This window comes from Shewanella sp. UCD-KL12 (assembly GCF_001957125.1).
GTDB lineage: Bacteria > Pseudomonadota > Gammaproteobacteria > Enterobacterales > Shewanellaceae > Shewanella.
On record NZ_MPHJ01000001.1, the window covers coordinates 749,044 to 864,386 of the forward strand.

Below are 115,343 nucleotides of genomic sequence, written 5' to 3' on the forward strand. Positions count from 1 at the left end.
CACCATAGTTGCCATGGCTATGAACTTTATGCAGCTTCATCTCAATAGCGCCAAGGTTTTTACCAGAGGCATAAGTGCCATCAGGTGTGTGACAGCTTACACAGCCATCAATACCGACAACCATTTCACCTGCTTCGTTAACGCGGCCCAGTTGATCAGTCATTACAAAACCTGCGTGGTACTTCTCATGCAGTTCCCACTCAGTACCGTGACAGCTTTCACAAGCGGCAAAGTTAACTGAGTCAGTGTGACGTACACTTGGTGCTTCACCTGAAAGAGTGCCGTGAGCAAGTTCAGCTTTCATTGCAGTGCTATTCACACCTTCAGCACAAGCAATAGGACTAGTGCCATCATTACATAGTGCTAAACCAATAAAGCTAAATGCAGTATCTGCATCGCCTTCACCGTAGGGAAGGTCAGCGATAGTAGTAACAAACTTGCCGTCAACGATTTGTGCATTTTCAGCAAGTACACCGTTTTCAACTAAGTTGATAAGAACCTTGTGCTCGCCATTACCAGGATTTGGGTTGTAACCCATTACTGGAGCGTTAGGACCTACGTTAGTAATTGATTCAAGCTGCTCGATACTTGTTAGAAGAGAAGTTGCATCAACTGCGGCTCCTGCTGCATCTGTAATGCTGATACTTAGGCTTGTTTCGCTACCTGCATCAGTTTGAACTGCAGTAAGAGTGGCTTCCATACCATATTGGTCAATAAAGGCTTTCTTCTGTACGAAGTCACCCATATGCAACTCTTCTGTCCAGCTGGCGTTATGACATGCAATACAGTTGCTGTTGTCATCTTGCTGAGAGTGACCTTGGCCTGCTTTAAAGTCGATGTTCACGTGACAGCTAGTACAAGTTTCCATAGTTGGAACACGTGACCAGTTACCCCATTCAGTTAGCTCACCGCTATCAGCTTCAGGCTCAACGTGACAGGTTTGGCAGTTGTCTTGAAGTAAGGCATGTGCTTTTGCTGCATCTTTAGTGAATTCACCAGTATCTCTATCAGCTTTATAACCTTTGGCTGAGTTGTGCACATTGTGAACTAAGTGAGTAAAGGCAACTTCTGGCTTACCGCGGCCTTCAGCCCACTCTTGAGTATGGCAAGATGCACAAGTCTCAGATGTGGTGTAGCCGTGATAGATAGCTTCGCCTGCAGCGTGACAAGAAGTACAAGTTTCAGTTGAAACTATGTCTTTTGTATAAAGTGCTTGGTAGCCGTCACCTGAGAAATCTTCAGAAAGCTCAGTGCGAGGCACTGACGTTACACCGTCTTGTAGCGTCGAAGCGCTAGCAATAACGTTATATCTTTGAGTCAATTCAGCGTTGTAACCTTCAAGTGTAACAGTAAAGCTGTAGTTACCATTCTTGTGGTCTGTAAATACTTTTTCTGAACCTGTTTTCTGCCACTGTGCGCTATCGCCTGCACCTGAAGCACCTTGAGGAAGAAGTTGAGCAACCGCTTTAACCTCTAAATCTTTTAAGCCAACGACAGGAAGATCTTCTTCGTTTGTCGCAAAAACGTTTATGGTTGGCATACCATCTTGATAAGTGACTTTAGTCACATCTAGGTTTAGTACATTAACCACTTTGGCAGCTGGGCCACCTGGGTTGCCGTCATCGCCATTGTTGCCATCATCGCCACCACAGCCCGTTAAGGCTAGTGACACAGCACTTGCTGCCAAAAGCAGCGCAAACTTATTATTTTGTACGTTCATCATTTTTTTCCCTGCATAGGTTTGACATTGGCTCAAGTGCTGTTGTGATTCTCGTTTACCTGACTTTCATCTACATGTTTGTCATTTGTACGGTTTTTATAAGAGAGCCGCGCTACTTAAGTCGATGCTGGAAATATAATTCCCTATGGGAAGGCTAACGTAATAGGGGGCTAAAATCTGCAAAACAGGTGCGATAGTGTGACCAAGATCTGTCTATTTATAAAGGGGTAGGTGAGGGGGTGTCAAAAGGTGAGTTTAGACTAAAAAATTAGCCTGTTAGTTGATAATCATTCCTATTTAAGTTGATGTATTGTATAGATTCTGTGCTGAGTGAGTCGTTTTATTTTACCGAGATAAAACAAAGGGAGGCTAAGCCTCCCTTTGGGTATAAAGAATCATGGTTTAACGACTAATTGAATAGGGTTAACCATACATCTTTAGTCAGTCGATAACTGATGTTAGTTACCGTGACTTTGCATTAAGCTTTCTGGAGAGTGACATGTTGAACAAGTCTCTTTCGCACGGTTTTGAACATCTTCTGCACTGATACCATCTAAAATACCACCGTTAGTTTCAATGTGAGACTTTCCTGAATCACTGAGGTACTTCTGGTGACAGCTCATACAAGCACCTGCATCAGATGAAACCCAGATGTCGTCGCCAGTCATCATGTCACCAAAGCGCCAAGTACGTTCTGTTGCACGGCCAAGCTTAATGCCGTCATCAGTATGACAAGTCATACAATCAGTTTTAACTACAGTGCTTGAACCTACGCCAGCATACTTAAGGTAGTGACCTTCAGCTTCATGGGCTTTGTAAGCAAAACTTGTAGACTTCTTAGCATTAGGGTACTGCTCACTTGCATTACTCTTGGTGGTCTTATCAGAGGTATGACATGTCTGACAATTTACACCATTGTCGTAATGGTAAACTTCTTGGTTGTGACAGCCTTGACACTTAGTCGCATCGATAATGTTACGGCGTGCTAAAGGAGCTGTCTCTAAGTCAGCACCAGTACCAGACCAAACAAAGTGGTAGGCATCATCTTTGACTTCAATAGAACGTGTTTTATCTGAACATTCTGTCATTACGACTTCAGAAACACCGTAACCACCATTGTTGAAGCAGACCTCTATAGCAGACCAAAGCTCAAAGGTCTTGCCTGTAGCATCAGCAGGTAAATCAAAGTTATTGCCTACAATGCTGAAAGTTTTAGTGCTTGCATCGTAGCTACCTTCTTCTAACTTAATACGGCGATTACTGTAAGACGCTTCAGTATATGCTGGGAAGTCTTTATCGCTATCCCAAGCCACTACAACGCGTGTACCTTGGTTGATAAACTCTTCAGAAATAGGTGAGCCATTAGCATCGAGAACTTGAACGTCAAAGCTAAACTTATTCTCATCAGTGAGTCCGATGTTGCTAAACTCAACACTCATAGCTTTAGCATCATTGTAGGCTTTTAGTACGTCACCATGACGTTTCTCAGCACTGCCTGTTCCACCATATGTATCAGTAGAGTTATGACAAGCTACGCAGTTTGTACTGCTGTGATTTTGAGAAGGCTTTTCAGTATGACAGCCAATACAAGCTGTATTGCTGAGATCAGCTTTAAATAGGTCTGCGTTAGCTGGAGCATTTTCACCTTCAACGTGACATGAGCTACAATCGGCAGCAGGACCTTGTGGGAACATCACTTTACCGTAATCATGTACACCACCACCGTAACCGATAACCTTGTAAGGAGCCGCAACCATGCCTTCTGGTGTGCTAGTCATTCTGTCTTGTCCTTTATGGATCGCATGGATCATAAAGGTGAAGTCAACACTATTACCACTTTCAGGATCGCCTGATGTAGCGGTATGACATGAAGCACAGTTTTCTAGGTTGATTCGACGACCACCGTGGAATGCTAAGCTGTCTGGTTGGTGACAGGTGTAACAAGTTTCAATTGAGACAACGTTACGAGTCTGAATGCCGTCAACTGAACCTGTAGATGGCTGCCAGTCGTAATTTGCATTTGCAGCTAGTGTCGGTAGCTCAAGTTCTAGCGTTGCACGCTGAGTAGAATCTGCGTCATATACGACTTCAACAGGCGTAGTGACACTGCCGATGTTTTGTTGGAAAGTGTAGGTATATGTACCATCACCATTATCGACAAAACATGTTTCACAATCACTAGCTTTCTCTACATTAGCTTGAAATTGGTTCGATGGGTTGATATGTGACTCACCTTCAGGGATCCAGTCTGGGTTAGGTGTTTTTTCGGCATTGATGTAGGCCTGCCACTGGTAACCTCTGTCTGCTTCTGTTTCACCCATCATCTCTGTAACGTGAGATAACTGAGCGATACCAAAACGTAAGTCATGGTCTTTGGTTAAGCCAAGTACAGCGACACCGTTGTCATTTTCAAGAGAGAAATTGACAGTTACAGAGCCAGCATCGACGGTTGCGTCAGTAAATACTGCATTGACACTTTTAGCTGCATCTATCTGTACGCCAACGACGCCATCTTTGCCGTCTTCGCCATCACTGCCGTCGCTTCCGCAACCAGCAAGTGCAAAGGAGAGTATCCCTGCACTGAGTACAGCTTTGGCTGCTGCACTCTTTTTTGTATTAAAAGAGTTGAACTGTTTCATCATGATTATTCCCTGCAATAGTTTTAATCATCACTGAATCATTATTTAACGTTATGCTATATAAGCTGAGTGGTATATAAGAGTGATTCTTATTATCAATTCGTTGTTAAACAGTAACTTAGTGTGTGGAATTTATTTCCCTTGGTAAGGCTAACTAAGCAACGATTTTTTAGCAGTTGTTTTAGCTTCTTTATGTGAGCTCGATCCGACTATTTCTTTAGAGGTATATAAAAGTCGGCTTTTTCAAGGTGTTTTAAGACTGAAATAAGTTTGTAGCGGGTAAAAATATCTGGATGTTGCTGGTTTGTACTGGCATTTGTGGTTGATGTTTTAAAGGTGTGCGTTAGCTGGGGCTAATGTGTTTGCGTTATGGTAGGTGGGCGATAGTTAGGTGCTGATATTTATGGCTTAGCTATGACTTAGCTATGACTTAGCCATGCATTGGCTATGTAGAGTTTTGTTATCGAATCTTTGGCTACTGAATCTTAGCTTTTAAGGTGTAGGGAATGGATACCTGCTTGCCTCTGTTATGAATGGAAATATGAATAAAAGACTTAATGACATTAGATTATGAGTCATAGGTGGCTTGTACTAAGCTGGTTTGAAAATCTACGCTAGTTTGAAAACGTAAGCTTGAGGGAAGGGAGCTGAACTAGGGAGCTAATTTGTGGCGGGAATAAAAAAGCAGGAAGATTTACTTCCTGCTTTTAGTCGTAGATTAGGCTTTTTTAGTCGCCTGTAGCTCGTAGCTAATAACTAAGAGCTGATAATCATTAATAGTTAGTTGGATGAACTTTATCAACACCAAATGATTTACCTTCGGCATGACAGGTTGCACAACTTTCAGTGCCATCGTACGTACCAATCGGAGCACCGAAAACACCACCATTGCTTTCGACATGGCCTCTTAGTGAATCACTATTTTTGGTATGACAGCCTGCACAAGTTGCTGCAATAGGTGAGAACTCGACCGCATCGCCGCGCTCTGTTGCTCCTTCTCTTGCCGTAATAGTTGCAGGTAGGCTATGTAGCTCTTTCATGTCCAATTGACCTTTATCATGACAAGTCGAGCAGTCACCATAATGGTTAGGGAAGGTAATTGAGTCTACATCATTACCACCGTAAGAGGCTGTTCGCTTACTGGCATGAAGAGTATGTACAAGGTTGCGATAATCAAGCGTGTTATTCAGCTGACGGAACGGTTGAATATCACCAGGTGTATGCTTGGATGTCGCGTTTAGGTACATAGTCATGTTGCTGTTATGGCAACTTGCACAGTTACCATCAGTAAAGCTGGTTGCAGTCACAGGTGAGTGACATGCGCCACAGCCAGAATCTGATGGGTTGCTATTACGGTTGTGAACAGCTTTGATGTCGAACTCACCTTCATGACAGCTAATACATTTAGCTTCAGATGCAGCGGCTCTGCGAGTTTCAATTGCACCAAATACAGTGCCTTCAGCAAGTAAAGTGACCTCTAGCAGCTCAACTTCACTCTCATCACCTGCAGCAACTTCACAAGAAGTCAGCACTTGACTCATCTTATCTGTACATACAATCGCTTTTGCCATCAACATGCCTGATTGAGCGATGCCAAAGTTATCAGCATTGATATTTTCAATGGTAAAGTTGGTAGTGAATGCAGACTCTTCAGCTGAAACATTGGCATTCGCTATTAGATCCCAGACTTTGCGAGATTGGTTATTTGCCACCTCACTGGTGAAATCGTTATCGACTTCGCCCGCAGCTGTTAACCATACATTGGCCACACTATCGGCAAACACGCTCTCTAAACCTTGATGGCTTAAAGTGAATGTCATCGTTGATGCTTCACCTTCAACAAGCAGTGATGCATTAGTCAGCGATAACTCGATATCAGCAATCATCTTATCGCGAGTATTGGTATGTGCCATATGGAAGATAGCTGCACCTTGTGGGTTACTATCGTCAGCATGACAGCTTGAGCAAGACTGGTTTTCAAACACGCCACGGACATCTGCGCCTTCAACGCCATCGATTTCAGGGTCTGCATAATAGTGGAAGTAGTTACCGACAAAACCACGATCTTTGCTATCACCTGGTGGTGTTAACCATTCGGCATTATCAACAGGGTTGAAGTCTGCCATATGACAAGATGCACAGGCTTCTTGACGATGGAACTGGAAGTTCTCAGCTTGAGCTGGAGAATGTTCCTCATTGATATGACACGTCTGGCAATTGCCCATATCGGTAGGGAAGGTGGTATCTGTGTAATCGTGAACACTACCGCCGTAACCTGCCATCAGGTAGGTACCATCATGGATACGGTGAAGCATTGAACCAAAGTCGATGGTTGCACCTGTTTCAGGATCGCCTGAATAGGAGGTATGACAAACAACGCAGTTTTCAATCTCAATACGCTTGCTGCCGTGCATCATTAACTTAGGTGCCCAAGCATGTTCGTAATCGTCGCTATGACAACGAATACAAGATTCTTGTAGATCGACTAAATTACGTGTTTCATCCGCTTCTGCGGCGCGATCGAGTGCAGGTACAAAGTCATAGTGAGTATTAACAAGGGTTGCAGCACTAAATGTGCTCGATGGCTTTAGCTCTAGTGTGACACGGTGAGTGAGTTCACCATTAAACTCAGTATTAACAGCTTCAATCTGCTCATACTCTGACAATGTCTTAGAGAAGGTATAGCGATAAGTACCATGCTCTAGTACTTCGATACATTCAGTTTTACAACTTGTCTCGATATTGGCTTGGATTTGATCGCCCGCAAGGTGTGTGTAGCCTTCTGGGATATGATCAGGATTAGCACTTTTGACAGTGTTGATGTAGCTAGTCCATTGAGTCGGTTTTATTCCCTTGAACTGCTCAGGTGTGACTGGCTGACCTACTGCATTCATGTCGCGTTTTTGCAGTGCATCAAGCTTTGCAATACCAAAACCTAAGGTATTAATGTCTGTAAACTCTTCTAGGCCAAAAACTGGCACGCCATTGGCGTTTAATAGTTCAAAGTCTACTGCAACCAAGCCGTTATCGACTGTTGCATGTAGGATATTTGCATTAAGGCTAGTGGCTTGTTGGATATCAACACCAACCTTGCCATCTTCGCCGTCTGAACCATCTTTACCGTCACTTCCACAACCAACAAGTGCAAATGATAATGCTCCTATGCCGATTGCCGATTTTATAGCGGTACTAATTGGATACCGTTTCATCATTGTTTCCCCTGCATGAGATTGTGTCTCAGAGCGGCTCGTTAATTATTTTGCGATTAATAAGCTCTGAGCTTCTCTGGTTCTTACTTGAACCTTGTTTATATTCAGATATGTTTGCTGAGGAGGTGAGTTATTTGTTTGCTATTGCCTCAAACAAGTATCAGCGCCTCAAGCAGATCTTACCCAAAAGAGGTAGTAGTGTAGAAAATGGGTAACATGATCTGTGAGGGATATCCGTTTGGGATAACAGCAGTTGTTATAAATGTTAAATGCCAACAAATTCAACTGGTTGTTATATTTTTCTTTTGAGGGGATAGCAGTTTTAATCTTGAGTTAAGTCTGGTGCTTAAGTTATTAATTGAATCTTAATCTGGATAGAAACTTAGGCTGTAAACTTGTTTTAGATCAACTTAAATTCCAGTAAATCTAGCTTGTTAAGCACTGAATTTAACAATTAGGCGGTTAGCTTGTTAATCTCAGGTGGTGTGAAGCGCTTAAAAAGTGACAAGTTATACCAGTTCCATTAAACATGTGATCAATTCAGAGCTTTCTCAGGGATTTCGATCCAAGACGCATCGTAGAAGAAATGGTTATTCCCTTTTGAGGCGGTGCAACGCAGGAGTGGAAGTCCTGAGAAGCTCACGAAGTGCGGGTTTAAAATCACTTTATGCTGCGCATGTGTCTTTCGAAATAGAATAACTATTAGTTTCAATCCACTTACTTGCCTACAGCAATTTTAACTCCCGCTGAATGGTCAGCTCTTTAATGGAACTGGTATTATTATCATTTATGAGTTTTATTGAGGTAACCTTTTATTAAACTCAATAAAAACGGCACTATACCAAGTGGTTATAGTGCCGTTTTAATATTGAGCGATTTAATTAGCCGTCAAACTGTGACGAGCTCATTGTTACCACTGAACAGGGTGTACTGCATCGACGCCGTTTGTCTTACCTTCAGCATGACACGTTGCACAGCTTTCACTGCCTGGTACATAAGTCCCTCTGGTATCATTTGCAGCGCCACCATTAGCACGTATATGAGCGACTAATGAATCTTTGGCACCGTGGCAACTCACACATGTCGACGCAATCGGTGAAAACTCAACAGGGCCTAATACAGAGTCTGTAGATGTCGTTGCAACCATAGTGCTCAATCCGTCCATCTTCAGCTGACCTTTATCATGACATACTGCGCAATTTCCATAATGTTCAGGGAATGTGACTGGATCTTGGGTTGATCGCTTGCTGGCATGGTGAGCGTGAATGCGGACTTTAAAGTCAATATGATCAACAATTGATTTTGAGTCAGCGCCTGAACGTGTTGGGTTATGACACATCTGGCATTCACCCTCAAAATTGCTGTAACTACCGCTGTGTTTGAAGTCTATACCAAACTTGCCGATAAACTTCTCATCGTGACAGTTAGCACATGTTTCATTGCTTACAACGATTCTTCTGGCCATCACGTCAGTATCACCATTGAGATTAAAGGCGACCAGGTCGCCAGTGATCACTGCAGGGTTTATCGACTCATCGCTTCCAGTTCCACAATTCACTCCCATGAGTGTATCTCGATCTACACACATCTTAGTTGAGATCACCCCAGTAGCTGTTTGGCTCGCATCTGCTGCTAATGAAGTCGTAGTTGTATAACGATAAATACCATCTGTCACCATTGTTGGGGTGAGTGATGTTAGGGTGACTTTTTGCGTGCCTGAACCAAAGTCGATGTCATTACCAAAACCGAAGTAGATTGCACTTAGAGAGATGCGAGCATCTGCATCAGGGCTCATTACAGTAGATGTAAGTGATGAATCTGCAAATGCGACATCAAACGTGATCATACCAGTATCAATGGAGACTGAATCAGCCAGTAAAGTGGCAGAGTAAGCATCTTTAGCATTATCTTTAGCAATCGCATCTGTCATATGGTGACCTGCGCCTTCTTGGCCTTGATCGGCATGACAGGTGCTACAGCTATGATCAGGCATGTACTTATCATGCATCTCATCTTTAATCACACTCGGATTGGTCGAGTCTGAGTGACATGAGCCACAAGCAAGCGCTCTATGGTGCTTAAAGTTAGCAGCATCTGCAGGTGCTGTTTCACCTTCGATATGGCAGGTACGGCAATCATACATATCGGCAGGGAAGGTAACATCTTGGTAGTCATGGACTGAGCCACCGTAGCCGACCATAAAGTACTGCGCCTTGTGGATCTTATGAACCATATAGCCCATATCGATAGGGGCACCTGTTTCTGGGTCACCTGCGTAACTGGTGTGACACATTTGACAGTTTTCAATCGCGTATCGCTTAGAGCCATGCATGATGAGCTTAGGCGCCCATGCATGGCCGTAATCGTCACTATGACAACGTAAACAGGAGTCTTCTAAAAACTCTACGGTACGTGTGTCTTCTGCGCTAACGGCCTCGCCCGAAGAGGGCAGGAAGTCAAAGTGTGTGTTGACTAGCTTATTGACGTCTCCATCGGCTCTAAGCTCCATAGTGACCCTGTGAGTTAAGCTGTCATCAAAAGCTAGGTCTAAATCTCCTACAGGTTCAATGGTCGAGAGGTTAAGCTGGAAAGTATAGGTATACTCGCCCGCTGAAACCTTAGTGACACATTCCTGTTTACAGCTCCCCTCAAGTGATGGCTGGATCTGAGGGCCTGCCAACTCTTCATATCCTGCGGGAATATTTTCAGTAACAGGCTCTACCATATTATTGATGTAGCTGATCCACTGTGGTGTTTTATACCCTTTGCCTTCTGTAGGAAGCAGCTTTGCAATACCAAGACCTAACGTATCGACACCAGCATAAGTATCGAAATCTGTTATTCCGACACCGTTAGCATTCTCAAGAGTGAAGTTAACAGTAACCACTCCATCAACAACAGTAGTTGAGCTGATGTTAGCGACTAACTCATTGGCTTGAGCGACGGAGAAACCGATCTCACCATCTTGTCCATCTTCACCATCTTTGCCATCACTACCACAACCAAGAAGGAGTGCAGAGCAGGTCAGTGCGATAAAGCTAAGCTTTGAACCTTTTCTTTTGATATCCATAATTTGCGTTCCATTATCTTATTGCATCATCAACTAGGTAAGATAAGTGCAGTACACTCATCTTTTATTTTTATTTTATTGGGTGAACAGCTAATACATCTGAAGAAGCACCTTGGCCATGACAGGTTGCACAAGACTCAGTGCCAGCTGTCGCATCCTCTTTGCTTCCCATAAATACGGCGCCCTGTTGGGTCATATGATTTTGAGCACTATCACTTGAGTGACAATCGCTACATATCGCAGCGGTAGCACTGGTATAGCTGCCATCATCTAAGGCTAAGGGCTGAACGCCTGTGTTTAAAGGTAATGCTACAGTTAACACGCCGCTCTCACTGCTGGTATGACATTGTGCACAGTTACCGATTTGACCTGGATAATTCAAATCTTCATAGCCTTCGCGTTGAGCACTGTGTAGACCGTGGATCATATGTTTATAGTCAGCAGTCGCCAGTGATGGGTTGGCAGAGGTTGAATCTGCGAGCATAAATGGGTTATGACAAAGCTGGCATTGGCCCTCAAGATCATTACGTGAGCCGTGGTAATTTAGCGCTTGGTCACCATGACAAGTGCCACAAGTCTCATTGGTTACTACGACACGTCTACCTTCTGCGGAGAGAGCTGTTTGATTGAAGAACTGATGAGATGATTTGATATTAACCGTCGAGAAATTCTCATCTGAACAATCTCCTAACGCTCCATCTGAGCTACAAAGTTTGCCTTGAACCGCTAAGGTACCTTGATCGGCCTCAGTGCCAACCGGAACCGTAAGGCCAGTTAACTCATAGGTGTAGCTACCGTCGCTACCAGAAGCAGGTGTAGAATCTTGCAGTTTTAACGAACTCGCAGAACGGGTTGAATAATCAAAGCTTGTTCCCCAGTTTGCAACAATGCGCAGATCATCGACAAAACTGAGCTTGTCAGCACTATCAGAGTAGACTTCACCTGATGCTGGGTTACTTAGCTTAATCGTGAAGGTGACACTGGTTCCTGAAAGGCTGGCTGCAGTTATCTCGGCAGTAAACTGAGCTAATGCCTCATCATCACCACCATCGTTATGAACATTCGCCGTCCATTCAGAGTTATGACAAGCGACACAATTACTGTTATCTGCTTGAGCTGGGTGGCCTTCACCGGCAGGGAAGTCGATATTGTTATGGCAAGAGCCACAGGTTTCCATGGTGGGTACTCGAGCCCAGTTGTAATGCTCAGTTAACGCCTCATCGGGGGCATGACATGTTTGGCAGTTAGCCAAAGAGCCTGGGAAGCCTGTTAGGTGTTTTGCATGTATCATCTGTGGGAAGATATTGTCATTGTTACTGACTTTTCCTTCACTATGACAGGTGACACAGGTTTCGACTTCATTGTACTTACTGCCGTGAAATGCCAAATCGTTATGACAAGTGTTGCAGGTCTCCATAACGATAAGGTTGCGGGTATAAGCGACCGCACCTGAGTCTTGCCAATCGAAATGTTGGTTGGTTACGGGAAGCTCAGTGCCATCGGCGAGGCTATCTCCGCCAACTTTTATGACAAGCCTTTGTGTAGCACCAGCCATATAGCTCATATCATTCATGCCATCGAAAGCGGCACTAAAGGTATAGCTATATTGACCATTTCTATGGTCGACTAGCTCGCCAGTGCAGCTAGTTGAGCAGCTTTCAGAGGTAAAGTACTGCCATTGGCTGCTGTTTCCGGCATTGGTGTAACCTTGAGGCAGAAGCTGAGAAGCGATGAAGGTAGGCGTCGATACACCGACAACGGGTTCATCATCTTGATTGCTGATGCTGTAGTTAACGGTGGCAATACCACTGTTCATACTCACATCATCAACGGCTATCATCAGTGATGAGATTTCTGTTGCAGGAGGTCCGCCTGGTTCGCCTGGATTGCCAGGTGAACCATCATCGCCACCACATGCTGCCAGCAATATTGTTAGAGCGAGTGGCAGCGCCTTTTTTGCATTAAACACACATTTTAGATCTATTATTGGTTTCATCATCTCTTCCTTGGAATACACTCTCACACTGACTTTCCAAAAAACATCTTTCAATTTATTGAATCTCTTGCGGTTAGATATGGGCTACTATCAGCCGCTAAAGCTCGTAGCTAAAATTAGTAACTAAAGTTGATAACTAAGGGTGACACCAAAATAGTGAGCACTGTAGTCATGGCCCAGATCGCCAAAAGTGATGACATTGGGTATCTGATCTAAGCTTGCTCCTTGGTTACTCCAATCTGCATCTTGGTATTGCTCAAATATCCAATCGAAACGAACGCCCATAGACTCGCTAAATTGGTAATCGGCAAAGGCATTAACATTATGCGTCGTGGAGAAGTAGTCACCATATGGAGTGGTCAACCCTTGTGTGACTTCTGTGTCGCTTTGTCCGTCTGAGTAGTTGTAATCAATACCGAGTGCTAACTTTTTATCCATTAAGTTTTGGTATTGAACACCTAGGCCCACAACTGTTGATTGCTCATCTACATTGGCAAACCAGTTAGCGGTGCTGAAATTACTACTGCCTGCTTGCTCGCTATCTCGCCAGTCTTGGTTAACGAAGGCATTGATGCTGAGGTCTTCACTGAATAGGTATTGACCTGAGATGTCATAACCCAAGGTTTTCACATCAGTTAGACCAATTTGGGTATCAAGATAATCATCATGACTTTGATGCAGGTTTGCGCTGGCGGAAAATGACTCAGAACCACTAAAACTGGCTAGCACGCTATATTCTTGTCGTTCTCGATCGGCGAGGTAAGACTTTCTCAGTAGGGGATTGCTAGGGCTGTCGGTTCGAGTAACGGCGTTATAAGTGCTCCCACTTCTATCTTTTGCTTCTGCTTTCAGGCCGAATGACCAGGAGTGAGAAGGGCGGTAATTGAGTTTTCCGTATATGCCGGACTCTTCTACTGTCTCTCTATCTAGATCGCTGTAGTTGTTATGATCGTATTGGTAACCTGCATCGAGGTAGACATTGCGGGTGAAACGATACTTAGCTGCTAATTTTGCCTTTTGACGAGTGCGGTCATATTCAGGATTCATATCATTGCCTGAATAGTAACTATCGGTAATAACTTGCGGATAACTATCTACTGCTGTTTTATTGTCTCTATCACGATAGTCATAACTGGCTCTTAGACTTAATTCACGCGTTATTCGTCCTGAATACTTTATCGTCATCTCAATCATGTCGACTTGACCTGCAAGGTTTTCGGTTGGCAGTTCGGGCGATGGGCCGTTGATGGTTGCCGGTAGAAACGCTTGATCTTGAGTGAAGCGGCTAAAGCCTGTGTGCATTAAGATCTGTTGACCATCGGCGCCAAACTGAGCATTACCAGCAATTCGGTAGGCTTTATTATCAGGCGCAGTGGCACTTTGACCTGAATAGGCCGCACCGAACGTTGGCGTAAACGCTGAGTCCCAACTTAACGCATCGTGGTCGTTATTATAGTGGCTAAGCATGGTATCGATACCTGCAAGCCACCCATCTCCATTGAAGTAGATTTTAGCACCCAAGTTATCGGTAGTGTCATCGATGAGCTGAGCTAACATGGCGCTATTGGTCAATATATTGCCGCTAAAGGCTCTTTGCCCCGTACGAGCTTCATGCCGGTAATCTACTTCTGCTTTGTATGAACTACCTTGATAATGGGCATCGAGCGTCCATCTATCTCTTTGCGTACTCAGTGTTCTATTTTTGCTGTCGGCAAGGTTTGGCATTTGTCCTGTAGTTGCCCCCGCTTGCCAGTTATCCGCAAGAGTCATGGCGTCGCCATTGACGAGATAGGGGCTTAATGCCTTATTGGTATCGTAATTTGCAATTCCGCGGTAGCCAAAAGCAACCTCATATTGACCGGGTCTTCCCGTGCTTAGCTTTGCACTACCATTGTCATAGCCTAGTTTATTGGCTTCAATATTTGTCTGGTAACCCGACTCACCATAAAGCGCTACATCAGCATCTAGGTGAGCGACTACGCCATCTTGATCTGTACCGGTAGCATTACCAAAGTGGCTATCTGCAGCATCATTGTAGGCAACACCCGCACCAACAGTTCCCTGAGTGTCTGATGAAACCTTACAGCGTTTACACTCCCACTTTTCAATCTTAATATTGGCCCGATTGACTTTAGAAATGCCGTAGCCATCGGCATAAACTGGTGTGAAAACGCTACCGATTGCTATGGCTATCACAGACTGCTTACACCTTTGCTTCGCTAGGGTATTTATCATATCTATGTTCATTGTTATCACTCCCTACTTAGCGCTGCAGTAATTTGCCAGACGGATGATTAGAACCATGTACTTGGCTGTGGCAGTTCATACATGATTGGCCTGCATTGAATGCATTCTTCTGATTACCAAATACGGCATTTGAAGTATGACCATCTGATGCATGGCAACTCTGACAAAGCTGGGGTGGCTTACTGATAAGCATGCCTTCATTAACACTGCCATGAGGGTTATGGCAGTTAGCACAGTTGTCAGTTACTGGAGAGTGCTCCCATAATTTAGGGCCGCGTTTTTCAGCGTGGCAGGCGTAGCAGTTTTCATTGACACTCATCTGTTTAAGGTTTGAATCACTTAAGCTACCGTGGGGGTTATGGCAATCACTACACACCATCTGTTGCCACTTTAATGGATGGGCTGAGCGTTTATGAAGATCGGCTTTTTGTTGGGTATGACAGGAGGTGCAAACTTCAACTTCAGTTTTTCGCTCACTAATAGGGTCCTTGCCTGTATGGACTAAGTGGCAGCTAGCACAGCTCACATCAGCGGTGTCATGGTGGTTACCACTCCAAGCCATACGCTTGTCATCATTGTGACAGCTCATACAAACACTATTTTGTTTTTGAGCAGGAACTGGAGACTGGTCACCGAAGGTGATCATTGGTTCTTTACCACCGCGGTTGTGGCTACCTTGAGGGCCGTGACAAGCTTCACATTGAAGATCGGCCATGGGGGACCCCTTGATATCAGGGTTGCCATGCACGCCATCGAATAGGGCCATGACTTCAGCACTTCTTCGGTGGCACATCAGACATGAGTCGGCGCCTTTAGGTGAATACTTCCCTTCAGCAAACTTTTTGTCGAGAATCGCTTCAACTTCTGCAGGATCTTTATCATCCCATGGGGCAGAAGCTAAATTGAAACTAAAGGCAGTTAAAAATAATAACAGGCAGGAGATTACCTTGCCTTTAATCCATGCATATTCCATGTTCATCATCACACATCCTGAGCGCTATATTTAGCTAATAGTTTTTATATAAGTAATTTACAAATTTACTAACTTGTAATACTAGTACATTTTCGTGACAAACAAGTAACAAATACGCATGATTTTCAAAGTAAAGAGTGATGATTATTATGAGTAAAATCGAAGATGTGATCTGTATCACGTTATATTCTTGGAGCATTTTTAAAATAGCTCAAATCAATTGATTTGCATTCTCATTTGCGATGCGTGTAACTAAAATAATTCTCTTCGTTCATTTATTAGTTGGGACATTTGTCACATAATATAGAATACAATTGAAAACTATTATCGTTTTCAATACTAAATGTTGATCTAGGTAAAGTTATTTTCCAATTGCCTTAGTTAGAATTTATATAAACTAATGAGTCATGAACCTTTTCAGGGTAAATACATAATGAAATTAAGCGATTTAAATCCAGGCGACCATGCCACGATTTCTGAAATTGGCCAACTTAGCTTGCCTGCGGTTGTTAAACGCAAGTTATTATCTATGGGGATCACCCCCAATACCTCTTTTAGTATTCTGCGTAACGCACCTATGGGTTCAGGACTAGAGTTAGATTTACGGGGAAGTCGATTATGTATGCGTCGTGATCTTGCCGACATTATCGATGTACAGATAGTAGAACAAAAAATTGAGGCGGATAAAGCGCATGGCTAAGCAGTTTCATTGTGTGACCGTTGGTAACCCTAACGCAGGGAAATCGACACTCTTTAATGCACTAACAGGTGCAAATCAGCAAGTTGGTAACTGGTCAGGTGTAACCGTTGAGAAAAAAACAGGCCAATTCACATTAAATGGAGCAGATGTTTCACTAACCGATCTGCCAGGTATTTACGATCTGCTTCCTGCTGGGAATAGCTGTGACTGCTCTTTAGATGAGCAAATAGCGCAACAGTTTCTGGCTGAACAGCAAGTTGATGGCATTATCAACCTTGTTGATGCCACAAATATTGAAAGACATCTCTACCTCACAGCTCAACTGCGTGAGTTGGGTATTCCAATGGTTGTTGTGCTTAATAAAATCGATGCAGCACAAAAGCATGGCATAAGCGTTGACGTTGATAAGATGAGCAAAACTTTAGGTTGCCCAGTTGTCAGTGTTTGCTCCCGTGATGAAGGGGATATCGAAAAGGTTAAGTCTCAGGTGGTATCGCTACTTGAGGGCAAGGTGTCTGAAGAAGCGTTAGTGCTAAATTACGACGCTAAGATTGAAGAGGGCGTCAAGAACCTACTTGAAAGCGACGGTGAGTTAAGCCGAGGTCGTGCACTCGCTATGCTGGCTAACGGGCTAGGTTGCGGTCAGTGCAAAAATGGCAAGATGCTGGATGATGTAAAACAGTGTACAGAGTCTTTATCTAGCCAAGGCAAAGATATTGAGATCATGGTTGCTACCACCCGCTTTGACTTTGTTCAAAGTGTGTATGACTCGTCAGTCGCTACCACGGGCGCAGAAACAATTAGTGATAAGCTGGATAAAGTGATTCTGCATCCAGTTGCGGGTGTGCCCGTCTTCCTGTTTGTCATGTATCTGATGTTCATGTTCAGTATCAATGTTGGTAGCTCATTTATCGACTTCTTTGATATTACTGCTGGTGCCCTTTTTGTTGATCATTTAGGCGCGCTTATGGCAAGCCTTGGTTCGCCTGACTGGCTAGTGACTATTATCGCTGGTGGCGTTGGTCAAGGTATCCAAACTGTTGCAACCTTCATCCCTGTTATTGCTGCGCTATTTTTAGCGCTGTCTGTGCTAGAAGGCTCAGGTTACATGGCGCGTGCAGCATTTGTTGTCGATGGATTAATGCGACGTATCGGTTTACCAGGTAAAGCGTTTGTTCCTATGATTGTTGGTTTTGGTTGTTCAGTACCTGCAATCATGGCAACTCGTACTTTAGGCAGTGAGCGTGAGCGTATCGTAACCGGTATGATGGCGCCATTTATGTCATGTGGTGCTCGTTTGCCTGTCTATGCGCTATTTGCTGCTGCATTCTTCCCTGAATCAGGTCAGAACTTAGTATTCTTGCTTTACATTATTGGGGTCTTGGCTGCTATTGGTACCGGCCTGCTACTTCGCTCAACCATACTACCAGGTTCTAGCAGCGCAGTGGTCATGGAGCTTCCTAGCTATGAAAAGCCTAAGTTTAAAACGGTAATGAACCGTACTGGTAAGCGTACAAAGAGCTTCATTCTTGGTGCTGGTAAAACGATTGTTATCGTTGTGACGCTATTAAACTTCGTTAATTCGATTGGTGTTGATGGCTCTTTTGGCCATGAAGATAGCTCTGAGTCAGTATTGAGTGTTGCTAGCCAGAAAGTGACACCACTGTTTGCACCTATGGGTGTAGAGCAGGACAACTGGCCTGCAACTGTGGGTATCATTACGGGTATTTTTGCTAAAGAAGCAGTAGTTGGTACGCTAAATAGTCTTTACAGCACACCAGCTGGTGATGACGAGGAGTTAGCACCGTTTATTGAAACGCTTAATGAAGCAATAGCAACGATTCCAGAGAACTTGTTAGGTATTCAGGTACAAGATCCTCTAGGACTTGATGTTGGTGATGTGACCTCTCTTGAAACAGCATCTGAAGAGTTAGAAGTCGATTCATCAACATTTACTGCACTACAAGCTGGATTCACTGGTATTGCAGCAGCATTTGCTTACTTACTGTTTGTACTGCTTTACACGCCTTGTGTTGCCGCTATGGGTGCGCTAGTTGGTGAGTTTGGCGGACGTTGGGCAGCTTTTGCGGGTGTTTGGACTTTTGCATTAGCCTATGGCGTTGCGACTATCTTCTACCAAATCGCTACATTCAGCGCTCACCCGTTAAGTTCTAGTTTGTGGATTGGTTTCTTCCTCAGTGCCTTGGTTATCTTCTACCTTTGGTTGAAGGCTAAAGCAAAGCGTACAGAGATGCAGACATTAAATGTGAAGATTATCACTGAATAGTTAGTGTTTGTTTAGCTAAAAAAGCAGCGATAATTCGCTGCTTTTTTGTTTTCTATCGCTTTGTCGAGACTTTTTACCATTCAGCCGTTGTATCTCATTAAGAGATAGTGGATCATCTCTTTAATTACATCAAAATATGCCTTACTCAAGAACAAGGTCAATCATAGTATTAGACCTAGCTTGAAGGCACAGCGTTTTTAAGAGGAATCACATGAGTCATGTGGACAGCGAAGTTCGTCCTAGTAACTTCATTCGTAATATCATAGATGAAGATCTTGAAAGTGGTAAGCACACTGGTGTACATACGCGCTTTCCGCCAGAGCCTAATGGCTTTCTTCATATCGGCCATGCAAAATCAATTTGCCTAAACTTCGGTATAGCGAAAGATTATAAAGGTCAATGTAACTTGCGCTTTGATGATACTAACCCTGAGAAAGAGGACATTGATTATGTTCACTCGATTCAGGATGACGTCAAGTGGCTTGGTTTTGAGTGGTCTGGCGATATCAAATACTCCTCTAACTATTTTGATCAACTACATCAATATGCAGTTGAGTTGATCACTAAAGGGTTAGCTTATGTTTGTTTCCTTAATGGGGAAGAAACACGAGAGTACCGTGGCACGTTAAAAGCGCCGGGTAAGAATAGTCCATACCGTGATACATCAGTTGATGAGAACCTTGAGCTATTTGAAAAAATGCGTAAAGGAGAGTTCAAAGAGGGTGAGTGCGCCTTAAGAGCTAAAATTGATATGGCATCATCATTTATGTGTATGCGTGATCCTATCATCTACCGTGTGCGTTTTGCTCATCATCATCAAACTGGTGACAAGTGGTGCATCTACCCAATGTATGACTTTACTCACTGTATCTCTGATGCCATGGAGAATATCAGTCACTCATTATGTACTTTAGAGTTCCAAGATAACCGACGTTTATATGACTGGGTATTAGATCAGTTAGATGATTTCCAGGCTCCGAATCGTACTCGTCAGTATGAGTTCTCAAGACTTAACCTAGAATACACCTTGATGTCTAAGCGTAAGCTTAATGATCTGGTGAGCCGTAACTTGGTTAATGGTTGGGATGATGCGCGTATGCCGACTATCGCTGGCCTTCGCCGTCGTGGTTATACTGCAGCTTCAATTCGTGAGTTTTGTTTACGTATTGGTGTGACTAAGCAGGACAACATGGTTGAAGTGGCTATGTTAGATGCGTGCATACGTGAAGAACTCAATGATAATGCACCGCGTGCTATGGCTGTGATCAATCCTGTTAAAGTGATTATTGAAAACTACCCTGAAGGGCAAGTTGAAACGCTTAATGCACCTGTTCATCCAAGTCAAGAGGAGCTAGGAAAGCGCGAGCTCACTTTTGGTCGTGAACTGTTTATCGACGCGGATGATTTCCGTGAAGAAGCAAACAAAAAATACAAGCGTTTAGTACAAGGTAAAGAAGTTCGCCTTCGAAATGCCTATGTTATTAAAGCTGAACGTTGCGATAAAGATGCAGAAGGGAACATCACTACGATTTACTGTACGTATGATGATGAAACTTTAGGTGTTAACCCTGCTGATGGTCGTAAAGTAAAAGGGGTTATTCATTGGGTTGAAGCAAGCAGCGCCAAGCCTGCCGAGTTCCGCCTGTATAACAGACTCTTTACCGATACTAATCCGGCAGCTGCAGAAACGGTAGATGAAGTGCTAAACCCTGATTCTCTTATCGTTAAGCATGGTGTTGTTGAAGCTGGGCTTGTTAATGCTGAAGCCGAGAAAGCGTATCAGTTTGAGCGTGAAGGCTATTTCTGTGCAGATAATAAAGACTCATCGCCAGAAAACTTAGTGTTTAACCTGACAGTTGCACTACGAGATTCATCTCAGTAACGCTTTTTATAACATGAGCGCATGAAAAAAGGCTTTAGGGTTCCCCCTAAAGCCTTTTTGTATTCTGTCTTTTAGAACCTAGAACCTAGAACCTAGGCCTTACTGATACATAGGTCCAAAGCCGACGCTCCAGAGAATAACGCTAGATGCCATCAATGCAACTAAGAGAACCAGGCCTGCTGTAACCACTGAGCTAGCATAGATAAATCCTTTCTCTTCAGGAATATTCATGATGATAGGCACCCCTGTGTATAGCAAGTACACAGAGTAAGATAAGCCAGCTAAACCAATTAGCATGACAAACCAAATAGTAGGGTAGAGGGCGGCTAGACCAACCATAAATAACGGTGTTGCTGTATATGAAGCAAGTTCCAGCGCTTGAGTAAATGTTGGCTCTGCATCGAATGTCTTAGCCATCCAATATGCTAAATAGGCGAGTGCAAATACGCCACCAATTAAACCAAAATACATACCACCAGACATCAGCAATGCACTTTGTTGTGTTAAAAATAACGGTTCACCGACACCTAAGTTCCAACCTAGTTGAGTCGCTGCGATAAATGTACAGATAACCGGAATAAGTGCAACGAGCAAAATATGACTTAAGCTACTTTTCAGCGCTTCATGATTTTGCTCAATTGTGTGCCACTCCTCTTTCGGGTGAGTGTATAGCCCCATTAAGTGATTTAATATCATTATAATTATCCTTGTTTAGCTTTAACTTTTGCTCGCCAAACTTCAGACGAGCCTACATGCCTATTGGTCTAATTCCCAAAGACCGTACGGCTCACGATACCCAACTAAAATCGATCTACTCATTAACGCATTAAAATTGTTTTGGTATAAGTTTATTTATTGAACAAAACTACCTCTTAGTCAAGCTGATATTGCCTCACTTGTTAATTATTTGTTTCAGCAAGCTAGGCTCTGTTGAAATGAGCAAGCTCAATTAATTGATTTATTCGCTGATATTTGGTGATAAATGCGTAAATAGCGATCTTTGTAAGACTGAGGAAGTGGTAGAATGGCGACTTAATAATACTGGTTTAAATTTATTTCGAGAACAGACTTTATGCAGCAACTGTTAGCACCTATTCATGATTTTTTAGGTTGTGAAACACCGGACGCCTGGATTGAGGTGGCCAAAAAGCCTGAAAATTTATCGACTCTGCTTATCGATCATTGTAATTGTGAACTTAAAGCTGCCCAAACAGCATTATCTTTAATTAGGAAATATGCTGTCGATAAAGCCCATGCTCAACCTCTGCTTGATTGGGCTAAGCCCTATGGAGAGTTTGTGTATAACAAAGATCGTGATATTGAACAGTTTCTTTCTCGCAATAGTAAAAAGAATGAACTGGCTGCCGAGCTTGTGCCTAAATCTTCGTTTGAGCATGGCCCTGAACTTATTGGAAAAATGGTACGACTCATTAAAGAGGAGTTTCATCATTTTGAGCAAGTTTTAGAGATCATGCATGCGCGGAATGTGCCTTATCAGAACATGACCGCTGGTCGTTATGCCAAGGGCATGATGAAGCAAGTTAGGACGCATGAGCCTGCGGCGTTGGTTGATAAATTAATTATTGGGGCATTTATTGAAGCTCGCTCTTGCGAACGCTTTGCTAAGCTTGCGCCATTTCTAGATGGTGAGCTTAATAAGTTCTATGTATCACTGTTGCGGTCTGAAGCTAGGCATTACCAAGATTATTTAGTGCTTGCTGAGATGGTCCAATCCAATGCTATGACAGCCAAAAGCATTCCCGTAGCGCAAAGAGTTCTACAGATTGGTGAGGTTGAAGCTGAGTTAATTTCTTCACCTGATCCAGAATTCAAATTCCACAGTGGTGCGCCTGAAGGTTAATGATGTACAAGCTTGATATTGCAGGGTTGATGCGCTTTTAATCAATGTGGACTAACGTGAGCTCAGATTGAATCCTGAGCTTCGAAAGGAATATTGCTGAGGCACAGAGAGTTTTGCGAGATAGTTAACACACTGCCTTGTTCGTACCAGTCGCCTACAACAACACGCTGTAATTCAACACCTGATGTTCCACTGAATGTGTGAATGTCAGGTCTATGGGTGTGGCCGTGAATCATCAGCTGAGCTGCAACTTGTGTCATCAGTGAGGTGACGGCATCAGCATCAACATCCATGATCTGCATGCTTTTACTCATATTACTCGATTTACTTTTGGCACGGATATTATTGGCAATCTTCAGTCGTGTTTGTTTTGGCAGATGTGTATAAAGCCACTTGATGACAGGGTTGTTACGAAAGCGTCTAAACCGTTGGTAAGCAGTATCTAGAGTACAAAGGCTATCACCGTGCAACAGCACAGTCGGTTTGCCATAGAGATCGATACAATGCACTTCAGGTAATAAGATCATTCCAGATCTTATTGCGTATTCTTTGCCGATTAAAAAGTCTCGATTACCATGAATGTAATAGATAGGAAGTTGATTCGATATGTTCTTAAGCTTGTCGGCAAGCTGATAGGCGAAAGGCTCGGCAATATCATCGCCAGTCCAAACTTCAAAGAGATCACCTAAGATATAAAGGGCTTCGACATCATCTAGAGAGGTGTCCAGAAATTGATTGAAGGCTTTAGTGATATCGGGGCGATCGGCACTAAGGTGCAGATCGCCCACAAAAAGCGTTTTCATTAAACTGAATTACTCAGCAATGGTCACTTTTTTAATGATGACAGCTTCTAAAGGTACATCTTGATGCATGCCACGGTTACCAGTGCTAACCGCTTTAATTTTGTTTACTACATCCATGCCTGCAGACACTTTACCAAATACACAGTAACCCCAACCTTGAGAAGTCTCAGACTTAAAATCAAGGAAAGTGTTGTCATTAATGTTGATAAAGAACTGTGCAGTCGCTGAATGCGGATCTGAAGTACGCGCCATCGCGATTGAACCAACTACATTAGATAGGCCATTGTTCGCTTCATTTTTTACTGTCTCATTGCAGCGCTTCTGTTCCATATCTTCAGTAAAGCCACCACCTTGAACCATAAAACCGTCGATAACACGGTGAAAAACGGTGCCATCATAGAAACCGTCTTTTGCGTAGTTAAGGAAGTTTTCAGCTGTTAAAGGTGCTTTTTCAGCATCAAGCTCAAGTGTAATTTCACCGTGATTTGTGTGAAGTGTGATCATGTTTTGATTCTCACTAATTTTTGCAATAAGAAAATAGTGGCAGGATTCTAACGCAATTGCCATTTAGCATAAAGGGCTAGGTATTACTTTATAATGATAGGCCTACTTTTCAGTGTAATAATCAAACTGTTTGTCGCAATAAAAGGCTTCTCTGCCCATCTCCCTGATAAAAAGCTAAGTTCTATGACAGGAATCATTTAAAACAATGGATGCTGCACTGGTGCGATGTTAAACTGTGCAGCTAATTTTTATTATTTTTTCGTTGAAGAGAAGAGTAGCGATGTTGAAGTTATACAACAGTCTGACCCGCCAAAAAGAGGAATTCAAACCATTACAGCCTGGTAAAATAGGCATGTACGTGTGTGGGATAACTATCTATGACTTATGTCATATCGGCCATGGTCGTACTTTTGTCTCTTTCGATATGATTGTTAGGTATCTGCGTTATTCTGGGTATGAAGTTAACTTTCAGCGTAACATCACCGATGTCGATGATAAGATCATTAAGCGTGCGGCAGAGAATAATGAAAGTTGTGAATCTTTAACTGAGCGTTTAATTGGTGAGATGCACCGCGACTTTGATGCGCTGAATATGAAACGTCCAGATTTTGAGCCTAGAGCTACGTTACATATGCCTGAGATCATCGAGATGGTTGAAAAACTGATCGAGAAGGAGCATGCCTATGTCTCTGGAAATGGTGATGTCTTGTTCAGTGTTTCATCTTTCCCTGAATACGGTCGTCTCTCAGGACAGAACCTTGAGCAACTTCAAGCTGGCGCCCGTGTAGAGGTTGAAGATACCAAGCGAGATCCAATGGACTTCGTGCTGTGGAAAATGTCTAAGCCTGGAGAGCCTACTTGGGATTCACCTTGGGGACCAGGGCGTCCTGGATGGCACATCGAATGTTCTGCGATGAATGGTAAACATCTTGGCAAGCATTTTGATATCCATGGTGGCGGCTCCGATCTTCAGTTTCCTCATCATGAAAATGAGATTGCCCAGTCTTGCTGTGCCCACGATACCAGCTATGTGAACTACTGGATGCATACTGGCATGGTGATGGTAGACAAAGAGAAGATGTCTAAATCGCTGAATAACTTCTTCACCATTCGTGATGTATTGGCACATTATGATGCCACCACAATACGTTACTTTTTGTTATCAGGTCATTATCGCAGCCAGTTAAACTATTCAGAAGATAACCTCAAACAGGCTAAATCTGCTCTTGAGCGTCTTTATACTGCATTAAAGGGTCTTGACCTTTCAGTTGCCGCTGCACCTGCTGGGGATTATGTCGCTAAATTTAATAGTGCGATGGATGATGATTTCAATACACCTGAGGCTTATTCAGTACTCTTTGAGATGGTTCGTGAGATTAACCGTTTAAAAGAAACTGATACAGCTAAAGCGTCTGCCTTGGCAGTTAAGCTTAAAGAGCTGGCTGATGTGTTAGGTATTCTCGATCAAGATGTCGATACCTTCTTTAAAGGTGAGGGCAGTGATGATGAAGTGGCTGAAATTGAAGCACTCATTGTTGAGCGAAATCGTGCACGTGCTGAGAAAGATTGGCCTGCTGCAGATGTTGCCCGTGACGGTTTAAATGCTTTAGGTGTTATTTTAGAAGATGGGCCGGAAGGCACCACTTGGCGTAAGAAGTAAAATTTACACTTATCGATAAAAAAGCCTGCTGATGCAGGCTTTTTTGTACAAGGATATACTTATCCCCGATCGCAGGGATTTGTGCATTTTAAAACTTATGCTTCATCATGATATTGCTCTGCAGCATACAAGGTGTTCTCTAATAGGCTCGCAATCGTCATCGGGCCTACACCACCTGGAACCGGAGTGATAAAGCTGGCATTTTTTTCAGCTGCTTCAAATTGGACATCACCGACTAAACGACCATCTTCAAGACGGTTAATGCCCACATCGATGACTAAGGCACCTGGTTTTATCCACTCTCCAGGAATAAAGCCGGGTTTACCTACTGCAACAACAACGAGATCTGCTTGTCGAACTTTTTGCTCAAGGTTTCGAGTGAAACGGTGGCAAGTTGTCGTTGTGCAACCTGCGAGTAGTAGCTCTAGGCTCATTGGGCGGCCAACAATATTTGATGCGCCAACAACTAAAGCATCTAACCCATAGGTATCAACACCAGTTGATTTAATCAGTGTCATGATCCCCATCGGTGTGCATGAACGCAGCACTGGAATACGTTGGGCTAAACGACCAACATTATAAGGGTGGAAGCCATCGACATCTTTATCAGGGCGAATACGTTCAATTACTTTAGATTCTTCAATATGATCAGGTAACGGAAGTTGAACCAGTATGCCATCGATAGCCTTGTCATTGTTACACTCATCGATGAGTGCAAGTAGCTCCTCTTCAGAAGTCGATGGTTCAAGATCGTACGAACGGGACAGGAATCCAACTTCTTCACAGGCACGTCTTTTACTGCCGACATATACTTGTGATGCTGGATCTGCACCAACTAAGATTACGGCTAAACCAGGAATACGTTGTCCGGCCTCTTTACGGGCGGTGACTTTCTCTTTTAGCTCTGTTCGAATGGACTGAGCAATCGCTTTACCATCGATTCTTTGGGCTGTCATGGGGGTAGGATATCCTTAAAAGGGCGCACTGTTGAAAACCGCGGCTATTTTAACAGGTGACTCTATATGTGTCATTTATTTCAGGGTGTAACAAACAGTTCTAAATTATGGATAATTAAATTACCTCAGGCTCACTCAGTGGATAAGCTAATGGTGTTGTTTAGGGTTCGAGATGATAGCAATGCATTGGTCTGCTAATCTTGAGGCTATGATTCTTCACTACAGACTTAGTCATCGCGAGTTGAGCATTAAAAATAGGCAGGTGGCGGGCTTTTTATACGAATGGCATAAGATTAGTTTGTTAAATAGCCAAGCTCGCAATCTTTATAAAAAAAGCGTTGACGCATTTAAAGGGAGGGGCTAATATGCGCTCCGTTCTCAACGAGAAGCTAGATTGTTCCCAAGTGAGATAGAAAATAGAATGTTATATCCCAATGCAGACATTCAATAATATTTTCAAAAAGTTATACTCGGTGATTAGCGCAGCCCGGTAGCGCATCTGGTTTGGGACCAGAGGGTCAGAGGTTCGAATCCTCTATCACCGACCAAATTTATTAAAGTAGGTTGCTAAACTCTTACTTTAAGGTTGAAAGGAAGGTAAGCTTATTAGCTTCGAATCCTCACTCTTTATAATAGAGTGGTCGACCAAAATCATATTATTTGCCCACCAAAGCAGGTAATTAGAAAGATTCGTCTTTCAACGCTAATTCAGGATGTGAGTTTTCTCACTTTCGAAGCGCCCGTAGCTCAGTTGGATAGAGCATCCGCCTTCTAAGCGGATGGCCGCAGGTTCGAATCCTGCCGGGCGTACCATATCAGTGGTGATTGTAGCTCAGTTGGTAGAGCCCCGGATTGTGATTCCGGTTGTCGTGGGTTCGAGCCCCATCAGTCACCCCACTTCTTTTGAAGTAAATTAAAAAAAGCGACCCTAGGTCGCTTTTTTTACGCCTGTAATTCGTGTTTTAAGGTCGACTCTGAGGTAAAGCGTGGCTATAATGTCGCGTCTTGATATTTATCAATCATAAATGATTAGAGCCAGAATTCAGTTGTGATGGGCTTCCTAGTCACATTTTAAGTTCAAGAAACGAATACTTTAATAGTTGAAAATTCGACTATTGCAAAGGACGTAAGACTTATTTCGAGGTAAAACAATGCAAGTTTCTGTTGAAACAACTCAAGGCCTAGAGCGTCGCCTAACTATTTCTGTTCCTGCTGAGCAGATTGAAAAGACCGTTAATGAAGCATTAAAAAGCGAAGCTAAGCGTGCTCGTCTTCCTGGCTTCCGTCCAGGCAAGGTGCCTGTAAGCGTGATCAAGAAGCGTTACGGCCAAGCTATTCGTCAGGATATTACTGGTGAAGTGATGCAGCGTAACTTCGTTGAAGCAATTATTGCTGAGAAGCTAAACCCAGCAGGTGCTCCAACTTTCGTACCTGGTGAGTCTGATGCTGAAAGCTTCCAGTTTGTTGCTACTTTCGAGATCTACCCAGAAGTAGAATTAAAAGGTCTTGACGCTATCGCTGTTGAACAGCCAAAAGCTGAAGTGACTGACACAGATGTAGATGCAATGATTGAAACATTGCGTAAGCAACATGCAACGTTTGAAGCTGTTGAGCGTGAAGCTGCTGACGGCGACAAGGCGATGATCAACTTCGTTGGTTCTGTTGACGGTGAAGAGTTTGAAGGCGGAAAAGCTGAAAACTTCGAACTACAACTAGGTAGCGGCCGTATGATCCCAGGTTTCGAGTCTGGTGTTGAAGGTCATAAAGCAGGTGAAGAGTTCGAGATCGAAGTGACTTTCCCTGAAGATTACCATGCTGAAAACTTGAAAGGTAAAGTTGCTAAGTTCGTTATCACACTTAACGAAGTTCAAGCTGCTAACCTTCCAGAAGTTAACGACGAATTTGCTAAGCTATTCGGTGTAACTGAAGGTGGTCTTGAAGCTCTTAAAGCTGAGATCAGCAAGAACATGGGTCGTGAGCTAGAGCAAGCGCTTAAAGCTAACGTTAAAGAGCAGGTGCTTAACGGTCTTCTAGAGCAAAACGAACTTGAACTTCCTAAGTCATTAATTGACGGTGAAGTTGAAGTGCTACGTAAGCAAGCTATGCAACGCTTCGGTGAGCAAGCTGCTAACATGCCTGAACTACCAGCGGATCTGTTCACTGAGCAAGCTGAGCGTCGCGTTAAAGTTGGTCTACTTCTAGGTGAAGTGATCAAGACTAACGAGCTAAAAGCTGAAGATGAGCGTGTTCAAGGTCTAATCGCTTCTATGGCTTCTGCATACGAAGATCCAAGTGAAGTTGTTGAGTATTACAACAAGAACGAAGAGATGATGCAGAACATGCGTAACGTCGCTCTTGAAGAACAAGCTGTTGAAGCATTGCTTAAAACTGCACAATTAACTGATAAAGAAGTTAATTTTGAAGAATTTATGAACAAGGCTACACAACAAGGTTAAGCTTCGCTTGACTTAAATGGTGATTAACCATTTATAATGGCTCGTATGAGGTTCCTCATGCGAGCCGTTTTTATTTAGGGATTATTAATAATGCAAAATGCACCAGAATCAGTATTAAATGCACTCGTGCCTATGGTGGTCGAACAGACTGCTAAAGGTGAACGCTCATATGATATCTATTCTCGACTATTAAAAGAGCGTATTATTTTCTTGGTTGGTCCAGTTGAAGAGCACATGGCTAACCTCGTTGTTGCACAATTACTGTTTTTGGAGTCGGAAAGTCCTGATAAGGATATCTTCCTGTATATTAACTCTCCAGGTGGTTCTGTCACTGCTGGCATGGCTATTTATGACACAATGCAGTTTATTAAACCTAATGTAAGTACAGTATGTATTGGCCAGGCAGCAAGCATGGGTGCATTCTTACTTGCAGGTGGGGCAGCGGGCAAGCGTCACTGCCTTCCTAATTCACGAGTAATGATCCATCAGCCGTTAGGTGGCTTCCAAGGCCAAGCTTCTGATATTGCCATTCATGCTCAAGAAATTTTGGGTATCAAAAACAAGCTAAACCAAATGCTAGCTGAACATACTGGTCAGCCTTTAGAGGTTATTGAACGAGATACTGATCGTGATAACTTTATGAGTGCAACTGAAGCTGCCGAGTATGGGCTTGTTGATTCAGTTATGGATAAACGAAGCTGATTTTTGTCTTTGGCTGAGCTATGCTCAGGAATAAGGCGTTAAATAGAATTATGTAGTGGTGCAGACTGCGCAAGAGGTAGTGTAATGAGCGACAACAAAAGTACCGGTGACAGTGGGAAACTACTGTACTGCTCTTTTTGTGGAAAGAGTCAGCATGAGGTTCGTAAACTCATAGCTGGTCCTTCAGTATATGTTTGTGATGAGTGCGTTGAGCTCTGCAACGATATTATTAGGGAAGAGATCAAAGAGATTTCACCGAAGCAAGATCAAGATAAGTTACCCACACCTCATGAGTTACGAGCTCATTTGGATGATTACGTCATCGGGCAAGATAAAGCGAAGAAAGTGCTATCTGTAGCGGTATATAACCACTATAAGCGCTTGAAGAATGCGACGCCTAAAGATGGTGTTGAGCTAGGTAAGAGTAATATCTTGCTAATCGGTCCAACAGGTAGTGGTAAAACATTACTTGCTGAAACCTTGGCTCGCTTCTTAGACGTGCCATTTACTATGGCTGATGCAACCACGCTTACTGAAGCTGGTTATGTTGGTGAGGATGTTGAAAATATCATCCAAAAGCTGCTACAGAAGTGTGACTACGATGTAGAGAAGGCACAACGCGGCATCGTTTATATCGATGAGATTGATAAAATCAGCCGTAAGTCTGACAACCCATCAATTACACGCGATGTATCTGGTGAAGGTGTGCAGCAAGCTTTGCTTAAGTTGATTGAAGGTACCGTTGCGGCTGTTCCGCCACAAGGTGGCCGTAAACACCCTCAGCAAGAGTTCCTGCAGGTTGATACCTCCAAGATACTGTTTGTCTGTGGTGGCGCTTTCTCTGGCCTTGAGAAGGTCATTGAGCAACGCAGTCATAAGGGAACGGGTATTGGCTTCGGCGCTGAAGTAAAAGGTGAAGACGATAAAGCGACTATTTCTGATACCTTGATGCAAGTAGAACCTGAAGATTTGGTGAAGTATGGTCTTATTCCAGAGTTTATTGGTCGACTTCCCGTACTCGCTACACTTGCAGAGCTTGACGATGCCGCATTAATTCAGATCTTGTCTGAGCCTAAAAATGCGTTAACGAAGCAATTTGCAGCACTTTTTGAGATGGAAGATGTTGAGCTTGAGTTTCGTGAAGATGCCTTGAAAGCTATCGCGCTGAAAGCGATGACTCGAAAGACTGGTGCTCGTGGTCTACGCTCAATCGTAGAAGGTATCTTACTTGATATCATGTACGACCTACCATCAGCTGACGATGTGACCAAAGTGGTCATTGATGAGTCAGTGGTAAAGGGTGAGTCAACGCCTATACTTATCTATGAAAATAGTGAGTCTCAAGCCGCTGGTGGCGAGTAAATAATTGTAAAATTACTCAAATTTGTTAAAAAGGAGCCTATATGGCTCCTTTTTTATGCGCTCAGTTTATAAATTTGTCATTCACCATTGAAACGGATGAAATTATCCCAATATACTGATTAGTATTATCATCAAACGGAATCGAGCTATGACACAAGAGAGTGAAGCGCGAATCGAACTACCCGTACTGCCACTTAGAGATGTGGTGGTCTACCCCCATATGGTTATTCCGTTATTTGTCGGACGGGAAAAATCTATTCGTTGTCTAGAAACAGCGATGGAACAAGACAAGCAGATAATTCTCGTTGCACAGCGTGATGCTGAGCTCGATGACCCTAGCATTGATGACATTTTTGAAGTGGGAACAGTTGCTTCAATTTTACAGTTATTGAAGCTACCTGATGGCACAGTAAAAGTACTGGTTGAAGGTGGCAAGCGTGCGCGTATCGAAAAATACACCGATGAAGAGTCTTTCTTTGTCGCTTCTGCACAATACCTTGAATCTGAGCCTATGGCGGAAAAAGAGGAAGAGGTATTAGTTCGTAGTGCCGTGGGTCAGTTTGAAGGCTATATCAAGCTAAATAAGAAGATCCCACCAGAAGTACTCACTTCGCTATCAGGTATCGATGAAGCTGCACGCCTTGCTGATACGATGGCGGCGCATATGCCGCTTAAGCTGGATGACAAACAATCTGTGCTAGAGATGGTTGATGTTGCTGAGCGTCTAGAGTATCTGATGGCAATGATGGAGTCTGAAATTGATCTCCTTCAGGTTGAGAAACGTATTCGCTCACGTGTTAAAAAGCAGATGGAAAAGAGTCAGCGTGAGTATTATCTCAATGAGCAGATGAAGGCAATTCAAAAAGAGCTTGGTGATATTGACGAGTCTCATGATGAATTTGAAAGTTTAGCTAAGAAAATTGATGAAGCTAAAATGCCTGAAGAAGCTAAAGATAAGGCAACTGCTGAGCTAAACAAGTTAAAAATGATGTCACCAATGTCAGCTGAAGCGACTGTTGTTCGTAGTTATGTTGATTGGATGATCTCAGTACCTTGGCGTCAACGCTCTAAAATTAAGCGCGATTTAGCTAAGGCGCAAGACGTTTTAGATACTGATCACTTTGGCCTAGAGAAGGTCAAGGAGCGCATTCTTGAGTACCTAGCGGTGCAGAGTCGTGTTAAGCAGCTTAAAGGGCCAATTCTTTGTTTAGTTGGACCACCAGGTGTAGGTAAAACGTCTCTTGGACAGTCAATCGCTAAAGCTACAGGCCGTAAATATGTGCGTGTGGCATTAGGTGGCGTGCGTGATGAGGCTGAGATCCGTGGACATCGTCGTACTTACATTGGCTCAATGCCGGGTAAAGTGATTCAAAAGATGTCTAAGGTTGGGGTGAAGAACCCACTTTTCTTACTCGATGAGATCGATAAGATGAGTAGCGATATGCGTGGCGACCCAGCTTCTGCACTACTTGAAGTGCTGGATCCTGAGCAGAACGCAACTTTTAGTGACCATTACCTAGAGGTGGATTACGACCTTTCAGATGTGATGTTTGTCGCTACATCTAACTCAATGAATATTCCAGGTCCTTTGCTGGATCGTATGGAAGTGATTCGTCTATCTGGTTACACAGAAGATGAGAAGCTAAACATTGCTAAACAACACCTTTTACCTAAACAGATTGAGCGTAATGGTCTGAAATTAAAAGAGGTTACTGTCGATGATAGTGCGATTATAGGTATTATTCGTTACTACACACGAGAAGCGGGTGTCCGTGCGCTTGAGCGTGAGCTATCTAAGATATGTCGTAAAGTCGTTAAGCAGATCATGCTTGATAAATCTGTAAAGCATGTGGATGTTAATCAAGACAACCTTAAGTCGTTTCTTGGTGTACAGCGCTGTGATTACGGTAAAGCTGAGTCTAACAACCAGATTGGTCAGGTTACCGGACTTGCATGGACTGAAGTGGGCGGCGATCTATTAACGATTGAAGCAACATCGGTACCTGGCAAAGGCAAGCTGAGCTATACCGGTTCACTTGGTGATGTGATGCAGGAATCAATTCAAGCTGCGATGACAGTCGTTAGAGCTCGTGCTGAACAGCTTGGCATCAATCCAGACTTTTATGAAAAACGCGACATTCATGTCCACGTTCCAGAAGGTGCGACACCAAAAGATGGTCCTTCAGCGGGCGCAGCTATGTGTACAGCGCTTGTTTCTAGCTTAACGGGTAACCCAGTTAGGGCAGATGTGGCTATGACAGGTGAAATAACACTGCGTGGCGAAGTCCTGCCGATTGGTGGATTGAAAGAAAAACTACTTGCAGCTCATCGTGGCGGCACAAAAGTAGTATTGATTCCAAAGGAAAATGAGCGTGATTTGGAAGAAATACCAGCTAATGTAGTAGCGGATCTGAAAATTCATCCTGTTCGTTGGGTGGATGAAGTGCTTGAATTGGCGTTAGAGCGACCAATTGAGGGCTTTGAAGTGGTTAAAAATTTGGGCTAACGCAAAAAATTGCCCAATTGCAGTAAAATAATTGCAAAAAGGGCTTTTTAAAGTCGCTAGCTGTGGTAGCCTAGGTCGGTGGATAGCTCATATCTCTCAAGCCCTTATGGCAACTGGTTTTGAGCTGTTTTCAATTATATTTAGCAGCTTTTCCTATAGAGCTTGAGTTTTAGTTTCAAGCTTGTTATAAAAGCCATCGCAGACCGCTCTAGACATGGATTTGGTTGCGGTGCAAAAATTACATTCAAGGGGATGACATGAACAAATCTGAACTAATCGAGAAAATCGCTTCTGGTGCTGACATTTCTAAAGCGGCTGCTGGCCGTGCATTAGATTCTTTCATTGGCGCTGTTACTGATGGTCTTAAAGATGGCGATAAGATTTCTCTAGTTGGTTTTGGTACTTTTGAAGTGCGTCAACGCGCTGAGCGTACTGGTCGTAACCCACAGACGGGTAAAGAGATCAAAATCGCTGCTGCAAACATTCCTGCATTCAAAGCAGGTAAAGCTCTAAAAGACGCTGTAAACTAAAATCAGTTTTACCGCTCTTACTAAAGCCAAGGCTTTTTTAAAAGAGTATCGTAAAATACAAGCACTGCTCTAGCGGTGCTTTTTACGAATATTGACTAAGGTTTGAATTGGCAATTTTGATTGCTAACTACCTAAAAGTTTACGAAAAGGCGCATCTCAATCGTGATGCGCCTTTTTTAATTTTAATCGCAACAAGCGAGAGAATAGATGTTAGAGAAGATTCGCGAAGGCTCACAGGGCGTGATTGCAAAAAGCATTCTAGTTCTAGTGATACTTTCCTTTGCATTTACTGGTGTAAGTAGTTACTTAGGTTCATCGACAGAGGCCGCTGCTGCTACCGTCAATGGTGAAGAGATCAGTGAATCAGCCTTGGAACAAGCCTACCAAAGTGAACGTGCTCGACTAGAGCAGCAACTAGGTGAGATGTTCGATGCATTAGCGGCTGATGACACTTATTTAGCCAGCGTCAAACAAAGCGTTTTAGAGCGTCTTGTTGCTGAAAAATTATTAGACCAATCTGCTATTGAGCTTGGCTTAAGAGTATCTGATGAGCAGATTAAAAATGCCATCATGACTGAGCCTGCTTTCCAAACAGATGGTCAGTTTGATAATGATCGCTATTTAGCAATTTTGCGTCAGTTGGGTTACCAAACTAACTCATTCAGAGACATGATGCGTACCGATATGACACGCAGACAGTTGGTTGCGTCTCTAGTGGGGTCAGAGTTCGTACTTCCTGGTGAAACTAGCTATCTAGCGGGTATCCAAGGTCAGACTCGCGACATTCGCTATCATATCGTTGATGCAAGCCCGTTCGTTGCTGATGCCAATGTTACAGATGAACAAGCTGAGTCGTTCTATAACTCAAACTTAGCGCAGTTCATGAGCCCTGAAACATTGAGTCTTGAGTATATCGAACTTGATGCTACAGCTATGGCTGCCGATGTTGTTATCAGTGATGAAGATGCTCAGTCTTTCTATGATGAAAACAAGAACCAGTACCTGAAAGCTGAAAAGCGTCTTGCTGGTCATATATTGGTGAATCTAGGCGATGACGAGTCAGCGTCTAAAGCAAAAGCTGAAGCTATCTACGCTAAGCTTAATGCTGGTGAAGATTTTGCAGAACTTGCTAAAACAGATTCTGAAGATACTTTCAGCGGAGAGCAGGGCGGACAACTTGATTGGTTTGAACAAGGTGTTATGGAACCTGCTTTCGATGAAGCTTTATATTCCCTTGAAAAAGGTCAGTATTCAGCTGTCGTCAAGACAAGCTTTGGTTACCATATTATCAAGCTTCTTGATGTACAGCCTGGTGAGCAAGCGCCATTTGCAGATGTTAAAGCAAAAATTATTGCTCAGCTAAAGCAAACAAAAGCAGTTGATACCTTCTTTAGTCTTCAGCAAACATTGGCTGATGTAACTTATGAAGTGCCAGATACGCTTAGTGAAGCGGCAAACGAGTTAGGTGTTGAGGTTCAATCTACGCCTGTATTTACTCGTACAAATGCACCTGCACCTTTTGATAATCCTGAAGTATTGAAAGCAGCATTTTCTACCACTGTTTTACTTGATGGTATGAACAGTGATGTGATTGAAGTTGACGCTAACCATGCAATGGTTATTCGTATTAAATCACATACCGCTGCTGGTACTGTCGACTTTGCTACGGTTAAACCTGGTATTGTTGAACGTTTGAAGCAGGAACAAGCTAATGAAATTGCTCGTGATAAAGCACAGGCGTTAGTCAGTTCGTTCGCAGCTGCAGATGCTGGTACTGAGTCAATCACTAAAACTAAGCTTGGACGCTTTGATCAAAGTGTCGATGGCGCAATCACTAGTAAAGCTTTCCAAATGGCTCAGCCTGCTGGTTCTGCAGTGGTTGATACTGTTGCACTAGCAAATGGTTATGCCGTTATTGCGCTAGATAAAGTGAACGCTGCTGAAGGTATTGATGATAATGTGCTAGGCGCTCTTGAGCAACGCTTAAGTGCACAATACAGTGAAGGTGATTACCGTGCCCTTATAGCGACGCTAAAAGCTAAAGGTGAAGTGATTTACAGCCCTGTTCAGTAAAGAAGACATCGTGAGTTTTCTCACTTAAATGAAAGGTCAGCATAAGCTGACCTTTTTTATGTCTGGCCATAAATGTTCCATTCATTTATTGGCATTTCCGCCATCCGTGCCATCAACGTCCGCAGTCGTATCCACACCCGTTTATCTACTTCTTCGATTGGCGTTTTACTGGTAAGCCTAAGCATTCACTGGTAACGCGTTTCCGCCCCAAAGTGGACTATCACAATTTTGTAGTTATTAAGAAAAGGATGTTTTTCTCCCTATACTCACCGGTTTAATGGTTAGCTTGATAGCGTTATGAAGCTTAATGCCTAGGTGATAACGGCTTGTAAATACATCAAGCAGGACCGAAATGTAATCGGTTGCTTATTTTCATGAGGGGTTGACTAAGGCTGCACTCTAATTCACTATTTATAAAGAATAATGCCCCCTCCACACGTCCAGAGGCTTATTAATAGCCCATTATTACAACTTCAAAAAATCTATAACTTCAAAAAATCTGTTTCATTATAAGGAAAATAACGTGCAGACTATCAATGATGACCCCAGTAACTTTAATGTGTTGTTAGCGTTAACATTCTCTCTCACCTTAGTGACAGCTTGTGATAGTAACAATGATACTCAAATGCAATCAGACCTTTTAACCGAAAAGGACTTTGCGAATAATAGTCGCTTGCGCGCCAACCCTGAACAAGGTGTGGTTGCCTTATTTCTTGAGCCACCTTCGGCAACAGTAGAGGGTGACTCCAACGGTGAATCTGGCTCTGACCTCATACCCTACCAATATTCGCGTCCTCTCAAGCATACATTTTGCTATGAAGATGGTAACAGCAATTCAAATCACTCTATGGTGCTTAACAATGGAAGTGGTGAGGAAGTGCTTAGCGTTACAGCTAATGATGAATGCGTGTCGGCAGTGATACCAGCTGGGGATTATCAGTTGGTACTGACCCATGGCCAACATGTTGATAGTACAGATACGACCTTCTTAGTGACGACGCCTGATAGCGGTTCACAATCACAAGCCGAAAGCGCTAATTATTCGATTGTTTCCAAACTATTGTTCACTATTGGCAATGTCCTGATAAGCCCAGCTTATGCAGATACTACTGATGATAATGTGACCACACTTATTTCCACCAACGCATGTAAGAATTGTGATTTATCAGGTGCAGACTTGGATAACGCAACACTCACATTTGCAGACCTTTCCGGTGCTGATTTAAGTGATGCCATATTAACTAATGTCGATCTTTTTGAATCAACACTCACTGGAACCAATTTTAGTGGCGCCGATATGAGCAAGGGGGATTTTCGTGGCTCGGAAATGACCTATGCAGATCTTAGTAATGCCAACTTGAGTGGAGCTTATTTTTCCAGTGCTCAATTATCACCTGCAGACCTTGATAATGCGACTGTCACGGATACAGATTTCGATAACGCCAACCTTGTTGGCGCGACCTGGGTAGACGGAGGAGTTTGCGATATCACCTCAGTTGGCTTTTGTAATTCAACTGCGGTTGCCGAGTCTGACCCATGCGATTCAGTTAAGCAAGATGTTACTGATGATGGTAACACTGTCTATAAATGTTTATTGCCAACCGTTGATAAGGAAGTTTGCACTACCGAGTATGGTGGTGTTGATGGCGGCACGCCAATAACTAGCTGTGAAGCAATCGATGCCTCAGATCTGGTTACGTCTGTTAATCTGGTTGATATCTTTAGCCAAGTTAGCTCATCTTTTGATGCCACTCTGGACAATGACACTCCTATGGCAATTTTAGCCTGGGGAGGAGAAGGTGGCATTGGTTCTAGTGGGGGACTCTGGACCTCAGGTGGTGATGGCGGTAAGAGCGGTTTTGCATCGACTGTCACCACCTTGTCCCATTACCTAGACGATTATGGCCAGACATCATTCAATTACTTCATTGGTGAAAATGGCACACTGAGTAATATCTATGGTGACGGAGGCTCGTCGACACTGGTCATGATTGCAGAAAGTAGCCCTGCTTCACTTGAAGACGATGTTCTACTTATTGCTGGCGGTGGTGGTGGCGGTGACTCATCTGGATGGCTTAACGATGGCACTGATGGCGGCGATGGTGGCGTTGCAGCCTCATCAATCATAGGTCAGGGAACCATTGGCGTAGGCCAAGCCATTATTAGTGTAGCCGACGGTGGCAGCACGGATGAATGGGGGAATGGTGGCAGTGGCGCCAATGACGGCAAAGATGGCATTGGTGGTCAAGGTGGACAAGGGTTTTTAGGCGTTAATAGTGAATGGGTAAATGGCGATCCTGGGGTCGGTTCGGATGGCAGGGGCGGCAATGCAGATGATAGCTTTAGCGCTTCTGGCGGCGGTGGCGGTGGTGGTGGTTATGGTGGCGGTGGTGCTGGCGATGATGGAGCAGGAGCGGGTGGCGGAAGCTGGTCAATCATCCCTGCAACCACGTGTAATAGCGCGCCCACTCAAGAGACAGCACCATCGACTCCTGGTACATCAGGTGATGACTTTGGCAGTAAAGATGGCGCTGTTGAAGTTTGGATATTTCCAAAGGGCTGTTAATCACAGATAAAACAGGCTGAGAACTGGGCATTCTTCAGTCCTCAGCCAGCTTGATATACGGGCTATAAAATGTTGATATGTGGGGTCAGAGCAAACTTTATTTCCTAACCCCACATCCTACCTTTCCCTCTTATACTCACTCATTTATGTCCAGAAATTAGTTATGAACTGTAAATCCCAATCGAAGAGATAAATACTCAGGTGTGAACGGGGCTGTGACCTTCGGTTTCATGGATGAAACCGCAGAGCGCCCATGGATGGGCTCTTATGAAATCAAGAGCCAGCGTGTCACAGAAGTGTTTGCACTTAAACCCACGGCAGGTGATAGATAAAATTGAAGTAAAATGGTTCAGTTAGCGAACCAAACATCAAACCAGCCAAATGAACCCAATAAAGATATTTGAAACTTGTTATCTGACAAGTAAACACACTTTTGTCCAAAATCGATTTAGAGAAAATCAGTAAACTTCAATCGAATAGATAAGTAATAAGGTGCAAATGAGCACGCGGACTTCGGTTCAAGCTCGCTCTCTGACATCCATGTCACCACGGCATTTGTGAATCCATTCACATCAGTGAAACCGCAGAGCAGTCAAGGATGGTTTTACAGCGTCCCACACAAGTAGCTAGCAGTATGCTTGCTGCAGGCAATAGATACAATGAAGTTATCTTTACATGTCAATGACCTAATGCAAAGCCAGTTTAATGAAACCAATAAAATGGATTTTTAAGGAATTGTTATTCTGTAAGTGTGCCATCAGTTTTTTATAGGCAAGAAAAGGTGAGTTAATTTAATTATTTGAGTGTTGAGTATTGATTCGGGGACTAACGCTGAATGGGGTGATTGGCGTCGATAATCGAGGGCGCAATGTAAGGGCATAGACTAGTACCGCTGGGGTAATGAGTTAATGCCCTTGCTGAATGTATTAGTTGATATTAATCAACTGCAACCATCACGTTGCTAGCTTTGATGATGGCATAGGCATTACCACCAACAGTAAGACCAAGCTCAGCACATGAAGCTTTAGTTACAACTGATGTGATTTCAACACCAGGGGCTAGTTCAATGACCACTTCATTGTTTACTGAACCTTCTGCGATAGATTTGATTTTACCATTTAGTGAATTACGTGCACTGATTTTCATATTTATCTCTCGATGTTAACTATTAACGAAAAGAACCAACTTTAAAGTAAGAAGTTTAGTTCAATGTGTAACACTGTTGGAGCATTATTTAAAAAAAATGCACCGCCTTATGAGGCAGTGCACATTTATTAAAAATACCTAATTAACAGTAGGTTAAAAATAAACCTTCATGAGATAAAAGTTGAAATAGGCATCATTAATGACTATTACCGCAGTTGTATTAGAACTGCTCTACATCAAAGTTAACTTCAGGGTTAACATCTGCTTCGTAATCGACAGATTCGACACCAAAACCGAATAGCTTAAGAAACTCTTCTTTGTATTCACGGTAATCGGTTAAGTCTGCTAAGTTCTCAGTCGTTACTGAAGGCCATAGATCGCGGCAGTGCTGTTGGATCTCTTCACGAAGCTCCCAGTCATCTAGACGTAGGCGGTTAGCATCATCAACCTGTGGTGACTCACCATCTTCACGGAAAAGACGCTCTGCGAACATACGGTTAATCTGCTCCATGCAGCCTTCATGCAAACCCTCTTCTCGCATCTTCTTAAAGACCATAGCGATATAAAGCGGCATAACCGGAATGGCTGAGCTTGCTTGAGTCACAACACTTTTTAGTACTGCAACATTGGCGCTGCCACCTGTAGATGAAAGCTTTTCATCGAGAGATTTAGCGGCTCTATCAAGATCCATTTTGGCCTTACCAAGCGCACCATGCCAATAGATAGGCCAAGTAAGCTCTGTACCGATATAGCTGTATGCTACTGTTTTACAGCCATCAGCTAGTACACCTGCTTCAGATAGAGCTGCTAACCATAGCTCCCAATCTTCGCCACCCATAACGGTCACAGTGTCTTGGATCTCTTGCTCGCTGGCAGGCTCGACACTTGTTTCAATGATAAGGTCTTTATTGGTATCAACAGCTGTGGCCGTATAAGTCTCGCCAATAGGTTTAAGTGATGAGCGGATAAGCTCACCTGAATCGGGAAGTTTACGTACAGGAGATGCTAGCGAGTAAACGACCATATCAATTTGGCCTAAATCGGCTTTAATTGTATCGATTGCCTTTTGTTTAGCTTCATGACTAAACGCATCACCATTGAGGCTTTTTGAGTAAAGCCCTTCAGCTTTGGCAAACTTATCGAAGGCGGCAGAATTATACCAGCCGGCAGTACCTGGCTTTTTCTCTGTGCCTGGTTTTTCAAAGAATACACCTAGAGTTGCAGCGCCACTGCCAAAAGCTGCAGCAATACGAGAAGATAGACCATATCCACTAGAAGAACCGATTACTAATACTTTCTTAGGGCCGTTTTTTAACGTGCCTTTTGCTTTGGTGGTAGTGATCTGTTCGAGTACATTAGCTTCACAACCAACTGGATGAGTCGTGGTACAGATAAAGCCGCGTGTTTTAGGTTTGATTATCATGTTTCTGCTTCTCTTAAAAAAGTGACGATAGGATAAGTAATCAAGCGGGAAATGGCACTGTTTATTCGTTAAATTTAATGAATATATGCAGTGGTAAGAGCAGTTTCATTCTCCATGATTAGAAACATGCTGAGGTTCTATCCCTGATTTTGCTCGATCACAATGACTGGTATATAGGTAACCGCTCCTTGTTAACAATTTTTTTTATGTTTGCTTTTCTCATTAATATTGATGAGTGTCTGATCCTGAATGAGCCTTTGAGTATATTCATGTTTCGGCGAGTTAAATAACTCTTCAGTTGTGGCTTTCTCTATCATTTCACCTTTATGTAATACCATAATCTTGTCGCTAACATGGCGAATAATGCTTAGATTATGGGAGACAAAGATGTAGGAGAGGCCCATCTCCTTTTGTAGCTTTAAAAGTAGGTTAAGAATTTGAGAGCGTACAGATAGATCTAAAGCTGTTAGTGCTTCATCGGCAATAATGATTTTGGGGTTAAGCATCAGTGCACGTGCAACTGCAACACGCTGTTTCATACCCTCAGAGATCATATGTGGGTAAAAATCTGCATGATCAGGTAACAAGCCCACTTTTTTTAGTTTATCGACCACTTGATCTCTGCGCTGCTTTGCATCGAGATCAGTATTGAATTTTAGTGGTTCATCAAGCAGTTCACCAATGGTTAGCTTAGGGTTTAACGACGTATTGGGATCTTGGAATATCATTCGAATAAGTTTGCAGCGCTGCTTTAAATTTCGCTGCTCTAGCGCTTCTCCTTCGAAATAGATTTCACCGCCACTTCTTAACTCTGCCCCAACTAAAATTCTGGCCAATGTACTCTTTCCAGAGCCTGCCTCACCGACAATAGCAAGTGTTTCACCTTTATCGAGTTGAAAGGATACTGGCGCTAGCGCTTGATTGTATTGGCGCTTGAATCCCTTATAACCCGCATAGAAACTCTTTTTTAAATCTTTAACTTGAAGGAGTGCAGTCTTCATTACATGGCTCTTCGTGATAAGGGAAATGACAAGCGAAATAGCGGTTCTTCTTGTGACATAAGTTTGGTCGACTTACACACTTCTTTTCGGCTTGAGGACATCTTGGGCCTAAGCGGCAGCCGATAGGCAAGTGCTGTAACGCTGGTGCAGAGCCTGGCAAAGTACGCATTAATGATTTATGACCAACGTCTCCGGTATAGTCAGGAATATTATCGAGTAATGCTTTGGTATAAGGGTGATAGGCCTGCTGTATTATCTCAGAGGTAGGGCCTGATTCCATAATCTGTCCGCAATACATTACAGAGAGTTGATCGCACCAGATTGAGAGTGTTTCAAGCTCATGGCTAATGAGTAGTATCGAAACGCCTTGTAGCTGGTTTAACTTAGTCAATAGACGGAAAATCTGAGCTTGGGTTTCCATCTCCATCGAGTTAGTGGGTTCATCTGCAATGAGTAATCTAGGTTGGTTAGCAATTGCTATCGCTATCATCACCTTTTGGCACTCACCCTCAGAAAGCTCCCAAGGATAACTAGACATCACTTTTTGGGTATCTTTAATGCCTACCTTGTGCAGCCATTTAGCAGCAGTTTTTCTCTTATCCTTATTGCGACGCCAAAAGGGGATCTTTTTGTTCTCTGGCATAGCTTCTACTAACTGGGTGCCCACACAGATCACTGGGTCTAAACTACTAGATGGATCTTGAAAAATCATCGCAATTTCACAACCCATAAGGTTGCGCCTTTGCTTTGAATCCATCTCCAACAGATTATGCCCATCCCACATCATACGATCGGCTTTAATTGTCCAGTTGTGACCGGGGATACCTAATATCGCTTTAGCTAGCAAGCTACGACCAGAGCCAGATTCCCCAACTAGACCATGGATCTCGGCTGGATTGATTGTAAGACTGACTCTATCAAGCGCTTTGATACGACCATGAGGGGTATCAAGTTCTATGGTGAGATTGCGTATATCGAGTAATGGCATAATCTATTAATTACTTATTAATCGGCGACAACGCCGCTCTTAAGCCGTCGCCGACTAAGTTAATGGCAAGCACGCTAAATAAGATAGCAAGGCCAGGAATAGTCACAGTCCAAGGTGCTGTTAGCAAGTTATCCATGCCTTGTGACACCATAGCGCCCCACTCAGGACTCGGTGCTTGTGCACCAAGATTGAGAAAGCCTAGGGCTGCAATATCTAAAATAGCCGCTGAAATACCTAAAGTTGTTTGGATAATCACCGTATCCCATACATTAGGCATAATGACATACCAAAATATCTGAAACGGGTTAGCGCCATCGAGTCTGGCTGCGGTGACATACTCTTTTTGCAGCTCTTCATGAATTGCTTGGTGAATGGCCCTTACAAATTGCGGTGTCAGTGCAATACCGACAGCCCAAAATACGTTATTCAGCCCAGGCCCCATGACAGCAACCACTAATATTGCCATCAAGAGTGATGGAATTGACAGCAGAGCATCTAACAGATGGCTTAAAATGCTCGATTTTAAGCCTCTCATCATGCCCGAAATTGAGCCAATAATAAAACCTAAGGTGAGGGCTGTCAGTACGATCCCAAGTGCCATACCAAAGGTCAGGTGCGCGCCATGAAGCAGACGGCTAAAAATATCACGACCTAAATCATCGGTGCCAAGAAAATGCTCAACTGTCCCTGCCGGATCCCAAGAGGGAGCAAGTAGTAGGGCGTGTGGGTCTTGTTGCTCTGGGGCATAGGGGGCAATGAGTGGCCCAAATAACGCCAATAATAAGAAACAAGCCACAGCCCATAGGCCGGCAAACGCAAATGGATTATCCGAAAAGGCATGCCAGATCCTCTTCAAAGGAGAGGGAATATCATCCTCCTGATAAATATTAATTTGTGGCATAAAGCTCTTTCCTGCTAAGGGGATTGATAGCTGTGTGGAGGACTTCAATCATGATACTAAGGAATATAATGATCAGAGCAACTGCTAATACCCCCCCTTGGATAACGGTATAGTCTCGCTGATAGATCCCTGAAACTAACCAAGCACCGACACCAGGCCAAGAAAAAATCACTTCAACCACCATGGCATAGCTGGCAAAACTACCCAGCATGAGACCTAAGTTTTTTAAGACTGGAATTAACGCGTTGGGTAATGCGTGCCGCAATACAATACGACTTGTATGTAAGCCTCTAGCTTCAGCCGCTTTAATGTAGGTTTTTTCCATAATATTGATAATAGCCGAGCGGGTGATCCTAACCACAACAGTAAATGGCAGCACGGCAAGTGTTATCGCTGGCAAAATGATATGCAATACCGCATCAATAAAGGCTGAGTTTGCATAAGGTGAGTCAGATAACAGAGTGTCAATTAATACAAAGCCAGTGACAGGCTCTATCTCATAAAGGAGGTTTAACTGGCCTGATATAGGCAGCCAGCCAAGTTGGACACCAAACCAGAGAGAGAGTGTTAAACCAAGCCAAAATACAGGGATAGAATAACCGGTTAGTGTAATGGTCATGATAGTGTATTGCGTTATTTTATTTTTGCTCATCGACGCGAGCACACCTAACGGTATCCCAAATATCAGCGCTAACAGCGCAGAAACTATTGCGAGTTCAAAGGAGGCGGGAAGGACATTTTCAAGTTCATCGGCTACAGGTTGTTGTGATGTGGCGGATATGCCTAAATTCCCATTAAGTCTCTGTTTTAAATAGGCCGTAAATTGAGTGAATTGGGAGCTATCTAGTTGATAGTCCTGAGTGATCTGAGCAAGTTGCTCTGCGCTAGGCGCATGGATACCGGTTAGGGCAAAACTTTTCTCTACAGGGAATTTTCCCGTCGCGATAAAAAGTACGGCAAAAAGGACCAATGAAGTCGCAATAAAAAGGTTTAACCTGCGCAGTAAATAACGAGCCATTATCTGAGCTCCTCGTTATGGTCAACCGAGACGGCCTGGTTATCGGCGTTAAATGAGATGCCGCCAAAGGGAGTGAGCTGAATACTATTGACCTCTTTTCGCTTTAAGATAAGTCGTGTTGCATGAGCAAATGGCAGCATAGGTAGCTCATCTGCAAAAAGCGCTTCGGCTTGCTGGTAGAGCGCTTTTCTTTTCTCTTTAGAGGTGATGGATTTTGCTTGCGCTAAAATATTATCGAATTCGTGATTACACCATCTTGAACGGTTACTGTTTGATTGAACTGATGAACAGCTGAGAATGGGAGTGAAAAAGTTATCAGGATCACTGTTATCAGCATTCCAGCCAATTAACACTGAGTCATAAGTTCGCTGACTTAATTTTTGATTGAAAACACTCCAGTCGTAACTAACAATATTTACCTTGACCCCAACGTGAGCTAAATCAGCTTGAATGAGTTCAGCTGTTTTATGCGCGTTAGGGTTATAGATACGTGCCACAGGCATTGCCCATATATCGATAGTGAGGTCGTGCACACCGGCTTCTTCGAGTAAGGCTAAGGCTTTGTTGGGGTTGTAATCAATTAAACTTTGGTTTTCTGAATATGCCCAAGACATAGGGGGCAGCATACCCGTCGCTTCAACGGCTGTTTTTTGATAAACCGCTCTGAGAATATTTTCTCTATCGACCGCATGTGCCAATGCTTTTCTCACTCGTACATCATTAAAAGGTGCTCTTTGGGTATTGAAGGCCCAAAATGCAACGTTAAAACCTGGCATAGAGTCAACTTCTAGTGCCTCATGCTCTAGTACAACGGGAAGCTCTCCAGCTTTGGGCAGTGCAGAGACACTGCAATCCCCGGTTATTAGCTTGGCAAGTCGACTGGTACTTTTAGGAGTAATATCAAAAACTAATGTCTCGGCGCTAGGAAGTTGGCGCCAGTAATGGTCATTTCTATGGTAGCGAATATAGTCATTTTTGACATATTTAACTAATTGGAAAGGCCCTGTACCCACAGGCTCTCTATCTATGGTTTCCATTTGCTCTTCGTTTTTTAATTGAGCCGCATATTCTTGAGAAAGAACAACGGCAAAACCTGAAGCGAGATTAGAAAGGAATGAGGCATCGCGGTTTTTAAGGTGAAAAGCTACCTCGTCGTTAGATACTTTTTCAATAGACTCAATGAGCGTGTCAAAACCAATACTTTGAAAAAATGGGTAGCCAGTTCTAGAGATTGGATAATATGCGTGTTGTGGATCAATCACTCGATTGAACGAAAAAAGAATATCGTCTGCATTTAAATGTCGCGTTGGCGTAAATGAGCTCGAGTGATGAAAGCTGACATCCTTTCTCAACTTGAAAGTATAGGTAAGCTCATCATCACTGATGGTCCACTCGGTTGCCAATGAAGGCACAATTTGCCCCGAATGAATATCGTAATCTACCAGACCATTATATATCTGCTGCGAAGTTGCATCGACGGTTGTTCCAGAAGTCACTAGCTGTGGATTGAATGATTCAGGGTTCCCCTCAGAGCAATAAACGACTCCCGGTGGAACTTGCTTTGGGCCACATGCACTCAGTAGCAAACAAATGCATGAAATAGCAGGGCAGATTGATAGACGCTTAAACAGCACTCTCATCGACAGATCATTTTTTCAGGACTTTGGCAGCCATTTTAACAGTGGTATTTGCCGATGAGCAATGGACATATGGTATTAATACCGATTCCCATAAAATTGTGCTTAGTTCAGAGCGCTCTCAAGGCGTTATAATCAAGACGCATTGTTGAGAAAATAGTTATCCCTTTAAGACAAAATATCCTCTCCCTATGTTTTATCAAGCAGGTTATATTTTTTTAAAATACCGCGTAATTGATGGTAACTAAGGTTTAAGAGCTCTGCAGTTTTCTTTTGGTTAAATTGACCCGCTTCTAAAGCTTGCTTGAGCAAGGTAACCTCTAGTGACTCACAGTGCTCCTTGAAGTCGATTGGAAAATTAACTTTGTTAGGTGCCGTGTCAGAGGTTGGAGTGGTCGTCGTCTCGCTGCTAGCCACTTCCTTCCCATTGGTAGCTTGTCGCTCTACGGTTTTTACTCGCTTGGTGGGTCGATAGGGGGAGGCGAATGGGTCAACGACTATGTTAGTAATAGGCTCATCGGTATCCGTATTACGATAGACACTGCGCTCAACGACGTTTTTGAGCTCACGAATATTACCTGGCCATGGGTGGTCCATTAGCTGTTGTGTTGCTCGTGGGCTAAAGCCTGCAAATAGCTCGTGCTTTAATTGCCTGGCCATACCTACCGCAAAGTATTCAGCTAACGTCATAATATCTTCCTGCCTGTGCCTGAGTGGTGGCAAGGTGATGACATCGAATGCGAGCCTGTCGAGCAGGTCGGCACGAAATTCACCGATATCAGCTAAAGAGGGGAGATCTTCATTGGCTGCACATACCAGCCTCACATCGGTTTGTACTGTCTTACTGCCACCGACACGTTCAAACTCACCGTACTCTATGACTCTCAGTAGCTTTTCTTGAATCAAACCCGAAGTATTGGCCAGTTCATCAAGAAAGAGGGTCCCACCATTAGCACGTTCAAAGCGACCTTCATGTTTCTTACTCGCTCCAGTAAATGCACCCGCATCATGGCCAAACAGCTCACTTTCGAGTAAATTTTCGCTTAATGAAGAGCAGTTAAGCTTAATAAAGCTTTGGTCCCATCGCTTGGAAAGGTAATGTAGGCGTTCAGCGATTAACTCTTTACCAGTGCCGCGTTCGCCAATAATAAGTACAGGTTTAGACAGGGGCGCAACCTGAGACACATGCTCGAGTACTTCGAGCAGTGCATTCGATTGGCCAATAAGATTATCTTGCTGAAATTGATTTGCCACAGTAAGTTTTAGTCTTTAACGCTAATAGTTGGTGAAAATAATAATAAGACCCTCTGTTATTAAAAGAAAGAAAAAGTTAAAATATTGGTTAAGTTACTGTATTTCAAGAAATATGAAAAGTTGGCACAGAAAGTGGATTAATATCTTCGAAACCAACATTAAATAAAGGACAGCATTATGGGAATTTTCTCTCGCTTCGCAGACATTATTAATTCAAACATCAGCTCACTTCTGGATAAAGCAGAAGATCCAGAAAAGATGGTTCGCCTTATTATTCAGGAGATGGAAGATACACTTGTTGAGGTTCGTTCTACTTCAGCTAAAGTACTTGCAGAGAAAAAAGAGATACTTCGCCGTATCGCGAAAGTTCAAGAGCAAGTAGCTGACTGGGAAGGTAAAGCTGAACTAGCACTTTCGAAAGACCGTGAAGATTTAGCCAAGGCAGCCCTCGTTGAAAAACAGAAAGCCAGTGAGTTAGCTGATACTTTAGCTCAAGAGTTGATTGTTGTTGAAGAGCAGATCACTCGACTTAAAGATGAAGTTAATCTACTTCAAGAAAAACTCGTTGATGCCAAAGCGCGTCAAAAGACGATTATCATGCGTAAGCAAACTGCAAGCTCGCGCCTAGAAGTTAAAAAGCAACTTGATTCTAGCAAGATTGATAATGCGATGAGTAAGTTTGAGCAATATGAGCGCCGTGTTGAAGGCCTTGAGTCTCAAGTTGATGCCTATGATTTGGGCAATAAGAAAAGTTTGAGTGATGAATTTGCCGCTTTAGAAGCTGAAGATTCAGTCAATGCTGAACTTGAAGCATTAAAAGCTAAAGTTAAGAGCAGCAAAAGCAAAGCTAAAACAAAATAATAACAATTCAGAGGTGAGTTATGAACATGGATATTTTAATGGCCCCAATTATTATCTTTATGATATTCGTGGCCCCCATTTGGCTAATACTTCACTATCGCAGTAAGCGTCAAGTGAGCCAGGGACTTACTGAAGAAGAGTATACACAGCTAAATGAACTGATTACGAGAGCCGATAAAATGGCTCAACGTATAGAAACATTGGAAGCGATTCTAGACACTGAAGCCCCTCAATGGAGAAAGCATGATGAATAATCATTCATCAATTGTTAACCCACTTTTGAGAGTCAGCTGATACATTGGAGGAAATAAGATGAGCGAAGCAGATAGGCGCACTTTATATCGTATTCCCCAGACGGGTAAGATTGCTGGGGTATGTGCCGGAATAGCCGATTATTTTAATTTTGAGACCTGGCTAGTTCGCGTTGCAGCAGCATCAATCTTTCTTCTCGGTGGCGGAGGACCAGTATTATTTATATACATTTTGTTATGGGTAATACTTGATGCAAAACCAGGAACCGCGAAGTCGGATGCTAAAGCGCATAAAGATATCGAAATTAAAAAGAAGGTTTGGCAGGCAGGAGAGCCAGCAAAGATGGCGCTACGTGATGTGAGTGAGAAATTTAGAAGTCTAGAGAAAAGGCTTCAAAAATTAGAACACCATGTAACGTCAGATAACTTCGATTTAAAACAAGAGATCAATAATCTTTAATCCTTCCAATGGGCGACGTAGTCGCCCAGATCACTTTAAGTGTAGGCCATGAGTCGTATTAATCGCTCCTTTTCAAAGATAACTCAATCTGTAAGTAATAAAACCTTATCGTTTGCCCATCGCGCATCAGATAGAAATATCAGGCTGGCTGTAACAGGCCTTTCAGGGGCAGGAAAAACCGCATTCATTACAGGGCTTGTCAATCAACTGCTCAATGCTGGCGTGACCACTCAAGGGAATAACCTTCCACTTTGGCAAGTTACTCGAGAGGAGAGGCTGTTCGGTGTTAAAAGGACATTACAACCCGATCTGACCGTTGCGAGTTTCGATTATGAACTCGGTATGTCATCGCTAAAACAAACACAGCCACAATGGCCTGCATCGACCCGTAATATCAGTGAGCTAAGACTAACGCTACGTTACCAGCCGGTAAAAGGCCTACTCGCAAAAGTGACTGAAAGTGCCAATCTTTACTTAGATATAATCGACTATCCGGGTGAATGGTTGCTCGATCTGCCAATGTTGAAGCAAAACTATCAACAATGGTCACACTCTCAGGTACAACGTAAGTCTATTTTAAGCCGCTCACAATATTACGATGCATTTTGTACAGAGAGCGCTGCACTGAAACTTGAGGGCGCAGCCGATGAAGCGCAACTCAAACGTATCGCTGACATTTATCAGACGTTATTGCTAGATTGTGTCAATCAGCATGGGTTTTACTATGTGCAACCAGGTCGTCTACTCTTGCCGGGTGAATTTGCAGGCTCGCCAGTGTTGGCCTTTTACCCACTGCTCAGCTTATCAATTGAGGAGCATGAACGTTTAGACCGTTTGGACGCTTCATCGACCTATCAGGTACTAAAAACACGCTTTAAAGAGTATCAAGATAAGGTGATTAGACCCTTTTATAAGGAGTACTTTTCCACCTTCGATCGACAACTTTTACTGGTCGATTGTTTCACTCCGCTCAACCGCGGTAAAGCCCAGTTCGATGATATGACTCAAGCGCTAAATGGCATTATGGAGAGTTTTAAATTTGGTCAATCGAATCTGTTAAAGCGGTTGTTCTCTCCAAGAATCGATAAATTACTATTTGCAGCGAGTAAAGTTGATCACATCACTCGAGATCAACAAAGCAATGTGCTGTCATTACTTACAGAGTTAGTTAAACAGAGCCAGAGTCAGGCAAAATTTGAAGGCTGTGAAGTGGAGACTATGGCCATTAGCGCGATAAAAGCCACTCAACATGGGATGATTAAATCGGCTAAAAATGAAGTTGAAGTGGTTAAAGGCATAAGCTTAGACACTCAACAGAGCGTGACCCTGTTTCCTGGGGAAGTACCTAAATCTCTGCCTAATTCAACATTTTGGGATAACCAAGGCTTTGAGTTTATGAATTTTGCGCCGCCTAGCTATAGCCCAAAATCTGGTGGAGCAGACTTTGAGCATATTCGTCTCGACCACCTTCTGCAGTTTTTACTTGGTGACAAACTGAGTTAATTAGCCTCTTTACGAGAAATATCATGACTGATAGTAAGCCTAGTTTGAAGAAGCAGCAAGTGTTTGACTCCCCAACTGAGGAGGAGCCAAGTTTACGTGGGGCACATAAGTTCAATGAAGAGGAGTTTATTGCGCCACCACAAGCGCAAGTAGACCTCAATGAAATGCAGCAAGAGGTCGAATCTCGATTTGAGCAAGCATCGCCCCTATTTGATAAAGAGCCTGTAGGCAAAGATAAGCGCCGGTGGTCATTACTGGCTAAGGGGATACTTGTCGGCTTTATTGGTTTAGTGGTGACAGAAACTGGGCTCAGCCTCAGAGATGTTTGGCTTGAAAGCCCGTTTATTTTTGGCTTGTATTTAACTTTGACCCTACTCGTGTCTCTATGGGCTGGCAAAATAGCCTTCACTGAATGGCGAAAGTTACATAGACTTAAATCTGTAGAGGAGGCGCAACAAAGAGGCGATCGATTAGCTTTAAGCATGCAGATGGGGGAAGCCGATAAATTTATTGGTGAGATACTCTCAAACCTCCCCAGTGAAACAGACGCTCAGAAATATATTAACTCTGCCCAGCCTGAGCATAATGATGCAGAGAAACTTATCTTATTCGAAGAGTTAGTGCTGACTGAACGCGATCTTATTGCTAAAAAAGTTGTCCGACGTTATGCGCAGGAGTCAGCGCTCTTATTGGCAGCTAGCCCACTCGCGGTGTTAGATATGGCAATAATTTTGTGGCGTAATCAGCGCATGATAGTCAAGATTGCCCAGTGCTACGGCATTGAGCTAGGTTATTGGAGCCGTATTAAATTGATCCGGGGAGTTATCACTAACATTATTTATGCTGGAACAAGTGAGATAGCCACGGATTTAGGCACCCAATTATTGTCAGTTGAGATGACCGGAAAGCTGTCTGCTCGACTGGCGCAAGGATTAGGTGGTGGTTTGCTAACGGCCCGTTTGGGTTATCAAGCTATGGAGCTTTGCCGTCCGCTTTCATTCAAAGAGGGAGCAAGGCCAAAACTGTCTGGGATCCATAAAGAGTTATTGTTAGATCTTAAAGAGTTATCTTCCTCTGTCCTAAAGCAATCTGCAAAGGAAAAGGTCGCTCGTAACAAAGAATTTACATCTGAGACTTGATTATTTTTCATCATATGTTTACTCCACCTTCGAACAGGAACAAGGTAAATAAAGCGCTGGTATTAAAATCAATCTAACAGCTGGCGCTCTTAAAGACCTTGGAGAAACTTTATGAAGGATAAGTGGGCTCAAGCCACGAAAGTGATACATGCTGGGCATATTAAGGATAAGACTGGGGCGTTAGTCTCGCCACTTTGCCAAAGTGCAACGTTTGTATTTGATAATGCTGAGCAAGGTGGAGCTAGGTTTGCTGGAGAGGAGCCTGGTTATATCTATACACGACTTGGAAATCCAACAACTGCTGAGCTAGAGCGGAAAATGGCTGAACTTGAGGGAGCCCAAGCAGCCGCAGCGACAGCATCTGGAATGGCGGCTGTCTCATCTGCGCTGTTAGCGAACCTTTCACACGGCGATCACCTTGTCGCGTCTAAAGCCGTCTATGGTTGTACGTTTTCATTGATGACGAGTCAGTTTGAAAAGTTTGGTATTGCCGTCACTTTGGTAGATTTTAAAGATATTGAGGCAATCACTGCTGCTATTACGGCGAAAACTAAGGTTCTGTTTTGTGAAACCCCCGTAAATCCTCACTTAGACGTATTTGACTTAGATGCCATAGTCGCTGAAGCCAAAAAGCATAAACTGATCACTATAGTCGATAACACGTTTATGACTCCGCTATTGCAACAACCAATCAAGCATGGTGTTGATATCGTGGTGCATAGTGCCACCAAATATCTTAACGGTCATGGGGATGTGATTGCCGGCATTATCTGTGGTAGTGATGAACAGATAGAAAAGATAAAGTTTGAAACGTTAAAAGATCTTGGTGGCGTGCTTTCTCCACATGATGCTTGGCTCATACTTCGTGGCCTTAAAACCTTAGATGTTAGGCTTGAGAGACACTGTAATAACGCTCAAAGGTTAGTTGAATATCTGCTTTCACATCCCAAAGTGGTTAAGGTCTATTATCCAGGGTTAAAGGGCACTGAGGGGGAGCGCTTAATCGGAAAGCAGATGCAACGTGGTGGTGGCGTAATAGGTTTTGAACTTAATGCTAATTATGAACAATCGATCGCGTTTATAAACCAGCTCAAGCTATTTTCAATCGCCGTTAGCTTAGGAGATGCTGAATCGCTTATCCAGCATCCGGCATCAATGACTCATGCAACTTATGAAGCGCTCGACAGAGTCGCTGCTGGAATTAGTGAAAACTTGTTACGCATTTCAGTAGGACTAGAAGCTGTAGAAGATCTGATTATCGATCTGGAGCAGGCGCTAGAAGGTGTGAAAACGAGTTGATGAGTCGTTTTATAGTAAAGCCGCCCTAAAGAGGGCGGCTTTTACGTTATGGGCCGTTAACTTATACCGAAGGTTTAGAAGCTCCAGAATGTGTGAGAAACAACATAAAGTACCAACATACTAATGAAGTTGATGATCACACCAGCACGCATCATCTCTGATTGCTTGATAAAGCCTGAGCCGTACACTATGGCGTTTGGTGGGGTTGCAACCGGTAACATAAAGGCACAAGAAGCTGCGATACCAATGAGCACAGATATCATAATCGGCGATAAACCTAAGGGCTCTGCGATAGCCGCGAAAACAGGTACTAATAATGCTGCACTGGCCGTATTACTGGCAAACTCTGTGAGCATGACAACGAAGAAGATAACTGCAAAGGTAAATAGCGCCATATGCGTGCTACCAAAGATATCTGTTACCGTGTGCGCTAGGAAAACACTGGTTCCCGTTGCTTTTAAAATAGCACTAAGTGTTAAACCACCGCCAAATAGAATTAATACTCCCCAGTCAGTCGTACGCTCAATTTTTTTCCAATCAACTAGACCAAGGCCCGCTAAGGTGACTACGGCGCTTAATGCTACGACAGTATCAAATTTAGATATTCCGCCCAACGCTTGAGAGAGTGGTTTACTAAAGATCCAGCAGCACACTGTAGTGATAAATATGAGTAGGGTTAACTTACCTTGTAAGGTGAGCTTGCTATCTGTTTTTTCAACTTTGCAAATCAATGAAAGATCAGGTTTTAGAAATAGATAAAGCGCAATAAGCATGCTAGGTAACATCAGTGCGACGGTGATCAAGCCAAACTCTAACCATTCGCTAAAGCTAAGCCCAACTTGTGCTGCTGCAATAGCATTTGGTGGGCTGCCGACTAACGTTCCTATGCCACCGATATTGGCTGAGTACGCAATACCAAGCAGCATAAACAAGTAAGTACTTTTATGCTCTTTAAAGTCTAGCTGCTGCAAGATCCCAAGCGCTAACGGCAGCATCATAGCCGCCGTTGCGGTATTACTGATCCACATTGAAAGCAGCGCTGTAATACCAAAAAGTAACATACAGGCTGAACTCAATTTTCCCTTTGAAGCTGTTAATACTTTTTCTGCGATTAGCTTATCTATGCCTTGATGGTTGAGCGCTGCTGCAAGAACAAAACCACCAAAAAAGAGATAGATAATCGGGTTGGCAAAGTTGCTCATTGCGACTTTGGTTTCAAACACTCCGAGCAGCACAGCCAATATAGGGATAAGGATTGCTGTGATACTGATATGGATTGCTTCAGTTAACCATAGGATGGCAGCAAAGATGAGAATAGAGAGACCTGTATTGATCCCCTCCTCAAATGGAAGAAAGTTATATAAAAGTACAAAAAGGGCGATATCTGCAAAAAGGATAATCAGCTTCTTTTGCGGAGAGCTAATTCCGGCTTGCTGCCCTGTAGGGGTTTGTTCAATTTGTTCCATTGGCTGAGCCTTCCATTTTCATTATTATTTATGGGATTTAAAATAACTCAGAGGTTTCATTCAGCAAACTAAATTAGTTAGTGCCTTTATTACACTCATCGTCAAGTGATGAGGTGATCCTTCTATGATTTTTACTATTTACGTGACCTCAGTTACACCTATGTGATCGGAACTGTTCTTTTTGAATTTCAAAATAGGAGTATTAGCAGCTTGTCTCAGCAAAAATGAAACAATGTTAAAAAGATAAAACTGTGACGTATGACAATTTTCGTGTGGTGTATTTTGCTAGAGGCTGAATAATTGGCAAGAAATGCGGGATTGATCTACATTTAGTTTGTGGCGAAGGAGTAATGGATTAGTGCCACAATTTAACGGATTAATTAAACAGGGAGTTACCTATGAAGAGCACACTTGTATCTGCAGTACTTTTGGCTGTAACACTTTCAATGGGCGTTTATGCTGGTGATACCGCAAGCCAAGCTAAATCTACCACAAAAAATCAAACCTCATCACAGAAGCAGCACCAGATCATTAATATCAACACTTCATCAATCGAGCAACTGGTTTTACTTAAGGGAATAGGTGAATCAAAAGCAAAAGCGATTGTCGAATATAGGGAGAGTAAAGGAAAATTCAAAAATATTGATGAACTGATCAATGTGAAGGGAGTTGGCCCCCAACTAGTGGAAAAAAACAGAGCCGTGCTGAGTTTATAATACAGATGATAGCCAATCTGTTTATAGAAGCAGCAATCAGTCGCAAACTGGCCCTATGTTAACTTTTAGGGCTTGATTGCTTGGCGGGCATAGTAGATAATGCTCGCCGTTCTTTAAGGAGTTTATCTTAAAGAAAGCAATGGTGACCTTAGGGTCCCCCCGCAATGATAACTTGTGAACTCGGCCAGGCCCGGAAGGGAGCAACCGCAGCAAGCGACTCGTGTGCCGGGGTGTGGCTCTAGGGGAACCTCCAAATCTCCCTTATACACCAATCTTTAGTTCGCTTTTAACCAATCGATATCGTTAATTGATATGATATGTCGCGTATTCGTTAGATTAAAAGTCAGCAACTGCAACAATTGACTCGTGTGGCTATCATACTGAAGTGTGGCTCTAGAGGAACCTCCAAATCTCCCTTATACACCAATCTTTAGTTAGCTCTTAACCAATCGATATCGTTAATTGATATGATATGTCGCGTATTCGTTAGATTAAAAGTCAGCAACTGCAGCAATTGACTCGTGTGGCTATCATACTGAAGTCTGGTTCTAGAGGAAGCTCTAAATCTCCTAGTGCAACGATCACCTAGCTCATACCAAAATGCAAAGCACTCAGTGGTAGATGACCTAAGCAAAACTACCTCAGCATAATTCCCCTGCTAAATGCTTAATCATGCTCTTTGTTGAGGTTGGCTTTGAGAAAAGCGCGAGACTTTTCTAACGCGGTTTGTATTTCGCTCCTCATTTGGGCTAGCTCGTTATAATCTTCAAAGAAATAGGTATCAACTAAGTGTCTTATGTACCTCACTGGGAGTTGATTTAAGGTCACACAACAAAGATCAGCAAGGTAGTCTTCAGGAAGTTCATCGAGTAAGCCCTCATCGGACAGTAACTCCATCAAAAGTACTTCATAATAGTTTCGAATTTCTAATTGCATAAAAATGCTCCGTAACAGTAGTTGCCTTTTGTGTGAATACCGATTAGTACAGTTGGCAAGTAAACATAGCTCAGTTTGCAACCATATCTCTCTTGCAGCAACAGAAAACTGCGATATTGTTAAGATAATTTTAGCGCTTGTTTACTAATGACGCCTCAAATCTAGTTACCTCTATGGAACGGCTATAAAAAAGCCAGCAATATGTGCTGGCTAGTCTGACGATCTCTATGTCTATATGTTATTCATTTATAGCTGTTTTATTGCCCAGCTCATAAACTCTTTACGTGTTGCTTCGTCGGCGTGTAACCACCAATACTGCAGCATCTGCTCAGCATGCCCTGGGTTGCTATCAGCAGATGTAGCTGGGACACTAGTGGCTGCGATAGGTGCGGATTTACTGACAGGAGCGGTTGGAGTGCTAGCCGTTACTTTCGTGGCAGTAGCAGCGCCTGCTGTTGCTGATGTGGTTGCGGTCGTTATATCTTGGCCGTTTCCTGTACCAAATAAACTGGTTACAAAGGAGTCTTCTGTGAAGTCTGTTTGCTCAATGGTATAACTGGCGGCTCCCTTATCATCACGTGTAATGACGACTTCTGGAGATTTAGCAAACGATTTCGGGTGCTTCACAATGCCGCCATCAGCAGGCATTAAGGTGTAATCAAAATCACCATCGATATCTAAGGTGACAATAAATGGAGAGGACTTAATAAAACTCTCGCTGTCACTAAAATCATCTTGAACCATGTCATGGTAACGAATGGCAATTTTATGTGTTCCATTGTTGAGTTCGAGATCGGCCTTGTGATTGAAAAGGCTAGTATCAATCTTCTTACCATCAACAGCTAGATATTCAAAAGACATAGGAATATTTAGATTTGCAGCGAGTGCAGATGAGGAACCAAGCAGGGCGATAATGGCTGTGATTGGCATGAGTGATTTCATTGTAGCTCCTTAACGTTTAAAACTTTTATAGGTTTGAGAGAATGGACGCTCAAACGCTTGAATTCGATCTTCGATATAACTGATAGCCTGACGACACTTTCCGAGTCGTCTATGCACCAAAAGGATCTCATTTTGCATCCGAATTTTGTCAGCACTATGACAGTTTTCCAATTCAGATTGCAAATTTAGGATTTTCTGTTCAAAGGTACTCACCCAGTTCAGGTGTTTATTTAGCTCTTCATACAGTTGGTGGCTATTATGCATAACACCTGCTGCAATCCAGTTAAACCCACTTTCATCATGTACCTTGTTTCTTCGTTTCTTAGCTGTTGCAATACGAAACGCTTTTTGCTGTGCGGCAGATTTTACGCCTAAATTGGTTGTGTTAAGCGCACGTCTTACTGCAGTGAACCTATCTTGAATACGCTCGCAACTTAACGCGATAGTATTATTAGATATCTTACTTTTAATCAATTTAGCTAATTGTTTAATACTATTGTCAATTTGAGCAATGCAGGGCGCAAGCTTAGCGCCAGACTGGATGAAAAGTTCGTTATTAAACCTGTCAGCGTCTTGCAGTAGCTTTTGCTCGCGCTTAGGTAAGTTAGCATCATGCTGTAATACCTCCTGCTCAAGTTGCTTTAATTGGGCAGTTAATCGCGCTAATAGTTCATTGGTGTTCATAACCAAGCACTCCAAGCTAACTTAGCTGCAATAAGAATGACTACCGTGATAAAAACAGGCTTTATAAATTCGGCGCCATAGTGAATAGCTGTCCTAGCGCCAATGAAAGAACCTAACATCATACATAAGCCCATTGAAAGTCCTATCAGGATATTCACCTGCCCAAGTGTGAGGAATATCACCAGTGAAGTTAGATTACTTACAAAGGTCATAGATCTTGCTAGACCGCAGCTATGCAGTAAGGGGATCTTATGTACACTGGTGCTAGTTATCGTCCAAAAGGCCCCAGAACCTGGTCCTGCGAAACCATCATAAAAACCAAGAGGGAAACCTTGTAACCACTGTTTATATCGAGGAGCTGGTTTGTCTAGTGGTTGATTGCTTTTGCATCCCATGGCATTCGGATTGAGTAAGGTATAGATAGCAATGATCATGATCATTAAAGGTAATATCTTTTCAAGCCATTGGTTATCGATAAGATAAACAATAAACGTTCCACTTACGGCACCGATAAAGGTGGCTACAAAAGTGTGGTACCACAACTTAGGTGCGAACAGGTTCTGCTTATAATAAGTATACGCCGCCATTGATGAGCTGAAACTAGCCGCCAGCTTATTGGTGCCTAATGCAAGGTGGGGGGTTATACCGAGTGTTAACAAAGCTGGAATCGAGAGTAAGCCTCCACCGCCAGCAATTGCATCAATAAAACCTGCAATAAAGCCTATTGCAGCTAGAATGGCCCAAGTACTGGGCTCTAACAGTAAATCCAAAGTTAATCCTACTCAATTACACGGCGAAAAGGCGGCAAGGCATCGAGCAGAGATTTACCATACCTTTTACTGATAAGCCGTCTATCTAGAATGGTAATTCTTCCATAATCTTGCTCTTTGCGTAGTAATCTACCACAACTTTGTATTAGTTTACGCGATGCATCTGGAATCGTTAGCTGTAGAAAGGGGTTTCCACCTTTAATCTTGATATATTCAGCATGTGCTTGTTCAACTGGAGAGGTTGGCACTGCAAATGGCAGCTTAGTAATGATCAAGTTGGTTAGATAGTCTCCCGGAAGATCAAGTCCTTCGGAAAAGCTGCCTGTACCAAAGATGATACTTGGCTCCTGATTATCACAACGCTTTTTATGTGCTGAGAGTATCTCTTGCCTAGAAGCTGTCCCTTGTATGAGCAAGCCTGTTTTGATTTTACTTTCGAGTAGACCGGCTACTTTTTCCATCTGCCAATAGGAGGCAAATAGCACTAACGTCGCCATTTCACCATCAATGAGGGCTAATATTTGCTCTGCTAGTTCATCGGTGAACTTCTCATCCGTTGGTTCATTATCCATTTGAGGTAAGAACAGGGTGGCATTTTGCTCAAAATCAAATGGGGAATCCATTGCTAAGAAGCGACTGCCATCATTGACTGATAAGCCAACTTGGTGAGTAAAGTGGTTGAAGTTGTTGAGTGCGCGTAAGGTTGCGCTACATAGCACCACGCCTGCCGCTTTGTCCCAGAGTAACTTCTCTAACATAAAGCCAACTTCGATAGGAGATGCACTAAAGAGATAGTCAGTTTGTTTACCTGTTAATAGCTCGGCCCAACGCGCCATTGGCGCTCCCTTAGGATTATCGGTTCTAGCCATCATCTTCCATAGCTTTTGCAGGTTTTCGAGCCGCTGCAGCATAAAGCCTGTTTCAGTGAGCAACTGCTCAGCTTGATGTTTTGGGATCTCACCATCTTTTATCGCTTCACTGAGTAACACCAACATCTTGTTGAACTGTTTAACTGCAGTATTTGATACTGTTGAAAGGTTTTCAGCCTGACTGAGTAGGGCATCGGGGAGTTTGCCATGCTCGAAGCGTAAACGGCTTTCTGGGTTATCAAAACGAGGTAACTGGCCATCGCAATAATGAGCGATTTGAGTAAGCTGCCCAGAGAGATCTGTAATATGGTCCTGCATCGCTTGGGCTGGCCCAATGATGTGATTACTTTTAATTTGGTTTTGTAGCTTGCTGCAGGTTTTATCTATTTTTTCTAGCCAGTCTATGGCTCCTCTCAGTGTTGACTGAGCACTAGAGAAATCTCTGGCAACCGTAGGCAGATGATGAGCTTCATCGATAATATAATAGAGCTCCTCAGGATCTGGCAAGATGACACCGCCTCCGAGCTCTAAATCAGCAAAAAGTAGACTATGGTTAGCGATTAACACATCCCAGTTATCAATATCCTCACGTGCTTTATGAAAAGGGCAATTGCGATGACTAGCTAATTGGCGGTGGCAACTGTGTTTATCACAGGCTATCTGCTGCCAAAGATGATCGGGGAGCTGCTCAGGTAATGTATCTCGCTCTCCGTTCCATTGACCTTCATGGTACTGTTTTAGAAGAGCTTGTAGCTGCTTAACTTGGCTGTTATCTGGCTTAGTCTGCCACATAGCCATCTGCGTACCGTTGTCTGATCCGATTAACATCTCTAGTTTTGAGAGACAGACATACCGTTGGCGGCCTTTTACTAAACCAAAAGTAAAATCTAGTTCAGATTGTTGTAAAAAAAAGGGTAAATCTTTATGCAGCAGTTGCTCCTGCAGTGCAACGGTAGCCGTTGCGATACAGACCTTTTTCTTACTGGCTAAGGCTAGTGGGATAGAGCCTAAGATGTAGGCTAAGGACTTGCCTATACCTGTTCCTGCTTCAACCACAATAATACGACGGTGTTTGTCATATTCTCCTGCAAGCGTTTTGGATATCTCTGCAACGATATAGTTCTGTTCGCGTCTTGAGCGAAAGTCGGGCAGAGCAGCTGCGATACCTTTATATATAGAACGGATCTGAGTCTTAACGTCGGCGGATAGCATGAAAGTACAGGCAAGAAGAATAGTGCTGTATATAATAACAGTTAATAACTAGAGGTAAAGGTAATCATGTTTATCAAGTGAGCCGAATATAGTAATCTGTGAATGATGGAAGACACTCATTGTTAGAACTCAAATATGACTATCCCCACCTCTGAGACTGTGACAGGTCGAATTTTAACTCGGCATTTGGTCACACACTCAGGCGAACTTAGCTTCCACTACTATATAAAGACACACTCAGGTCCTGTGCTAGTCAAAGTGCCTCAGGGAGAGTATGTGTGTTTTTGCTCAACCGAAGAGTTTAATCTGCTTGAGCCACATCTAGGGATATTGCAAGTCAAAGTACAACAGCTAGCGCTGAAAACGTTTACTCATGAACCTGTTACTGCTTTATATTGCCATTCGTCACAGGTATTTAGACAGTTGACCAGAATGGCTGTTGACCTCAATATTCGGCTATTTGAGACGGATATTCGACCAGAGCATCGCTACCTTATTGAGCGCTATATTGCGCTTGATGTTGAGTTTGCTGGTAGCTTTATTAACACTGAACCAAACCTGCCGCAATTTTCAGCGCAGCGAGCACGTAAATCTTCTCTCGATATTCCTCTTTCTGCGATTTCACTCGATTTTGAATGTAGCATGGCTGGCGTCCTCTACTCTGTGGGGCTATATGGTGTTTATAACGGCGAAACATATAGCAAGGTGATTATGGTTGCTCAAGTTGAGGAGCAACAAGCACTTGAGGGGGCGGAGTATATAGAGTGGGTGGAGAGTGAAGTGGCCCTAATCCATGCATTGATAGATTGGTTTACTCAATACGATCCTGACATCATTATCGGCTGGGCTGTCGTTACTTTCGACCTTGCTCTTCTATATAGGAGGGCAAACCACCATGGAATAAAGTTAGTAATAGGTAGGGGAGGTTTGCCGCTTTCTTGGAAAGTTCAGGATAAGTTTCGGCCTGAAACCCTTAATTTACCTGGGCGGGTCGTGCTTGATGGCATAGATTGGTTAAGGGCCGCCTTTTATCAATTTGACAGTTTTTCCCTAGAGTTTGTGTCTAGAGCATTACTTGACGAGGGCAAGGCGCTGCCCAGTGGGGAGAAAGGCGTAGATAATCGAGGAGGAGAGATAACCGAGCTGTTTAACAATGATAAAGTAGCGCTGGCTCATTATAACCTTACTGACAGCCGTCTTGTTTGGGAGATATTTGAAAAAACGCAGTTGTTCGATTTTGCAATAGAACGCTCGAGGCTAACAGGACTAGAACTTGGTCGCGTTGGTGGCTCAGTTGCTGCATTTAATAACTTATATCTGCCCCATTTACATAGATCGGGCTTTGTAGCGCCAGCTATGGCAACAAGCAAAGGGCTTGAAAGTCCAGGCGGTTATGTCATGGACTCAATTCCAGGTTTATATAAAGATGTATTAGTACTGGATTTTAAAAGTCTGTACCCATCTATTATTAGAACCTTCCTTATCGATCCTAAAGGCCTAGTGACTGGACTCACAGAGGATGACATAGAGACTGTTGAAGGCTTTATTGGCGCTAGATTCAGCCGTCATTCACCCATTTTACCAGGATTAATCGAAACCCTGGCTCAAAGGCGCGAAGAGGCCAAACTTGAAGCGAACAAACCTTTATCTCAAGCCATCAAGATAATCATGAACTCATTATATGGGGTTTTAGGCTCCCAAGGATGTGTATTCCATGATGCCAGGTTGGCCAGCTCTATTACCTTAAGGGGTCATGAGATTATGAAGCAAACTCGTGCTTGGATAGAGGAGCTGGGTTATCAAGTGATCTATGGTGATACCGATTCAACATTTGTTTGGTTAGGGAATGAAGCTGTAAAAACGGAAGTTAAGCAGATTGGTGATTCAATCGTAGCAACTATTAATGCTAAATGGAGAGATAAGCTTTTTAATGAGATGAAGCTTGATTGTTTTTTAGAGCTTGAATTTGAATCCCATTTTGAACAGTTTTTTATGCCGACACTGCGCGGTTCAACTGAAGGGTCAAAGAAGCGTTACGTAGGTGCTTTTACGGACTCAAATGATGAGCTTAAGTTAGTGTTTAAAGGTATGGAGCAGGTGAGGAGTGATTGGAGTCCGCTTGCAAGGCGTGTGCAGGCAGAACTTTACTATCGCCTATTCGCAAAACAAGATCTTATGGAGTATCTACAAAATGTAGTGAACGACCTGATGCAAGGTAAGCTAGATGCTGAATTGGTTTTTTCTAAACGCTTGCGCAGAGATATAGAAGATTATACAGCTAAATCATCCCCGCATATAAAAGCGGCTAAGTTAATGCATCAACACACTGGAGAGGACAAGTTTTCAAAGAAAGGCGCTAAGGTTGATTATGTCATCACTCTAAATGGTGCAGAACCTATCAGTTTCCGCCAAGGATTAATTGATTATCATTACTACCTTAGTAAGCAGCTCGAGCCTATTGCTGAGCCTGTTTTGAGCATACTTAGTCAACGTTTCTCAGATATTGCATCAAAGCAGATGTCGTTAATATAGTGAGCATGATCTTAAGATTGTTCTGATATTATGTTAACAAACGGTTTATCCGCTGCTATCAAAGGGTTTTCTTGGTTAAAATGATGATAAAACGCATAGTTTTTGTGACTTTCGTCTTTGAGTGATTGCTAATCTTTTGCTAATCTCACTGGCAACTAGGAAGGCATCGAACGACGGAATGACACAAAATAGAACCAAGCAGACTGAAAACATAAAGGTTAGACATCACATGAAAAAAACTTTAGTAGCATCGGCATTAACTGCCGCTATATTCGTCCCGTCAGTATCGGCAATTGAAATTTATAAAGACGACAAAAACGCAGTAGAAATTGGTGGTTGGATGGATGCTCGCATCATCAACACTCAGGGTGCTACAGAAGTGGTAAACGGCTCATCACGTATTAACTTTGGTTTTACTCGTGATATGGGCAGTGACTGGAAAACATTTGCAAAACTTGAGTGGGGCGTGAACCCATTCGGTAACAGCGAAATTGTTTACAGCAGTGAAAGTAACTTTGAATCTCAAAGCAGCGATTTCCTAAACAACCGTCTTGGTTACGCTGGTCTTGCACATGACAAATATGGTTCGCTGTCTATTGGTAAGCAGTGGGGTGTTTGGTACGACGTAGTTTACAACACTAACCTTGTAAACACTTGGGATGGTAACGCATCTGGTACTTACACATACAATAAAGCAGACGGTGCAGTTAATGGTACTGGTCGTGGCGATAACACTGTTCAATACCGTAATGCATTCGGTGACGTTAGCTTCGGTCTTCAAGTACAGCTAAAGCAAGATAGCTTTGATCTAACTGATAACTCAGAAGATGGCAATCCTTCTCCTTTCCCGACTGCTGCGAAAAACTTTATGACTGGAAGCTCAACGGCTTCTACTAGCGAAACGATAGCAACAGTTGAATACAACAACACTGTTGGTGGTTCTATCACTTACGCTGCAACTGATATGTTGACTCTTACCGCTGGTTTTAACTTAGGTAAGTTTGACGGTACTATGGTTTCTGGCGAAGGTATCTCTGAAACAGATTACATCTACGGTGCTGGTCTAACTTGGGGCGGCTTCGAAGAGCCAGGTTTTTATGCTGCAGTGAACATCAACAAAAACGAATTCCATGACACAGATAACATGGGACGTTTAATGCATGATGCTGTAGGTCTAGAATCACTATTTAGCTACAAGTTTGAGAATGGTCTTAAGCCTATCTTCGCTTATAACTACCTAAAAGCTGGTGATGCTTATGAAGCGTTCTATAACGATGGCGAGTTTAAGCGTCAGTTCATCGTAGCAGGTCTTCACTTTGTGTGGGATGACAGCACAATGCTTTACCTAGAAGCGCGTAAAGATATGAGCGAATTTAATGCTGGTAACCAAACTCCAGATGAAGATGATGGTGTAGCAATCGGTATCAGATACTACATGTAAGCTTAATTGTTAAGTTTTTAGAAAACGCCCTATATGGGCGTTTTTTTATGGGCTAAATAAAGCCTTTGATTTTCAAGGCTCGTAAGATTGCAAGACTGATAGCAAATGTAAATGAATTTGTTCATAACAAAATCAGGAGTTAAGCGTACACTAAAGTTTACGTAAGATGGAGCTTTTGCAATATTATGATCAATATGTACATAACAAATTACTTTTTAAGAATCCGCCCTTCGTGAGTCAGCACTTAGGAAGATAAAAACTAGCTGATGGCCAAAGTATTTAATTTTGTCTATGTATCTCTTTGTTCCCTCGGTTTTTTTTGATTTGACTTGATTGTTATTTCAATACTCTCACATCTTTTTTGAAGACTCATTGAATAATGTTATTAAAGAAATCTGTAGTTAACACTATGAATAAATAGCCAATCGTATGGAAAGTGACCGTTAAACTAATACTGATGTAAAAAGTGGTGCGAGCTTGTTGCTTAAATGTTTCACATGTGGTCTTATTTGTTTGCAAATGTACTTCTGGGTAACACTTTGTGTTGCGTTGGATACATTTTACAAAAAATAAAAAATAAGAGTCCAGGGAGAAACAACATGTATAAGAATAGCTTATTAGCTAATTCAGTGCGTTTCGCACTAGTTAGTGGAGCAGCAGCAGCAGCGTTTACAGCTCCAACAGTAATCGCAGCTGAAGAAGAGTCAGTAGAGCGCATTGAAGTTACTGGTTCACGAATTAAAAGAACTGATTTAGAAACCGCTAGCCCGATCACTGTATTCTCTGCAGCTGATATCGCCGCTACTGGTGTATCTACAATGGAAGATTTCGTTCAGAATATTCCTGCTATTAACGGTGGCGCTGAAGGTTCGTCTGTAAACAACGGTAGCCGTGGTTTCGCAACTGCTTCACTTCGTGGTCTAGGTTCAGGACGTACGCTTGTTTTAATTAACGGCCGTCGTTTTGCATCAGGTGATTTGAACTCAATCCCAACTGCTTATGTTGAGCGTGTAGAAGTTTTACGTGATGGTGCATCTACTATCTATGGTTCTGATGCTATTGCTGGTGTTATTAACTTTATCACTAAGCAAAACTTTGAAGGTGTTGAATTCCAAGCTCAGTATGATCAAACAAGTGAAGGCGATGGTGAAAAATCACTATTATCATTAACTACTGGTGCATCAAGCGACCGTGGTAATGTTGTTCTTTCTCTACAATACACTGAACGTAAGAAGATTCTTCAAGGTGATCGTGACTTCGCTGATTGTCCAATATTTGAGCGTGATGGTGAGAAGGTTTGTGGTGGTTCAGGTACAATTCCTTACGGTCAGTTCTTCAATGACAACTACAGTGGACACGTAAAAGATCCTGAAACTGGTGAGGTTCGTCCTTTTGACCAGGCTGTTGATGGCTTTAACTATGCAACGACAAGTTACATGGTAACGCCACAAGAAGTATTCAGCATTAACGGTGCCGGTCGTTTCGATATTACAGATACACTAAGCACGTTCATTGAAGGTGGTTTTACAAACCGTAAGTCAGACCAGTTAATGGCACCAGAAGGTACTTTCTGGGGTCCAACTATGCCAGCGAGCAACCCTTATAACCCAGTAGGTGAGGATATCTTCGTTGTACGTCGTCTTCGCGAAACAGCGGGTCGTGCATTTACTCAGGATTTCTCTGATTACCGTATGGTTGCAGGCTTAGAAGGTGTTGTTTTTGACGAGTTCGATTGGGATATTTCATATAACTTCGCACGTTTCGTTGATGCACGTCTTGATGAAGGTCGTGTAAACCCGACTCGTATCGATACGCTACTCGATCCAGCTTTATGTGATGCTGATGCAGATTGTCCAGAAGTGTGGAATATTACAGAAGCGGGTACGCTTTCTGAAGATATGATCAACTATGCATTTGTTCCAAACTCTCCAATTGTACGTGGTGAGACTCGCCAGCTACAAGCAAACATCTCTGGTGGCCTATTCGGTCTAGAGCTTCAGGGCGGCGAAGTAATGTTCGGTGCTGGTTATGAGAAGCGTTGGGAAGAGTACTCAAGCACACCAGATGGTGCTGCATCTATTGGTCAGATTTATAGTGTTGCTGGTGAAGCTACTGAAGGTCAATACTCAGTAGATGAGCTATATGCAGAGATGGATTTCCCAATTCTTTCTGGTGTAGCGTTTGCTGATTCATTACGTTTCACTGCTGCTATCCGTTACTCTGATTTTGATTTCTTAGACGATAGCTCTACAAATACTAAGTTTGGTTTAGAGTGGGCACCGATTGAAGGTTTACTACTTCGCTCAACTGTTGCTACAGGTTTCCGTGCGCCAAGTGTTTCTGAGCTATATGCTCCTCAGTCAGAAACTAACCTAGCTTATAACGACCCATGTGAAGGTTATGGTAGTGGCAGCCAAAGCGCGACAGTTAAAGCTAACTGTGCTGCGGAAGGTCTACCAGGAGATTTCGAACTATCTTCAAATCAGTCAAGCACAATCGTTGGTGGTAGCGAAGAGCTACAGCCTGAAGAGTCTGACAGCTTAACGCTTGGTGTTGTTTACAGCCATGACAGTGGTTTCAGCATCGGTCTAGATTACTTTGATATCGAAATTACTAATGGTATCGGTACAGCTGGTACAGATAATATCGTATCTGGCTGTTGGGAAAGTGCTAACTTCTCTAGCCCACTATGTGACTTCGTTGAAGGTCCTGGACGTACTGGCGATGCACCGCATGCTACATCTCCGTACCGTACAGCTCTTGGTCCAGTAGCTGGTGTTGTATTAACTAACGCTAACTTGTCTACGTTCCAAACTAGTGGTGTCGATTTCGATATCTCATACAAGACTGAAATTGGTTCAGGTGACTTTGGTGCAGTACTTAACGGTACTTACCTAGATAAGTATAACTACGTACCATTTGACGGTGCTGAGCAAGTTGAAACTGCTGGTAAGGTTGCAGCGGATCAGTGGGAAACTACGCTTGCAGTATTCTCACAGTGGCGCACAAACTTAACGCTTAACTACGTAATGGATGATTGGAGTGTTACTTGGCAGTCACGTTACCAGTCAGAAGGTGAAGATTACTTCGCAAGTGAAGATAACCTAGATAATATCGCTGATGCAGTTTTCTATCACGATATCCAAGGTACTTACTTCGTACTTGAGAATACTTCTCTGACTTTAGGTATCAAAAACTTGTTTGACCAAGATGCACCTTACATCTCAAACAACCAAGATATGAACACTATCCCTGCTTCATATGATACTGCTGGTCAGTACTGGTATGCTCGAGTTAATGTAACGTTCTAAAAAATAGTTAAAAAGCTTATAAAAGGTCAGCTTATGCTGGCCTTTTTTATGCTAATTTATCAGTAAGATTAGCGTGACAGTGAGGTTGTATGGACAGGAAACTAGCGAATCAAAAGCTTCAAATGGGAGTAAACCTAGTTAAGCAAGGCAGTTATCAAGAAGCGTTAGAACATCTATTAGTCCTCCATGAAATCGCACCTCGTGAACCCAATATTTTATTTTTTACAGCAGTCAGCTATCGACATTTAAAAGAGGTTGATAGAAGTATCTATTTTTTTGAAATCTTAATCCAACATCATCAACTGCCGGGTTACCTTTGTTCGTATGCAAATATGCTGTTAGATAATAATGCTGTAGCCAAAGCCAAGGGGCTATTAAATCAAGCTATAGATATTGATGGTAACTATTTCGATGCTCATTATAATTTGGCCAGATTAACTCAAGGGCAGTTAGATTATTCTGATGCACTAACATCATATCGAATAGCTCACCAGTTAAAGCCAAATCATCAAGATGCCGTTATTGGTTTAGCTCAATGTTTAGTTGGCTTGGGTGAGTATAAAGCGGCCTTATATGAGTTAGATAGATTTCTCAATATGTACCCTGACTCTATTAAAGTCCTTTATGCCTTGGCTTGTCAGTATGCGCAAAGCAAGCAACTGGAAAAATCAGCGAGTTTGCTTTTAGAATGCATAGAGAAGGCACCAGAGAATAAAGTTTTTATAGTTAAGTACGCCTCTGTTATCGCTGATGAAGGCCAAATAGCATTAGCGATAAGTATTTTGATTGAACAGTTAGAAAAAGCGCCATTTGATACAGGCATACATAATGCACTCTTTCAGATCAAGTGGCTTGCTGAGTTAGAGGAGCCGTTTAGTCATTTTAGTGAAGCTTATGATAGAGAACCCACAAATGTTTTAACCCTAAGCTTTGTAAAAAAACTTATAAAAAATGATGAATTAACAAAAGCTGCTGCAAAGCTGCCAGCTTTTTTATTGCACAATCCAAGTCATGTAGAAGCACTCACTATTCAAGCTTATTTAGAAAGGGAGTTAGGGGATTTTGATAAAGCAATAAAGACGTTAAAGCGGATACCCAAACATGCTGAAAAATTAGCTGGGGTATTAAATGAGAAAGCAATCACTTATTTATGCCTAAAACAATATGAAGCAGCTGAAAATATTGCACGAGAACTTGTTGTTGGCTCACCCAAAAATCAAGGATGGAGAGCGTTATTGGCGACTTGCCTACGCTTAAATGCAAAGAGCGAAGAATACAGTGAACTTTATGATTATGACAATCTAGTAAAGTTTTTTACCGTGAATGATGACTGCAATTCAAATCACGAATTAAAGCGTGACCTTATTGAGATACATAGGGCTAAGAAACACCCGTTAGAGCAGTCGTTAAGGCATGGAACACAAACAGATGGGCAGCTATTTGATGCTGAAATTGCATCAGTTGATAGGCTAGAGGATAAAATTGAGCCAGTGCTCAATACATTTTTTGAATCGATATCCTTAGACTCCAATCATCCCGCTTTTGTTATAGACTATAAAAGTTACAGCTACTTCGGTTCATGGTCTGTGCTCCTTAATGAGGGGGGACACCATTTAAATCATTTCCATAGTGAGGGGGAGTTTAGTGCTTGCTACTATGTTTCAGTTCCAGAGGCTGTAAAAACAGGCGGTCAAGGTTGGTTAAAGCTAGGGCAACCAGAGCTAAGTCGGTGGATTAAACTGGAGCCTGATTATTACATTTGTCCCAAAGAGGGGTCAGTAGCTGTTTTCCCATCCTATATGTGGCATGGAACCAATCCTGTTTTAGCGACTTGTGAAAGGATAACCGTTGCTTTTGATATGAAGCGTTTTGGTCATTAACTTATGTTAACCAATTACCGGACTAAAGGCGCTAAGATTTGTTTCGATAGAATAATTTAGAGATCATTTTCTTGTAACTTGAATTCTGTAAAATATTGCTGAGATACAGATTATTTCAATGTGATCTGTATCTCGTTTTTTTGATAGGTGTGAGATTGATGGTGGGCGCATATTGATATTCATTATAAGTTACTTAAGAGAGTTATAAATTCAATTATTGAGCGAGTTTGTATTAAATTTCGATGATATTGTTTACTGGTGTAACCAGTTAAGGTTAATTTTATGTTAAAAGTAATAACAAGGTGTTAACTGCTATAAACTCCTATAATTTCAGTTACTAGCATCTCTTACCTACCCATTAGTATAGTGTTCTTGTTAATATATAATTTACTTACTTGTCCAAAAAACTGCCTCTTGCCTCTTTTCCGCTCTCTACGCTCCTTTTCTACTAGTTTTATCCCGTTTCAATTGTTGACACAGGTCAACATTTTGTGAAATGATGCCAGCGGTGCTACACCCCAGCGGTGTAGAAAAATAAGATAATAATTAACAATCACAAGAGAAAGACATACTTATGAGCAGGAAATTCTCGCAAAGATAAGCGGAATTCCGTGTTGTTAATAAGTTAAACCTTTTTAATTTTACTTCAAATTGGTTGGGAACTATGTCCAAGGTAAGCAATAAAACAAAAATCGCTACAGCGCTCGTAGGCGCACTAGCCTTAGCAGGCTCAAACTTAGTGATTGCAGATCCACTTTCTGACGTTCAGAAGGCTGACAGCAAAATTCACGCTGAAGCAGCGACATCTCAAAAGAAAGTCGATAAGTACTTTGACCAAGCTCAGGACATGGTGTTCGAGTATGGTTCAGTTGCTGATGAGCGCGAATCACTAAAATCTTACAACGATTACGTAGCAGGTCTGGTTGCAGACCAAGAAGCTACAATGAAATCAATTCAAGATGACATCAATGGCGTTGACTCTCTTCGTCAAGGTGTTGTTCCACTAATGTTTAAGATGGTTGATGCACTAGAGCAGTTCGTTGAACTGGATCTACCATTCAACAAAGAAGTACGTGTTGAGCGTGTGAACAATCTTAAAACACTACTAAACAGTGCTGAAGTTACTCTAGCTGAAAAGTACCGTCTAATTCTTGATGCTTACAGCATCGAGCGTGAATACGGCGCTACACTATCTGTTAAAACAGGTAAGTTAGAGCTAAACGGTAAAGAAGTACTAGTAGACTTCTTCAACTTCGGACGCGTATCGCTATATGCGATGAGCCTAGATCAGCGTTCTGCTTGGATGTTTAACGACGAAACTAAAGCTTGGGATCCTCTAGCAGATAGTACGCTACGTGAGATCACTAAAGGTATCCGTATTGCACGTAAACAGGGTGCACCGGATCTATTCTCGTTACCAATTCCTGCTGCGGAGGCTGCACAATAATGAAGAAGTTAATTACTACAGCAATCGTTGCTGCAACCCTGGCTATGTCTTCAGGTATTGCTAGCGCTGCAGATGCTCCTAAAACTATCGATCAGTTGCTTAAGCAAGTTCAAACTGACCGTGCAAATGCTGCTAAGACAAACAAGCAGCGTGAGCAAGAGTTTAAGAATGAGCGTGGCGATAAAGCGGCTCTACTTAAGCGTGAAAAAAATGCCCTAGCTGCCGAAAGACAGCGTGGTAAAGACTTAAACCAAGCTTTCCTTGATAACGAGCGTAAAATCGGTCAGTTAGAGGAAGATTTAAAAACAGCTCAAGGTGACTTGGGTGAGATGTTTGGTGTTGTTAAAGGTGATGCTGGTGACTTCGCAGGTAAACTTGCAGGTTCTAACGTCTCTGCACAGTACCCTGGCCGCGATGTATTCATCGCTGACCTTGGTGCGCGTAAGCAGCTTCCAAAAATTGATGAGCTAGAGCGTTTCTGGGAAGAGCAGCTGTTTGAAATGGCTGAATCTGGAAAAGTTGTTAAGTTTGACGGTGCTGTAACTACGATTGACGGTAATGTTCATAACACTACTATTACTCGTGTTGGCCCATTCAACCTTCTAGCAGATGGTAAGTATGTTGTTTACAACGCTGACCTTAACCTCATTCAGGAGCTTTCACAGCAGCCTGATGGTTACCAGGTTAAGACAGTAGGTAACTTCGAAAGTACTACTTCTGGTGCAACCAATCTTTATATTGACCCTGCACGTGGTGTTCTACTAAACATCTTCACACAGAAAGCAACCATTGAAGAGCGTATTGAAGCTGGTGGAACCATTGGTTACATCATTATCGGTTTACTTATTCTTGGTGCACTTATCTCTATTGAGCGTCTAGTTTCACTAGGTGTTATCGGTGCTAAAGTTAAGGCTCAGCGTAAGAACCTTGATAACCCAGGTAATAACGCACTTGGCCGTGTACTTCAGGCATACCAAGACAACAAAGATGTTGACGTTGAAACGCTTGAGTTGAAACTTGATGAAGCAATTCTGAAAGAGACGCCAGCGCTTGAGACTCGTATCTCAATCATTAAGGTACTAGCTGCAATCGCACCTATGATGGGTCTACTTGGTACTGTAACTGGTATGATCGCGACCTTCCAAAGCATTCAGTTATTCGGTACTGGTGATCCTAAGCTTATGGCTGGTGGTATCTCTATGGCACTTATGACTACTGTACAGGGTCTAGTTGCTGCACTACCGCTAATGCTTATGCACGCAATCGTAATCGCTCGTAGCAAGTCAATCGTACAAGTTCTAGAAGAGCAAAGTGCGGGTATTGTTGCTTCACACGCTGAGAAGAGGAAAGCCTAATGTTATTCCTGATGGATATCTGGGATTCCGTCAGGGGCTTCATGGCCTCCGGAGGCGACGTCCTCTGGCTCGTAGCGGCTGTATTGTTTGTCATGTGGGTATTGATGCTTGAACGTTACTGGTATCTGAATTGGGTATCACCAAAGGAACATAAAGCAATCATTAGCGCATGGGAAGCACGAGAGGATTCAACCTCTTGGTATGCACACCGCATCCGTGAAGCTTGGGTATCCCAAGCGAAGCAAGACTTAACGGCACGTATGCTGCTTATCAAAACACTAGTTGCAATCTGTCCTATGATAGGTCTACTAGGTACCGTAACCGGTATGATATCAGTATTCGATGTGATGGCAGTTCATGGCACGAGTAATGCTCGTATGATGGCAGCTGGTATTTCAATGGCGACCATGCCAACTATGGCTGGAATGGTTGCAGCGTTATCAGGAGTATTCTTTAGTACTCGTCTTGACGCTAAGATGAAAATCAGTCTAGAAAAGCTAAAAGACAGCCTGCCGCACCACTAGAGAGAGATTGATTATGGCACGTAGAAAGCATTCAAACGTAGAAGAGGAAGCTGAGATTGATATGACACCGATGCTCGACATCGTGTTTATCATGCTTATCTTCTTCATTGTAACAACATCGTTTGTTAAGCCATCAGGCCTTGATTATAACAAGCCTGAAGCGTCACAAGCGACGAAGAAGCCTTCAGCTAACATCTTTATTGGTGTAAGCAAGACTGGCGTCATCATGATGGAAAACCGTCAAGTTGATATCGAGCGTGTAACTGCAAACGTTGAACGTATGCTTGCAGAAGCACCAGAAGCTGCTGTACTTATTCAAGCGGACCAAGAAGCCAAGCATGGCTTAGTGATCAAAGTTTTGGATAATGTGAAAGCAGCTGGTATTGATAAGATCTCTGTATCGGCGGGGAACGAATAATATGCTAAGAGGAATAGTATCACTAATCATTGGTGCTGCTGTGACTTTTGCTTTGTTTGTTTTCATGGCATTTTTGGTAGGTGGCGGTCCAACCCGCCACGATGCCTCGACAGAAACTCCTGTCATTGAAATTACCATGAACAAAGATGATGCATCAGCGCAGAAAAAACCAAGGGTAAAGCCGAAGCCGCCAACGCCGCCAGAGCAGCCCCCTAAGCCGGATACAACTCCGCCTGACAGTTCATCTGACATTGATACAAATATGTCATTTAACATGGGTGGTGTAGCAGCCGGTGGTGCCAATACAGGCTTTAAACTGGGTAACATGATGACACGTGATGGTGATGCTACACCTATCGTGCGTATCGAACCTCAGTATCCAATAGCAGCAGCTCGTGATGGTAAAGAAGGTTGGGTACAACTTAGCTTTACAATTAACGAACTCGGTGGTGTTGAAGACGTTAAAGTTATCAAGGCTGAACCAAAGCGTTTGTTTAATAAAGAAGCAAGACGTGCACTTAAAAAGTGGAAGTACAAGCCAAAGATTGTTGACGGGAAAGCACTTAAACAACCAGGTATGACAGTTCAGTTGGACTTTACCTTAGATAAAGGAGGCAGATAAGGATGCGTAAACTTAGTTTTAAAACAACTAGCATTGCAGCAGCATTATTGCTTTCTCTAGGTGGAAGTGTAGCGGCGATTCCTACAGCATCAGCTGCAGAGAAATGTCCTATCGAGAAGCGTAAGTCAAAAGCTGTCGGCCAAAGTGCTGCAAAGAAAGTACAAAAATCTTTCGTTGCGTACCAGGAAGGCAATGTAGACGAAGCTATCGCTATTTTGCTTGAAGCGAATCCTAAGAACGATTTCGACAAAGCGTATATTGCCCGTATGTTGGGTAACTTTTACGCCGAAAAAGCTCAGATGGGTACAGCAATCAAGTACCTAAAGACAGCTGTAGAAGCTGATATTTTAGGTGGTGGTGATCACGCTGCAACGTTAAGACTTTACGCCGACTTGTTGATTCAAGAGAAGAATTTCAAGGATTCAATTACTTATTACTACAAGTGGATGGAGTTTACCTGTAAAGAGGATGCTCAAGTCTATCGTCGTATAGGTATTGGTTACTCTGAGCAAAAAGAGTGGAATAAGGTCCTTGAAGTTGCTGATAAAGGTCTAGCTCTCTCTGATAAGCCTGATAAAGGTCTTTACCAGATGAAGCTAACTGCTTACTTCAACCAGAAGAAGTATCCAGAAGCGGTTAAAGTGCTAGAGACAATGGTGCCACTTTTCCAAGACGATAAACGTCTTTGGGTTCAGTTAGCTCAGTTCTATCTGATGACTGAAAAGTACACTAAGTCGCTAGCGACCTATGATCTTGCTTACAAGAATGGCTTTCTTGAGACTGCGGGTAACATTACTCGTCTAACTCAGCTACTTGCACAAAATGGTTCGCCATACCGTGCTGCTAAGATATATGAGAAGCATCTAAAATCAGGTCTAATCAAAGAGAGTGAAAAGACTCTTGCGATTTTGGCTGGTTTCTTTCACAACGCGAAAGAGTTAAAAGAAGCTGCTCTGTATTACGGTAAAGCTGGTGCTGCTGAAAACAATGGTAAGTACTACCTAAGACAGGGAAGAATTCTCTCTCTTGATGGTAAGTCTAAGTCCGCTGTTGCAGCACTGAAGAAGTCACTTGATGCAGGTATAGATAGCCCAGGTGAAGCTCAATTTGAGCTAGCGCTAGCTTATCTTAACTTGAAGCAATATAAGTCAGCTTATTCCCGTGCACTTAAAGCCGCGGATGATAAGAAGACTGCTCGTTCAGCAAAAAGCTATATCTCTTATATTAAAGAGAAAGCACGTGTACATAACGTAGCACTTTAGTTTTTGTCCGAACGTTAAAAAGCCCCGCAAGGGGCTTTTTTTATGTTTGTTTATTCGCATCGCAGCTGTCTATAGACTGAATTTATTGCATGTGCCTTAATTCGATATGGTGATCTTTTTCCAGTTCTAGCTCGTGGGTGAGCTTTTCAACATCTTTAAAAATGAGCTCAATACTGAGATCTCTTTCGGGGGTACAGGTATAACCGGCAAGCTCATAATCTACATGGCTGGTATGCTTTTTTCCGTATTCTAAGTTAAATTGAGCAATCTTATCCTCTATACGCTGTAAAACAACTTGTGTACCTTCCTCATCGATGTTGAATAATCCTAAAGCAAAACTATTATTGTTGAGCCTTGCAACTAAATCTGTTGTTCTTAGAATGGCTTCTTGTACTTGTTTCATGAAAAATTCAAGTAGATGAGGTTGCTTAACTGTTTCATGTATGTGCGGGCACAGATACAATAGCGCTAAGCTTTGGTGATCACGAATGTGGCGGTGCCACTCACGATTAAACACCTCCATAAAGTAGGTTTGATTGTAGACGCCAGTTTCAGGATCTCTGAAACCTGAGTTACGAAATGAATAGATCATTGGCTGACTCCTTTCACATCCTACCGATTAAACTGAGAATTAATTACCAACGTATTTTCATACGTTCGGATTAAGTATAGAAAATAACAAGCATTTGTACCGAATATAGGGAAAAATTAGATGAAACGTGCATTTTTAGCCATCTCTATTGGCTTAGTCTTAGGATTGACAGCTTGCTCTGATAATAACGAAAACCCAGAAAATCAGGCCTCTACAGCGCAAACTGGCCAAGCGGCAGCCGCTAGCCAAGTTGAAAATCAGACTGAACAACAAGCTTACTTGTCCTTGGTCGATAAATTTTTTAAAGACTATTTAAAGCTAGAACCAATCTATGCAACCTTCGTGGGTGTTAATGATTACAATGACCAGTTTGGTGGCGATCTGACCGAAGCGTACCTCAAAGCACGCCATGATCTGAACACTGATTACTTAGCGAAAGTTAAAAAGATTGATAGAAAGGCGTTATCTCCAGAGCTTCAGCTTAGCTATGATATGTTCACTTACGATAGAAATATCGCATTAGTGAGTGAAACCTTTCCGGCTCGTTTCATGCCAATGAACCAGTTCTATAGTACCGTTATTAGCATGGTGCAGTTAGGCAGTGGTGAAAGCGCACAGCCATTTAATACTGTAGAAGATTACAATAACTGGGCGTCTCGTTTATCAGGGTTTATTGCTTGGACTAAGCTTGCACAATCGCGGATGGATGAGGGGGCTAAAAGCAAGGTTGTATTGCCAAGAGTATTAGTTGAGCGGATCATTCCTCAACTTCAAGCTCAATTAGTGGATGATGCAACTCAAAGTTTATTTTATGCGCCAATCACGAATCTGCCTGAAAGTTTCTCTGACAGTGAAAAAGCACAGATCACCGCAGAATATACTGCGCTTATTAATGATGAGCTTATTCCTTCACTTGCGTCATTAACACAATACTTTGAGACTAAATATCTACCTGTTGCACGTGCCAGTGACGGATGGTGGGGGCTACCAAACGGCAAACTTTGGTATCAACACTTAGCTAACTCACATACCACCACGACAATGCCTGTAGATGAGATCCATCAGATTGGACTAAGTGAAGTCGCGCGCATCCTGTCTGAGATGGATAAGGTGCGTGAACAAGTTAAATTTGAAGGTGACCTTACTGCATTTTTCGCTTCACTTTCATCAGAGCCACAATACTTCTTCACTGAGCGTGAAGCGTTAATTGATGGCTATATGGTGCTTAAAGAGCAAATTAATGCAGAGCTGCCTAAATACTTCAATGTTATGCCAAAAGCTGACTATGTGGTTAAGCCTGTAGAGAGCTTCCGTGAGCAATCAGCAGCAGGTGCTTCATATGATGCGCCAGCTGTTGATGGGTCGCGTCCAGGCGTGTTTTATATCAACACATATAACTTAAAAGCGCAGCCTAAATGGGGTCTTACGACGCTGTCATTACATGAAGCGGCGCCAGGGCATCATTTTCAGATAGCGATTAAGCAAGAGCTCAGTGGTGTACCTGAGTTTCAACGTTTTGGTGGCTACACAGCATTTGAAGAGGGCTGGGCGCTATATGCTGAATATTTAGGTATTGAAATGGGTCTGTTTGAAGATCCTTATCAGTATTTTGGTAAGTTATCTGATGAGATGCTGCGTGCAATGAGACTCGTGGTTGATACAGGTTTACATGCAAAAGGCTGGACGCGTGAACAAGCGATTCAATATATGAAAGATAACTCACCGATGGCTGAGTCTGACATCATTGCAGAAGTTGAGCGTTATATGGCGATCCCAGGTCAAGCCTTGTCTTACAAGGTAGGCCAGCTTAAGATTCTTTCTCTTAGGGCTGAAGCAGAAGCGGCTTTAGGTGATAAATTTGATCTTAAGGCATTTCATGATCAAATCTTAACTTCAGGTTCGTTGCCTATGGCGGTGATGGAAATGAAGATCCATCATTGGATAGAAACTCAGAAATAACTTATTTCAGTGCTAACAATCTAGCATGAGATAACAGAAAAGCTTTTTAAACCCAGATTTTATCAATATACTGGCTGGGTTTTTATTATTTAAACTTGTCGTTGTATTAATACTTAGGCATTAATAGACAAATTAAACACAACTTTAGGAGTTTTATCATGGTACAAGCTACTGCAAGACATCTACTAGTAAGCAGCGAAGAGAAGTGTGAGTCACTAAAGCAAGAGATCTTAGCTGGTGCAGATTTTGGTGATGTCGCGAAAGCTAACTCATCTTGCCCATCAAGTGCACAAGGTGGCGATCTAGGTTCTTTTGGACCAGGTATGATGGTAAAAGAGTTTGATGAAGTGGTATTCAGCGCACCTTTGAACGAAGTTCAAGGCCCAGTTAAGACTCAGTTTGGCTACCATTTGTTAGAAGTGACAAGCCGCGGTTAAGTCTGGTTTTAAACAAGCTGGAGTACAATATGCTCGAACTGTATACCGACAGATTAAAGTTGAGAAGCTTAAAGCGTGAAGATTGGCCAGAGTTTTTGGCGCTTCATCAAGATCCTGTGATCAATAAGTTTGTTAATCGTTCAGATGATCTTGAGGTAATAAAAGAGAAATTCGAGCATAGGTTAGCACCTTGGAGTTTTGAGTCTGGCAGTTGGCTTCTGTTGGTTATTGAAGAAGTTAAGACTGGAAGATTTATTGGCTATACTGGGCTGTACTGTTCTAGCCTTGAGTGTCTGCATGCCGAAGTGGGTTACATGCTTACACAAGGTGGACAGAAGCAAGGTTATGCAACAGAGAGTCTTGAGGCTGTCATTGATTGGGCTTGCTTGCGCTATAAGGTTCATAAATTTATAGGTCTTTGTGCCAAAGATAATATTGCATCTCAAAAAGTCCTTGAGAAAAACGGCTTTAAACTTGAGGGCGTGTTAAGAGACAATTACAAGCTAGATGATAGTTGGATTGATGATTGTTCCTATGGCTTGCTTAGCCATGAAAGAGCATGATTGACGTTATGGAACTACACTCCCTAGTGCTATAATCTCTTGACGGATTTGATTAAAGGTAAAACGTGTGACCACACAAATTGAAACCTTGGCATTACTGCCAGGTGAAGAATACATTGAGCTATACAAAATTCTAAAAGTCCAGGCCATGATTGGCGGGGGCGGCGAAGCGAAATTTGTTATCGGTGAAGGACTTGTGACCGTTGATGGTGAAGTTGAAACTCGCAAACGCAAGAAGGTGAGAGCCGGCGAAGTGGTTTCTTTTAACGGCGAAACGGTAAAGGTTGTTGCAGCTTCATAAGGCGAGTAACGAACTTAACTCAATATTAGATATGGAGTGAACAATGCAATTTCCTGATGACGATAATGGCAAAATGCTCTCAGCAATGGCTGAAGCGGGTATAGATCTTACTAAACAGCTCGATGTTGATTTTTTTCTAGTTTTTGATGATCAAAGAGATGCTGAGTCTGCCACTGAAGAGCTCGCTAAGTCTGAGCTTGAAGGTGAGATGGAACTACATCTTAACGATGATGTAGGTAAGTGGGAACTTATCGTTTGTATCCCTATGGTACCTGAGTATCAAGCCATCGTAGATCGCGAACTCGAATTAAATACATTTGCCGGAGAGTTCGGCGGCGCAACAGATGGTTGGGGCGTTATGCAGCATCAAGAGGGCGATGATGATTTCGCCGATGACGAGCATGAATGTAGTGACGACTGTAAGCACTAATCAGTGCTACTGTATGTCAAAGGTCATAGCCTCTTAATGCGTGATTTGCTTTATACCGCTTAGGCATGACAGATATTTTGTATTAAGCCACCAATTGAGTGGCTTTTTTTATGCCGCTAATTCATGATGTGATATCAAATAATTTACCAAGCTCGTACTTAGTCTTAACAAGTAGAGTAAATTGTCACAAAAGGAAATTAGAATGGCAAAACAGATAAGTTTTGGAACTCCAGTCAATGACGCCGAACGTTGGGCATTTTCCTTATTAGCCGATGAGCTACCTGAAAATTATATATTACTTACTAATGTAGAGATCCCGACCAAATCTGGCCAAGCGATGGAAGTCGATGCGCTGGTTATTGGTGAGTGGGGTGTCTATGTTGTCGATGTTAAAGGCTATATTGGTCGTTTAGATGCAGGACTTCACGCTTGGTCACTCGATGGCAGACAGGTTGATAATAGCTTGGCAAAGGCCAATTATGTTGCCCGTGTATTAGCGGGTAACGTCAAGCATAAGATCCCCGTAGGTGTTTATGCCCCATGGTGTCAGGGAATGGTGTTTGTCACTGGGCGTAAAGGTGAAGAAATTGAGCTTGAGAAACAGCAGGGCTCGTTAAGTATCTACACTCCTCAGCAGATCGTTTCAGCGCTTACCAAAGAGTGGGGACTTACGGCTCCTCGCAGCCATCAGGTGACTGATGAGCAAAAAGAGATGGTGCTAAAAACAATAGGTCAAGTTGCACTGGTTGAGCAGCGTAACAATAAGATCCAAGACTTTACTAAGCTCAAATGTCTATTTATTCAAAGTGGCTTAGAGGTCTGGCAATCTGAATATAACCCAGGTGGCTGGACAGCGCCTTGGTTACTTAAGATATTAATTCCGACCCAGTTTACTGAGCAGGAGGAGTCTGAGGAGCACGAGAGTCGTTTACGTAGTGAATTTAAACGTTTGCAAGCATTGACCGGTTGTAGCGGTGTCCCTTATTGCGCGCCATTGATTCAGGATGGTGAGCAGTTGGTACTGCCAATTAGAATGCCAAGAGGCTTACCACTCAATGTGCTTGAGGCTGAGTCCCTTACTACTTATCAGATCCTTGAGATTCTAAGGCGTTCAGTTTCAGGTCTGCAACAGATCCATCGACGCGGTTACACTATCGGTGGTTGGACTGGAAACTGCGTTTTTGTATCAGATCTTGGCGATGTTGAGTTTATCGATATCAAAGATAATCTCACGACCAGTGAAGATATACAGGCTTATGCAGAAGGGTTCTTAACCTTAGCAGAGCAGACCAAGCAACCGCGAGTTTATCAATGGTATCAATCGGCCGCTAAGGGAGAGTCGGTAGATCTTGATTCACTACGTTGCGATCTCTCTGCTTTGATAGATAATGGAGTGTGTGACACGCTTCCCGAGCGCATTGAGATCCAAACAGGCGCTATCATCGATCACCACTATAAGCTTGAACAGTTTATTGCTGCCACTGAGCACAGCCAGTTTTGGCGCGCGACTCACCTTCAAGGACAATATAACTCGGGCGTGTCAATTTACAGCAAGGTATCTGCTGATTGGCCAACACTGAGTAGCTTATATCGAAGCCTTTCTAAGTTATATCATCCTCATGTTGAAAAGGTACTCTCATTTGGGCAGTTACCCCAAAGTGATGAGCTATTTATTGCCAGAGCCTGGGAGTATGGTCAGTCACTCGATGAGGTGCCAGATATTCAACTTGGCCAACCAGCAATGTGGTTTACTCAGCTACTTTCGGGCCTGCAATATATGCATCAAATGGATATCTATCACGGCGCTATCTGCCCTAAAAATATCATCTGCAATCAAGAGAAAGCCATTTTGGTTAACTTCGGCATCGGGCTAGATATTGCCACTAGCCATTATGCTAGTCGATATGCCGATCCAAAACTGTGGGCTGCTGAAGGAGAGGCTGAGCGCGATCTCTATGGGCTGGTTGCCAGCTTTATCTCGACTCTAGCACCAGTCTCATTACAAGGTGATGGCGGTGCAGAAGGGATTATTCAAGCTTTGCACTCGTTTGACAAAGAGTGGTTTGGTGAGAAGACCTTCAATACTTGTCTAAAAGTGCTTAACTTTGAATTTGATGCAGAGCCTGGTGCAAACTACCTTGAGGCTTTTGATGTGGTCGACCGACTGATATAAACCATTTTAATCAGTGAAGAAAGGGGCTCAATTGAGCCTCTTTTTTATTTTCAGCCCTAAACCACTTTCTTCAGTACGGTAGGGGGAAAATATTTCTAATACCCAATCAATAAAGGCTTGGGCTTTTAGCGGTAGGTTACTCGATTTGGGTGTCAGCACGTAATATACATAGGGGCTAGTGAAGCCTGTATCGAAGGGGATAACGAGGCTGCCATTAGCTAATTGTTCTTCAATAAAAAAGCGTGGGATTAATGCGACTCCCATACCACTGGAAGCTGCTTGACTGAGCATATAGAAATGCTCCATGCCAAACTTTTTATCTGTGGTCAATGTTAGCCCTACTTGCTTTGACCAGTAGGGCCAAAGCTCTGGCCTAGTCGTGTGCTGGAGAAGCGTCATCTTATTGATATCTTCCAATTGATTAAGCTCTTTGGCGAGTTGAGGCGCGCAGACGAGGCATAAATCTTCATCCATAAGCTTCACAAAGTTTGCCGTGCTTGGCTCCTGTTGGGCGCTCCTAATGGCAATATCACAACGGCTTTTATCAAAATCTACCGCAAAATCACCGATAGAGAGGTCAACGTACAGGTGAGGGTGCCTTTGTTTAAACTCCTCCATGCGTGGAATAAGCCAGTTAATCGTTAGACTCGGCAGGACATTTATCGATAAAGTTTGAGCGCGCATCTGCTGGGATGTTATTTCGTCCGTTGCATGATGAATGGTTTGCAATGCAGATTGTATTTGAATCAAATAGCGCTGGGCATCATCGGTAAGTCGTAGCTTTCTATGTTGCCTGATAAATAGAGGTACACCCAGATAACCCTCTAATCCTTTGACTTGCTTACTAATCGCACCATGAGTGACAAAAAGCTCATCAGCGGCCTTACTAAAGCTAAGGTGTCTAGCAGCAGATTCAAAAGCAAGTAATGAGTTTAGCGGTGGAAGAGAGCTGTGCATATCGATCCCATTTCATTAATAGTGTGAGAATATCTCACACTAAGTGGACGATAACTCCTTTGCGCAACTTGTGCAAATAGCGTCTAATAACCTCACTTTAAGCACTAATCAATTTGAGAAACTCCAATGGAATTTGAGATCACCTATGAACTTATCGCACTTCTGTTTGCTGTAGCTGTGTTAGCAGGCTTTATCGACGCGATCGCTGGTGGTGGTGGATTACTCACGATACCTGCTTTGATGTGGGCAGGCTTACCGCCTACAGCTGCGCTTGCAACGAACAAGTTACAGGCCTGTGGCGGAAGCTTTTTTGCCAGTCTTTACTTCGTCCGTAAGGGGATGGTGAAACTGGGTGAAATGAAACTCGCTATTGGCTGTGCGTTTCTCGGTTCAGCACTGGGTACCATCGCTGTGCAGATGGTGGATACAGCCTTCTTAGAAACTCTATTGCCATTTTTGATCTTAGCAATTGGCGGGTATTTTCTTTTCTCGAAAAAGATAAGTGAAGAAGATAGACATAGGGTGATGACCCCCACTTTGTTTGGTTTTACCGCCGCATTTGGTGTGGGTTTATATGATGGTTTCTTTGGACCAGGAACTGGTAGTTTCTTCGCTTTAGCTTTTGTATCTTTAGCTGGCTTTGGTCTAGCAAAAGCGACAGCCCATGCCAAGGTTTTAAATTTCTCAACCAATATTGCGTCACTGATTTTCTTTGCTATCGGCGGCAAGGTGTTCTGGTTATTAGGCGGTATCATGCTTATTGGTCAAGCCATAGGCGCAACGCTAGGCTCTAAGATGGTGGTGACTAAAGGCACAAAAATCATCAAGCCACTGGTCGTGACTATGTCGATCGCCATGAGCGTAAAATTACTATCAAACCAGTATGACCTGTTGTTTTGGCTATAAATTAACTTTGCTTCAATTGAGTTGCTATAAAGCTGAGTCTGCTTTCAATGATAGCTAATTCTTTGATGATTTGATTACTTGTTATTTTAAGGTTTTTTGAGACTTGAAGAGTCAAGCGTTGCCTGCCAGAAACCTAGAGGTTGAACTAGCTTTTAGGTAGGAATACAAGTCACCTTCCCTCGTGGGGGATCGCGTTGTGAGTTTTATGGAGTTTCATTGACTTGTGAGCTTCTAAATCCTTCGTGATTTAGAAGCTCACAGCTACTTTATGCAACTCTCAAAAGCTATGGCTATCTATCTTGTTTTCTTACAAAATGTATCACTATCAACGTATCAAGCTGATATGTCTGTTGTAGCTATAGCTTTTTACGGTTAATTATTCATAATCCGAAGCGTAAGTCTCTTCATAAGTGTGTGAGTAAAGCTCAAATAGATTGCCGAATGGATCTTCTAGATACACCATTTTGGCTTGTTTGCTGTCATCTTCTGGGTGATAGCGCATGATGTCCATCCTCACTTTGCCGCCCAGCTCTTCAGTCTTTGCTATCACAGTATCAAAGTCATCGGTTTGCAGACAAAAATGAAAGATGCCGAGTCTTGAAAAGTCGACTTGATGACGCTCTTGACGCTCCTTCATCTCAAATAACTCGACACCGATACCATCTGTTGTGACTAAGTGGGCGATATTAAAGCCTTTAAAGCCTTCGCCGAACACTGCGATACACATTCTGCCAATGGCTGTTTCACGCTCCTCAATGACTTTAGTGTTATTCATAACAACTTTAAGACCCAGTGCTTGGGTATAAAATTCAACGGCTTTATCCATATTACCGACCATGATGCCTACGTGATTCATTTTCATAATATTTTCCAAAATTTTATTCTTAATAAGTAGAAATTAAGAAGTATCAAGTAATAAGTATTAGCTATAGGTTTTGAGAACGAGATAGATAGTAAGGTATCAATGAATAAAATAATAATTATCATATTTTCTCATTTTGATAAATTATTGTTATGGTGGTCTTTGGCTTTGAAAGCGTGTACCGCAAGCACTTCAAATAGATATTTGATGTTTAGTCCTCACAGTGGTGAGCCAGTTTCAGTGATTACTCATGGATAGTGAGCATAAAAACCTGGTTTAGTGGCTGGCACAGTTATTGGCATTTTTTTGAGAAGAGAGTTGAGGAGAGTGATGAGCCTTTTGGCTGCAGAACTTTAAGAGAGCCACCTAAAAGAGCCGCCTATAAATTTATCTAATAGAATTACCTAGAAAAAGAGTGTAACAATTTGGTTGTATTTTTGTTGGTGGTTATGGGTTTAAACCCTTGATTAACTGCTGCATAATGACCGATTAAGTATTTATCAGACATCTCTTATCTATGGAAAGAAGCAACACCAAGCGGATTGGCAATCGATTGTGGACTCAATACACGCTATTTCTGCTGTTCACCTCTGTGAGTCACATCACTTATGCCAGCGAGCCAGCCATTAGTGAAAACCTTAATAACAGCAGTGGTGGCAAGTTAGCCGAAAGCATTCCTGTAAAAACAGTTGAAAGGATGACTGTCTTTGGTGAACCTCTGCGCTATCAGCCCAAGGTGCTACCTCATGCCTATAGCTATTTAGATGAAGCGCAGTTGGCAAAAGTCGCTTCACCGCTGGCTTTAAGTGAATACTTGAATGACTCACCAGGGGTATTTATTCAAGGGGGGCAAAATTTTTCTCAAGATGAGCGCATATCCATTAGAGGTTTTGGCGCACAATCTAGTTTTGGTATTCGAGGCATTCAGATATTAGTCGATGATATTCCTCATACATTACCGGATGGTCAGAGCCAGATAGATGGACTCGAGTTACACAATTTAGCGTCTATTGAGGTATTAAAGGGCCCTAATTCAGCGCTCTATGGTAATAGCTCTGGTGGCGTTATCAATATCAGAACCCAGCAAAGTGACAGTGACGAGCTTAAGGTAAAGCTGAGTAAAGGCAGCTTTGACACTCATCAAGCTTACCTCTATGCCAATAAAAACCTTGATGCTCTAAATCTTGATAACGTTAATATTGGTGTATCGGCAAAGCGTACCAAGAAAGCGGGCTATCGAGACCATAGTCAGTTTGAAACCACTATGCTCAACGGTCACGCCGACTGGCAAGTTACACCTCAGTGGTTACTGCGTTTTAATAGTCAGTGGTTAGATAGCCCTGAAGCACAAGATCCCGGCGGGCTGACTCAAGCGCAATCTCAACTTAATCCTGAATCTGCCAGAGATAAAAATGTCGAATATCAGGCGGGTGAGCAGGTTAAGCAAATTAAAAATACCCTCTCTAGCCAATATCATGTTGATGAAGACAACAGTGTTAATCTGCAGCTGTATCATTACGACAAAGACTTCAGTAACAGTTTGCCATTCGAGCACGGCGGCCAAGTCGAGCTAGCACGTCAGTTTTTCGGCGCAAATCTTCAATATGCGACCAGCTTGCCTTTGCTGTTTAATGACATGCAGTTGATTGTTGGTGCAAACTTCCAGCAGCAGGATGATTTTAGGCAGAGATATGATAATCATTCGGGCGGACTGAGAGGAGAGCTAACCCTTGCGCAGCAAGAGTTAATTGACTCATCTGCACTTTACTCTCAGCTAACGACTAACCTCACCACGCATTGGTTACTCAATGCAGGCGTGCGTTATGAACATGATAGCGTTGAAGTGGTGGATGAATTTCTTAGTGATAATAACCAGTCTGGCGATAAAAGCTGGAACAACACCAGTGTTAACTTAGGGACTAGCTATCAGTTTGTGTTTGGCGATGTGATATATACTAATTTTAGTCAGTCATTTCAGCTACCGACCACCACAGAGCTGGCTAATCCTAATACGGCTTCTTATCAAAGCGGTGGAGGATTTAACCCAGATTTAGAGCCAGAAAACGCTAATAATTATGAGATAGGCTACCGAGGGCTGTTTAGCGAGGAGCAGGTATACGATATCGCAGTGTTTTATATCGATGTGACTGATGCGCTGACCCCTTTTTACAATGATGATCCAGATAATGAGACCACATTTTTTCAAAATGCAGGTCATTTAGTCCGTCAAGGCGTTGAGCTCAGTACTCAACATCAACTGACTGATACCTTCTCACTGCGCAATCAATACAGCTACTCTGACTTTAGTTTTAAGGACTTTACGACCCCACAAGGTGATTTCAGTAATAAGCAACAACCAGGTGTGCCTAAGCACAAAGCGTCTAGTGGCCTGAGTTATCAAACGGACACTGGGCTATCTGTTAACGCCGACCTACTCTATGTTGGCAAGAGATATGTCGACAATGCTAACTCACAATCGGCAACAAGTTATTGGCTAACCAATCTTGGGGCGAGCAAGACTATGGAGTTCGATGATGTCAGTTTTAAGCTGTCATTTACCGTTTACAATCTATTTAATCAATATTACGACGACAACATAAGAATTAATGCCTATGGCGGCCGCTATTATGAGCCAGGGCCAGAACAACAATTTATGTTTACGTTAGCTGCAACTTTATAATTGAGGTGATTGCGTCATGAAAAAAACACTACAGGCAATTCTTACAGGAGTAGGTTTAACTGGGCTAGGTTTTACAGGAGTAGGTTTATATGACCTAGGTCGTAAAGGCTTGGCTATTACAGGCTTAGCTTTTACAGGCGTAGTTTCAACAAGTATGGCGTTAAGCTTCCCAGCTTATGCGAGCTCTTACGAGCTTGAAGCCATCAATACAGAGATCACCATTCCATGGGGAATAACTCAGCTTCCTAATCGCGATCTGCTTGTGACCGATAGGCTAGGGGAGCTGTATCTTCAGCCCACGAAAGGGGAAGCTATTAAGATCAAAGGGTTACCCGACATAGTCGTTAAACGCCAAGGGGGCTTACTCGATGTGGTACTGCATCCTAATTATCAAGATAATGGCTGGATCTATATCAGTTACAGCGCCGGCACTGAGGACAAGCTTAATACCGCACTTATTCGTGCTAAGTTGCAACAAACAGGCTCAGATTCTGACTCTGACTACGAGCTGATCAATATTGAGCCTGTGTACACGGCCGATAAATATGAAAGCGGCGCGGTACACTTTGGCAGCCGCATTGCGTTCGATAAGCAAGGTTATCTGTATTTCTCTATCGGAGATAGAGGTATGCGAGATGTTAACCCACAAGATATTAGCCGTGATTCAGGCAAAATATACCGCTTACACGATGATGGCCGTATCCCTAAAGATAACCCCTTTGTCGATGATAAAAATGCTAAAACGGCAATCTACAGTTATGGCCATCGTAACCCACAAGGCTTAGCGCTTAATCCACATACACAAGCTATTTGGGCCCATGAACATGGCCCTAAAGGTGGCGATGAGCTGAATATTATTCAAAAAGGTAAAAACTACGGCTGGCCAGTGATAAGTTATGGCGTCAATTACAGCGGCAGCTCGTTTACCGATCTTACTGAGAAAGAGGGTATGGAGCAGCCTATTACCTATTGGGTGCCCTCTATTGCGCCATCAGGCATGGTCTTTGTCACCAGTGAGCGCTATCCAGAGCTCAACGGGAACCTGCTAATTGGTTCATTAAAATTTGCCAAGTTGATCGTCGCAAACTTAGATGGCAATCAGGTTACGAAGCAAGAGGATGTCATGGATAACCTTGGCCGGGTAAGAAGCATCTTTCAGGGACATGATGGTTATATCTATATCGGCATTGACGGCCAAGGTGTGTTTCGTCTAATACCAGAAGTGACTGCAGGTTAACTGGGTTCTCTCTGCCTTCGAACGAAGGCAGATGACATTTTGTTTCTGTTGGTAAATCGAAACATGATTCACTGGGTACTATTTACTTAGCTTCCATTATTATTCCCCTTTTCTGAAAATGCTAAGCCTGTGCGAGTTCAAAGCTAAGGTAAAAGCTGAATCTAATATCGCTATAGTGTTGATTTACATTGGGTTGTTTTATTCTCTGTGTTATTTAGGTTGCTGTTTTAATTGTTGTTTTTAAGTATAATAAAAAATTATTTTATTCAGCCTTAACAACGGACACGATTTAAGTCACAATGAACCTAATATCCATCTAGACGGCTAAAGCATGAGAAAGTCATTAAAGCAGCGCTCATCCGATCATCACCGTGGGATCTACTTTATTGGTACGACCCCACCCAAAATCGATACAGATTTTGAATCAGTCAGTACTATTGCTGATAAACTATTGGCTCGCCTTGATGAGATAAGTTTTGATGGTTTAATCATTTACGATATTCAGGATGAAACCAGTCGCATTGATGCCCCTAGGCCTTTTCCGTTTAAAGCCACCCATGACTCTGGCACGTATGCGCAACTGATCAATCAAAAGTCAGGTAAGCCTGTCATCGCCTATAAAAGTGTTGCCGGCCTTGATGAACAGGGTTTTAATGAGTGGTTGTCCCGTGCTTGGTATCAAAACAGTGTAAGAGACATAGTACTTGTGGGCTCGCCATCGACTCAGGTTGCCAGTTCATTGCCTCTCAATGATGCATACCGTCTGTTAGCTGCACATTCTCAAGAGTTCTACCTAGGTGGAGTCGCTATTGCTGAGCGCCATTTAAGCAAAAAGAATGAACATATTCGCCTGTTAGGTAAGTCGACTCATGGCTGTGAGTATTACATCACTCAGGCTGTGTATAACGCTCAAGCGACTATCGATATGTTAACTAGCTACGCGCAAGAGTGTGAGCTAAATAATATTAAGCCTAATCGAATAATTTTGACATTCTCTCCTTGTGGCAGTGCGAAAACCTTGGAGTTTATCAACTGGTTAGGCGTGTCTGTTCCTGAAGAGACCAGCGAGCGTATTTTGTCGGCTGATGATCCTCTGTATGAGTCCATTAAGGTCAATCACAGTAACCTGCTGCAAATTTTGGCTGCAGTGATTCCGCTTAATATTCCATTGGGGCTCAATATTGAAAGTTTAACCAACCGTAAAACAGAAATTGATGCGTCTATTTTGATGTACAAACTGCTTAAGGGCACCATGGATCAAGCGCTAGCACAAAATCAAATAGATCAATTTGTGCAAAGCAGATAATCCCATCGGTTAAAGCATTAGCACTGAAAGCATTAGTGCTTAAGTCGAAGGGATAAATAATCTGGTGTAGACTCGGCTATGGACTTAGGTTTCAGAGTCCATAAATTGATAAACACCTGCTAAGTTATGGTACCCAGTGTTTAAACTAAATACCAAAACCGCGAAATGAAACCACCACAAATGTTGGAGTAACTTGTTATCTAGCAAGTTACTCTAGCGGTTAAGCTTGAGCGTAAGCCTTATTCACCTCTTCAGCAATGATGGCAATTCCATCACGCATCTTGGCTTCATCTTGTACGTAGTTCATTCGTAGACACTGATGGGCATGATCCCACTTCTCCATCGATTGCTCATCTTGCCCAAAAAAGAAGTACTCACCAGGTACTATTAATACGCCGCGAGCTTTCAGTCGGGTATAGAGCTCCATCGTGGTGATGGGCAGTTCGTCAAACCAGAGCCAGAGGAACATAGCGCCCTCAGGTTTATGAATTTTAAATCGCTTGTCACTGATAGCCTGCTGCAATAAAGACAGAGCAAACTCCGCTTTTTGCTGATAGAAAGGCTTAATCACAGTTTCGCTTAAGCGAAGTAGATCGCCTGAGTCAATCATATGTTTGGCGATGGCGGGGCCAAAGCCGCCAGGTGATAAACTGATAATGCCATTAAGGTTGGTCAGCGCCTCTGTTATCTCTTCACTGGCAATGACAATGCCGCAGCGCACACCTGGCAGGCCAAGTTTAGACAGGCTCATACAGAGTATGGTGTTTTTGTTCCAAAATGGCGTTACCTCTTCGAAGATGATATTCGGAAAAGGCGTGCCATAAGCATTATCGAGAATAAGCGGTACATTGTTATCGCGAGCGAGCTTATCTAGCTTGGCGACTTCATTGTCTGTTAGCACATTACCTGTTGGGTTTGTGGGTCTGGAGACACATATCGCCGCAACTGATTCATCAAATGAGAGCTTGTCAAAGTCCACATGGTATTTAAACAAACGATTCTCTAGCATCTCGATCTCTGGGCGGTAGGAGACAAAAATGTCATCATCGAGACCCGCATCGTTATAACCGATATATTCAGGGGCGAGAGGCAGCAGGATCTTTTTGTGGCTGCCATCAACTTGTTTGCCAGCAAGCAAGTTAAACAGATTAAAGAAGGCGCTTTGGCTACCGTTACTTAGGCTGATATTTTTCTCGCTAATGTCCCAGCCATAGGTTTCCCGTAAAAGATTAGCGAGTGACGCTAAGAAGGTATCTTTGCCTTGCGGGCCATCATAATTGCTAAGGGCGGCGATCAGCTCACCATTGGCTAGCATCTCTGTTGTCGCTTGTTGAAAGTAATCCTGCATCGCTGGAATTGTCGCCGGGTTACCTCCGCCGAGCATAATTGCGCCAGGTGTGCGCAACCCCTCATTGAGGTCGTCCATCAAACGGGTAATACCAGAGTAACGATTAAACTTTTCACCAAACTTTGAAAACTGCATGAAACTGACACCTGAAAATATCGAAATAGCTTAGAGTGCCTGTAGTACCAATATTCAGTGTAAAACGCACCCATTATTTACATTTTTAGTGACTAATTTGGAATACATCATGTTTTGTTAGCAAAATCGTAATTTATTTGTTCAATTGCCCTGTTAAGGCTGATTGAGGTAGGGGAGGTATATGTGCCTCTAGCCATGACAACTATGACTGAGCTATCTAGCTTAGACCGATAGTGTCATGGCACTGTTTTTTGGGCTTGCTCGTGTTTTGCATACTCACTCTGCGTACTACTATCTGGGCACTATTATCTGGGCAATATTATCTGCGCAATATTGTCTGGGCAATACGGCCTGCATAATATTTCACTACATATCAGTATGCTCCACTTACAGCGTATTTTTAGTTTAAAAATTCGACCTGTACAATTAAGCCGGGTTGGTTATCCAGTAACTCAATTTTGCCGTTATGCAGTTGTATAATGGCTTTTACTAAGGTCAAACCTAAGCCAAACCCCGCCACACCACGGCTTTTTTCAATGCGATATAAGCGCTGAAAAACTTTCTCTTTTTCGAGATCAGAAATACCAGGACCATTATCACTAACAGTAAAACCGCGTTGGGTTAACTGAACGCTGATTTGTGCATTGTTTCCGGCGTACTTACTGGCATTTTCTAGCAAGTTATATATGGCTCTGAACAAGAGTGTTGCGTCGCCTTGAATAGATAATGGAGTAGCACTTTTTATGCTGACATCTTGCTGTTTTTCTTCTGCGAGAGGCTCGACTAAATCCACTGCATCGATCATGACTTGCTCTAAATCAACGGCTTTAAAGTGTTGGCTATGGCTCTCTTTTTGTTGCTGAAGCCGAGTCAACTCAAGCATGGCGCTGAAGGTAAATAAAATCTCATCAAGCTTATTTAGCATAGCTTGCAGCTGCTCAGTCGGTTGATTCAGTTGCTGCTTAGCTAATAGCTCAGATTCAATTTGCTGTCTTAAATGGCTCAGCGGGGTACGCAAGTCATGAGCAATCGCATCGGTAATGCCAGAAATCGTTTCAAAGGAGTGCTGCATTTGATTGAGCATGGTATTGATATGTAAGGCCATATGATCATATTCATCGTTATGATCTGATACTTCGACACGTGCATTGAGTTGACCTGACTCAACGCGTAAGGCGACTTGATTAAAGCTGTTAATGCGTTTTAATACTCGCATAGAGAAAACCAAGCCGGTGATGATGCCGAGCAATACGGCCAGTAATAACGCAACGGCTGAGGCACTGATAAACTGTGCTTTAAGCTCATACAAGGATTCATCGTCGACGGCGACAATGAGGGTGCCTGAGGCCATAGGCTGAGCACATCCGGAAACCAGCCTGAGCTCATCAAATTGGTCTAACCAAATCGGGAAGCGAGATAAGCTTGGGCACTGTGTTAAGCCCGCAGGGATTTCGCTAAGCCTACCAAAAAGCTTTTGATCTATTTGATAACTCAGAATGTATTGGCGTGAACTTTGAGCCTGCAGCTTAAACTGCTCAAGAAACTGCTCAGTCGTTAATTGCTCAGCAAGCATGTTTTGCTGAGCAATAATATTAGCCATTTGCAGGCCTTGTTGGCGGTTCATTTGACCAATGCTTAATTGATACAAGACGAGGAGCAAGATGGTCACTACCGATAATAATAAGCCTGTATACAAACGGGTTAAACGCCAGACTGAGTGGGCAGTTTTAACCCTGTTCCACCATTCTGTAACCGACGCCACGTACTGTTTCAAGTAAAGGGGTAAGGCCATCAAATTCTACCTTTTTACGCAATCTTGCCATATGAACATCAATAACATTCGTTTGAGGATCAAATTGATAGTCCCAAACCGCTTCAAACAGTAACGAGCGAGAGACGACTTGTCCGTTATGCTCCATCAAATAGCGTAACAGCTTAAACTCTTTTGGTTGCAGGGTGATTTCAGTTGACCCTCTAAACACCTTACGGGAAAGCAGATCCATTTTTAGGTCTGCAACATGCAAAACACTGGTCAACTTTTCACTGTGTGTGCCTTTGCGCTGAATGAGTATCTCAATACGTACAAGCAGCTCAGAAAGTGCAAAAGGTTTTATGAGGTAATCATCACCCCCTTCACGGAGCCCTTTTACACGTTCAGAAACGCTATCTAAAGCACTTAAAATCAGTACGGGGGTTTGTTTACCTGCATTTCTTAACGTTGATAATACCGTTAAGCCATCTAGCTTTGGTAGCATGCGGTCAAGGACGATTAACTGGTAGTCGCCCTCAAGGGCTAAGAATAAGCCATCTTGACCATTTTCAGCGAGATCAATCTCATAGCCCTGCTCTTGAAGGGCTTTTTGTAGATATTGACGCGTTGTCTGGTTATCTTCAATAACAAGAATTCGCAATGTATTTCCCTAGGGGGAGTGCTACTCCCCCATAAAAATTGGCAGAAATTAGCGCTTCATTACCGGAATGACTTTTCCAGTGGTCACATCCACAATGACACGCGTAAGACCTTGCTCACCCATAAGTTTAAACTTGTAGAATGTAATGCCTTTCTTGTTCTCTAATTCAAACTCAAAAACATCAGCACTGTATTTAAGCTGTAATTGGGCAATGGTGGCGCCTAGATCAAATTTTGATGCTTGTAACTCTTGTAGTGCTAACAGGTCATCATCATCTAATCGTCTTAAACTGTCTTTGGTTTTATGTTTTAACACCGCGCCGTCAGCAAGACTTAATTCGACATCATGTTTTTGCTTCTTTTCCAGACTGACCGCTTCAATATCATAGGTGGCCTGATTATCATGATCATCAATTTCAAACTCGACAATGTGTTTTGCGTAATCTGTACTGACCTTTTCTATCGCCTGCTCTAGGGTGAAATTAGCGCGCTGTATTGCGAGTGCAGAAAGGGCGTCGTCTTCTTGGCCTGCGAATGCTGATAGTGATGTGAAAGCCAGTGCTGCACAGATTAATTTAGTACATTTCATTTTGTTGCCTTAGTTGGTTGTTGGTTGACAACTGAATTCTACCTGTCGCCCCTTGCACCAACGTGGATGAATCATTACAAAAAGTTAATCCCCAAAATTGATCATTAATCTTGTTTTCTGGGTTCGGTAAAATGAGCTTAACTTAAAAAGATTAACACATCTTGGGCGGCTAAAGTGAGTGCAGCAAGGGTTATCATGCTTGTGAAACACTGATAGTTTTCTTACTATAGCTAAATCAAAAAATAGGTTCTCCATCTCCCTCATTTTAATCGAGAATGCATGAAATTTATCCATACTTCTGACTGGCATATTGGCAGGCAGCTTCATAACCAGAGCCTGCTCGACGATCAGTGCTTCGTGTTAAATCAAATTATCGAGCTTGCCACTGAGCATGATGTCGATGCAGTGATTGTCGCTGGTGATATCTACGACAGATCCATTCCGCCAGCAAGCGCAGTCGCACTGCTCGATGAGGTGGTCAATCGTCTGGTCAATGAGCTTAAGATCTCAGTCATAATGATCGCCGGTAATCATGATGGTCATGAGCGATTAGGCTTTGCCTCAAGGCAGATGAATGACAGTGGGCTGCACATTATTGGGCCGCTGACCAAAGATATCAGGGCGATTGAGCTAAAGGGCAAGCAAAGCAGCGCCGTATTTTATGGGTTGCCCTATGCCGATCCTGCAACGGTTCGTCATGTGTTTGATTGTGATGTCAGCACTCATGAAGAGGCGATGGTGACACTGCTTGAGCAAGTTCATGAGCATGATAACCAAGGTTTGCCAAAAGTGGTTATTAGCCACTGTTTCCTTGACGGGGGCAGTGAGTCAGAGTCTGAGCGTCCCTTGAGTATTGGCGGCGCGGATAAAATCTCCCCTAAATTGTTCACCCCTTTTAACTATACAGCGCTGGGTCATCTGCATGGGCCTCAATATAAAGGCAGCGAGCATGTTAGATATTCAGGCTCTATGCTCAAGTACTCCTTTAGTGAGCAACATCAAAATAAGTCCGTGACCTTAGTTGAGTTAGATGGCGAGGGCAAAGCTGGGTTTGAGCTGTTGCCACTAAAAGCCATGCGAGATGTGCGCATCATAGAAGGGGAGTTGGCCGAGCTGCTTGAAACCGGTAAAACCGATCTCAATCGTGAAGATTACCTTATGGTCAGGCTGAGCGATAAAAGCGCCATATTAGATGCCATGGGTAAACTCAGAAGTGTTTACCCTAATGTGCTGCACCTAGAGCGCACAGGCTTAATGAGCGAAAACGGTAAGGTTGAACTGAGCCGAGACCATATCAAGAAGGGCGAGATGGATATGTTCAGTGATTTCTTCACTCAAGTGTCAGGCGATGCAATGACAGAGGCGCAGCAACAAGCGATGACCGCTGCTATCGATGAGCTACATAAGTCGGAGCGCACAGCATGAGACCAATAAAGCTCACTATGTCGGCCTTTGGCCCATTTGCCGGTGTGCAGGAAACCGATTTTTCCGCAATGGGCAATAATCCACTTTTCTTAATCAATGGCCCAACGGGCGCGGGTAAGACCACGCTTCTGGATGCTATCTGTTTTGCCCTTTATGGCAAGACCACAGGCGATGAGCGAGAGGGCAGCCAGATGCGCTGTGACTTAGCCGCAGATAGCCTACTGACCGAAGTGACTTTTAGTTTTGCGCTCGGTGAGGTGCAGTATCGTATTCGCCGAGTCCCTGAGCAGCAGCGAGCTAAAAAGAGTGGGGACGGCTACACGGTACAAAAGCCTGAAGCGCAGCTATATCGCATCGATACAGATGGCGAAGAGCACCTGCTGGTGGCCACTAAGGTCTCAGAAGCGACTGCTGAAATAGAGGGGCTGACAGGACTGGACGCCGATCAGTTTCGTCAAGTGATGGTGCTGCCCCAAGGTAAGTTTCGTGAACTCTTGATGGCAGATTCAAAAGACAGAGAGAAGATATTTAGTCAGCTATTTCAGACTCAAATTTACCGCAAGATTGAAGATAAGCTGAAGTTTCAGGCATCGAGCATAAAGGCAGAGGTGAGAGACCATCGCAACAAGCGTGATGGGATTTTAGAAAGTGTACAGCTTGAGTCAGATGAAGCCTTAACCAGCGAGCTTAATACCTTATCGCCTCAATTAACTGAGGCATTAGCGTGTAAAGATAGCGCTCAACTTATGCTCATTGACGCGAATAAACTGCTTGAGTCGGCTAAGTTACTGGTGAGTGATTTTGATAATCTAGATAAGCTGAATCAAGTCGCTGCCACATTATCTGGCCACAAAGCGGTGATTAAGCAGCGCCAAACTCAGCTTGAGCAAGGGCAAAAAGCCCAGCAGTTACAACCTGTGTTAGAGGGAGTCAATGGGCGAGAAGCCGAAGCTGCTCAAGCAAAGCAGAGACACGCTCAGGTTCAATCAGCAAAGCAGCAAAGTGAGCAGAGATTAGCAGATAGTCAAGGTCAGTTTGATGCGTTGCCTGAACAAGAGCTGCAGCTGCAGCAAGCCCTGGGTGAAGCCCAGAACCTCACCTCGTTAGTGCCGCAGCTCCAAGGGCTAGATTCACTGCAACAGTCTTTAGTTCAGGCAACAAGTTTACGGGATCAAGCTAAAACGAAAGGGATCAATGAAAAGGCTGCATTAGATGCGTTAGTGACTGAGAAAAGTGTCGCTGAGCAGCTTATCCCCCAGTTAGAGCAAGTTGCCAATGAGCAAGTTAGTGCACAGCAAGCCTTAACCGTACAAAGTGATTTGATTGAGCGTTATCAGCAGTGGCAAAAGGCAAGTAGTGAAGCCAGCCAGACCGAGCAGTCTTTGAGCTTGGTAAAAGATAAAGGTCAGCAACTTAAATCTCATTTTATTGATGCGCAAACGAGCCACAGGCAACTGCAGCTAGTATGGCATCGGGGGCAGGCCGCCAGTTTAGCCCAGCAGCTAGGCCCTGGGCTGCCATGTCCGGTATGTGGTAGTGCAGAGCACCCAAATCCTGCACAAAGTGCAGAGCGTTTGCCTACCGAAGAGGAGCTGCAACAAGCGCAGCGAGCCGAGGAGTTGGCCAATGAAGCCCTTAATCAAGCCAGAGCTGATTATTCAGGCCTTAATACTAAGCATCAAGAGCAGGTAAAGCAGTTAGCCGAGCTGCAACAAAAGCTAGGCGATGGCTGCGAGCAAGGTCTTGGGCCGTTACAGTCTCACCTGCAGCAGCTACAAAAACAGCTAAGCTCCGCCACTGCAGCAGCGCAAGATTTAACTAAGCTAAGAGCGCAGATACAGGAGTGGCAGCGACAAGAAAAACAGTTGCAAACTCAGCTCGATGCAGAGCGAGAGCAATTCCAACTTCTGCAAAACAGTGTCTCTAGCCTTAAAGGGCAGGTGGAGCAAGCCTTAGGGGCAATACCTAAGCAGTATCTCAGTTTAGATGCCCTCAATGCTGGGCTGAGCAATGCTAATGCTCGTGTCACTCAGTTTGAGCAAGGCATTAAGCGTATCCGAGAGTCTCGCACTCAAGCGCTTGAGCAAGATGCTGCGCAAAGTGCGGCATTATCAGGGGCGGTCACGAGCCTTGAACAGGCAAAAGCGCAATATGACAAGGCGCTTGCAGAGCTTAATACTCAGTTAGTCACATCGGGGTTTGCTGATAAAGCTGCGTTAACCCAAGCTTTGTTGCCTCTAGATACATTGGAACAGATAGCCGATGAGCTTGCTAAGTATCAACAAGACAGCATTGCTAACCAAACGAGCCTGCAGCAGCTCAATGAAAAATTAACTGGGCAGAGTAAACCTCAATTGAGTCTTCTTGAGTCATCGGTCGCAGCAAGTCAGTCTCAGCAGCAAGAGGCCGAGCAAGCCTGGCAGTTAATTCAAGGACGAGTCACCCAGTTAAGCCAAACTCAAAAGCAGCTAAAAGATGCAGACACACAAGCCAAAAAGCTTGAGGATGAGTATGCAGTGATTGGTACCTTAGCTGAGGTGGCCAATGGTCAAACGGGTAATAAGATCAGCTTACAACGATTCGTGTTAAGTGTATTACTTGATGATGTGTTGCTTGAAGCGAGCCATAGGCTGCAGCTGATGAGCAAAGGCCGTTATCGTCTACTGCGCAAAGAGGATCGCGCTAAAGGCAATAAGGCATCTGGGCTGGAGTTAGAAGTTGAAGATGCTTACACATCAAAAGTTCGGCCTGTAGCGACCTTAAGTGGCGGTGAGAGTTTTATGGCGGCACTGTCTATGGCACTGGGTTTATCAGACGTAGTACAAGCTTATGCGGGTGGCATAAAGCTCGATACCTTGTTTATCGATGAGGGCTTTGGCAGTTTAGATCAAGACTCACTAGATTTAGCCATACGTACCTTGATGGACCTGCAATCTTCTGGTCGCATGATAGGGGTTATCTCCCATGTTACTGAGATGAAGGAGCAGATAGGTACCCGTATTGATATTTTAAAAACGGCCGTGGGCAGTGAAACATCGATTGTGCTGCCTTAGTACTTCTACAACGTATGCGTTGTAGAAGCTTGCGATGCTCTCCTCATGGGGGAGAGCATCCTTGATACATAGCGTCTTATTAGTAAGATTAATGATGTTTTATTTTTTACTTGTATCGCTTTTATTAAGTTGTTTTTAATATCTGCTCAATCAAAGCACCATCGAAGTCCTTTTGCTGAATTTCCACTCCAGATTATGTCGCCACTATTACTCAACTATGGCTAACTATGCTCTAAAGATGGCCCAAGTGTGAATGAGTTATAGTTTTTGCCAGAAGCAAGAAGGCGTTTGCTAAGCAATATTAAGAATTTTTATTCAAAATGTGTAGTCGATCTGTTTGTACTTTGACTCGATTTTGGTATAAGTTATCTCGATTGTTTGGCCCTATGGGTAAACAAGCTAAATCTATAAGAATGTAATAAAACCGTGTGTCACAGCCTGGTATTACGAGTGAAATGTTATTCATTTCGCACTTAAGTATTAGAGTTGGTGACACTTTATTGACAGGATAGCTCCGGTTTTCATAAGACTAAGATGTTATATGGGGCTCAAGTGCAAACGAGTAAATCTTCATTTTTTAAATTTTTAAGTTCTAGGTTTTCCTTTTCTAGATTCTCCTCTTTAAAGTCATCGACCCTGAATGTTCAGGCATTCTTTGCTTCTCAAGAATCTAATTTACATAGAAAAGTCATATTAGGCGCTGGACTGCTGATTGGTGCTGCCATTTTGTGGCCGACCGATAAAGAGTTTATGCCGCAGCGTATTCCAATTGATCTTGATATTGAGACCATCGTTGCTCAACTTACGCCAGCAACGCCGGTAGAGGTTATTAACACTCGACCTGACTTTAATAAGCCAATCTCAACAGGGGATACTTTAAGTGGCTTGTTTGTGCAGGCTGGTGTCGATCAACAAACCATGTATCGAGTGCTTGAAGCTGATTTAAATGTACTGGCATTAGATACCTTAAAGCCAGGAAATGAAATTAAGTTTTGGCTTGATGATAAAGGCGATCTGGAAAAATTAGAGCTATATTTCTCTGCGGCGCGCCAAGTGGTCTTCACACGATTTGATGACGGTAGCTTTAATGTTGATGAGATCAATGTTGAAGGGATCTGGCGTAATAATACCTTAAGTGGAGAGATCCAAGGTTCTTTTTACCTTTCTGCAAAGCGAGCTGGGTTAAATGCTGGTGAGATACAGCGTATCGAGTCACTGCTTAAAGAGAAGCTAAATTTTGCTCGCGACCTTCGCGCTGGCGATCGCTTTTCGGTACTGATGAATAATCAATATATCGATGGTAGTGCGACAGGTACAAGCGATATTTTAGGACTTACAATTCACCGAGGGCGCAGCGATATTACCGCCTTTCAAAATAGTGATGGTAACTTTTATGACGATCAAGGTCGTAGCCTTTCGCGAGCGTTTCAACGTGTCCCACTACAGAAAAATTATCGTATAAGCTCACGCTTTAACCCTCATCGTCATCACCCTGTGACGGGGCGAACATCTCCCCATAACGGTACTGACTTTGCCACGCCAATAGGCACTAAAATTGTGGCACCTGGTGATGGTATCGTATCTCTGGTGACCGAGCATAGATTTGCGGGTAAATATGTGGTGATTGAGCATGGTAATAACTACCGCACGCGCTACCTACATCTATCTAAGCCACTCGTACATAAAGGCCAGCGAGTATCTCGTGGTCAAGTTATCGCACTTTCAGGTAATACGGGTCGTATTACAGGACCGCATCTGCATTATGAATTTCATATCAATGGACGCCCAGTAGATCCTATGAAAGCCAATATCCCTATGGCGAGTAAGCTGAATAAAAAGCAGATGGGTGAATTTGAGCAACTCGTTAAAGTGCGCAAGATGATGATGGGGCAGGCGTAAGTTTTTATCGTTAATCATTGAGTCCATCAATTAAAAATATCAGCCATAGGCTGATATTTTTTTTCCTGAAGTACTTATTTACCCTTCATTAGATTCTTCTAGTACTGAAATTATTGTTTAATAACAAACTGTTGAATGTTCAAGTTTCTCGCTGCAGAAAGTTGAACGTTCAAGTTTGCCCAATTACCTCTGATTGGTCGAGTCTCTGGTAACGGCTTGCTAGTTTGTGAGGAAGATACTAATTATAACGATAAGGCAGCTTGATGAAGTTACCCCGCATAGTGTTCCCTATAACGTTGTCAGCATTAGCGCTTACTGCTTGCAATAATATCGGCACTCCTCAACAGCAGGATCTGTCTCTCGACGTAAAACCCGTTCCTCAATCTGATGAACGCCTAAACGACAGGTTGTCGACTGTGGAGTCGCGCGTGGAGGCGCTGCTTGCTCAGCTCACTTTAGAAGAAAAGATCTCCTTAACTCATGCTAATGGTAAATTTTCCATCGCCTCTATTGAGCGTTTAGGGATCCATGAGATGTGGATGTCTGACGGTCCACACGGGGTACGTCATGAGATTGAGCGTTATAGTTGGAACTCTGCCAACTGGAATGATGACTACTCAACCTATCTGCCGCCGCTCACTGCTGTGGCTGCCAGCTGGGATCTGGATATGGCAACGCTTCATGGCAATGTGCTTGGCAGTGAGGCGCGTCATCGCCGTAAAGATGTGATTTTAGGCCCTGGGGTTAATTTAGCTCGCTTGCCGCTTTATGGGCGCAATTTTGAATACCTAGGAGAAGATCCTTTTCTGGCTGCAAAGCTGGTGGTGCCCCAAGTTAAAGCGATTCAAGCTAACGATGTCGCCGCATCTGTTAAGCACTACGCCCTCAATACTCAAGAGCTCAATCGTATCGGTGTTGATGCCAAACCCGATGAGCGCACCCTACGTGAAGTATACCTTCCCGCTTTTGAGGCCGCAGTCAAAGAGGGTAACACCCAAACCATTATGGGGGCCTATAACCGTTATTACGGCACGAATGCTAACCAGAGTAAGCATTTAGTGATGGATATTCTCAAGGGGGAGTGGGGTTATAAAGGAGTATTGTTGACCGATTGGAATGTGGACATTAATACCTGTGATGCCGCAATGAATGGCTTAGATATTGAGATGGGAACAGATGTTGAAACCTATGATGATTACTTCCTAGCCCAGCCGCTGCTTGAGATGATCAAATCAGGTAAAGTGCCCGTTGAAGTGCTCGATGATAAGGTTAGACGAATTTTACGGGTACAACTAACGATTGGCATGATGGATAAACATCGTCTGTCTGGTCAGCGAAATATTAGTGAGCATCATCAAGCGGCGCGGGTGATCATTGCTAATGGCGTTGTGCTGCTAAAAAATGACGATGACGTCCTGCCCTTAGCGGCTAGTGAAGTAAAAAATATATTGGTACTTGGGCCAAATGCCGAGCGATTACATAGCCAAGGCGGCGGTTCATCAGAGGTTAAGGCGCTTTATGAAATATCGCCCTTGCAAGGGCTTAAAAACCTCCTTGGAGACAGTGTGAATATCAAGGTGATGCGGGCACAAAACAGCGCCGCAGTATCACCTATTGCCACTGATTATATGTCTGCCAGACACTGGACCGGGACGCCTCAGTGGGAGCTGACACGTTTTGCTGATGCGCAGCACAGCACAATATTACGCGCTGATGATTGGATAGCAAGCTCAGCTTATCAAGTCAGTGAGCCGGGTAAGGCTGAGTATGTTCAGCTAAAAACCTCGATAAAGCCACTGGCCTCAGGTAGCCATAAACTCAAGTTGGCACTCGACGGAGATGCGAGCTTATTGATAGATGGTAAGCAGGTACTCACTGCCAGTACACAGGTGAAACAAGCTCATAGGCCAGGAAAGCAAGCTTCAGATGAGCTTGAACTGATTGAGCAGAGCATACAGTTAAACGCAGGGCAGACCTATCACTTTGAACTTAATTACAGTGGCGCAGGAAGTGTCGTGCTGGGCTGGGATGCGCCTGGTACCTTATTTACATCTGAAAGTGACTACATAGCTGCAGCTAAGTCTGCTGAAGTCGTGATCTACTTTGGCGGTTTATCTCACGCCGATGATAGAGAAGCGATAGACAGAGCCGATATGAAGCTGCCAGGGGGGCAAGATGAAGTTATCGCTAAGCTTATCGGTGCCAATCCTAATACCGTTGTCTTCTTAAATGGTGGTTCTGCGATTGAGATGCCTTGGGAGCAACAGGCAAAGGCGATTGTGTGGGGTTGGTATGGCGGTATGGAGGCAGGTAATGCTTATGCTGATATCCTGTTTGGTGATGTCAATCCAAGCGGTAAGATGCCCATCACCTTGCCGGTAAAACTTGAAGATACCGCTGCCATCGCGTTGAATGATTACAACGCTGTTGAATCGCTTTATAAAGAGGGTGTGTTTATCGGCTACCGCTGGTTTGAACAGCAAGGAATAAAACCTCTGTTTCCCTTTGGTCATGGCCTCTCATACACCCAATTTGAGTACAGTGATATCAAGCTCTCTGCCGATACCCTTAAGGGAGGTGATAGCCAAACGGTCACAGTTAAGGTAACCAATACAGGAAAGGTTGATGGCAGTGAGGTGATACAGCTTTATCTTCATGATATTGACGCTAGTGTGCCAAGACCGAACAAAGAGCTTAAAGGCTTTAGAAAGGTGTGGCTTAAAGCTGGAGAGAGTCAGCTTGTATCTATTAGCCTGAATAAGCGCGACCTGTCTTTTTGGGATGTTAACACCAATGACTGGCTAGCCGAGCCAGGGCAGTTTGAAGTTATGATAGGTTCATCGGTTGCTGATATTCGCCAAACAGCCACCTTTACCTACCGTTAAAAGCCTTTTGGGCTGCTAGTTTTAGCAATAAGGCTAGCTGTTTTATTAAATTGAATAGAAGCAGAACAAGGGGCGGCTAAGCGGCCTCTTGCTGTGCTTTTAGGTACTCTTTGCGATACTGGGTTGGCGTCAGCCCCAGCGTTTTTTTAAAGAAGGTGTTGAAGGTTGCTTTAGAGTTAAACCCTGATTGCTCCATAATTTTTAACATCGTTTCTTTGCTATTTTCGCTCATCTCTAGCAGTTGTTTACTCTCTTCGACACGGTAGCTATTGATGAATTCAAAGAAGTTTTTTTCAAAATCTCGATTAATCACTTGTGACAAATAGCGCGGTGGAATTCCTAATTGGTTTGCTAGGTTCTCTAGCGTCAATAGGTGATTTAGGTAGGGCTTTTGAGTTTTCATAAAGGCCAATATTTTGTCGATAATCTCATGATCTAAAGGGGCTTTTTCAACTTTTGTACTCGCTTGCTCTCTGGGGTGCTCAATTCCCTTAAAGACGCTTGAATGCCTAAGGCTGAAGAAGATAAGCACACTGATCAGCAGCAGAACTGTGTAGTTTGAGATAAGCCCTAATACTTCATAATTGATGATAAGGTCGAACTCGAAAGAAGAGAACATGGCAAGTGAAACGAATATTGCATCGGTGCGAATAAAGAGAAATCCAATCACTAATATTTTAAGCCAAGTAAGTGAAACGGTTTCGATATCGGCAAAACAGTCTTTGATTTTCTTTTGATAGCGTTGCAGCTCTATTAAGCACAGTATTCCACAGAATAACCTAAAGCACTCCCTAAACAGGCCTATAAAACGCGATTGCATGGGCTCGTCAGCTGGATGGAAATTGTTAAGGCTGGCGACTTTTGTGGCGCTATCTAGCAGGTACCAAGTGTTAATCTCGTAGGTTATATAAATAAGCAAAGGGGCAAAAAGTAAAAAATCATACTTTTTAAAAACAAACTCTTTGTAAATTAAGGAGCGAACATAAAACAGTAACAGTACAGCTTCGAGCCAATAAGCATAGCCGAACACCTTAAACATATTGGGAGATACATTGATAATATATCCCCTAAATGCCTCGCCATAATTGATTAAGGTGTCGAGAGGAATCGCTGCATATGACAGCAGAAAAAGAGCCAGCAAAACATTGTTGTGTTTATTGCCTTTTTTAAAACTCAGCAGGAAAAAAGCAAATAACACACACTGATAAATAGTGATAATAAGCACGATATCGTGAGTATTAAACAGCACTGTTTTCATATCATTTCCCAAACTTTAATTATTATTTTTAGCGGGTATGGCGTAAATTTTATACTAACGCGAATTGTTGAACTTGTCAGTGGTAGCGCTTACATTTGTTTGTGGTTTTTATTATTCCATGAATGGCCACTAACAATAATTTTTTATATCAAGTGCTTGAAATCTAAAGCGCAGAGGCTCTAAGGAGATAGTTTGAGTGTATTACCTAAGGTAGGCATCCAGCTTTGCTCTGTTAAAAATGAGCTGAGAGAAGATGTAGTACAAACATTAACCTTACTGAGTCAAATGGGGTTTGCTGGGGTTGAGTTTGCGGGTGAGTTTGGTCAGTTTACTGATGATCCTAAGGGGCTAAAATGCTTACTCGACTCCTTAGGGCTTGAGCCTTGTGGCGCCCATATTCAGCTGAGTCAATTCACCGATAACTGCATAGAACAACAGCTGAACTTCTATCGAGCGCTCGGCATAAAGCTATTGATTGTTGCATGGGATGAGCGGGCTTGGAGCGATGCAAACTTGTACGAGCTGATTGCCGAGTTAAATCAATTACACTCTCGCCTTGTTGTTTGTGGTTTTCAGTTAGGTTTTCATAATCACCAACATGAATTTGACCAATTTCAGCAAACCACATTTTGGGATGTGATAGCTCTATCGACTCCCCATGATTTTGTCATGCAGATGGATGTGGGCTGGTTAGCTTATGCAGGTAAAAATCCTCTCGAGTATGTTGAGCGCTATCCTGGCCGTACGTGGTCAACCCACTATAAAGCAAAAATGAGCCAAAGCGTGTCGGCCAGTGGGCTTTTATCATTGCTAGATGAAGACTCTGACTGTTGGTTAAAATTACTGAGCGCCAATATTAACGTCGGCGGTACGCAGTGGGTTGTGATTGAGCACAATGAATGCCAAGCAGAGGGATTAGTCTATGATGATATAGGCCAGGCTAAAGCTCAGTTAGATAAGCTGATGAGAGCGTTCAGTGCTGAAAAATGCTAAGGTTTTCTGTTAACACCTATAATCATACTATATGGCTTATTTTATGGTTTTTGCTATGACTTTTTCACCTTTGATTTGTTGTTTGTGCCTATGAGATTAAATCACTTAGTGAAGGCAATGATGGGGTTGCTGCTTTCACTCTCATTATCAACGAATGCTGAGACACTCACTATTGCTTCTAGTGAGGGGCCACCCCATACCATAGATGATATTCACCATGGTATCGACTTAGACATTGTTGAAGCAGTGCTTATGCGCCTTGGCTATGACGTAGATTACCAATTTATGGGGCTCAAGCGAGCACAACGTGAATTGAAGATGGGCCATGTTGATGTTACTGCGCCTACCTTTATGCAATCTGATATTGAGGGCAGTTATACCTCTGATCCAATAGTTCAATATCAGCCTATGGTGTTTTCTTTGAAATCGAGAAAACTGACGCCAGCATCAATCCTTGAGTTGCAAGGTCATAGCCTGGTCACATTTCAAGGTGCGCCGGGTTACTTTGGTGCAGACTTCGTGAAGCTAGCCAAAGGCAAGCAATATATGGAGATAACAGATATGGCTGCAATTCCTGAGTTGTTAGCCAAAGCTAGGTATGACTTTGCGGTACTCGATAAATATATTTTCTATTACTTTTATCGGCTCAATGATAAAAATCGAGATGTCAGTATTTTTACAGAACATAGGCTGATCCCTGCCGTCGCCGCAAGTGCATCCTTTCATGATGCGGGGATCAGAGATGCGTTTAATAATGAGCTACCAGACTTTTTAAACAGTGAAGAGTGCAAGCTGATATTTGAGCGGTACTTAGGTTCTGCACTGTTGAGTTTGGAGCCGACTAGGCAAGAGTTGAGGTTTAATTAAGAGCGAATAGGTATTTTTGATAATGAATACTTCTTGACTTGATACCAATTGCTATTAGTTTAACCGGCTAACTCTACGGTTAGCCTTTATCGCGCACTGACATCGCCCCGCTTTAAGTGCAGGACATGCATTACAAGGTTGAGACTTTAAAGGTTGGAGCTCTGAAACGATCAGCTTCTCCCGAGGAGATTTTAGTGACGTAGGGATAGCGAGTTGTGCGTTGCTGTCACTTAATGCTGAGGTAGTCGCTGTTTTTCCAGCGTGATGATGCTGGTTATCTGACGTTTGGTTAAGCTCAAAGCTGGCGAGCTTTAATTGATACTTTTGAATTTTTCCTTGGTACTTAACCTGTTTACTGACGCGTTTGGATAGCTTTGCTAGGTTGGGCAGTTCAGTGATCATCTTCAGCTGATTTAGCTGTAGCTTTTTTTTAGCTTTTGCTAATTTGTAAGCATACTTTAGCTGCTGCTTACTTAAAGTATGATCAGTATCCGGATGCATCGAGGCGACCAATTCAAAGAGTAAAACCTGATTATAAATAACAATCATTATCAATCAAGTTATTTTTTCAATTGTTATCTCAGTTACCACTGCATATCGACACCGCTATCTACTAAGGTCAGTAACAGTCTGAGGTCAAACTCTAGTTGGTGATAGTCGCCCTCCATATGACAGCACAGCTGGTAAAATGCTTTGTTGTGATCTTTCTCTTTTAAATGTGCCAGTTCATGCACGACTACCATGCGTAGCAGGGCTTCTGGCACCCGCTTCAAACGAGACGATATTCTTATCTCATTTTTGGCTTTTGTCTTTCGACCTTGAGCTCTAGAGACAAAAGAGTGCAAACCGAGCGCTTGATGAGTTAACGATATTTTGTCGTCGTACTGTATCTTGGCAAGGGGCTGAGATTTACGCAGATAACGATTTTTTAAGCTCATCGTATAATCGTAAAGCGCTTTGTCGGTTCGAATATCATGGACTTTAGGATGACGGTTCAACAACACGGTTTTGAGCTTACCGCTTTTTAGCAGTGCTGAAACTTGCTCCTGAACGGCCGGGGGATAACCATTGAGATATTTAAGCTGATTTTCCATTAGCTTACCCTAGACTCATTTATAGAAGATAATAAAAAAGAGGGCGCTAGGCCCTCTTCATATTGAGTGTTACAGCGTTAGCTATCTGATTCGGAATCAGTCTTGTCACTGCCCCAAACATTAAAGATATGCTGGTTATGGTATGCATAAGCTGCTTCGAAAGCTGGTTGCTGGAAACGCTTCAGACCAAGTCCCTCAAAATCAACCTGTGGCGGATTACGCTTGAGGCGCTCCTTTACCGTAACAGGAGAGATTAAGATAACTGGCATATCAAGCAGTTGAATTGCCGCTTCTGCTTTGAAGCTGGTAGCACTGCCGGCAAGCTTACCTTTTTGCTCACGTGAGATAATGACAACTTTATCGACTGAGTAGTCTTCCATTAGCTTCTTAAATGCGAATTGGAAGTCACGAATAGATTCAGTTGTCTCTGAGTGCGAAATAATAAATGACTGTTGACGGCAATCAGGCACGTTGTATGTTTCGCCTTCATAGCTCAACAAGCTAATTACCGCTTCACCGCCTTTTAACTCTACACCACAAACTTTCATGTTAACCCTTTAAAATTGTTGGTCACGCTAGTCAACGCTAGCAAGTAACCGGAAATTGATATTACAGCCGCTAATCGCTTTAGCGGCGGTGGAACTATTCTGTTTACTCAGGTGTTTCCTGAAGCTTAGACTTTGGTTTTCTTAGCATTGGCGCATCACCGACATCAACACCAGTGATAAAACGCTTATCTAACTGCTTAGGTTTAGCCTTAGCTTTGCTCTTGGCCTTAGTTGCAACACCTTTCTTAGCAGTGCTTTTTGTTCTCTTCTTGGTTTTTGGCTTATCTTTTAAACCTGAGAACTTAGCTGCTAATCCATCGATAGTGCTAAGGTCAAATTTCTTTTTAAGAAACAGCTGAACTTGTTTAAAGCTAACCCAGTCTTTTGGCCCTACCAATGAAATCGCATCACCTTTTGCGCCAGCACGACCCGTTCGTCCAATTCGGTGGACATATTCTTCAGCAAATTTTGGCATGTCGAAGTTAATCACCAAGGAGACGTTCAGCAGATCTAAGCCACGAGAAGCGACGTCAGTGGTAACTAAGATCTTTTGCAAGCCACGACTAAACTGATCCATGATCTGGTTACGAGCACTTTGATTAAGGTTACCGCTTAATGAAGCGGTGTTGTATCCCGCTTGTGAAAGCTTAGCTGCTAAACGGTCTGTATCTTCACGTGTTGCAGTAAAGATGATGATCTGTTTATGGGGCTCACTTTCTAAGATGCGACTAAGCAAGGCTTCTTTATGATCTAGATGGTCAGCAAGGTAAATTCGTTGGGTAATATCTAAGTTTTCGATATTACCTGCACCAATGGCGACATGCTCCGGTGAGTTGAGTAGCTCAGCAGCAATCTCATTGATCTCGCCATGATCTAAAGTCGCTGAAAACATCAAGGTTTGGCGACGCTTATGATCAGCTGCATTGTTAATGGCTTTCAATTGGTCGGCAAAGCCTAGATCTAGCATACGGTCAGCTTCATCTAAAATAAGCAGCTCAAGACCATTAAGGTGCAAGTGATGCTGTTTGAGATGATCGGCTAAGCGCCCAGGTGTCGCGACAACAAAATGAGGGTCACGAGCCAAAGATTTAGCTTGGTCATTGAAGTTTTCACCACCCAATATCTTAATTGCTTTATATTGAGTATTGGCAACTAATAGACGCAATTGGCTATATACCTGGTTGGCCAGTTCTCGCGTTGGTAGCAAGATCAATACTCTCGGGTCTCGCTTACTTAATGCTCTGGTTGAGATGATTCTCTGCATTGCCGGCAACAAAAACGCTAAGGTCTTGCCTGAGCCTGTTTTTGATGACGCCATCAGGTCTTTTCCTGACAAACCGACTGGTATAGCCTGTTGTTGGATCTCTGTAGGCGTTTCTATGCCCATATGATCTAAAGTATCTAACAGACGTTTATCCAGTGAAAAATCGGTAAATTGCAAAGGTGTGCTCCAAATTTGATTCGACTGCATATTATAACCTGACTTTGGGGGATTGAGCTATAACCATCAGCAACTCGATGTCGATCTGGTCATTAGAACCGCATAACTCTCTGATTAGATAGTGGGCTTATCTTTGAGTTGTGGACTGACAGTCAGTTAATTGAAAGTTAAATAGTGATTTTTCTAGCTTGTGAATAGAATTTCTTTGTTATTTTCATGGCTTACACATAAAATCACTGCAGTATTCCCTCTTTCTTTGTACGTGAACAATTTTGTATAAAGAGATGAGAAAGATAATGGATTAGATAAAGGATTAGATAATGTATTTCCATAAGCGCGTTCGCTCTTTACTCAAATGTTCATTGATAACTTTTTTGGCCAGCTCTTCTCTCTTTGCTATGGCAGCTGAATCTGAATCGGTTGAGCAAAATGATACGTCCGAGCTCAGCCAGAATGATGATAATTTCTTTTACCTTGGTGCCAAGGGCGGCTGGGTTAAATATCAAAACGCCTGTGAAGCTCAGGCGATAGACTGTGATGCTAATGACGGTGCTTGGGGTGGATTTGTTGGGTATCAATTTCATCGGAATTGGGGCATAGAAGCTGGCTATAATGACTTTGGTCAAGCCGTTGCTAACTATCCTGAAAGTGGACTGGTCAATGAATATACCGGGACAATGAAGGGGTGGGAGTTTTCCTTAAAAGGCAACTTGCCCTTAACTGAAAACCTAGATCTGTTTGGTAAAGCCGGCACACTTAAATGGGATGGCGATAACAGAGGGCCGTATTCATACAAGAGTGATGATGACTGGGCGCCAATGGTTGGTGTTGGCCTTGAATATAAGCTAACGCCTTCTTGGGTTGCGCGAATCGAGTACCAATACTTTGATTCAGTAGGCAGCGATCAATTAGGTGGCAGCAATATTCACTTTACCAGCTTGGGTCTAAGCTATCGGTTTGGGCAAGCACCGGCTAAAAAAGCGGTAGAGGCGCCAGTAAAGCAGGTGGAGCCGACGCCTGTTATCATGCCGCCTAAGCCGCAAATTTTACCTAAAATCACTCAGGTCGTTCATTTTGACTTTGATAGCACAGTCCTCTTGCAGACTCATACCTTAGTTAAGGTGGCTGAAAGATTAATGAACTATCCGAATGCTCACGTTACCCTTCAGGGTTACACTGACTCAGTTGGCGCTTCGCAATACAACATGAAGTTGTCTATGAGGCGTGCGCAATCTGTAGCGACCTACTTGAAAGAGTTGGGTGTCGATGCTTCTCAGATCACTGTTGAAGCACTAGGCGAAGCTCACCCTGAAGTTGATAATGATTCAGAAGAGCATCGAGCGAATAATCGCCGTGTGTATTTAACCTTGCCTGCACTCAATATTAAGCAAAAGTAATAGGCTTTTGATGAGTCAGCTGTGTTTATAAGGCAAGTTACTGGCTCAGCTTGCTTTAGCATCAATGATTGCAACAGGTGCAATAGAGGCCTAACTTGTCAGTGACTCTTTATTAGAGACATGCTCAGTGTGTAGCGTGGTGAGTTGGTTGTATTTATAAGGGGACTCATGTGGCTCAAATTGGTTTAGCGCTAGGTAGCGGGGCGGCGAAAGGTTGGGCGCATATCGGTGTGCTTAACGGCCTTGCTGAGATGGGGATCTACCCCGATAAAGTGTCTGGTTGTTCTATTGGCGCACTTGTTGGTGCAGCTTATGCGAATGATCAGCTCGGCGATCTTGAAAGGTGGGTGAGGAGCTTCTCTAGCTGGGATGTATTGGGCCTAATGGATCTAAGTTGGCGAAAAGGCGGCTTAATAGGTGGTGACAAGGTATTTGATGTTATTCAAAACCATATTGGCGATCTACAGATAGAGCAGCTGAAAAAGCCACTGATCGCCGTTGCAACCGATCTATATTCAGGCCAAGAGATCTGGTTTAAGGAGGGAGACCTTCGCCATGCTATCCGTGCATCTTGCTCTATGCCTGGCATATTGCCACCTGTGAAGGTGGGCGAACGTTGGCTTGTTGATGGTGCTGTGGTTAATCCTGTTCCAGTGTCTGTGAGCCGCGCGATGGAGGTCGACTTAGTGATTGCGGTTGATCTGAATGGGCAACGCCGAGGTCGTATGCAGGTATTGCCCGTCGATATGACCTGTAGCAAGCCGTCGGCAGAGGAGAGTGAGAAAGCACAGGAGCACCAAGACACAGGCTTTATGGATCTACTTGCCAGAGGACGAGATTATGTGAGTCACCTCAGTGACAAGTTCTCTTTAGGTAAGGAGTCTAATCCAGGCATGTTAGCTGTGATGTCACAGTCGATGGATATCTTAGAGCAGCGTCATAAGCGTGCAAGGTTGATGGGCGATCCCCCTGATATCTGTCTCGTCCCCGATCTTGGGGATATTGGCACCATGGAGTTTCACCGAGCAGAAGAGGCGATTAAAGCGGGCGAGTTAGCCGTAAAGCAATCTAGACATCAAATCGAAGCCATTTTAGGCGGTTATTAAACCAATCAAATACACTTGGGAGAGCAGTAGAGTTCTTTCAAGTGTATCGCTATCTTTAACGTTACTTTTCTCTAAGCTTCAATAAAACGTCACCCCACCTAATATCGGCACACTTCCTGCTTGTCACCTGTATATCTTTTAGAAATGTCGGTATTTTGACAATGAATCCAATCACTAATCTCGCTAGTCAAGTTAACTCTGGTGCTAATGCTTTAGGAACCCCGCAAACGGGGACTTCTGCAGGAAAAGGTGCCAGTTTAGTTGATAGCTATGGCGTGGGAAGCCAGCAGACTGAGGCGGGCGCCAGTAGTGATAAGGTGACACTGAGTCAAGCCAAGGATGCAGCAACAGGACTTAATCGAGATGGGATCAAAGATGAGTCAGTTTCACTTTCTCCTCGCGCTGAACGCGCGCAAAAAATAGAGGCTATGGCAAAAGATTTTTTTGTCAAAGGTAACTTCTCTACGGCTGATCTCCCTAAGTTAATTCAGCGACTGCATCAAGATGGCATTTTATCTGATTCTCAACTCAATCGCCTTTCAGATGGAGGCTTTGAACTGCCCCAATCTCAGGGGAAGCAAGATGACTTTAAGAAATTCATCGAAGATAAACGTAGCGAATTGACTGCTGATGGCGAGGCACAAGGAATGTCAGGCGTGCTAGTTAGCCTACTTAATGATGCTGAAAGTGTGCTTAATCAAATGGACAATGCCCAAAGCAAAGAGGTGAGCCAGATGGCGACACGGGTTTCAGCTCAACTCAATGTTTATCTTAAGAGTGATTCAGAGATATCACCAGCGGATAGAGAGCAGTGGCAAGGCCTCAAATCTGTTATGCAATTGGCCTCTTCAATGGGGGAAAATCAACAATCGACAGGCATGGTAAATAGTTATCTGAGTCTGGGCAAGTACTAGCAGGTATTGGGTCCCGTAGGCCCTCAAAGTTTATCCACAGCTTCTACAAAATATATACATTATCTAGCTTGCTTCACGGCACTCGTCAAGGCCACTTTTGTCGATAAGTGGCCTGCACTGCAGGAATTTTCACTAGTTAAAATCCATTCTAAAAATCATGATCTCGATCAATGTTCTCAATCTGACTTTGTAGCTTAATACGCAACATATTGTGCTGATCAGATATGTTAACACTATATATGGTGTTAAATTCAGCGTCACTTGAGGAGATATTATACAATGCCAGTGGTTATTAAGCGGGATGGTTACCGCACGCCTTTTGACGAAACAAGGATTAGAGATGCTGTTGCAGCAGCAGCAAACTCGGCAGGTATTGATGATCAAAGCTATGCAGCTAGTGTCGCAGAAGCTATCGCCACGCTCGTTTCAGATCGTGAAGAAATTGATATTCATGACTTACAAGATACCGTAGAAAACCAGTTAATGGAGGGGCCTTATAAGTCTCTTGCTCGGGTGTATATTGAGTATCGTCATGATAGAGATCTACACCGTGAATCAACCAGTCGTTTAAACCGTGAAATTCGCGGGCTTGTTGAGCAAAGTAACGCTGCTCTGCTCAATGAAAATGCCAATAAAGACTCTAAGGTTATACCTACTCAACGTGACCTCTTAGCGGGGATCGTGGCTAAGCATTATGCTACACGCCATATTTTGCCAAAAGATGTGGTATCTGCACACGAAGCGGGTGAGATTCATTATCACGATCTCGACTATGCGCCTTTTTTCCCTATGTTTAACTGTATGCTTATCGACTTAAGTGGCATGTTGACCCAAGGGTTTAAGATGGGTAACGCTGAGATTGAGACGCCTAAGTCTATCTCAACAGCAACAGCGGTTACCGCTCAGATCATTGCTCAAGTAGCGAGTCATATCTATGGCGGCACAACCATCAACAGAATTGATGAAGTATTGGCACCATTTGTGGCAAAAAGCTATGACAAGCAATATCAGTTAGCACTGGACTGGGGCATTACTGATGCAAAATCATTTGCAACGGCGCAAACTGAAAAAGAGTGTCACGATGCGTTTCAGTCACTTGAATATGAAGTGAATACACTACATACCGCCAATGGGCAAACGCCGTTTGTCACCTTTGGTTTTGGTTTAGGTACCTCATGGGAATCACGCCTCATTCAATCATCTATGATGAAGGTGCGTATTGCAGGACTTGGAAAGAACCGTAAGACCGCGGTATTTCCTAAGCTTGTGTTTGCTATTCGTGATGGTATTAACCACAAAGATGGCGATTGTAACTACGATATCAAGAAACTTGCGCTTAAGTGTGCTTCTACACGTATGTATCCAGATATTCTTAACTATGAACAGGTTGAGAAGGTAACAGGCTCATTTAAAACCCCAATGGGTTGCCGCAGTTTCCTAGGGACTTATGAAGAAGAGGGCGAACTTGTGCATGAGGGGCGTAACAACTTAGGTGTTGTTAGTCTGAACTTGCCGCGTGTAGCATTAGAAGCTAAGGGTGATGAAGCTGAGTTTTATCGTATCTTAGATGAGCGTTTAGCCATTGCACGTAAAGCACTCGATACGCGT

At 43.1% G+C, this 115,343-nt stretch carries 87 protein-coding genes, 3 tRNA genes and 1 other RNA gene (2 of these 91 only partly in view); 54 read left to right on the plus strand and 37 right to left on the minus strand.

What is annotated here, in order from left to right:
* From BM736_RS03225 to BM736_RS03260, 7 genes are all read right to left on the minus strand, one after another.
* Nucleotides 1-1,723, minus strand: partial view of an OmcA/MtrC family decaheme c-type cytochrome gene (locus BM736_RS03225; RefSeq protein WP_076408527.1) — the 5' portion only. Its footprint begins 281 nt before the window's first position; 1,723 of the gene's 2,004 nt are visible here — the first part of the coding sequence; it begins with the start codon at nt 1,721-1,723; the stop codon falls past the left edge of the window.
* A gap of 455 nt (nt 1,724-2,178) precedes the next feature.
* Nucleotides 2,179-4,362, minus strand: a complete 2,184-nt coding sequence (locus BM736_RS03230) for an OmcA/MtrC family decaheme c-type cytochrome (protein WP_076408530.1) — start codon at nt 4,360-4,362, stop codon at nt 2,179-2,181.
* A gap of 770 nt (nt 4,363-5,132) precedes the next feature.
* A complete protein-coding gene (locus BM736_RS03235; RefSeq protein WP_256717691.1) occupies nt 5,133-7,568 on the minus strand; it encodes an OmcA/MtrC family decaheme c-type cytochrome in 2,436 nt (811 codons plus the stop codon).
* 910 nt (nt 7,569-8,478) lie between these two features.
* A complete protein-coding gene (locus BM736_RS03245; protein ID WP_076408538.1) occupies nt 8,479-10,638 on the minus strand; it encodes an OmcA/MtrC family decaheme c-type cytochrome in 2,160 nt (719 codons plus the stop codon).
* 70 nt (nt 10,639-10,708) lie between these two features.
* Nucleotides 10,709-12,634, minus strand: coding sequence for an OmcA/MtrC family decaheme c-type cytochrome (locus tag BM736_RS03250; protein ID WP_076408541.1), 1,926 nt, complete (start codon nt 12,632-12,634; stop codon nt 10,709-10,711).
* 123 nt (nt 12,635-12,757) lie between these two features.
* Complete coding sequence (locus BM736_RS03255; RefSeq protein ID WP_256717692.1) at nt 12,758-14,881, minus strand: MtrB/PioB family decaheme-associated outer membrane protein; 2,124 nt, start codon at nt 14,879-14,881, stop codon at nt 12,758-12,760.
* Nucleotides 14,882-14,897: 16 nt separating this feature from the next.
* Nucleotides 14,898-15,860 carry a DmsE family decaheme c-type cytochrome gene (locus BM736_RS03260; protein WP_076409888.1) on the minus strand — a complete coding sequence of 321 codons (963 nt, stop codon included), beginning with the start codon at nt 15,858-15,860 and terminating at the stop codon, nt 14,898-14,900.
* A gap of 427 nt (nt 15,861-16,287) precedes the next feature.
* On the opposite strand from BM736_RS03260, the gene BM736_RS03265 reads away from it, so the two are divergent.
* From BM736_RS03265 to glnS, 3 genes are all read left to right on the plus strand, one after another.
* Complete coding sequence (locus BM736_RS03265; protein WP_076408544.1) at nt 16,288-16,554, plus strand: FeoA family protein; 267 nt, start codon at nt 16,288-16,290, stop codon at nt 16,552-16,554.
* Nucleotides 16,547-18,841 carry a Fe(2+) transporter permease subunit FeoB gene (gene feoB / locus BM736_RS03270; protein ID WP_076408547.1) on the plus strand — a complete coding sequence of 765 codons (2,295 nt, stop codon included), beginning with the start codon at nt 16,547-16,549 and terminating at the stop codon, nt 18,839-18,841. Before BM736_RS03265 ends, feoB begins: the two co-directional genes overlap by 8 nt.
* Nucleotides 18,842-19,052: 211 nt before the next feature.
* Nucleotides 19,053-20,723, plus strand: coding sequence for a glutamine--tRNA ligase (gene glnS / locus BM736_RS03275; RefSeq protein WP_076408550.1), 1,671 nt, complete (start codon nt 19,053-19,055; stop codon nt 20,721-20,723).
* Nucleotides 20,724-20,822: 99 nt separating this feature from the next.
* Here the strand turns inward: glnS and BM736_RS03280 are convergent, their stop codons facing one another.
* The gene (locus BM736_RS03280) at nt 20,823-21,419 is read right to left on the minus strand and encodes a Yip1 family protein (RefSeq protein ID WP_076408552.1); all 597 of its coding nucleotides are present in this window, start codon (nt 21,417-21,419) and stop codon (nt 20,823-20,825) included.
* A 376-nt stretch (nt 21,420-21,795) separates the two neighbouring features.
* Here BM736_RS03280 and miaE point away from each other — a divergent pair, with 376 nt between their 5' ends.
* Nucleotides 21,796-22,584 (plus strand): tRNA isopentenyl-2-thiomethyl-A-37 hydroxylase MiaE, encoded by a 789-nt coding sequence (gene miaE, locus BM736_RS03285; protein WP_076408554.1) that lies wholly within the window; start codon nt 21,796-21,798, stop codon nt 22,582-22,584.
* A gap of 62 nt (nt 22,585-22,646) precedes the next feature.
* Here miaE and BM736_RS03290 read toward each other — a convergent pair whose 3' ends face one another.
* Together BM736_RS03290 and BM736_RS03295 are read right to left on the minus strand one after the other, a co-directional pair.
* Entirely contained in the window at nt 22,647-23,387 is a 741-nt protein-coding gene (locus tag BM736_RS03290) for a UDP-2,3-diacylglucosamine diphosphatase (RefSeq protein WP_076408557.1), read from the minus strand.
* A gap of 9 nt (nt 23,388-23,396) precedes the next feature.
* Nucleotides 23,397-23,891 (minus strand): peptidylprolyl isomerase, encoded by a 495-nt coding sequence (locus BM736_RS03295; RefSeq protein WP_076408560.1) that lies wholly within the window; start codon nt 23,889-23,891, stop codon nt 23,397-23,399.
* A gap of 280 nt (nt 23,892-24,171) precedes the next feature.
* On the opposite strand from BM736_RS03295, the gene cysS reads away from it, so the two are divergent.
* Nucleotides 24,172-25,551, plus strand: a complete 1,380-nt coding sequence (gene cysS, locus BM736_RS03300; protein WP_076408562.1) for a cysteine--tRNA ligase — start codon at nt 24,172-24,174, stop codon at nt 25,549-25,551.
* Between the two features lie 95 nt (nt 25,552-25,646).
* Here the strand turns inward: cysS and folD are convergent, their stop codons facing one another.
* On the minus strand, nt 25,647-26,507 hold the full coding sequence (gene folD / locus BM736_RS03305; protein WP_076408565.1) for a bifunctional methylenetetrahydrofolate dehydrogenase/methenyltetrahydrofolate cyclohydrolase FolD: 861 nt from the start codon (nt 26,505-26,507) through the stop codon (nt 25,647-25,649).
* 471 nt (nt 26,508-26,978) lie between these two features.
* Between folD and BM736_RS03315 the strand changes: the two genes are divergently transcribed.
* The 11 genes from BM736_RS03315 (at nt 26,979) to BM736_RS25360 (ending at nt 39,034) form a co-directional block, all read left to right on the plus strand.
* Nucleotides 26,979-27,055: transfer RNA gene (locus BM736_RS03315), tRNA-Pro, on the plus strand.
* 188 nt (nt 27,056-27,243) lie between these two features.
* Nucleotides 27,244-27,320 (plus strand) — tRNA-Arg (locus BM736_RS03320).
* 8 nt (nt 27,321-27,328) lie between these two features.
* Nucleotides 27,329-27,404: transfer RNA gene (locus BM736_RS03325), tRNA-His, on the plus strand.
* 254 nt (nt 27,405-27,658) lie between these two features.
* Nucleotides 27,659-28,963, plus strand: a complete 1,305-nt coding sequence (tig, locus tag BM736_RS03330; protein WP_076408570.1) for a trigger factor — start codon at nt 27,659-27,661, stop codon at nt 28,961-28,963.
* 90 nt (nt 28,964-29,053) lie between these two features.
* A complete protein-coding gene (clpP, locus tag BM736_RS03335; RefSeq protein ID WP_076408572.1) occupies nt 29,054-29,665 on the plus strand; it encodes an ATP-dependent Clp endopeptidase proteolytic subunit ClpP in 612 nt (203 codons plus the stop codon).
* 84 nt (nt 29,666-29,749) lie between these two features.
* Nucleotides 29,750-31,027 carry an ATP-dependent protease ATP-binding subunit ClpX gene (gene clpX, locus BM736_RS03340; RefSeq protein ID WP_076408574.1) on the plus strand — a complete coding sequence of 426 codons (1,278 nt, stop codon included), beginning with the start codon at nt 29,750-29,752 and terminating at the stop codon, nt 31,025-31,027.
* A 148-nt stretch (nt 31,028-31,175) separates the two neighbouring features.
* On the plus strand, nt 31,176-33,533 hold the full coding sequence (gene lon, locus BM736_RS03345) for an endopeptidase La (RefSeq protein WP_076408576.1): 2,358 nt from the start codon (nt 31,176-31,178) through the stop codon (nt 33,531-33,533).
* A gap of 257 nt (nt 33,534-33,790) precedes the next feature.
* Nucleotides 33,791-34,063, plus strand: coding sequence for an HU family DNA-binding protein (locus tag BM736_RS03350; RefSeq protein WP_076408579.1), 273 nt, complete (start codon nt 33,791-33,793; stop codon nt 34,061-34,063).
* Between the two features lie 207 nt (nt 34,064-34,270).
* Nucleotides 34,271-36,136: a SurA N-terminal domain-containing protein gene (locus BM736_RS03355; protein ID WP_076408581.1), complete on the plus strand. Its 1,866-nt coding sequence runs from the start codon at nt 34,271-34,273 to the stop codon at nt 36,134-36,136.
* Nucleotides 36,137-36,659: 523 nt separating this feature from the next.
* The gene (locus tag BM736_RS03360; protein ID WP_076408584.1) at nt 36,660-38,702 is read left to right on the plus strand and encodes a pentapeptide repeat-containing protein; all 2,043 of its coding nucleotides are present in this window, start codon (nt 36,660-36,662) and stop codon (nt 38,700-38,702) included.
* A 203-nt stretch (nt 38,703-38,905) separates the two neighbouring features.
* Complete coding sequence (locus BM736_RS25360) at nt 38,906-39,034, plus strand: hypothetical protein (RefSeq protein WP_256717693.1); 129 nt, start codon at nt 38,906-38,908, stop codon at nt 39,032-39,034.
* Between the two features lie 604 nt (nt 39,035-39,638).
* On the opposite strand, the gene BM736_RS03365 is transcribed toward BM736_RS25360, so the two are convergent.
* The 8 genes from BM736_RS03365 to pspF all read right to left on the minus strand — a co-directional run bounded on the left by BM736_RS03365 (nt 39,639) and on the right by pspF (nt 48,070).
* Nucleotides 39,639-39,848, minus strand: a complete 210-nt coding sequence (locus tag BM736_RS03365) for a molybdopterin-binding protein (RefSeq protein ID WP_076408587.1) — start codon at nt 39,846-39,848, stop codon at nt 39,639-39,641.
* 220 nt (nt 39,849-40,068) lie between these two features.
* A complete protein-coding gene (gene fabV, locus BM736_RS03370; RefSeq protein WP_076408590.1) occupies nt 40,069-41,271 on the minus strand; it encodes an enoyl-ACP reductase FabV in 1,203 nt (400 codons plus the stop codon).
* Nucleotides 41,272-41,462: 191 nt separating this feature from the next.
* Nucleotides 41,463-42,272: an ATP-binding cassette domain-containing protein gene (locus BM736_RS03375; RefSeq protein WP_076408593.1), complete on the minus strand. Its 810-nt coding sequence runs from the start codon at nt 42,270-42,272 to the stop codon at nt 41,463-41,465.
* A complete protein-coding gene (locus tag BM736_RS03380) occupies nt 42,247-43,260 on the minus strand; it encodes an oligopeptide/dipeptide ABC transporter ATP-binding protein (protein ID WP_076408595.1) in 1,014 nt (337 codons plus the stop codon). The genes BM736_RS03375 and BM736_RS03380 overlap by 26 nt, the downstream gene beginning before the upstream one ends.
* Before the next feature lie 10 nt (nt 43,261-43,270).
* Nucleotides 43,271-44,161 (minus strand): ABC transporter permease subunit, encoded by an 891-nt coding sequence (locus BM736_RS03385; protein ID WP_076408598.1) that lies wholly within the window; start codon nt 44,159-44,161, stop codon nt 43,271-43,273.
* On the minus strand, nt 44,148-45,179 hold the full coding sequence (locus tag BM736_RS03390; protein WP_076408601.1) for an ABC transporter permease subunit: 1,032 nt from the start codon (nt 45,177-45,179) through the stop codon (nt 44,148-44,150). The genes BM736_RS03385 and BM736_RS03390 overlap by 14 nt, the downstream gene beginning before the upstream one ends.
* Nucleotides 45,179-46,819, minus strand: a complete 1,641-nt coding sequence (locus BM736_RS03395) for an ABC transporter substrate-binding protein (RefSeq protein ID WP_076408603.1) — start codon at nt 46,817-46,819, stop codon at nt 45,179-45,181. The genes BM736_RS03390 and BM736_RS03395 overlap by 1 nt, the downstream gene beginning before the upstream one ends.
* Before the next feature lie 186 nt (nt 46,820-47,005).
* Nucleotides 47,006-48,070 (minus strand): phage shock protein operon transcriptional activator, encoded by a 1,065-nt coding sequence (gene pspF / locus BM736_RS03400; RefSeq protein ID WP_076408606.1) that lies wholly within the window; start codon nt 48,068-48,070, stop codon nt 47,006-47,008.
* A 177-nt stretch (nt 48,071-48,247) separates the two neighbouring features.
* Between pspF and pspA the strand changes: the two genes are divergently transcribed.
* From pspA to BM736_RS03430, 6 genes are all read left to right on the plus strand, one after another.
* Nucleotides 48,248-48,931: a phage shock protein PspA gene (gene pspA / locus BM736_RS03405; RefSeq protein ID WP_076408608.1), complete on the plus strand. Its 684-nt coding sequence runs from the start codon at nt 48,248-48,250 to the stop codon at nt 48,929-48,931.
* Nucleotides 48,932-48,951: 20 nt separating this feature from the next.
* A complete protein-coding gene (gene pspB / locus BM736_RS03410; RefSeq protein WP_076408610.1) occupies nt 48,952-49,185 on the plus strand; it encodes an envelope stress response membrane protein PspB in 234 nt (77 codons plus the stop codon).
* Nucleotides 49,186-49,243: 58 nt separating this feature from the next.
* Nucleotides 49,244-49,642 (plus strand): envelope stress response membrane protein PspC, encoded by a 399-nt coding sequence (pspC, locus tag BM736_RS03415; protein WP_076408613.1) that lies wholly within the window; start codon nt 49,244-49,246, stop codon nt 49,640-49,642.
* Nucleotides 49,643-49,690: 48 nt separating this feature from the next.
* On the plus strand, nt 49,691-51,145 hold the full coding sequence (locus BM736_RS03420) for a YcjX family protein (RefSeq protein WP_076408616.1): 1,455 nt from the start codon (nt 49,691-49,693) through the stop codon (nt 51,143-51,145).
* Between the two features lie 23 nt (nt 51,146-51,168).
* On the plus strand, nt 51,169-52,284 hold the full coding sequence (locus BM736_RS03425; protein WP_083699812.1) for a TIGR01620 family protein: 1,116 nt from the start codon (nt 51,169-51,171) through the stop codon (nt 52,282-52,284).
* Nucleotides 52,285-52,395: 111 nt separating this feature from the next.
* Entirely contained in the window at nt 52,396-53,583 is a 1,188-nt protein-coding gene (locus tag BM736_RS03430; protein ID WP_076408622.1) for a PLP-dependent aspartate aminotransferase family protein, read from the plus strand.
* A 74-nt stretch (nt 53,584-53,657) separates the two neighbouring features.
* Here BM736_RS03430 and BM736_RS03435 read toward each other — a convergent pair whose 3' ends face one another.
* Nucleotides 53,658-55,049 carry a DASS family sodium-coupled anion symporter gene (locus BM736_RS03435; RefSeq protein WP_076408624.1) on the minus strand — a complete coding sequence of 464 codons (1,392 nt, stop codon included), beginning with the start codon at nt 55,047-55,049 and terminating at the stop codon, nt 53,658-53,660.
* Nucleotides 55,050-55,447: 398 nt separating this feature from the next.
* Here BM736_RS03435 and BM736_RS03440 point away from each other — a divergent pair, with 398 nt between their 5' ends.
* Entirely contained in the window at nt 55,448-55,765 is a 318-nt protein-coding gene (locus tag BM736_RS03440) for a helix-hairpin-helix domain-containing protein (RefSeq protein WP_076408627.1), read from the plus strand.
* A gap of 148 nt (nt 55,766-55,913) precedes the next feature.
* Nucleotides 55,914-56,010, plus strand: an RNA gene (gene ffs / locus BM736_RS03445) — signal recognition particle sRNA small type.
* Nucleotides 56,011-56,431: 421 nt separating this feature from the next.
* On the opposite strand, the gene BM736_RS03450 is transcribed toward ffs, so the two are convergent.
* From BM736_RS03450 to dinG, 5 genes are all read right to left on the minus strand, one after another.
* Nucleotides 56,432-56,701, minus strand: coding sequence for a late competence development ComFB family protein (locus tag BM736_RS03450; protein WP_076408630.1), 270 nt, complete (start codon nt 56,699-56,701; stop codon nt 56,432-56,434).
* Between the two features lie 246 nt (nt 56,702-56,947).
* Nucleotides 56,948-57,643, minus strand: a complete 696-nt coding sequence (locus tag BM736_RS03455) for a DUF2057 domain-containing protein (protein ID WP_076408633.1) — start codon at nt 57,641-57,643, stop codon at nt 56,948-56,950.
* Between the two features lie 9 nt (nt 57,644-57,652).
* Complete coding sequence (locus BM736_RS03460; RefSeq protein WP_076408636.1) at nt 57,653-58,327, minus strand: primosomal replication protein; 675 nt, start codon at nt 58,325-58,327, stop codon at nt 57,653-57,655.
* Nucleotides 58,324-59,097 (minus strand): TSUP family transporter, encoded by a 774-nt coding sequence (locus tag BM736_RS03465; RefSeq protein ID WP_076408638.1) that lies wholly within the window; start codon nt 59,095-59,097, stop codon nt 58,324-58,326. Before BM736_RS03465 ends, BM736_RS03460 begins: the two co-directional genes overlap by 4 nt.
* 8 nt (nt 59,098-59,105) lie before the next feature.
* Nucleotides 59,106-61,178 carry an ATP-dependent DNA helicase DinG gene (gene dinG, locus BM736_RS03470; RefSeq protein ID WP_076408641.1) on the minus strand — a complete coding sequence of 691 codons (2,073 nt, stop codon included), beginning with the start codon at nt 61,176-61,178 and terminating at the stop codon, nt 59,106-59,108.
* A 135-nt stretch (nt 61,179-61,313) separates the two neighbouring features.
* On the opposite strand from dinG, the gene BM736_RS03475 reads away from it, so the two are divergent.
* The 10 genes from BM736_RS03475 (at nt 61,314) to BM736_RS03520 (ending at nt 75,970) form a co-directional block, all read left to right on the plus strand.
* Nucleotides 61,314-63,710, plus strand: a complete 2,397-nt coding sequence (locus BM736_RS03475) for a DNA polymerase II (protein WP_076408644.1) — start codon at nt 61,314-61,316, stop codon at nt 63,708-63,710.
* Nucleotides 63,711-63,939: 229 nt separating this feature from the next.
* Nucleotides 63,940-65,151, plus strand: coding sequence for a porin (locus BM736_RS03480; protein ID WP_076408647.1), 1,212 nt, complete (start codon nt 63,940-63,942; stop codon nt 65,149-65,151).
* Between the two features lie 599 nt (nt 65,152-65,750).
* Nucleotides 65,751-68,462, plus strand: coding sequence for a TonB-dependent siderophore receptor (locus BM736_RS03485; protein WP_076408650.1), 2,712 nt, complete (start codon nt 65,751-65,753; stop codon nt 68,460-68,462).
* An 89-nt stretch (nt 68,463-68,551) separates the two neighbouring features.
* Complete coding sequence (locus BM736_RS03490; protein ID WP_076408652.1) at nt 68,552-70,342, plus strand: tetratricopeptide repeat protein; 1,791 nt, start codon at nt 68,552-68,554, stop codon at nt 70,340-70,342.
* Between the two features lie 664 nt (nt 70,343-71,006).
* Nucleotides 71,007-71,789: a DUF3450 domain-containing protein gene (locus tag BM736_RS03495; RefSeq protein WP_076408654.1), complete on the plus strand. Its 783-nt coding sequence runs from the start codon at nt 71,007-71,009 to the stop codon at nt 71,787-71,789.
* Nucleotides 71,789-73,144: a MotA/TolQ/ExbB proton channel family protein gene (locus BM736_RS03500; RefSeq protein WP_076408656.1), complete on the plus strand. Its 1,356-nt coding sequence runs from the start codon at nt 71,789-71,791 to the stop codon at nt 73,142-73,144. The genes BM736_RS03495 and BM736_RS03500 overlap by 1 nt, the downstream gene beginning before the upstream one ends.
* Nucleotides 73,144-73,668 carry a MotA/TolQ/ExbB proton channel family protein gene (locus BM736_RS03505; RefSeq protein ID WP_076408658.1) on the plus strand — a complete coding sequence of 175 codons (525 nt, stop codon included), beginning with the start codon at nt 73,144-73,146 and terminating at the stop codon, nt 73,666-73,668. Before BM736_RS03500 ends, BM736_RS03505 begins: the two co-directional genes overlap by 1 nt.
* A gap of 13 nt (nt 73,669-73,681) precedes the next feature.
* Nucleotides 73,682-74,086 carry a biopolymer transporter ExbD gene (locus BM736_RS03510; RefSeq protein WP_076408661.1) on the plus strand — a complete coding sequence of 135 codons (405 nt, stop codon included), beginning with the start codon at nt 73,682-73,684 and terminating at the stop codon, nt 74,084-74,086.
* 1 nt (nt 74,087) lies between these two features.
* Nucleotides 74,088-74,708, plus strand: a complete 621-nt coding sequence (locus BM736_RS03515) for an energy transducer TonB (protein WP_076408663.1) — start codon at nt 74,088-74,090, stop codon at nt 74,706-74,708.
* A gap of 2 nt (nt 74,709-74,710) precedes the next feature.
* Nucleotides 74,711-75,970: a tetratricopeptide repeat protein gene (locus tag BM736_RS03520; RefSeq protein WP_076408665.1), complete on the plus strand. Its 1,260-nt coding sequence runs from the start codon at nt 74,711-74,713 to the stop codon at nt 75,968-75,970.
* Nucleotides 75,971-76,052: 82 nt separating this feature from the next.
* Here the strand turns inward: BM736_RS03520 and BM736_RS03525 are convergent, their stop codons facing one another.
* Nucleotides 76,053-76,562 carry a diguanylate cyclase domain-containing protein gene (locus BM736_RS03525; RefSeq protein ID WP_076408668.1) on the minus strand — a complete coding sequence of 170 codons (510 nt, stop codon included), beginning with the start codon at nt 76,560-76,562 and terminating at the stop codon, nt 76,053-76,055.
* Between the two features lie 120 nt (nt 76,563-76,682).
* Between BM736_RS03525 and BM736_RS03530 the strand changes: the two genes are divergently transcribed.
* The 6 genes from BM736_RS03530 (at nt 76,683) to BM736_RS03555 (ending at nt 82,425) form a co-directional block, all read left to right on the plus strand.
* Complete coding sequence (locus BM736_RS03530; protein WP_076408671.1) at nt 76,683-78,521, plus strand: DUF885 family protein; 1,839 nt, start codon at nt 76,683-76,685, stop codon at nt 78,519-78,521.
* A 158-nt stretch (nt 78,522-78,679) separates the two neighbouring features.
* Nucleotides 78,680-78,958 carry a peptidylprolyl isomerase gene (locus tag BM736_RS03535; protein ID WP_076408673.1) on the plus strand — a complete coding sequence of 93 codons (279 nt, stop codon included), beginning with the start codon at nt 78,680-78,682 and terminating at the stop codon, nt 78,956-78,958.
* Between the two features lie 29 nt (nt 78,959-78,987).
* Complete coding sequence (locus tag BM736_RS03540; RefSeq protein WP_076408676.1) at nt 78,988-79,521, plus strand: GNAT family N-acetyltransferase; 534 nt, start codon at nt 78,988-78,990, stop codon at nt 79,519-79,521.
* Nucleotides 79,522-79,588: 67 nt separating this feature from the next.
* Nucleotides 79,589-79,822 carry an RNA-binding S4 domain-containing protein gene (locus BM736_RS03545; protein ID WP_076408679.1) on the plus strand — a complete coding sequence of 78 codons (234 nt, stop codon included), beginning with the start codon at nt 79,589-79,591 and terminating at the stop codon, nt 79,820-79,822.
* A gap of 43 nt (nt 79,823-79,865) precedes the next feature.
* Nucleotides 79,866-80,252 carry a ribonuclease E inhibitor RraB gene (locus BM736_RS03550; protein ID WP_076408682.1) on the plus strand — a complete coding sequence of 129 codons (387 nt, stop codon included), beginning with the start codon at nt 79,866-79,868 and terminating at the stop codon, nt 80,250-80,252.
* A 202-nt stretch (nt 80,253-80,454) separates the two neighbouring features.
* Nucleotides 80,455-82,425 carry an NERD domain-containing protein kinase family protein gene (locus tag BM736_RS03555; protein ID WP_076408685.1) on the plus strand — a complete coding sequence of 657 codons (1,971 nt, stop codon included), beginning with the start codon at nt 80,455-80,457 and terminating at the stop codon, nt 82,423-82,425.
* A 27-nt stretch (nt 82,426-82,452) separates the two neighbouring features.
* Here BM736_RS03555 and gcvA read toward each other — a convergent pair whose 3' ends face one another.
* Nucleotides 82,453-83,382 carry a transcriptional regulator GcvA gene (gene gcvA, locus BM736_RS03560; RefSeq protein WP_076408688.1) on the minus strand — a complete coding sequence of 310 codons (930 nt, stop codon included), beginning with the start codon at nt 83,380-83,382 and terminating at the stop codon, nt 82,453-82,455.
* Between the two features lie 126 nt (nt 83,383-83,508).
* Between gcvA and BM736_RS03565 the strand changes: the two genes are divergently transcribed.
* Nucleotides 83,509-84,288, plus strand: a complete 780-nt coding sequence (locus BM736_RS03565; RefSeq protein WP_076408691.1) for a TSUP family transporter — start codon at nt 83,509-83,511, stop codon at nt 84,286-84,288.
* A gap of 376 nt (nt 84,289-84,664) precedes the next feature.
* On the opposite strand, the gene BM736_RS03570 is transcribed toward BM736_RS03565, so the two are convergent.
* Nucleotides 84,665-85,150: a VOC family protein gene (locus BM736_RS03570; RefSeq protein ID WP_076408694.1), complete on the minus strand. Its 486-nt coding sequence runs from the start codon at nt 85,148-85,150 to the stop codon at nt 84,665-84,667.
* Nucleotides 85,151-85,667: 517 nt separating this feature from the next.
* Between BM736_RS03570 and BM736_RS03575 the strand changes: the two genes are divergently transcribed.
* The 3 genes from BM736_RS03575 to BM736_RS03585 all read left to right on the plus strand — a co-directional run bounded on the left by BM736_RS03575 (nt 85,668) and on the right by BM736_RS03585 (nt 90,373).
* Entirely contained in the window at nt 85,668-87,830 is a 2,163-nt protein-coding gene (locus BM736_RS03575; RefSeq protein ID WP_083699814.1) for a TonB-dependent receptor, read from the plus strand.
* A gap of 16 nt (nt 87,831-87,846) precedes the next feature.
* Nucleotides 87,847-89,067, plus strand: coding sequence for a PQQ-dependent sugar dehydrogenase (locus tag BM736_RS03580; RefSeq protein WP_076408700.1), 1,221 nt, complete (start codon nt 87,847-87,849; stop codon nt 89,065-89,067).
* Between the two features lie 331 nt (nt 89,068-89,398).
* Nucleotides 89,399-90,373 carry a methylenetetrahydrofolate reductase gene (locus tag BM736_RS03585; protein ID WP_076408703.1) on the plus strand — a complete coding sequence of 325 codons (975 nt, stop codon included), beginning with the start codon at nt 89,399-89,401 and terminating at the stop codon, nt 90,371-90,373.
* Nucleotides 90,374-90,593: 220 nt separating this feature from the next.
* Here BM736_RS03585 and BM736_RS03590 read toward each other — a convergent pair whose 3' ends face one another.
* The 4 genes from BM736_RS03590 to BM736_RS03605 all read right to left on the minus strand — a co-directional run bounded on the left by BM736_RS03590 (nt 90,594) and on the right by BM736_RS03605 (nt 94,855).
* Nucleotides 90,594-91,856: a valine--pyruvate transaminase gene (locus BM736_RS03590; RefSeq protein WP_076408706.1), complete on the minus strand. Its 1,263-nt coding sequence runs from the start codon at nt 91,854-91,856 to the stop codon at nt 90,594-90,596.
* A 400-nt stretch (nt 91,857-92,256) separates the two neighbouring features.
* Complete coding sequence (locus BM736_RS03595; protein ID WP_076408709.1) at nt 92,257-93,648, minus strand: HAMP domain-containing sensor histidine kinase; 1,392 nt, start codon at nt 93,646-93,648, stop codon at nt 92,257-92,259.
* A complete protein-coding gene (locus tag BM736_RS03600) occupies nt 93,584-94,267 on the minus strand; it encodes a response regulator transcription factor (RefSeq protein WP_076408712.1) in 684 nt (227 codons plus the stop codon). Before BM736_RS03600 ends, BM736_RS03595 begins: the two co-directional genes overlap by 65 nt.
* Nucleotides 94,268-94,315: 48 nt before the next feature.
* Nucleotides 94,316-94,855: a PepSY domain-containing protein gene (locus BM736_RS03605; protein WP_076408715.1), complete on the minus strand. Its 540-nt coding sequence runs from the start codon at nt 94,853-94,855 to the stop codon at nt 94,316-94,318.
* A 279-nt stretch (nt 94,856-95,134) separates the two neighbouring features.
* On the opposite strand from BM736_RS03605, the gene BM736_RS03610 reads away from it, so the two are divergent.
* The 4 genes from BM736_RS03610 (at nt 95,135) to BM736_RS03625 (ending at nt 104,117) form a co-directional block, all read left to right on the plus strand.
* Nucleotides 95,135-96,280 (plus strand): exonuclease SbcCD subunit D, encoded by a 1,146-nt coding sequence (locus tag BM736_RS03610; RefSeq protein ID WP_076408718.1) that lies wholly within the window; start codon nt 95,135-95,137, stop codon nt 96,278-96,280.
* Nucleotides 96,277-99,333 carry an AAA family ATPase gene (locus BM736_RS03615; RefSeq protein ID WP_076408721.1) on the plus strand — a complete coding sequence of 1,019 codons (3,057 nt, stop codon included), beginning with the start codon at nt 96,277-96,279 and terminating at the stop codon, nt 99,331-99,333. Before BM736_RS03610 ends, BM736_RS03615 begins: the two co-directional genes overlap by 4 nt.
* 636 nt (nt 99,334-99,969) lie before the next feature.
* Nucleotides 99,970-101,232, plus strand: coding sequence for a peptidoglycan DD-metalloendopeptidase family protein (locus BM736_RS03620; RefSeq protein ID WP_076409890.1), 1,263 nt, complete (start codon nt 99,970-99,972; stop codon nt 101,230-101,232).
* Nucleotides 101,233-101,495: 263 nt separating this feature from the next.
* On the plus strand, nt 101,496-104,117 hold the full coding sequence (locus BM736_RS03625) for a glycoside hydrolase family 3 C-terminal domain-containing protein (protein WP_083699818.1): 2,622 nt from the start codon (nt 101,496-101,498) through the stop codon (nt 104,115-104,117).
* A gap of 76 nt (nt 104,118-104,193) precedes the next feature.
* On the opposite strand, the gene BM736_RS03630 is transcribed toward BM736_RS03625, so the two are convergent.
* Nucleotides 104,194-105,375: an AraC family transcriptional regulator gene (locus BM736_RS03630; RefSeq protein ID WP_076408726.1), complete on the minus strand. Its 1,182-nt coding sequence runs from the start codon at nt 105,373-105,375 to the stop codon at nt 104,194-104,196.
* Nucleotides 105,376-105,567: 192 nt separating this feature from the next.
* Here BM736_RS03630 and BM736_RS03635 point away from each other — a divergent pair, with 192 nt between their 5' ends.
* Together BM736_RS03635 and BM736_RS03640 are read left to right on the plus strand one after the other, a co-directional pair.
* Complete coding sequence (locus BM736_RS03635; RefSeq protein WP_083699820.1) at nt 105,568-106,368, plus strand: sugar phosphate isomerase/epimerase; 801 nt, start codon at nt 105,568-105,570, stop codon at nt 106,366-106,368.
* 90 nt (nt 106,369-106,458) lie between these two features.
* Nucleotides 106,459-107,235 (plus strand): ABC transporter substrate-binding protein, encoded by a 777-nt coding sequence (locus tag BM736_RS03640; protein WP_256717694.1) that lies wholly within the window; start codon nt 106,459-106,461, stop codon nt 107,233-107,235.
* Nucleotides 107,236-107,289: 54 nt separating this feature from the next.
* On the opposite strand, the gene BM736_RS03645 is transcribed toward BM736_RS03640, so the two are convergent.
* The 4 genes from BM736_RS03645 to BM736_RS03660 form a co-directional block, all read right to left on the minus strand.
* A complete protein-coding gene (locus BM736_RS03645; protein ID WP_076408732.1) occupies nt 107,290-107,784 on the minus strand; it encodes a hypothetical protein in 495 nt (164 codons plus the stop codon).
* A 35-nt stretch (nt 107,785-107,819) separates the two neighbouring features.
* Nucleotides 107,820-108,329, minus strand: a complete 510-nt coding sequence (locus BM736_RS03650; protein ID WP_076408735.1) for a M48 family metallopeptidase — start codon at nt 108,327-108,329, stop codon at nt 107,820-107,822.
* Nucleotides 108,330-108,406: 77 nt separating this feature from the next.
* Nucleotides 108,407-108,877 carry a DUF3010 family protein gene (locus tag BM736_RS03655; protein WP_076408739.1) on the minus strand — a complete coding sequence of 157 codons (471 nt, stop codon included), beginning with the start codon at nt 108,875-108,877 and terminating at the stop codon, nt 108,407-108,409.
* Between the two features lie 103 nt (nt 108,878-108,980).
* Nucleotides 108,981-110,318: a DEAD/DEAH box helicase gene (locus tag BM736_RS03660; protein WP_076408742.1), complete on the minus strand. Its 1,338-nt coding sequence runs from the start codon at nt 110,316-110,318 to the stop codon at nt 108,981-108,983.
* 320 nt (nt 110,319-110,638) lie between these two features.
* Here BM736_RS03660 and BM736_RS03665 point away from each other — a divergent pair, with 320 nt between their 5' ends.
* The 4 genes from BM736_RS03665 to nrdD form a co-directional block, all read left to right on the plus strand.
* Nucleotides 110,639-111,715, plus strand: a complete 1,077-nt coding sequence (locus BM736_RS03665; RefSeq protein ID WP_076408745.1) for an OmpA family protein — start codon at nt 110,639-110,641, stop codon at nt 111,713-111,715.
* A gap of 170 nt (nt 111,716-111,885) precedes the next feature.
* Nucleotides 111,886-112,821, plus strand: a complete 936-nt coding sequence (gene rssA / locus BM736_RS03670; RefSeq protein WP_143562312.1) for a patatin-like phospholipase RssA — start codon at nt 111,886-111,888, stop codon at nt 112,819-112,821.
* Between the two features lie 161 nt (nt 112,822-112,982).
* The gene (locus BM736_RS03675) at nt 112,983-113,735 is read left to right on the plus strand and encodes a hypothetical protein (protein ID WP_076408751.1); all 753 of its coding nucleotides are present in this window, start codon (nt 112,983-112,985) and stop codon (nt 113,733-113,735) included.
* Between the two features lie 279 nt (nt 113,736-114,014).
* Nucleotides 114,015-115,343, plus strand: the 5' portion of a protein-coding gene (nrdD, locus tag BM736_RS03680) for an anaerobic ribonucleoside-triphosphate reductase (protein WP_076408753.1). It continues 789 nt past the right edge of the window; 1,329 of the gene's 2,118 nt are visible here — the first part of the coding sequence; the start codon lies at nt 114,015-114,017; its stop codon lies off the right edge, out of view.

Coding starts and splice junctions, on each gene's coding strand:
- BM736_RS03640 (WP_256717694.1), top strand. CDS start 106,459: ATGAGATTAAATCACTTAGTGAAGGCAATGATGGGGTTGCTGCTTTCA.
- BM736_RS03535 (WP_076408673.1), top strand. CDS start 78,680: ATGGTACAAGCTACTGCAAGACATCTACTAGTAAGCAGCGAAGAGAAG.
- pspA (WP_076408608.1), top strand. CDS start 48,248: ATGGGAATTTTCTCTCGCTTCGCAGACATTATTAATTCAAACATCAGC.
- BM736_RS03230 (WP_076408530.1), bottom strand. CDS start 4,362: ATGATGAAACAGTTCAACTCTTTTAATACAAAAAAGAGTGCAGCAGCC.
- BM736_RS03250 (WP_076408541.1), bottom strand. CDS start 12,634: ATGAAACCAATAATAGATCTAAAATGTGTGTTTAATGCAAAAAAGGCG.
- BM736_RS03575 (WP_083699814.1), top strand. CDS start 85,668: ATGGAAAGAAGCAACACCAAGCGGATTGGCAATCGATTGTGGACTCAA.
- BM736_RS03385 (WP_076408598.1), bottom strand. CDS start 44,161: ATGCCACAAATTAATATTTATCAGGAGGATGATATTCCCTCTCCTTTG.
- clpP (WP_076408572.1), top strand. CDS start 29,054: ATGCAAAATGCACCAGAATCAGTATTAAATGCACTCGTGCCTATGGTG.
- dinG (WP_076408641.1), bottom strand. CDS start 61,178: ATGCTATCCGCCGACGTTAAGACTCAGATCCGTTCTATATATAAAGGT.
- pspB (WP_076408610.1), top strand. CDS start 48,952: ATGAACATGGATATTTTAATGGCCCCAATTATTATCTTTATGATATTC.
- BM736_RS03395 (WP_076408603.1), bottom strand. CDS start 46,819: ATGAGAGTGCTGTTTAAGCGTCTATCAATCTGCCCTGCTATTTCATGC.
- BM736_RS03375 (WP_076408593.1), bottom strand. CDS start 42,272: ATGAAGACTGCACTCCTTCAAGTTAAAGATTTAAAAAAGAGTTTCTAT.
- BM736_RS03265 (WP_076408544.1), top strand. CDS start 16,288: ATGAAATTAAGCGATTTAAATCCAGGCGACCATGCCACGATTTCTGAA.
- BM736_RS03245 (WP_076408538.1), bottom strand. CDS start 10,638: ATGGATATCAAAAGAAAAGGTTCAAAGCTTAGCTTTATCGCACTGACC.
- BM736_RS03425 (WP_083699812.1), top strand. CDS start 51,169: ATGACTGATAGTAAGCCTAGTTTGAAGAAGCAGCAAGTGTTTGACTCC.
- BM736_RS03255 (WP_256717692.1), bottom strand. CDS start 14,881: ATGAACATAGATATGATAAATACCCTAGCGAAGCAAAGGTGTAAGCAG.
- BM736_RS03455 (WP_076408633.1), bottom strand. CDS start 57,643: ATGAAATCACTCATGCCAATCACAGCCATTATCGCCCTGCTTGGTTCC.
- BM736_RS03645 (WP_076408732.1), bottom strand. CDS start 107,784: ATGATTGTTATTTATAATCAGGTTTTACTCTTTGAATTGGTCGCCTCG.
- BM736_RS03650 (WP_076408735.1), bottom strand. CDS start 108,329: ATGGAAAATCAGCTTAAATATCTCAATGGTTATCCCCCGGCCGTTCAG.
- BM736_RS03435 (WP_076408624.1), bottom strand. CDS start 55,049: ATGGAACAAATTGAACAAACCCCTACAGGGCAGCAAGCCGGAATTAGC.
- BM736_RS03420 (WP_076408616.1), top strand. CDS start 49,691: ATGAGTCGTATTAATCGCTCCTTTTCAAAGATAACTCAATCTGTAAGT.
- BM736_RS03440 (WP_076408627.1), top strand. CDS start 55,448: ATGAAGAGCACACTTGTATCTGCAGTACTTTTGGCTGTAACACTTTCA.
- BM736_RS03260 (WP_076409888.1), bottom strand. CDS start 15,860: ATGAACATGGAATATGCATGGATTAAAGGCAAGGTAATCTCCTGCCTG.
- BM736_RS03365 (WP_076408587.1), bottom strand. CDS start 39,848: ATGAAAATCAGTGCACGTAATTCACTAAATGGTAAAATCAAATCTATC.
- BM736_RS03565 (WP_076408691.1), top strand. CDS start 83,509: ATGGAATTTGAGATCACCTATGAACTTATCGCACTTCTGTTTGCTGTA.
- BM736_RS03235 (WP_256717691.1), bottom strand. CDS start 7,568: ATGAAACGGTATCCAATTAGTACCGCTATAAAATCGGCAATCGGCATA.
- BM736_RS03350 (WP_076408579.1), top strand. CDS start 33,791: ATGAACAAATCTGAACTAATCGAGAAAATCGCTTCTGGTGCTGACATT.
- BM736_RS03610 (WP_076408718.1), top strand. CDS start 95,135: ATGAAATTTATCCATACTTCTGACTGGCATATTGGCAGGCAGCTTCAT.
- BM736_RS03450 (WP_076408630.1), bottom strand. CDS start 56,701: ATGCAATTAGAAATTCGAAACTATTATGAAGTACTTTTGATGGAGTTA.
- BM736_RS03380 (WP_076408595.1), bottom strand. CDS start 43,260: ATGCCATTACTCGATATACGCAATCTCACCATAGAACTTGATACCCCT.
- BM736_RS03290 (WP_076408557.1), bottom strand. CDS start 23,387: ATGAAAACGCTTTTTGTGGGCGATCTGCACCTTAGTGCCGATCGCCCC.
- BM736_RS03550 (WP_076408682.1), top strand. CDS start 79,866: ATGCAATTTCCTGATGACGATAATGGCAAAATGCTCTCAGCAATGGCT.
- BM736_RS03355 (WP_076408581.1), top strand. CDS start 34,271: ATGTTAGAGAAGATTCGCGAAGGCTCACAGGGCGTGATTGCAAAAAGC.
- BM736_RS03500 (WP_076408656.1), top strand. CDS start 71,789: ATGAAGAAGTTAATTACTACAGCAATCGTTGCTGCAACCCTGGCTATG.
- BM736_RS03655 (WP_076408739.1), bottom strand. CDS start 108,877: ATGAAAGTTTGTGGTGTAGAGTTAAAAGGCGGTGAAGCGGTAATTAGC.
- BM736_RS03495 (WP_076408654.1), top strand. CDS start 71,007: ATGTCCAAGGTAAGCAATAAAACAAAAATCGCTACAGCGCTCGTAGGC.
- BM736_RS03490 (WP_076408652.1), top strand. CDS start 68,552: ATGGACAGGAAACTAGCGAATCAAAAGCTTCAAATGGGAGTAAACCTA.
- BM736_RS03515 (WP_076408663.1), top strand. CDS start 74,088: ATGCTAAGAGGAATAGTATCACTAATCATTGGTGCTGCTGTGACTTTT.
- BM736_RS03625 (WP_083699818.1), top strand. CDS start 101,496: ATGAAGTTACCCCGCATAGTGTTCCCTATAACGTTGTCAGCATTAGCG.
- BM736_RS03675 (WP_076408751.1), top strand. CDS start 112,983: ATGAATCCAATCACTAATCTCGCTAGTCAAGTTAACTCTGGTGCTAAT.
- BM736_RS03510 (WP_076408661.1), top strand. CDS start 73,682: ATGGCACGTAGAAAGCATTCAAACGTAGAAGAGGAAGCTGAGATTGAT.
- lon (WP_076408576.1), top strand. CDS start 31,176: ATGACACAAGAGAGTGAAGCGCGAATCGAACTACCCGTACTGCCACTT.
- BM736_RS03525 (WP_076408668.1), bottom strand. CDS start 76,562: ATGATCTATTCATTTCGTAACTCAGGTTTCAGAGATCCTGAAACTGGC.
- BM736_RS03430 (WP_076408622.1), top strand. CDS start 52,396: ATGAAGGATAAGTGGGCTCAAGCCACGAAAGTGATACATGCTGGGCAT.
- tig (WP_076408570.1), top strand. CDS start 27,659: ATGCAAGTTTCTGTTGAAACAACTCAAGGCCTAGAGCGTCGCCTAACT.
- glnS (WP_076408550.1), top strand. CDS start 19,053: ATGAGTCATGTGGACAGCGAAGTTCGTCCTAGTAACTTCATTCGTAAT.
- BM736_RS03665 (WP_076408745.1), top strand. CDS start 110,639: ATGTATTTCCATAAGCGCGTTCGCTCTTTACTCAAATGTTCATTGATA.
- clpX (WP_076408574.1), top strand. CDS start 29,750: ATGAGCGACAACAAAAGTACCGGTGACAGTGGGAAACTACTGTACTGC.
- BM736_RS03570 (WP_076408694.1), bottom strand. CDS start 85,150: ATGAAAATGAATCACGTAGGCATCATGGTCGGTAATATGGATAAAGCC.
- gcvA (WP_076408688.1), bottom strand. CDS start 83,382: ATGCACAGCTCTCTTCCACCGCTAAACTCATTACTTGCTTTTGAATCT.
- feoB (WP_076408547.1), top strand. CDS start 16,547: ATGGCTAAGCAGTTTCATTGTGTGACCGTTGGTAACCCTAACGCAGGG.
- BM736_RS03530 (WP_076408671.1), top strand. CDS start 76,683: ATGAAACGTGCATTTTTAGCCATCTCTATTGGCTTAGTCTTAGGATTG.
- miaE (WP_076408554.1), top strand. CDS start 21,796: ATGCAGCAACTGTTAGCACCTATTCATGATTTTTTAGGTTGTGAAACA.
- BM736_RS03460 (WP_076408636.1), bottom strand. CDS start 58,327: ATGAACACCAATGAACTATTAGCGCGATTAACTGCCCAATTAAAGCAA.
- BM736_RS03590 (WP_076408706.1), bottom strand. CDS start 91,856: ATGCAGTTTTCAAAGTTTGGTGAAAAGTTTAATCGTTACTCTGGTATT.
- fabV (WP_076408590.1), bottom strand. CDS start 41,271: ATGATAATCAAACCTAAAACACGCGGCTTTATCTGTACCACGACTCAT.
- folD (WP_076408565.1), bottom strand. CDS start 26,507: ATGACAGCCCAAAGAATCGATGGTAAAGCGATTGCTCAGTCCATTCGA.
- BM736_RS03540 (WP_076408676.1), top strand. CDS start 78,988: ATGCTCGAACTGTATACCGACAGATTAAAGTTGAGAAGCTTAAAGCGT.
- BM736_RS03475 (WP_076408644.1), top strand. CDS start 61,314: ATGACTATCCCCACCTCTGAGACTGTGACAGGTCGAATTTTAACTCGG.
- BM736_RS03595 (WP_076408709.1), bottom strand. CDS start 93,648: ATGGCCTTACCCCTTTACTTGAAACAGTACGTGGCGTCGGTTACAGAA.
- BM736_RS03585 (WP_076408703.1), top strand. CDS start 89,399: ATGAGAAAGTCATTAAAGCAGCGCTCATCCGATCATCACCGTGGGATC.
- BM736_RS03390 (WP_076408601.1), bottom strand. CDS start 45,179: ATGGCTCGTTATTTACTGCGCAGGTTAAACCTTTTTATTGCGACTTCA.
- BM736_RS03555 (WP_076408685.1), top strand. CDS start 80,455: ATGGCAAAACAGATAAGTTTTGGAACTCCAGTCAATGACGCCGAACGT.
- BM736_RS03615 (WP_076408721.1), top strand. CDS start 96,277: ATGAGACCAATAAAGCTCACTATGTCGGCCTTTGGCCCATTTGCCGGT.
- BM736_RS03485 (WP_076408650.1), top strand. CDS start 65,751: ATGTATAAGAATAGCTTATTAGCTAATTCAGTGCGTTTCGCACTAGTT.
- BM736_RS03520 (WP_076408665.1), top strand. CDS start 74,711: ATGCGTAAACTTAGTTTTAAAACAACTAGCATTGCAGCAGCATTATTG.
- BM736_RS03605 (WP_076408715.1), bottom strand. CDS start 94,855: ATGAAATGTACTAAATTAATCTGTGCAGCACTGGCTTTCACATCACTA.
- pspC (WP_076408613.1), top strand. CDS start 49,244: ATGAGCGAAGCAGATAGGCGCACTTTATATCGTATTCCCCAGACGGGT.
- BM736_RS03295 (WP_076408560.1), bottom strand. CDS start 23,891: ATGATCACACTTCACACAAATCACGGTGAAATTACACTTGAGCTTGAT.
- BM736_RS03280 (WP_076408552.1), bottom strand. CDS start 21,419: ATGATATTAAATCACTTAATGGGGCTATACACTCACCCGAAAGAGGAG.
- BM736_RS03480 (WP_076408647.1), top strand. CDS start 63,940: ATGAAAAAAACTTTAGTAGCATCGGCATTAACTGCCGCTATATTCGTC.
- cysS (WP_076408562.1), top strand. CDS start 24,172: ATGTTGAAGTTATACAACAGTCTGACCCGCCAAAAAGAGGAATTCAAA.
- BM736_RS03630 (WP_076408726.1), bottom strand. CDS start 105,375: ATGAAAACAGTGCTGTTTAATACTCACGATATCGTGCTTATTATCACT.
- BM736_RS03580 (WP_076408700.1), top strand. CDS start 87,847: ATGAAAAAAACACTACAGGCAATTCTTACAGGAGTAGGTTTAACTGGG.
- BM736_RS03505 (WP_076408658.1), top strand. CDS start 73,144: ATGTTATTCCTGATGGATATCTGGGATTCCGTCAGGGGCTTCATGGCC.